Consider the following 112,192-nt stretch of genomic DNA (forward strand, 5'->3'; position numbering starts at 1 on the left):
GGCGGCAGACGGCACACGGCAGTTGGCAGGCGGCAGACGGCTGCCGCGCGGGCGGAAGGCTTCCGCCGACGGTGCGCGGGCGGTGCGCCGGCGGTGGGCGTGAAGGAAAGCTGCGGCGCGGCTTAAGAAAAGATCGATGGACCCGGAGGGCCGCCGTGCGGCAGATTGCGTGGCGATCCCACTCGCCTGCCCGGACGCGGCCGCCTCGGCATGCCCGCGCCCGGCACCTCACCCACAGGAGCCGTAGCGTTGAAGGCGCTGGTCAAGCAGAAGGCGGAGCCCGGCCTGTGGCTCGCGGACGTGCCCGAGCCCGCGGTAGGACCCGGCGACGTACTGATCAAGGTCCTGCGGACCGGCATCTGCGGCACCGACCTGCACATCCGGGCCTGGGACGGCTGGGCGCGGCAGGCGATCCGCACCCCGCTGGTGGTCGGGCACGAGTTCGTCGGCGAGGTCGTCGAGACCGGACGCGACGTCACCGACATCCAGGCCGGCGACCGGGTGAGCGGCGAGGGCCACCTGGTGTGCGGCAAGTGCCGCAACTGCCTGGCCGGGCGCCGTCACCTGTGCCGGGCCACCGTCGGGCTCGGCGTCGGCCGCGACGGCGCCTTCGCCCAGTACGTCGCCCTGCCCGCCACCAACGTCTGGGTGCACCGCGTCCCCGTCGACCTGGACGTCGCCGCGATCTTCGACCCGTTCGGCAACGCCGTGCACACGGCCCTGTCGTTCCCGCTCGTCGGCGAGGACGTCCTGATCACCGGTGCCGGACCGATCGGCCTGATGGCGGCGGCCGTGGCCCGCCACGCGGGCGCCCGCAACGTCGTCATCACCGATGTCAGCGAGGAGCGGCTGGACCTCGCGCGCAAGATCGGCGTGACCCTCGCGCTGAACGTGTCGAAGACGGACATCGCCGACGGGCAGCGCGAACTGGGGCTGCGCGAGGGCTTCGACATCGGCCTGGAGATGTCCGGACGGCCCGAGGCCATGCGGGACATGATCGCCAACATGACGCACGGCGGCCGGATCGCCGTGCTCGGGCTGCCCGCGCAGGAGTTCCCCGTCGACTGGGCCCGGATCGTGACCTCGATGATCACCATCAAGGGCATCTACGGCCGTGAGATGTTCGAGACCTGGTACGCGATGTCGGTGCTGCTCGAAGGCGGCCTCGACCTCGCCCCCGTGATCACCGGCCGCTACGGCTACCGTGACTTCGAGGCGGCCTTCGCCGACGCGGCGAGCGGCACCGGCGGCAAGATCATCCTCGACTGGACCGTCTGATCCCCTTCCTCCGTCGGCACCCTCAGGAGCCCCCTCATGTTCGACTCCGTCCGAGACGACCTGCGCACCACCCTCGACGAGATCCGCACCGCCGGGCTGCACAAGCCCGAGCGGGTGATCGGCACCCCGCAGTCCGCGACCGTGCAGGTCACCGCGGGCGGCCGGCCCGGCGAGGTGCTCAACTTCTGCGCCAACAACTACCTGGGCCTGGCCGACCACCCCGAGGTGATCGCCGCCGCGCACGAGGCGCTGGACCGCTGGGGCTACGGCATGGCGTCCGTGCGCTTCATCTGCGGCACCCAGGAGGTGCACAAGGAGCTGGAGGCACGTCTGTCGGCGTTCCTCGGCCAGGAGGACACGATCCTGTACTCCTCCTGCTTCGACGCCAACGGCGGCGTCTTCGAGACGCTGCTCGGCCCGGAGGACGCGGTCATCTCCGACGCGCTCAACCACGCGTCGATCATCGACGGCATCCGCCTGTCGAAGGCCCGCCGCTTCCGCTACGCCAACCGTGACCTGGCGGACCTGGAGACGCGGCTGAAGGAGGCGTCCGGCGCGCGCCGCCGCCTGGTCGTCACCGACGGCGTCTTCTCCATGGACGGTTACGTCGCCCCGCTGCGCGAGATCTGCGACCTCGCCGACCGCTACGACGCCATGGTCATGGTCGACGACTCGCACGCCGTCGGCTTCGTCGGCCCCGGCGGCCGCGGCACGCCCGAGCTGCACGGCGTCATGGACCGCGTCGACATCGTCACCGGCACCCTGGGCAAGGCGCTCGGCGGTGCCTCCGGCGGCTACGTCGCCGCCCGCGCCGAGATCGTCGCCCTGCTGCGGCAGCGCTCGCGCCCGTACCTGTTCTCCAACACGCTCGCCCCGGTGATCGCCGCGGCCTCCCTGAAGGTGCTCGACCTGCTGGAGTCGGCGGACGACCTGCGGGTGCGGCTGGCGGAGAACACGGCGCTGTTCCGCCGCCGGATGACCGAGGCGGGCTTCGAGATCCTCCCCGGCGACCACCCCATCGCGCCCGTGATGATCGGCGACGCGTCGAAGGCGGCCCGCCTCGCGGAACTCCTCCTGGAACGCGGCGTGTACGTGATCGGCTTCTCCTACCCGGTCGTCCCGCAGGGCCAGGCCCGCATCCGCGTCCAGCTCTCCGCCGCGCACTCCGCCGCCGACGTCGACCGCGCCGTCGACGCGTTCGTCGCGGCGCGGGCGGAACTGGACGGCTGACCGGCCCGACCCCTTGCGATAATCCCATCCATGATCGAGGCACGGCGGCTCCACATCCTCCGTGCGGTGGCCGACCACCGCACGGTCACGGCGGCTGCCGCCGCGCTCTACCTCACCCCCTCCGCGGTCTCCCAGCAGCTCACGGCCCTGGAACAGGAGACGGGCCACCGCCTGGTGGAGCGCGGCGCGAAGGGCGTACGGCTGACCCCGGCCGGCGAGATCCTGCTCAGCCACACCAACGCGGTCCTCGCCCAGCTGGAGCGGGCGGAGGCCGAGCTGGCCGCGTACGGCTCGGGTGCGGCGGGCACGGTCACCGTCGCCGCCTTCGCGACCGGCATCGCCCAGGTCGTCGCGCCCGCCGTGGCCCGGCTCGCCGACTCCGCGCCCGGCATCCGCATCCGCGTGCGGGACGCCGAGGGTGACGCCAGCCTGCCGATGGTGCTCGACCGGCAGGTCGACGTCGCGGTCGCCGTCGAGTACCGCGGGGCGCCGTCGGCGGACGATCCGCGGCTGACCCACGTGCCGCTGTACGCCGAACCCTTCGACGCGGTGGTCCCGGTGAGCCACCGGCTGGCCGACGCTGACGAGATTCCCCTCGCCGACCTGGCCAAGGACCCGTGGATCGGCCCCTACCCGGGCAATCCGTGCCATGACGTGGTGGTCCTGGCCTGCGAGACGGCGGGGTTCCAGCCCCGCCTGGAGCACTCCTCGGACGACTTCCGCGCCGTCGTCGCCCTGGCGTCGGCCGACGCGGGCGTCGCCCTCGTCCCGCGCTCGGCGCTGCGCGGCACCGACCTGGCCGGGGTGGTCGTCCGCCCGGTCGACGGGGTCGCGCCCACCCGCCGGGTCTTCGCGGCCGTCCGTCGCGGGGCGGAGGAGCATCCGCTGATCCGGCCGGTGCTCGAGGCGCTGCGGGCGGCGGCACGGGCGTAGGGCCGGTCGGTCGATTCCCGGGGCCCTCCAGGGTCGCGGGAACCGGCGGCCGGGCGGACACAGTCTCGGACGTCATGCGTGTGACGATGATCCTCCCGGCCCTGACCGAGGCGACCAGCCCGTTGTTCCGGCCTGTCAAGTACTCGCTGTTCCCGCCCCTGGGCCTCGCGACCCTCGCGGGCTACCTCGACCCCGGTGACGAGGTCACGCTCCACGACGAACACGTGGAACGCCTCGACCTCGACGCCCTCGGCACCCCCGACCTGCTGGTGATCCAGCCGTACATCACCTCGGCCCGGCGCAGCTACGAGATAGCCGACCACTTCCGGGCCCGGGGCGTCCACGTCGCGATGGGGGGCCTGCACGTCACCTCGCTCCCCGACGAGGCGGCGGCGCACGCCGACACGATCTTCACCGGCCCCGGCGAGGACACCTGGCCGCTGTTCCTGAAGGACTTCCGCGACGGCGCCCCCGCCCGCCGCTACGACTCCACGCGGCGCACCCTCGCCGGACTGCCACCGGTGCGACGGGACCTGATCAAGCGTCACCTGTATCTGGTCCCCAACTCGATCGTCGTATCGCGCGGTTGTCCGCACCACTGCGACTTCTGCTACAAGGACGCCTTCTTCGAGGGCGGCAAGTCCTTCTACACGCAGGCCGTCGACGACGCCCTCGCCGAGATCGACCGCCTTCCCGGCCGACACCTCTACTTCCTCGACGACCACCTCTTCGGCAACCGCCGTTTCGCCGAGGCCCTGTTCGACGGCATGCGCGGGTCGGGGCGGCTGTGGCAGGCGGCGGCCACGGTCAACACCATCCTCAAGCCCGGGCTGTTGGAGCGGGCCGTGGAGGCGGGGCTGCGCAGCCTGTTCGTCGGCTTCGAGACGGTCAACGACGCCAATCTCGCCGAGCGCCGCAAGGACCAGAACGTCGGCACCGACTACGCGGCGGTGGTACGGCGGCTGCACGACGCCGGGGTCATGGTCAACGCCAGCTTCGTGTTCGGGCTGGACCAGGACGGCCCCGACGTCTTCGACCGCACGGTGGACTGGGCGGTCGCGCAGGGCATCGAGACGGCGACCTTCCACATCATGACGCCGTACCCCTCGACCGGCCTGTGGCGGCAGCTCCACTCCGAGGGGCGCATCCTCCACCGCGACTGGGACCTCTACGACACCCGTCATGTGGTCTACCGGCCGACGGGTATGACGGCGCGTCAGCTGGAGGACGGCTACTGGCGGGCGTACCGCGAGTTCTACCGCTGGTCGAACATCTGGCGCGGGTCGGCCGCCCAGCCCGGCAGGCCCGAGCGGCTGCGGCACCTGGCGTACGCCGGCGGCTGGAAGAAGTTCGAGCCGGCGTGGGACCTGCTGATCCGGTCGAAGCGGGTGGTGCGGGCGCTCCCGGCGCTGGAACGCACGCTCGCGGCGTTCGGCGGACGGGAGTGACGAACCCGCGGACTGGGCGTCTCGAATTCGGGATATCCTCCCGGATATGAAACAGCATGTGCTCCACACGGAGCCCGACCCCGTCGACGCCCGCCTGGGCGCCCGGCTGGCCGAACTGCGGGCCGAGCGGGGCTGGTCGCTCGGTGAGCTGGCCGAGCGCAGCGGAGTCAGCCGGTCGACCCTGTCCCGGGCCGAGCGGGCGGAGATCAGCCCGACCGCCGCCCTCCTCAACCGTCTGTGCAACGTCTACGGGCGGACCATGTCGCAGCTGCTCAGCGAGGTGGAGGCGGAGCACGCGCTGCTGGTGCCCGCCGCCGACCAGCCGGTGTGGCGGGACCGGGAATCCGGCTTCGTACGGCGTTCCGTGTCACCGCCGCACGCCGGGCTGCGCGGCGAACTCGTCGAGGGGCGGCTCGCCGCCGGTGCCGACATCGCCTACGACCGGCCGCCCGTGCCCGGTCTGGAACAGCACATCTGGGTGCTGGAAGGAGCGCTGGAGGTGACGGCGCAGGACGTCGAGCACCGCCTCGGCACTGGTGACTGCCTGCGGCTGCGGGTGTGGGGGCCGACGCGGTTCCGGTGCCCCGGTCCCGAGGACGTGCGGTACGTGCTGGCGGTGGTGGGGCCGTGATCGTGCGACGGCTGGACCGGGCCGCGCTGGCGGCACGCGTCGGGGAACTGGCCGACCTGCTGGTGGACACCGTGCACGGCGGTGCCTCGATCGGCTTCCTCGCGCCGCTCGACCCGGCGGCGGCCCTCGCCTGGTGGACGGAGCGCGCCGCGGAGGCGGCCGGCGGACGGCTGGCGGTGTGGGCGGCGTGCGAGGGGGGCCGGACGCTCGGCACCGTCAGCCTGGCCTTCCCGGACAAGCCCAACAGCCGCCACCGCGCCGAACTGGTCAAGCTGATGGTGCACCGCGACGCCCGCGGCCGGGGCCTCGGGCGCCGGCTGCTGACCACCGCCGAGGATGCGGCCGCCGCCGCGGGCATCACCCTGCTGCACCTGGACACCGAGACCGACAGCCTCGCCGAGCACCTCTACCGCTCGGCCGGCTGGACCCGCGTCGGCGCGATCCCGGACTACGCGGCCGCCCCCGACGGGGCGCTGCGGCCGACCTCGGTCTACTACAAGCGGCTCGGCTCCGGCGGTCCGACCGGGGCACCGCTGTGACCAGGTGACTCGATGTCAGTGCCAGGGGCTACGGTGCGAAGCATGCCGGACGCCGAAGACGTACGCCGTATCGCCCTGTCCCTGCCGGACACGACGGAGAAGACCGCCTGGAACATGCCCACGTTCCGGGTGGCGGGGAAGATGTTCGCCACGCTGCCCGAGGACGAGACCTCCATCGCCGTGCGCTGCCCCAAGGAGGAGCGCGACGAACTGGTCCTGGCCGAGCCGGGGAAGTTCTGGATCGCCGGCCACGAGGCGCAGTTCGCCTGGGTACGGGTGCGCCTGGCCGCGCTGGAGGACGAGGAGGAGCTGCGCGACATCCTGGCCGACTCCTGGCGCCAGGCCGCCCCGCCGCGCCTGCTCGACAGCCACCCCGCACTGGGCCTGCCGGCCCGGGAATGAGACGCGGGGGCGTTGTCAGTGCCGCGTGTCATGATCCGTGGGCGAGTGTGGCAGCCGGTGCGGAGGGGGCTCCGGCTGCCACCCGCGCACGTACCCGAGCCGGTCGCGGAGCCGCCGCCGCGACGCACGCCCGGGGGCGGGAACGCGCGGCGCCGGGGGCGGGAGCGTGCGGCGCCGGGGGCGGGAGCGTGCGGCCTCGGGGGCGCGAACGCCCGGGGCGCGGCATCGGCTCACGCCCCCGCCGTCACCCGCCCGCCGGCGACGAAGCCGGCGATCCGTTCCCGCAGGGATCCCGCGTCCAGGCCGTGGGCGGCGACGTGCTCCTCGAGGCGGCCGTAGCGGCGCAGTTCGCGGCGGCCCACGCCCAGGCCCAGCACCCGGTGCGGCAGATCGGCCAGCGCGTCGTTCGCGACGGCCGTCGACGTACCCGCCAGGTACGGCTCGACCAGGACGACGTCGGTCCCGGCCGCCCCGGTGGCCCGGCGCAGCGCGGCCGAGTCGAAGGGCCGCACGGTCGTCGCGTACAGCACGGTCACGTCCAGCCCCTCCGTGGCCGTGAGCACCTCGTCCAGGACCGGCCCGACGGCGACGACCACACCGCGGCCGCCCTCGCGGACGGTGCGGAAGCGCCGCCCGTCGACCTCGCGCGGCCGGTCGTTCGTCTGGAGGGACAGCCGGACGTACACCTTGTCGTCGCCCGCGGCGACCGCGTGCCGCAGCAGGGTCTCGGCCTCGTCCGGATGCCCCGGCACGTGCACGGTCCAGCCGTCCAGGGTGTCCAGCAGCGCCACGTCGCCCGGCGCCATGTGCGTGTATCCACCGGCCGGCCAGTCGAAGGACGCCGCCGCGCTCACCAGCACCGCGCCCACGCCCTGGTGCCCGAGGTCCAGCTTGACCTGCTCGAAGGGCCGCTCGACGAGGAAGGAGGCGAAGGTGTGCAGCACGGGCCGCAGCCCCGTCAGCGCCAGCCCGGCACCGGCCCCGACCAGCAACTGCTCGCGGATGCCGACGTTGACGAACCGGTCCGGGTGCCGTCGCAGCGCCTCGGCGAAGCCGTCCTTGCCGACCTCGGCGATGACGACCGCGACGCGCGGATCCTCGTCCAGCAGCCTGGTGGCGACGCCGGCGAAACGGTCACGCATGGTGTCCATGAAGATCAGAGCCCTTCTGTCGGTCAGGAGTACTTCGGCTCCACCCGGGCGACCACCACGTGCGGGCGGCCCGGATGCGGGGCGGTGAACGCGTCGTACAGCGCCTGGTGGTCGCGGCCGTCGACGGTGACCGCGGACCAGCCCGCGGCCTCGAAGCGGGCCGCGATGCCGCCCGGCCGGGCGTGGCCGGCGGAGGCGTTGTCGACGACGACCGTGTGCAGCCGCCCGAGACCGGCCGGTCCGGCGAAGGCGATCGCCTCGTGATTGCTGCCCTCGTCCAGCTCGGCGTCCCCGATCAGCACCCAGACGCGCGGCTCGTGCAGGCCCTGCGCGCGCAGCCCCAGCGCCGTGCCGACGGCGATCGGCAGCCCGTGCCCGAGCGACCCGCTGCCGATCTCGGCGCCCGGCACGAGCAGCCGGTCGGGGTGGTGCCCGAGCGGGGAGTCGTAGGAGCCGAAGCCCGGCAGCCACTCCACGGGCACGAAGCCCTTCGCGGCCAGCACCGCGTAGTACGCCATCGGCCCGTGGCCCTTGGACAGCAGGAACCGGTCCCGCTCCGGATCCTCGGCCCGCTCCGGGGTCACCCGCAGCACGCGGTCGTACAGCACCCACAGCGCGTCCAGCGTGGACGTCGCCGCCGGGCCGTGCTTCTCGTCGCCCGTCATCAGCCCCATCAGCCGGGGCAGGTCCCCGTACGTGTACATGTGCCGGTGTGTGTGCGTGATCGTCATGCGATCGATCGTGCAACCTCGACCAAACTTGAGGTCAACTTCGGCAGGTGACGTCGCGGCGACTCCGGGGCGGAAAGCGGTGCGCGATCACCGGGCCGAGTGCGGTATTGTTCTTCTGCGCGCTCGGCCAGGGGAAATCCCAGGTCAGACGGGCACCGGGATGTGGCGCAGCTTGGTAGCGCACTTGACTGGGGGTCAAGGGGTCGCAGGTTCAAATCCTGTCGTCCCGACGGTGCGGAGGGCCTCGCAGGCGAAAGCCTGCGGGGCCCTTTTCGCGTTCTCCGCGCACCGGCTGACCTCGGCGTCGGTCCGTCACGACTGCCCGCACGGCACCGTCCGCTGCGCCTGGGAGCGGCACGGTGACAGCTTCGCGCTGACGGTGGAGGTCCCGCCGGGCACCGAGGACCCGGGTCCGCCTGCCCGGCGGCACACGGGCCGCCGCGGGCCCCGGCGTCCACCGCTTCGACGCCCGCCCGGGAGGGCGCGGTCCGGTCCTAGCTCTGCTGTCCGGGGGCGCCGCCCTTGACGACGGTCGGCCTCGCCCGGCGGATCTGCGGCACCGTGGTGACCATGTGCACGGTGGCCCGGTCGGTCAGGCAGGAGAAGTGGTGCGGCACGTCGCCCGGGAAGCGGGCGAAGTCCCCGGCCGCCAGGTCCACCGGCTCCACGACCGGTCCCGTGCGGACCTTGCCCGTGATCACGTAGACGTGGTGCAGCGTGCCCGGCGAGTGCGGCTCGACGACCGCGGGCTCGCCCGCCGTGCGCTCCATGCGCAGGGACAGCGTGCGGACGTAGCCGGAGCCGTAGGTCTCGTCGAGCAGGCGCTCCGACCAGCCGCGGGCGTCGCTCCACTCGCCCTCGGCGTGCCGCTGGACGTAGACCGGGGTGCCCCACTCGGTGAGCAGGCGCCGGGCGGGCATGTCGAGGGCCGCGCCCAGCAGGGAGAGCGTCTCCACGGTGGGGTTGCCCGAGCCCTGCTCGATCTTCGACAGGGTCTGCTTCGACAGGCCCGAGCGGCGGGCGAGGTCGCCCAGGGACATGGCCCGCTCCAACCGGAAGCGCCGGACGTTGCGGGCCACGAGCTCGTTCTCGCGAGCCAGGGCGTCACTTTTAATGTGCATGTTGTCATTGTTGACGAACCGCCGCCCGGCTCGCATCCTGTGTCACGTAAATGTTTCCACACCGTGTACTCAAATTGACGCGGACCCCTCGAAACTGAGGTGAGCCAACCATGACCTCCCCCGTCGCCAGCACGTCCCGGGACGACCGGGCCGCCGTCGACAAGGCGATCAGTCTTCTCATCGCCTTCGGCGACCGGGCAAGCAGCGGGGTAGGCGTGAGCGAGCTCGCCCGGCGGGCGCAGCTGAGCAAGTCGACCGCGTACCGGGTGCTCGGCATGCTGGAGCGCAACGGGGTCGTGGAGCGGGTCGGCACCGACTACCGGCTCGGCGAACGTCTGCACGACCTGGGGCGCGCGGTCTACGCCCCCGGGTACGAGGGCATCCGCGACGTGCTCCTGCCCTTCCTGACCGACCTGTACGAACTGACCCGGCAGACCGTCCACCTCTCCGTGCTGCACGGCACCGACGTGGTCTACCTGGCCAAGCTCTACGGTCACCGGCCGGCCCCGGTCCCCTCCCGCATCGGCGGCCGGCTGCCCGCGCACGCCACGGCCGTCGGCAAGGTGCTGCTGGCCTACGACTCCCGCGCCGCGGCCCGGGTCACCGCCACGCCGCTGCACCGCTTCACCGAGCACACGATCACCGACGCGGACGTGCTCGCCGCCGAACTGGAGCGGATCCGCCGCACCGGCGTGAGCTACGACGACCAGGAGAGCCAGCCGGGCCTGAACTGCGTGGCCGTGCCCGTCCTGGGGCACGGCGGCCGGGCGGTCGCGGGACTGTCGGTGGCCGGCCGCTGCGGCGAGTTCGACCCCCGCCGTCTGAGCGCCGACATGCGCCGCATCGCCGCGGCGGCCTCCCGCGCCTGGACGGTCCGCGGCTCCCGCCCCCGCGCCGCCCACCAGCCGGCCGACCTGCGCACCGCCGTGCCGACGGGGTGACGCCGCGCGTCGGCAGCCCGAGGGCCGACGTGATCAGGCCGCGCACCGCCGTCGGGGCCAGCCGTGCCCGACGGGGCCGGTGGCGTCCACCGGGCTGCCCTGGCCACCGCTCCGCGCCGGGCGCGACGGCCCCGGCCGTCGACTGACGCGCATGCCCCGGTCGTCGCCCCGGCCGTCGACTGACGTGCATGCTCCGCCCGCCGCCCGGCCGAAGGTCCGCCCCGGCCGGGCGCGGCTTCCGGCGGACATGAGGAGGTCCTGACGCCGGACGGGGCGGTCTCGCGTCGATCCGCCCGGACCGCCCCGACCGCCCCGACAGGCGCTCACGCCCCGGCGCTCTCGCGCCCGCCGCCCGTCGACCGGCCCGTCGACCGGCCCGCTTCGTGCCCGGCGGCCGGACGTCGCGCCGTTCCGCCGGACCGGCACAGCGTCCTCCGCACACCTGCCCTACGGTCCGGACGGCGTGCCGCCCAGCCGGGGTGACGGAATTCCACGCCCGACCGACCCCGGAGCGACCCGGGGCCGACCCCGAAGCGGCCCCGGCCGACCCCAGGACCGACCCCGGACCGGTCTCCCCGGACCCCGCCGATCCGCGCTCCGCGCGCCCGGTGTGACCGGTCTCTCATCCGCCCGACGCCGCCGCGTACCGTTCATCCGACGGAAACCGTCCGGCCAAGTTGACGCGGCGGCGTGGGTCCGGCGGCGTGGGTCCGGTCTCAGCCCACCGGGTCCGGGGCGATGCCGACGTTCATGTCCTGGCCGTCGGCCGAGCCGGGTCCGCGGAGTCCGTGAAGGCCGCGGTCACCGTGCCGAGTCCGGAGATCTCGGCGCGCACGGTGACACCGGGGGCGACGACGGCCATCGGGCCGAGCGCCCCCGACAGCACGACCTGGCCGGCCCGCAGCGGGTCGCCGTACTCGCGTGCCGTGCGGGCCAGCCACGCCAGCGCGTTCAGCGGGTCGCCGAGGCAGGCGGCGCCGTCGCCCTCCGAGACCAGGACGTCGTCCGCGTACATCCGCATCGTCGTCTCGCGGGGTTCGAACGCGCCCAGCGGCAGCCGCTCGGCGCCCAGCACGTACAGGCCGCTGGAGGCGTTGTCGGCGACCGTGTCGGTGATGGCGATGTCCCAGTCCGCGACGCGGCTGTCGACGATCTCCAGCGCGGGCGCCGCGTAGGCGACCGCCGAGCGGACCGCGGCCGCGTCCAGCCCGCCGGCGTCCAGGTCCGCGCCGAGGACGAAGGCGATCTCCGCCTCCACCTTCGGCTGCAGCAGACGCGACACGGGCACCCGCCCGGCGACGCCGGACACGTCCATGTCGGCGAACAGGACGCCGAAGTCCGGCTGGTCCACGCCGAGCTGGCGCTGCACCGCGGGCGAGGTGAGCCCGATCTTGCGGCCCGTCACGACCGCGCCGCAGGCCAGCCGGCGCGCGGTCAGCTCGCGCTGCACCGCGTACGCGGCCGCCACGTCCTCACGCCCGAGGAGGTCGCGCACCGGCGCGCAGGGCCGGCGCTCGGCGGCCGCGCTCTCCAGCCGGCGCACGGCCTCGCCGATCACTCCGGGGTCCGTGCTCACCGGCCCGTTTCCTGCCGCGCCGTCGCCACCGCGAAACCGGCGATCCACTCGGGGACGGGCGTGTAGAAGCGCGAGGTCATCCGGTAGGCGCCGGTGGCCGCGAGGGAGGCGAAGGCGGCGACCCAGGTGCGCACCTCGTGCGCGGAACCGCCGCCCTCGGCCGCCATCCAGTCCACCGTCCAGGAGTCCACCTCCGGCAGCCGCCCGCGGTCGGCCAGCGTGTCCAGGACGAGGTTGTCCCACTCCGGGGAGAGGGGGATCATCCGCGTCGAGCCCGCCGCGTAGTCCCGGCCGGCCTGGATGACGCGCTCCTCGCCGCGCGCCCGCTGCTCCGGCGTCGGCGGGTGCCCCTCGATGAGGGCGTCGGCGACCCGCGGCGGGGCGCCCTCCAGCACCGGGACCGGCGGGTCGTGGGACAGGCCGCCGGAGGCGACGAACAGCACCCGCCGGTCCAGCTCGGCCGCGGCCTCGCCGACGGCCGTGCCCAGGGCGCGGATGCGGCTCACCGGGCCGAGCGGGGTGGCGACGCCGTTGACGAAGACGGGCACGACGGGGACGTTGGCGATGCCGCCGAACAGCACCTCCAGCGGCTGGGTGAAGCCGTGGTCGACCGTCATCCGGGCCGACACGGTCAGGTCGACACCCCGGTCGAGCACTCCGCGCGCCAGGGCCTGCGCGGCCTTGGCGTCCACGGACAGCGGACCCGCGGACGAGCCGAAGTCGCCGACCGCGTGCGCCTCGGTGGCCAGGCAGAAGGGCGGCATCTCCTTGTAGAAGAAGCCGTTGTAGTGGTCGGGCGCGTACAGCACGACCAGCTCCGGGTCGAACGCGCGGACGAAGGCCCGCGCCTCGTCGACGGCGGCGTCCACGGCCGCGACGACGTCGGGGGCCGGGTCGTTCTTGCCGATGAGGGGGGAGTGGGACAGGCCGACAACGGCGGCGGTCATGACGGTGCTCCTCAGGGGGCCGAGGGGGAGGGGTGGACGACGAGTTTTCCGGTGAGCCGGCCGTCGATCATGAGCTGGAAGCCCTTGTGGATCTCGGCCAGCGGCAGCGTGCGGTCGACGACCGGACGGACGCCCGTGGCGTCCATCATCTTCAGCAGGGCCACCAGCTCACTGCGCGTGCAGCCGGTGGAGCCCAGGACGCGCTGCTGGAGGTAGAAGACGCGGCCCAGGTCGGCGGGCGGGTTCATGCCGCTGGTGGCGCCCGCGATCACCACGGTGCCACCGGGGCGCAGGGACTTCAGCGAGTGCGACCAGGTCGCCTCGCCGACGGTCTCGATCACCACGTCCACGCGCTCCGGCAGCCGCTCGCCGGTCGGTACGACGGCCCGCGCGCCCCACGACAGCGCCTCGGCCCGCTTCTCCTCGCTGCGGCTGGTGGCGTGGACGACGGCGCCCGCGGCCACGGCCAGCTTGATGGCGGCCGACGCCACACCGCCGCCCGCGCCCTGCACCAGCACCCGGTCGCCGGCCCGGATCCGCGCCTGGGTGAACAGCATCCGGTAGGCGGTGCCCCAGGCGACGGGCAGGCAGGCGGCCTCGTCGAAGGACAGCCACGACGGCTTGGGGATCAGGTTGCGGGTGGGCACGGACAGGAACTCCGCGAAGGCGCCGTCGTGCTGTTCCGACAGCAGCGCGCGCCCCGGGTCGAGGGTCTCGTCGCCCATCCCGGCGTCCGGGTCGGCGATGACGGGGTAGACGATGACCTCGTTGCCGTCCTCGTCCCAGCCGGCGGCGTCGCAGCCGAGGACGATCGGCAGCCGGTCCGGCGGGTGACCGACGCCGCGCAGCGTCCACAGGTCGTGCATGTTCAGCGAGGAGGCGGCGACCCGGACGACCGACCAGCCGGGCCGGGGCTCGGGCGGGGGAACGTCGCCGAGCACGAGGCCGGCCAGCGGGTCGGTCGCGCTCTGGGATACGGCAGTGGCGGCAAGCATGCGGCCACGCTCTCCCGCGTCACCCACCCCGCGTAAGCGCGTGTGCCGCTGTGCGGAACGACGCGTGGCTCGCCGCCCGGGGACTGCTGTTCCCTTGCGGCCATGACCTCGACGATCGAACCCCGGGGCGCGGCCACCACGGCCCCGAGCGGCGCCCTGCGGCGCCCGGCAGACCTGGCACGGAACATCGACGTCTCCGGCCTCGTCGACAACGAGGGCGGACTGCTGGACCGCGTCGTCTTCACCGACCAGGACCTGTACAAGCAGGAGCTGCGCCGCGTCTTCGCCCCGAGCTGGCTGTTCCTCGCGCACACCGACCAGTTCCACAAGCCCGGCGACTTCTTCACCACGTACATGGGCGAGGACCCGGTCATCGTCACCCTCGACCGCGAGGGCAGGATCCGCGCCTACCTGAACTCCTGCCGCCACCGCGGCGCCCGGGTCTGCCGCGCCGACGCCGGCACCACCCGCAACTTCACCTGCACCTACCACGGCTGGTCCTTCAACCTGGACGGCGCGCTGGTGAGCGTCCCCAACCAGGACGCCTACGGCGAGTCCTTCGAGACCGGCAAGTGGGGCCTGGTCGAGGTGCCGCACGTGGAGACGTACCACGGCCTGATCTTCGGCACCTGGAACCCGGAGCCGGTGCCGCTGCGCGAGTCGCTCGGCGACATGGCCTGGTACATGGACGCCATGCTCGACCACGACGAGCAGGGAACGGTCGTCGTCGGCGGGGTCCACAAGTGGGTCCTGGAGGGCAACTGGAAGCTGGCGGCCGAGCAGTTCGCCACCGACTGGTACCACGTGATCATGAGCCACGCCTCCGCGCTCATGGTCCTCGCGCCCGCCGGCAAGAAGCCCAAGGACGAGGTCGTGCACCGCACCGGCCGCCAGTACTCCGACGCGAACGGCAACGGCGCCGGCTTCCCCGTGCACCCGAAGAACCGTTTCGACGCGCAGACCGTGCACCAGTGGATGGACTACGACGCGCTGCGCGAGCGGCTCGGCGAGGCCCGCGTCGAGGGCCCGCTGACCAACGGCCACGCGACGGTCTTCCCCAACTTCTCCTACCTGCCGGTCAACGGCTCCATCCGGGTCTGGCACCCCAAGGGCCCCGACAAGATGGAGGTCTGGGCCTGGACCATCGTCGACAAGTCGATGCCCGAGGAGGTGCGGGAGGCGCAGCGCCTGTACAACCTGCGCACCTTCGGACCCAGCGGCATCTTCGAGCAGGACGACGGCGAGAACTGGAGCGAGGTCCAGGCGATCTCGCACGGCTTCATCACCAACAACGTGGCCCTCAACTACCAGATGGGGATGGGCACCGAGCGTGAGGACGGCCGTTACCCCGGCACCACCAGCGAGCTGTACAGCGACGCGGCCGGCCGCAACTTCTACGGGCGCTGGCGCGAACTGATGAACACCCCCGCCTGGCACGAGAACCGCGACGAGGAGCAGAAATGAGCGACGGCATCCGCGTCGCGGCCCTGGACGACATCCCCCAGGGCGAAGGCATCGCGATCGATAAGTCCGTGACCGGCACGGCCGACAACATCGCCCTGCTGCGCGACACCGACGACAGCGTGTACGCGCTGGACGACACCTGCACCCACGAGACCGCCTCGCTCGCCGAGGGCTGGGTGGAGGACGGGTACGTCGAGTGCCCGCTGCACTCCAGCAAGTTCTGCCTCAAGAGCGGCGAGGTGCAGGGGCTGCCCGCGACGAGGAACGCCTGCCCGCACCGCGTCGAGGTCCGCGACGGCGAGGTCTGGCTCTTCCCGGGAGAGACCCCGTGACCGAACGCGTGGTGATCGCGGGCGGCGGCATCGCCGGCGTCAGCACGGCCGGCGCGCTGCGCGCCGGCGGCTTCGACGGCGACCTCACCATCGTCGACCCCGGCGAGTTCCCCTACGACCGGCCGCCGCTGTCGAAGGACTTCCTGCTCGGCGTCAAGAACAGCGAGCAGATCGCCCTCCAGCCCCCGCAGTGGTACGACGACCAGCGCGTCCGCCTGGTGAACCGCACCGCCGTCACGGCCCTGCACCCGGCCGAGGGCAAGGTCGAGCTCTCGGACGGCACCGTGCTGCCGGCCGACCGGGTCGTCCTCGCCACCGGCGGCGCCGCCGCCCGCCCGCCCATCCCCGGCATCGGCAGCGAACGCGTCCACGTGCTGCGCACCGCCGAGGACGCCGACCGGCTGCGCCCCGCGCTGGCGCCCGGCGCCGACGTCCTGGTCGTCGGCGCCGGCCTGATCGGCGCCGAGGTAGCCTCCACCGCCGTCCGCCTGGGCTGCCAGGTCACCCTGGTCGACCCGGTGGCCGTCCCGCTCACCGCCGCCCTCGGCCCGGACCTGGCCGCCTGGCTGCACGGCCTGCACGCCCGGCACGGGATCACCGCCGTCCAGGCGGGCGTCGAAGCCTTCGCCGACCGCGGCGAGCGCATCGAGGCCCGGCTGGCGGGCGAGTCCGCGGCACGGTCGTACGACGCCGTCGTCCTCGGCGTCGGCATGGTCCCGCACACGGAACTCGCCGAGCGGGCCGGCCTCGAGGTCGACCGCGGCATCGTGGTCGACGCCGGACAGGTCACCTCCCACCCGCACGTGCTCGCGGTCGGCGACCCCGCCCGCACCCGCCACGACGGCGTCCTGCTGCCCCGCACCGAGCACTGGGAGGCCGCCCGGCACGACGGAGCCCGCGCCGCCGCCACCCTGCTGGGCGCCGAGGCGCCCGCGCCGACGGCCTCCTGGTTCTGGACGGACCGGCACGGCCGCCACGTCGAGGCCGTCGGCCGCATGGACGCGGCCGAGCTGACCGTCGTCCGCGGCGGCTTCGACGACCCGTCCTTCGCCGTCTTCGGCCTGCGCGACGGGTTCGTCGTCGCGGCCGCCGCGGTGGACGACTCCACGGCCGTCCGCGCCGCCCGCCGCATGATCGACCGCCGGGTGCCGGCGGACGCCGGGAAGCTGGCCGACCCCGCCGTGAACCTGCGCGGCCTGATGCGCGGATGACGCGCCGCACCGAGTGGAGAAGGGACCGAACGACACCGTGAGCACCACCACCCCCGAACAGACCCGGTCGCGTGCCGGCAGGCGCGCCGACCGCGACACCCACTTCGAGGTCGAGCAGTTCTACTACGAGGAGGCCGCCCTCCTCGACGACGGCCGCTACGCCGACTGGCTGGGCCTGCTCGCCGACGACCTCGAGTACTGGGCGCCCACCCGCACCAACCGGCTCCGGCGCCAGCAGTCGCTGTCGGTGTCCCCGCGCGGCGGCACGGCCTTCTACGACGAGACCAAGGACAGCCTGGCCTGGCGCATCCGCCGGTTCGACTCGGGCATGGCCTGGTCCGAGGACCCGCCGTCCCGCACCCGCCACCTGGTGACGAACGTGATGGTCCAGCACGTGGACCCGGCGGAGCACCCCCACTTCACCGAGGACGACCTGCAGGTGCGCTCCGCGTTCCTGGTCTACCGCAACCGGCTGGAACGCGAGGAGAACGTCTTCGTCGGCAGCCGCACCGACGTGCTGCGCCGGGTCGGGGACGGCCTGCGGGTGGCGCGCCGGACGATCCTGCTCGACCAGAACATCCTGCAGGCGAAGAACATCTCCACCTTCTTCTGAGCCGCCCCCGTCCCGCTCCCGCCCTCCTCCGAATCCCCTGACTCCTCCGATGGGAAATGTCGTGACCGACCTCGAACTCAAGCACCACCGCGTGGCGACCTCGCTGGGCGAGATCGCCGTGGCCGAGACCGGTGAAGGCCCGGTGCTGGTGATGCTGCACGGCGGCGGACCGGGAGCGTCCGGCGTCAGCAACTACCACCAGAACCTCCCCGAGCTGGCCCGGCACTTCCGCGTCGTCCTGCCCGACCAGCCCGGCTTCGGCGCCAGCTACCGCCCGACCGAGGAGGACCTGGCCGAGCGGTCGATCACGCAGATCACGGTCGACGCCCTGTACCAGGCCCTCGACTCGCTCGGCATCGACACCTTCCACCTGCTCGGCAACAGCCTCGGCGGCGCGGCCGCGATCGCCATGGCGCAGCAGCGCCCGGACCGCGTCACGCGCCTGGTGCTGATGGCCCCCGGCGGCGGCTGGCTGCCCTTCGGGCCCACGCCCACCGAGGGGCAGAAGGAGATGTTCCGCTACTACAACGGCGGCGGGCCCAGCGAGAAGAAGATGGCCGCGTTCATCCGCACCATGGTCTTCGACCACAAGCAGTTCGGCGAGGACGTGGTGCGCGCCCGCTACGAGGCGTCCCTCGACGACAGCCACATCGCCTTCTACCACCTCTACAACGCGGCCTTCGCCAAGCGCGGCGGCATGGACCCGCTCTGGCGCGACCTGCACAAGATCAAGGCGCCGACGCTGCTGCTGTGGGGCCGCGACGACCGCACCATCACCCTCGACGGCGCCCAGCTCATGCTGAAGCAGATCCGCGACGTGCAGCTGCACGTGTTCGGCCGCTGCGGCCACTGGGTGCAGCTGGAGCGGCAGCGCGAGTTCGAGGAGCTGGTCACCGGCTTCCTGGCGGAGCAGCGATGAGCGGCGGCTGGCTGGACGGGTACGCCGTCCTGATCACCGGCGGCGGTTCCGGTATCGGCCGCGCCGTCGCCGAGCGCTTCCTCGCCGAGGGCGCGTCCGTCACGGTCCTCGGCCGGGACGCCGACCAGCTGGACGACGTGGTGCGCGGCGCCGCCGACCCGTCCCGCGTCCACACGGTCACCGCCGACGTGCGCGACTCCGACGCGCTGCACGCGGCCGTGGCCGAGACGGTCGACCGGTTCGGCAAGCTGGACACGCTCGTCGCCAACGCCGGCGTGTGGGACTACCAGCGCCAGCTGACCCGGCTCGGCGCCAAGGAGCTCGACACGGCGTTCGACGAGATCTTCTCCATCAACGTCAAGGGCTACCTGCTGGCCGCCGAGGCGGCCTGGCCGGAGCTGGTCAAGACCCGCGGCAGCATCGTCATGACGCTGTCCAACGCCTCCTTCTACGTCAACGGCGGCGGGCCCCTGTACACCGCCAGCAAGCACGCGTGCCTGGGGCTGATGCGGGAACTCGCCTACGAGCTGGCCCCCAAGGTGCGCGTCAACGGCGTCGCCTGCGGGGGCATGAACACCGACCTGCGCGGCCCGGAGTCCTTGTCGCTGGACGGGCGTTCGATCGGCGCGTCCTTCGCCAAGCGCGGCCCCGACACCCCGCCCCCGCCCATTCCGCTGCACGACTCCAGCACGGACCCGCGGGACTTCACCGGCCCGTACGTGCTGCTCGCGGCGCGCGACCAGAGCGGACCCATCACCGGCCACGCGATCTCCGTCGACGGCGGTATCGGCGTCCGCGGATTCGGCAGTGCGGCCGGCGGCGACCACCTGTGACGACCGCAGCCGCGCGGACGAGCGGCTGACGGCCCACCCCGGGGGGACGCGTCCCCGCACGACGCGTCCCGCCGTCGACGCGATCCCCGTCGACACCACTTTCCGACCTCTGACCTCCGACCTGCTTGACCCCTCGATCCCCTGATGACCCGATGCCGTCGAGGCCCCGACGATCCTCCGACTCGACGGTGCTCAACGAGGAGCCGACCGTGACAAGACCCCACCCCCGCAACTCCGGCCTGCGGGTCGACCTCAATCCGGCCGCCGCGGTCGCCCGCAACGCCCGCCACCAGGGCGACAGCGTGGTGGTGCGCTACGCGGGGGGAGACCTCACCTACGCCGAACTCGACGACCGGTCGGCGCGCCTGGCGAGCGTGCTGGCCTCCGGCGGCGTCGGGGAGGGCGACCGCGTCGCCTACCTCGGTCTCAACAGCACGGCGTTCCTCGTCACGATGCTGGCCGTCTTCCGGATCGGCGCCGTGTACGTGCCGGTCAACTTCCGGCTCGCCGAGCCGGAGCTGGAGCGCGTCCTGGCCAAGAGCGGGGCCCGGGTCGTGGTCTGCGAGGAGGGCCACCGGGCCGGCGTCGAAGCCGTGCGCGAGGCGACGGAGCTGACCCGTTTCCTGCTGATCGACGACGACCCCGAGGTCCCGGCCGGCCCGGCGGAGGGCTGGGAGCTGTGGTCCCCGCTGATCGAGGCCGCGCCGCCGAGCCCCGTCCTGGTGCCGAAGGGCGCCGACGACCCGGCGATCCTGATGTTCACCTCCGGCACCACGGGAACCCCCAAGGGCGTCGTCCTCACCCACGGCAACGCCTGGTGGAACTCCGTCAACGTCGAGATGCGGCTGGACACCCGGCGCGGTGACGTCACCTACGCCGCCGCCCCGCTGTTCCACATCGGCGCCCTCAACAGCTTCGTGCTGCGCACCCTGGTGCGCGGCGGCACCGTCGTGGTGCGGCGCGCCTTCGACCCGGAGCAGTGCCTGGACGACCTGGTCACCCACCGCGTCAACTCCATGTTCGGCGTCCCGCAGATGTTCACCGCGCTGGCCCGCGTCCCCGGGGCGTTCGACCGCGACCTCAGCGAGCTGCGGGCGGTGGTCGTCGCGGGCGCGCCGGTTCCCCCCTCGCTGGTCCAGCAGTACGCCGACCACGGCGTCCTGCTGCAGCAGGCCTGGGGCCTGACGGAGACCGCGCCCTTCGCCACCCACCTGCCGGCCGAGCACACCCTGGACAAGCTGGGCTCCGCGGGCATCCCGATGCCCTACACCGAGGTGCGGGTCGTCGACAGCGTCACCAACGAGCCGGTCAAGCCCTTCGAACCCGGCGAGGTCGTGGTCCGCGGTCCCAACGTCACCGCCGGCTACTGGAACGACCCCGAGGCCGTCCGCGCCGCCTTCGACGACGAGGGCTGGTTCCACTCCGGTGACATCGGCTACCTCGACGAGGACGGCTACCTCTTCATCGTCGACCGGCTGAAGGACATGATCATCAGCGGCGGCGAGAACGTCTACCCGGCGGAGGTGGAGCGCGTCGTGTCGTCCATGCCGGGCGTGGTGGACGTCGCCGTGGTCGGCGTCGCCGACGAGCAGTGGGGCGAGGCGGTCGCCGCCGTGATCACCGTCACCGGGGACACCGTGATCACCCTGGAGGACATCCGCGCCTACGCGGGCGACCAGCTGGCCCGCTACAAGCTGCCCAGGCGTCTCAAGCTCGTTCCCGCGGTGCCGAGGAACGCCTCCGGCAAGCTCGACAAGACCGTCATCCGACGTCTGGCGACCGAGGAGAACTGACATGATCACGGTGCCCGCGCTTCCCGCAGGACCGGTGCTCGGGGCGGGCTGGGAGGTGCTGCGGGAGTCCCGCAGACGCCACTCGGCCGACCTCCTGGTGGCCGGCGAGGGTGTGCGCGTCGAGGTACGGCTGGAGCGCTGCGCCGCGGGACGGCTGCGCGACAGCTACCCCGTCGGCGCGCACGACGTGGAGGTGCGGGTCGGCGACGACTGCCCCCGCGCGCTGCTGCCCGGCCTGCTGCGCGTCCTCGCGGACGCGGTGCTGCGCGCGGACCGGGAGTGCCGCCGCGTCGTGCACGCCGTGCCCGCGGGCGACCCGGCCGCACGCTCGGCGGCCGAGGCGGCGGGGTTCCGGTACGCCGTCGACGTCGACCTCGGACGGCAGGAGCTCGGCCTCCTGGTCACCGAGCCGGACTGGGTCACCGGCACGGACATCGACCTGGACCGGGTACCGGGCGCCTGACCGGTGCCGGAGCGGGGAGCCGGCACCGCCTCGCGGGCCGGCTCCTCCGCCGTGGCACGGGGCACCGGCACGCGCACCCGTTCCGCCTGTGGGCCCGAGCGGCCGTCACCGGCGGTTCGCACGTCGGCGCGCCGCGAAAACGGCGCCCGCGCCGATCGCCACGGCTCCCGCGGCCGCACCCGCGAGGGGCAGCGCCGAACCCGAACCGGTGCTCGCCAGACTGCCGTCCGGGGTGGTGGCGGAGCCACCGGACGATCCCGTGGAGCCGGTGGAGCCGGTGGAGCCCGAGGACCCGGTGGAGCCGGTGGACCCCGAGCCGCCGTCGCCGCCGGAGGAGCCGCCGGCCGAGCCGCCCGTGGAGCCGCCGGCCGAGCCGCCGGTACCGCCCGTGGAGCCGCCGGTGACGTCGAGCACGATGCGGGCCGAGTCGTCGGACTTGTCCTCGTCGAACGGCCGGGCCGCGCCGGCGAGCTTCACCGAGCCCTCGGCCCCCGGCACCGCCTTGTCGATCCGCAGCCTGAAGGCGTACGTCTCGCCGCCGCCCTCGTCGACCCAGGACTGGGCGGTGCCGCAGGTGTACGTGCCGGCCCGCACCTTGTCGCAGAAGCCGGGGGTCTTCGTCACCGTCGTGCCGGCGGGCATCGTGACGCGCACCTCGGTCGCGGGCGTGCCCAGGTCCCGCAGCACCCAGCCCGGACCGTCGTTGGTGAACCTCACCTCCAGCCCCACCGTGTCCCCGGCCCGGCCCTTCAGCGCGGCCCCCGTCACCCGGAAGTCGGCCGTGTTCACCGAGGTCACCCGCACCTCGGCCGCGTCCCGGCCGGGGTGCTCCGCGGCGCCGCCCGGGGCGGGCGTGGCGTCCGGCAGCTCGGCCAGCCGCAGCGCCGGGCCGGTCCCGCGCACGGGCGCGGCGGCGCCGTCCCCGGGAGCGGGGTCGTCGACGGCGACGACGACGCGGAGGTCGTCGTACAGCGCGTGGTCGAGCGCCTTCAGGTTCAGCGCTCTCTCGGGCGCGTAGACGGTGCCGGGCTCCACCCGCTGGTCGAACTCGCAGACCGCGACCGACTTGCCCGGCTCCTCGTCGAAGGAGGAGACCTCGTAGCGGAGGCAGTTGGAGGGCAGTTCGGTGTGGCTCAGCCCGCGGGTGACGGAGTACGACAGATAGACCTTGGCGAGCGCCTCGGCGCCCGTGTTCGTGAAACTCGCGGTCACCGGCACGGTGCCGCCCGGCCGGACCCCGTCGATCGGGGCGATCCCGCCGAGCACCAGGCCGGGCGCGGGATCGTCGGCGGCGGCGGGTCCTGCGGTCAGCGCGACGAGGGCGACGGCCCCCATCGCTCCCGTGCACCGGCGGAGCGTGCGGCGGCCCGGGGCGGAACGGAACATGAGGTCCCCTGGTGATGCGTCGGCGGCGGTCGGAGGAACCGCGGGAGAACAACGGTTCCGTCGATGAGACCTCAGTCTGGCCCCAACGGTTGTACTGGGCCTCAGAGTTGGGGCCGTGCGGCGGGCCCCGGCGCGACCGTGACATCGGCCGGGGACAGCGCCGTGCGCTCGTCGGCGCACTCCACCACCACACGCACGGGGGCGCCGCAGCCGTCGTGCCGGATGTCCAGTACCGGCCCCTCCGGGTTCGCCACGTGCGTCTCGCCCCACTGCCGCAGGGCCACCAGGACGGGCCACAGGTCGCGGCCCTTGGCGGTCAGCCGGTACTCGTGCCGGGTCCGGCTGCCCCGCTCCTGGTACGGCGCCGTCCGGAGGATGCCCGCCGCGACCAGCTTGCGCAGCCGGGCGGCGAGGACCGCGTCGGAGAGCCCGACATGGCGCCGGAAGTCGTCGAAGCGGCGGACCCCGTTGAAGGCGTCGCGCAGGAGGAGCAGGGTCCACTTGTCGCCGATCAGGTCGAGCGTGCGCTGAACCGTGCAGTTCTCCGTGCTCATCTCCAGCCACTCCATGGCAGCCATCGTAGGCAGGCGGCCTGGCTTTGTCATTGACAGCCAGCTCGCGCCGAAGCTAGCTTCATCGAACGAAGTCAGGTGAAAGACGGAAGAGAGGGAGCGGAGCCATGGAACGGTCTCGTACGTACGACTGGCAGGACCCGGCGGTCACGGCGGCCGCCGTGGGCCGGGCCTCGGGCCTGGAGTTCCTGCGGGACATCCTCGCCGGGCGGCTGCCCGCGCCGCCGGTCGCCGCCACCCTGGGCATGGACCTGGAGGAGGTCGACCACGGGCACGCGGTGTTCTCCCTGGTTCCGGGCGAGGAGCACTACAACCCCATCGGCAGCGTGCACGGCGGGATGTACGCGACCATGCTCGACTCGGCGGCCGGCTGCGCCGTCCAGTCCACCCTCCCCCCGGGCACCGGCTACACCTCGGTCGACATCGCCGTGAAGTTCCTCCGCCCGGTCACCGTCGACACCGGCAAGATCCGCGCCGTCGGCAGCGTCCTCAGCGGCGGCCGGCGCACGGCGCTCGCCGAGGCGCGCCTGCTCGACGGATCGGACCGTCTGCTCGCGCACGCCACCAGCACCTGCATGATCTTCCCGCTGCCCACGCCCTGACGTCCGACCGGCCCGCCGGGCCGGTCGTGATAGAAGCGGACCATGAGCAACTCCCGCCCCGCATCCCGTGCGACCGGTGTCCGATGACCGCCGGCATCGACACCCCCGACCGCCGCGGCCGCACCGGCCTCGACCGGACCGGCCTCGACCTGACCCGCAACCCGCGCGTGAAGGTGCGGGACGTGAAACTGCTGTCCAGCCACTGGTACGTGGAACGCACCACCACCTTCGACCTCCGGCGCGCCGACGGCACCTGGACCACCCAGGAACGCGAGACCCACGACCGCGGCAACGGCGCCACCATGCTGCTGTACGACGCCGAGCGCGAAACCGTGCTGCTCACCCGGCAGTTCCGGTTCCCGGTGTACGTCAACGGACATCCCGACGGCATGCTGATCGAGACCCCGGGCGGTCTCCTCGACGACGAGGACGAACACCCCGAACTCGCCGTCCGCCGCGAGGTGGTGGAGGAGACCGGGCACACCATCGGCGAGGTCCGGCACGTCTTCGACGTCTACATGAGCCCCGGCTCGGTCACCGAGCGCGTCAGCTTCTACGCCGCCGCCTACGGCCCCGCCACCCGCACCCACGAGGGCGGCGGCCTCGACGAGGAGGGCGAGGACATCGAGATCGTCGAACTGCCCTTCCGCCGGGCCCTGGAGATGATCCGCACCGGCGGGATCAACGACGCCAAGACCATCATGCTGCTCCAGTGGGCCGCACTGGACGGCCCGTTCAGCAGGTAACCGAAACCCGGGACGGCCCGGGGAACCGGGGCGGCCCCCGACCAGGTCGTGCCGGCCCGGCGGCCGGGCGGCGGCCTGCCGGTCGTCCAGCCGGTCGGCGCGTCCCGCGTGGCCCGGATCGAGCGGAGCCCGGCCGCCGTCGACCTGGAACTGACCACGGACCGGCGGGCCGGGCTCGACGCGGCCCGCCGACCGCGCCGACGGGGCGCTGCCACCGGCCGTGCGGGCCGACACCGGACTCCTCGCCCGGCTGCCCGAGACCGAGTCACGGAGGCCGGGTCAGAGCGCGCAGCCCACGTGGGCCAGAGCCTGCTTCAGCAGCATCCCGTGGCCGCCCGGCATCTCGCTCTGCACCGCCGGAGACAGGGCCTCCTGCGGGCTGAACCAGACCAGGTCCAGAGCGTCCTGGCGCGGGCGGCAGTCGCCGGTGACCGGGACGACGTAGGCCAGCGACACCGCGTGCTGGCGCGGGTCGTGGTAAGGCGTGACACCCTGCGTCGGGAAGTACTCCGCGACCGTGAAGGGCTGCAGCGAGGCCGGGACGCGGGGCAGCGCCACCGGACCGAGGTCCTTCTCCAGATGGCGCAGCAGAGCGTCCCGGACGCGTTCGTGGTGCAGTACCCGGCCGGAGACCAGGGTCCGGCTGACCGTGCCGTCCGGTCCGATGCGCAGCAGGAGGCCGACGCTGGTGACTTCGCCGCTGTCGTCGACGCGTACGGGCACGGCCTCGACGTACAGGATCGGCATGCGGGCGCGCGCCATCTCGAGGTCGTCGGAGCTCAGCCAGCCCGGCGTGGTGTCGGTCATATCAGACATTGCTTGATCATACTTTCAGGACGGGTCGGACAGACGGTAGATCCGGCGGGCATTGTCCGCGGCCGCCCACCGGGCGATCCGCAGCGCGTCGGGCAGGCTCAGCTCGTCGGCGTCCACCCGGTCCTGCAGCAGATCCGCGAGCCCCCGGCGGAAGGCCAGCGCGCCCAGCCAGTAGAACTCGGCCAGACCGCAGGCGTCGGAGCTGTACAGCAGCTTGCGGAACGGGGTGATCTCCAGGGCCTCCTCCAGGACCGCCCGGGCCCGGGCGGGGCCGACGTGGTGCAGGGTGAGGCCGACGTCCAGGTACACCTGCTCGAACACCGCCGAGAGGTAGCCGGCCTGGCGCTGGTAGGGCCAGCAGTGCAGCAGCAGCACCGGGACCGTGCCGGCGGTCAGGTGCAGCCAGTCGGTGAGGTGGGTGGGGTCGGCCCGGTGCATGCGGAGGTCGTTGTCGCCGAAGCCGGTGTGCAGTTGCAGGGGCAGTCCGAGGTCGACCGCGGTCCACAGCAGGTGCCGGGTCAGGACGGGATCGGCCAGCCGGCCGCCGCGCGCCAGCCATCGTCCCGCCGCCCGCGCGACCTCCGCGTCCGCCGGGCGGGCCGGGTCCAGGTCGAACCCGGTGCGGTAGGCGGCCACGGATTTCACCGCGACCACGCCCGGCCGCCGCACCGCCTCCCACGCGGCCGCGACGAACGCGGCGCCGTACGCGCCGGCCTCGACACCCCGCGCCGCCACCGCCTCGGCCACGTTCTCCAGCCGCACCACCTCGTACGCCCTCCCGCCGCAGGCCGCCGCGAGCTGCGCGGGCGTGGTCAGGCGGTCCGCGGCGAACCCGGTGTCCACGCAGAACACGTCCGTCCCCGCGGCGGTCAGGAAACGGCGGTCGACCTCGCTCGCGCCCAGTTCGGCGCGCCGGGCCAGGTACGCGTCGGCCGGGGCGTGCGGCGGCAGGTCCAGCAGGGGAGCGCAGTGGCGGCGGACGGCCACCCCCACGGGGCTGTCGAACGGGGAGACGCCGGGCCACGCCCCGCCCTCGGTGAGCAGCGGCTCGAACTCCTCGCGGGGCAGCTCGGCGGCGACCACGCCGTGGCAGTGGTGATCCGTCAACGGCCACCCGTCCAGCGCCTCCCGTACCGCGCCCACGTCAGTACTTCCAGCGGTAGGCCGCCGCCACCCCGTCGTCGTCCAGCCCGTCGGCCGCCGCGATCTCGCCCTCCCGCACGGCGATCACGGCATCGGCCAGGACCGGGCCCAGGGCGGCGCGCACCACCTCGTCCTCGCGGAACTCCGCGACCGACTCGGCGAGCGAGGCGGGCAGTCGGCGCACACCCCGGGCCGCCGCCTCCGCGGCGGCCAGCCGGACCGGATCGCCGGTGACCTCGTCGGGCAGGGCGGCGGACGAGGTCAGGCCGTCCAGGCCGGCCGCGATCACGCAGGCCAGCGCGAGGTAGGGGTTGGCGGCCAGGTCGACCGGCTTCACCTCCAGGTTCGCCGCCCGCTCGCGCTGCCCCGTCGTACCGGTGACGATCCGCACCGCCGCCTCGCGGGTCTCGCGGCCCCAGACGGTGAACACCCCGGCCCACTGCGAGGGCCTGAGCCGCAGATAGCTGGCGGGGCTGGGCGCGGTCACGGCCAGCAGGGCCGGCAGCCGGGCCAGCACCCCGGCCGTGAAGGACTCGGCCTCGGCCGTCATGCCGTAGCGGCGCCCGCCCCCGCTGTGCAGGTTGACGCCGTCGCGCCAGGCGGAGAGGTGGAGGTGGCCGCCGTTGCCGACGCCCTGCCCGAGGACGGCCGGGGAGAAGGAGACGGCGAGACCGTGCCGGATGGCCACCGCCCGGATCGTCTGCCGCACCAGCACGCTGCGGTCGGCCGCCGCGACCGGATCCAGCGCGCCCACCGAGACCTCGAACTGTCCGGGCGCGTACTCGGGGTGCAACTGCTCCACGTCCACGCCCTGCGCCGCGAGCGCCGCCAGCAGGTCGGCCGCGTAGTCGCTCGACTCGACCTGGCGCACGGCGCCGTACGCCGGACCCGTGACCGCCGGCACGAACGCGCCGCCGGGCCGGTCTCCCCGTCCGACCGCCCACTCGATCTCGATCGCGGCCCGGAAGGTGACGCCGTGCCGCTCGGCGGCGTCGGCGACGATCCGGCGCAGCACCGTGCGGCCGCATCCGGGATGCGGCTCGCCCTCCTGGGTGATCCGGTCGACCGGCGCCCACGCCCAGCCGGGCTGCCCCGCCAGGACGGCGAGCCGGTCGAGGTCCGGATACAGCCGCAGATCCCCGTCCGGGGAGCCGAGGACGTCGGTGGTGACGATGGAGTCGTCCGCCAGGAAGGTGTCGAACACCGGGGACATGCCGACGCCCCAGGCCGCGGCGGCGGCCAGCTTCGCCGTGGGGACCGTCTTCACCCGGCCGATCCCGGCGGTGTCGACGTAGGACAGCACCACACCGTGCACTCCCCGGCCGGTCAGCTCGGCGCTCAGGGCGGTGGCCCGCTCGACGTCACCGGGTCGCCCTCCGGGGACGGGATCGGCAAGAGTGGTCAAAAGCGTCCTCCTCGACGGGCTCGGCCGGACCGGCGTCGGGCGTCAGGGTTTCACGGCCACCGCTCCGTACTGCGGTACCACCACGGGAGAGTCGGACTCGGCGCGCCAGCGCGAGCACGACACCAGCCCCGGTTCGAGCAGCCGCAGTCCCTCGAAGAACGCGGCGATGTCCGCGCCGCTGCGGGCGGTGATCGGGGGAGTGGCGTTCTCGTTCCAGAACTTCATGGCCGCGACCTGGCCCTCGCCGCCGACCTCGGGATCGGAGGTGGGGTGGGTGAGGACCAGGAAGCTTCCGGAGGGGACGGCGGCCATGATCCGCCGCACGATGTCCCGCGCCGCGCCGTCGTCGAGCACGAAGTTGAGGATGCCGAGCATCATGACCGCGACGGGACGGGTGAAGTCCAGGGTGGCCGCGGCGTGTTCGAGGATGGCGTCCGGTTCGCGCACGTCGGCGTCGATGTAGTCGGTGCCGCCCTCCCGGCTGCCGGTGAGCAGGGTGCGGGCGTGGGCGAGCACGATGGGGTCGTTGTCGACGTAGACGATCCGTGACTCCGGCGCGATCCGCTGGGCGATCTCGTGGGTGTTGTCGGCCGTCGGCAGCCCGGTGCCGATGTCCAGGAACTGCCGCACCCCGCTCTCCCCGGCGAGGAACCGCACGGCCCGGCCCAGGAACCAGCGGTCCGCGCGGGCGATGTCCCGGATGACCGGGATCATCCCGGCGACCTGCTCGCCGACCTGACGGTCGACCTCGTAGTTGTCCTTGCCGCCGATCCAGTAGTTCCACACCCGCGCGTTGTGCGCGACGCCGGTGTTCAGCCGGGCCGACCTGCCCGACGGGGTGTGGCTGTCCGTCACGTTCTCGCTCCTTCTCGCGCCGCTGTGGCCGTCGGCGTCATTGTGCCGTGGCGATGATCAGCCTGTCCCGGGATTCGCCACGGTCACCCGCCCGCACTCCTTGCTACCGGTGAGTACCCCACGGTCCGGGCCGCCCTGACGCTGGGATAGGGTCCCCCCGATTCGCGGTCGGTGTCGAAGGGGGCGGCGGACGGACATGGACATCCACCTGGTCGAAGACGGGGACGGAGCGACCGCGCGGCCGGACGCCACGCCGTTGGAGGACCTGGCCCCGCAGCCCCTGCTGACCCGGGACTACGAGAGGCGGCCCGACCTCGTCCACGAGCGGCTGCGGCAGCGCCACGGCCCGGTCGCCCCGGTCGACCTGCTGGGCGTGCCCGCCTGGCTCGTGCTGGGCTACCGAGAGTCGCTCCAGGTGCTCCAGGACGACGCCGCCTGGCCCAAGGGCCTGGAGAACTGGCGGGCCCGCACCGAGGGCCGGGTGCCCGCCGACTGGCCGCTCGCCCCCTCCCTGGAGGTCAACCACGTACTGATCCAGGGCGGCAGCGGCCACCGCGCGCTGCGCACCGCCTGGGACGCCGCCCTGCGCCCCTTCCAGGATCCGCGCCGGCCCCAGGCCAAGCGGCTGAAGGCGGCCGTCACCGGCTACGCCGACGAGCTGATCAGCCTGCTCGCGCGGGGCGGCGGCACGGGCATGGCCGACCTGTCCGCCCAGTTCTCGCGCCCGCTGCCGCTGATGGCGGCGAGCCACCTGCTCGGCTTCCCCGGGTCGCAGGGCGACGACGCCCTGATGGACATGTGGCGGGTGCTGGACGCCGGCCCGGACGCCGGACCCGCCCTCGACCGGCTGCTGGTGACGCTCACGGAACTGGCCGCCGCCAAGGCCGCCGAGCCGGGCGACGACTTCCCCTCCCACCTCCTCGCCGCCCACCCGGACCTCACCGTCGAGGAACTGGCCCGCGAGCTGTTCTTGCTGCTCGGCATGACCTCCGACCACGTCGGCATCCTGATCTCCAACACCGTCGTCGAGGTGATCTCCGGCGAGAGCGACGGCGGCGTGCGCTCCACGCTGTCCGTCGGGATGGTGCGGGAGACCATGAACCGCGTGGTCATGCGCAAGCCGCCGCTGGTCAACTTCGTGCCGCGGTTCGCCGCCGAGGACGCCCGGCTCGGCGACTACACCGTCCGCGCGGGCGACCCCGTCTGGGTCTCCGCCGCCGCCGCGCACGCCGACCCCCTCTTCGCCGCGCGGATGACGCCGGGCGCCGGCATCAGCAGCCGGGCCCACCTGTCCTGGGGCGCGGGCCCGCGCCAGTGCCCCGCCCGCGAGCTGGCGTCGGCCATCGCGTCGGTCGGCGTGAGCCGCCTGGCCGAACGGTTCGCGTACCTGAAGCTCGCCCTCCCCGCCGACCAACTGCCCTGGCGCTCCTCGCCGTTCATGCGGGGACTGCGCTCGCTGCCGGTGCGCTACGTCCTCGCCGGGCCGGCCGTCTCCCGTGCGCCGGAGCCCGAGGAGGCCGTACCGGCCGGGACCGGGGGCGTCGGTGTCGTACCGGCCGGGATCGAGGGCGTCGGTGTCGTACCGGCCGGGACCGGGGGCGCCGGTGTCGTACCGGCCGGGATCGAGGGCGCCGGTGTCGTACCGGCCGGGACCGAGGAGACCGGGTCGGGCGTGGCGGAGGAGGCCGCGCCTCACGCGCCTGACGTGTCTGACGCGCCAGCGGAGCCCGCGGCGCCCTCCGGGCCCGCGGCGGGCGGCCCGGCGGCCCGGCGGCGGTCGTCGCTGTGGCGGTACCTGGCCGGACTGATCCGCTCGGGCGGCTGACCTGGGCCCCGGAGCCCTCGCATAGGGTGAGGAGACCGATGCCGTCCCCTACCGGAAGCAGGTCATGTCCTCCGTCCCCGCGCCCCTCCTCGGCACCCCCGGCCCGTGCGTCGGCGCCACCGGCATCCGGCTGATCGTCACCGACATGGACGGCACGCTCCTGGACGACGCCAAGCGGATCCCGCCCGGGCTGTGGGACACCCTGGCCGAACTGCGCCGGCGCGGCGTGCTGTTCAGTCCGGCGAGCGGCCGCCAGTACGCCACCCTGGCGCGGGACTTCGCCGGCGTCGCCGAGGGCATGGTGTTCATCGCGGAGAACGGCGCGCACGTCGTGCGCGACGGCGTGGAACTGAGCTCCGACCCGCTGGAGCCCGGCGTCGCCGCCCGCGTCGTGCACGCCGTACGGCGACTGGCGGCGCGGGGCGTGGACGTGGGCGCCGTCGTCTGCGGGAAGCGGTCCGCCTACGTCGAGCGCGCCGACGAGGCGTTCCTGGCCGAGGTGCGCAAGTACTACGTCGAGCACCGCGTCGTCGAGGACGCCGCACAGGTCGACGACGACGTCGTCAAGGTGGCCCTCTTCGACTTCGGCGCCGCCGCCCGGACCACCGCCCCGGCGCTGGCGGACCTCGCCGCGACCCACCGGGTCGTCGTCTCCGGCGAGCACTGGGTCGACGTGATGAACCGCACCGCCGACAAGGGCGCCGCGGTGCTGCGGCTCCAGCGGGAGCTGGACATCACACCGGCGCAGACCATGGTGTTCGGCGACTACCTCAACGACCTGGGGATGCTGGACGCCGCCGAGTGGTCCTTCGCGGTGGCGGGTGCCCACCCGGACGTCGTCGCCCGGGCCCGCCACCTGGCCCCCTCCAACAACGACAACGGCGTCCTGCGCACCATCTCGCGAGTCCTGGACCTGCCCGTACGACTCTGAGCCCGCGGAGCCCGCGGAGCCCGAGGCGGCACCGGACTCGCCGGCGCCGCCGGCGCCGCGGGCGGTGAGGCCGTCAGGCGGCGAGCGGCGTCTCGGCGTGCCGGGGCGTCTCACGCTGCCTGCCGACGTCTCACACGGCGCGGCGGAGACTGTCCTCGGCCACTTCCTTGTCCCGCGCCGCCCGCACCAGTCCGGCCGCCAGCACGGCCGGCCGGACGTCACCGGCCAGCTCCACCAGCCGGTCGGGGTCGGCCGGCAGCCCGAGCCGCTCTGCCCCGGCCAGCGCCTTGCGGTCCAGGTACGGCGCGGTCTCCGGCCACACGTCCTGCACCTCGCGCAGGAAGATGTCCGCGCCGGTGGGCCCCATGCCGGGGACCTCCTGGAGCAGGCGGCGCAGTCCGGCGGCCTCGCCGTGCGCCTCCGCACGCATCCGGCGCAGATCGCCGCCCCACCGCTCGATCAACAGCTCCGCCCCGTCGCCGAGCTGGGTGGCCGTCCGCTCGTCGTAGCGCCGGTAGCCGCCCCGGCCCAGCGCGTCGACCCGCTCCTGCCAGTCGGCCGCCGCCATCCGGCGCGGATCGCGCAGCCCGGCCCGGTGCAGCTCACGGGCGGTCGCGACGGCGACGGAGGCGCGGATGCGCGCGCTGAGCAGCACCGCGAGGACCAGCAGCCGGTACAGCGGCTGCGGGGTGTCCCGCAGGGTGATGCCCGCCTCCTCGGCGAGCGTCGTCCCGTGGGCGCGGACGAGCTCCCGTACTACGTCCCGCTGCACTACGTCCCGCTGCCTGCTCATGGCGTCAGCGGGTCCTCGGTGAGGCCGGTGCGCCGCTTCCGGTTCCGGTTCGGTGTCCTCCGCGGCATCGCGGGCCGCGGCGCGTCGAGTTCGAGGGTGTAGGTCGGCACGGGCCCCTCCCGTGGGTCGTTCAGTCGCCGCGCGGCACGTTCTCCGCGGCGAACATCCAGCGCTGCTTCTCCAGGTCGGCGGTGACGGTGATCAGCAGGTCCTGGGTGACCAGGTCGGCCTTCTCGGTGGCGTCGATGCGCTCGCGCAGCCGCCCGATCGCGGCCTCCAGCGAGTCCACCATCAGCTGGACGACGTCGGAGTCCCGCAGCCAGCCCCGCGCCGGCACGGGAAGGCCGAAGTCCTTGGCGACGGTCTCCGGCCGGCCGTCCGGCGGATCGCCGAGCGCCGCGGCCCGCTCCGCCACCGTGTCGGCGTGGGTGCGCGCCGTGGCGACGATCTCGTCGAGCTGGAGGTGGATCGAGCGGAACCTCGGTCCCACGATGTTCCAGTGCGCCTGCTTGCCGGTCAGCGACAGCCCGAGCAGGTCCACGAGCGTGTCCTGGAGGGCGGTGCGGACCACCTGCCGGGCCTCTTCGGGCAGTGTGCTCTTCACGACGGTCATAGCGGGGTCCTCCTCCTCGCGTCGTCGGGGGACGTGTGCCCCCCGGAGGCGCGGAGCATCGTCACGCGCTCCTCCTCGCACGTTCCGCCCCACACGCCCGACGCCCGGCCGCCGCCCAGGGCGAAGGCCAGACACTCGGGGACCACCGGGCAGCGGGCGCAGACGCGTTTCGCGGCCGCGGCGTCCGTCCGGGCCGGTCCCGTCGTGCTCACCGGGAAGAACAACTCGGGGTCCTCGCCCACGCAGGCGGCGCTCCGCAACCACTCCATGCGGGCGCGGGTGCCCTGGGCGAAGTGGTGCAAACGCGGGTCCGTGGGCCGCGTGCTGCCCGCCCGCCGCCCGCCTTCAGCCCGCGAGGGCGCCGTCCAGGAACCGGGTGAGTTCCGCGAAGACCTCCGCCCGGTCCGTCTCGTGGAAGACCTCGTGCCGGGCGCCGGGACGGATCCGCTCGGTGAGACGGCCGCCACTGAGCCGCTCGACACCGATCCGGCTGCCGGTGAGCGGGACGAGCCGGTCGTCGTCGCCGTGCAGCCACAGCAGCGGGAGCGGTCCGACGTCGCCGCCCTCGGCCACGGTCCGCAGGGTACGGGCGAACGCCCGCACCGTCGGCCGCTTCATCGGCCCGTGCCAGACCAGCGGGTCCGCCGTGTAGGCCGCGCCCACCCGCGGATCACGGGAGAGCGCGGCGGGGCTGACGGGCGTGTCCGGGATCTCGTCGAGGGCGAGCAGCCGTCCCGGCAGTTCCCACGCGCCGATCACCGGACCGGACAGCACCAGCGCGGCGAGCTCGTCGCCGTACCGCTGGGCGTAACGGGCCGCGATCAGCCCGCCCATGGAATGCCCGAGGAGGACCACCGGCACGTCCGGGCAGTCGGCCCGCGCCAGTTCCGCCACCGTGCGCAGGTCGGCGACCACGTCCTCGAAGTCGTCGATCAGCACGCGCTCGCCCGCCGATCTGCCGTGGCCCATGTGGTCGGGCGCGAACACCGCCGCCCCGTGCCCGGCCAGGACGTCGGCCAGTTCTCCGTACCGGCCGGCGTGTTCCCCGTAGCCGTGCGCCACCAGCGCCACGTACCGGGGCCGTCCGCACGGCCACACGTGTACGGCGAGCGAGCCGCGGCGTCCCGGCAGGACGCGGACGCGGGAGTCGGCCATGTCTCCTCGTCTCCTCAGGCTGTGTCCGCCAGTGCCCTGCCGGGAATCTTCCCAGCGGGCGAGGCGGCGTTCTATAGTCCGAAACTAGCATCGCTAATTAATTGTCGCCGTGTGCCGTCGGTCAGGAGTCCTGTTCGTGCGTCCCGTCCACTTCGCGGCCGCCCGCCGCACCCCCATCGGCAGACTGCGCGGAGCCCTCTCCGGCGTGCGGCCCGACGATCTCGCCGCGGCCGTGATCCGGGGCCTCGTCGCCGACGTGCCCGCCCTCGACCCGGCGCGCGTCGACGACGTCTACTGGGGCGCCGCCAACCAGGCCGGCGAGGACAACCGCAACGTCGCCCGCATGGCCGCCCTCCTCGCGGGCCTGCCCGCGTCCGTCCCCGGCGCCACCGTCAACCGCCTGTGCGCCTCCGGCCTGGAGGCGGTCACCGCCGCCGCCCGCACCATCGCCGCGGGCGAGGCCGACATCGTGCTCGCGGGCGGCTCCGAGTCGATGAGCCGCGCCCCCTTCGTACTGCCCCGCCCGGACGAGGCCCTCCCGCACCGCATGGAGACCGCCGACACCCGCCTCGGCTGGCGTCTGGTCAACCCCGCGATGCGGGAGCTGCACGGTCTGCTGTCGATGGGCGAGACCGCAGAGGAGGTCGCCGAGCGGTACGGCGTGTCCCGCGAGCGGCAGGACGGCTTCGCCCTGCGCAGCCACCGGCTGGCCGCCGCGGCGCGCGCGGACGGCCACTTCGACGACGAGCTGCTGCCGGTGCGGCGCCCGGACGGGGATGTCGTCGACGCGGACGAGTGCATCCGCGAGGACACCTCCCCCGAGAAGCTGGCCCGGCTCAAGCCCGTCTTCCGCCCGGACGGCACGGTCACCGCGGGCAACGCCTCGCCGATGAACGACGGCGCGGCCGGTCTGCTGCTGGTCAGCGAGGAGGCCCTGAACGAGCTGGGCCTGGAGTCGCTGGGCCGGTACGTCGCCGGCGCCTCGGCCGGCGTCCACCCCGACGTGATGGGCATCGGGCCGGTACCCGCCACGCGCCGGGCGCTGGCCCGCGTCGGCTGGGGGATCGGCGACATCCAGGAGGCCGAGTTCAACGAGGCCTTCGCCGCCCAGGCCCTCGCCTGCGTCGACCAGCTCGGCATCGACCCGGACCTCGTCAACCCGAGCGGCGGCGCGATCGCCCTCGGCCACCCGCTCGGCTGCTCCGGCGCCCGCATCCTGACGACCCTGTTGCACCGCATGCGGCGCACGCGGGCGCGGCGCGGGCTGGCGACCATGTGCGTGGGCGTGGGCCAGGGCAGCGCGGTGCTCGTCGAGCGGCACTGAGCGGCAGCGAGCGGCACCGAGCAGCACCGAGAGGCAGCGCGCGGGGCGGCGCGGGGCGGTGCGGGGCGGCACTGAGCGGCACCGAGCGGGGCGGCGCGGGCGGTGCGGGGCGGCTGTGGCGTGGCTTCGGGGCCCGACTGGCGAGACGGTCCTGACCACGTCGGACGCCTGCGCATAGCATCGGTGCCCGCATGGACACGATGACGCTGTGGCACATAACCGGCTGGGGATTCGCCGCCCTCGCCTTCGCGGCCCTCCTGGTCGGCTTCTCGAAGACCGCCGTGAGCGGGGCCAACACCGTGAGTCTCGCCGTCTTCGCGGCGGTGCTCCCGGCCCGCGCCTCCACCGGCGTACTCCTGCCGGTGCTGATCGCCGGGGACGTGCTCGCCGTCCTCACCTACCGGCGGCACGCCCACTGGCCCACGCTGTGGCGGCTGTTCCCGGCCGTCGCCGCGGGCGTGGTCGTCGGCACGCTGTTCCTGGTGTGGGCCGACGACGCCGTCGTGCGGACCTCCATCGGCGCGATCCTGCTGCTGATGGCGGCGGTGACGGTGTGGCGGCGGCGCACCGCCGACGTCGGACGGGTGCCCGGACCGGTCACCGGCCGGGCGGGCCGGGTCAAGGCCCGCGCCTACGGCGTCCTCGGCGGCTTCACCACGATGGTCGCCAACGCGGGCGGCCCGGTGATGTCGCTGTACCTGCTGTCCGCGGGCTTCCGCAAGCTCGGCTTCCTGGGCACGTCGGCCTTCTTCTTCCTCATCGTCAACGTCTCCAAGCTGCCCTTCAGCGCCGGTCTCGGCCTGATCGACGGCCGCTCGCTGCTCCTCGACGCCGCGCTGGCGGTGTTCGTGGTACCCGGCGCGCTGCTCGGCAAATGGGCCGTGACGCGGATCAACCAGCGGCTGTTCGAACAGCTCGTCATCGCGGCGACCGTGGTCGGCGGTGTGCAGCTACTGCTGCACTGACCCCCGCAGCAGCGCGGGCAGCTGCGCGAAGGAGTCGATCACGTGGTCGGGAGTGCCGCCGGCCGCCCGGAGCGTGTCCGGCCGGTACTTGCCGGTCCGCACCAGCACCCCGGTGATCCCGGCCGCCTGTGCCGCCAGCACGTCCGACTCGACGTCGTCCCCGATCATCACCGCCTCGTCGGCGCGGGCCCCCAGCCGGGCCAGCGCCGCCTCGAAGAACGCGCGGGACGGCTTGCCGACGACCTCGGCCTCGACGCCGGCCGCCTTCTCCAGCCCCAGCAGGAAGGCGCCGGAGTCGAGCTGCAGCCCCTCGTCGGTGCGCCAGTACAGGTTGCGGTGCACGGCCACCAGCCGCGCCCCGCGCCGGACGTGCCGGAACGCCCGGTTGAGCGCCGCGTAGCCGAACTCGGGACCGGCACCCCCGACGATGACGACGTCCGGTCCGCCGGACGCGCCCTCCGGGTTCTCCGGATCTTCGACGGCCTCCGGGTCTTCGACGGCCTCCTGGTCGAGGAGGATCACGTCCCCGAGGTCCTCCGCGATGTCCCCGCTGTTCAGCAGCAGGCAGCGGGCCCCGGGAGCGTGCTCGGCGAGATGGGCGGCGGTGACCACCGGAGCCGTCAGGATGTCCTGCGCGTCCACCGGGAATCCCGCCTCGCGCAGCGTCCCGGCGATCACGGCCCGCGTCCGGGAGGTCGTGTTCGTGACCAGCGCGACGCCGAAGCCGGCCGCGCGGATCTCCCGCAGCGCCTCCACCGCACCCGGCAGCGGCCGCCAGGAGACGGTGAGGACCCCGTCGATGTCGATCAGGACGGCACGTACTGACTCCATGCCCGGACCATAACCGCGAAGAGCCGCCCGGGGCGGGAATGCGACGGCGGGGGCGTTGTTGGACCGGCTGTGAGTGACATGCCCGGATCAAAAAGATGGATCCCGATCCGCGGCGTGGGTGAAAGGAGATGACCCGCATGGCACGCAGCAAGGCGCGCCCCGTCGTCACGCTGAGGTCGACGGCCGGAACCGGCGTCACCTACGTGACCCGCAAGAACCGGCAGAACCACCCCGACCGGCTGGTCCTGCGCAAGTACGACCCGGTGGCCGCGGCGCACGTCCCGTTCCGGGAGACGCGCTGACGAACCTCCGCCATCCGGCGGACGGCCACGAGGAAGGAAACACCATGAAGCCCCGCATCCATCCCGTCACCCGTCCGGTGGTCTTCCGAGACCGCGCCGCGGACGTGGCCTTCCTGACCCGCTCCACCGCCGACTCGCCCCGGACGATCGAGTGGGAGGACGGCAACACCTACCCGCTCATCGACGTCGAGATCTCGTCGGCGAGCCACCCCTTCTGCACCGGGAAGCAGCGGGTCCTGGACACCGCCGGCCGTGTGGAGCGCTTCGAACGCCGCTACGGCCGCCGCACGGGCGCGGCCACGGCCCGGCACTGACGCCGCCCGGCGCCCGGGAGAGCAGAAGGGAATCCCGGCGAACCGCCAGGAACCCTGGGGAACCTCGGCAGACCTCCGGTGAGCCCCGGAGAACGAGGAGAGAGTCCACCCATGAAGGTGCGCAAGTCCGTGCGCGCGCTGAAGTCCCGCCCCGGCGCCCGGGTGGTCCGCCGGCGGGGCGTCACCTACGTGCTCGACAAGAAGGACCCGCGCTTCAAGGCCCGTCAGGGCTGACGACAGCGCGATCGCGGGCGTCCGTCCGTTCCGGGCGGCCGCCCGCCCGTGTCCGCGGCAGCCTCGGGGCGGTGGCCCTCGCCCCTGTCCGCCCGCGGACCTCGTACGCTCCTGGCATGTCCCCGCACGTCCTGATCCTCGGCGGCACCGCCGAGGCCCGCGAACTGGCCGCCGTCCTCACCGCACGCCCCGGCACGCGCGTCACCACATCCCTCGCCGGGCGCGTGAAACGGCCGGGCACGCTGGCGGGAGAGGTGCGCGTCGGCGGATTCGGCGGCGTGCCGGGCCTGGTCGGCTGGCTGCGCGAAGAGCGCGTGGACGCCCTCGTCGACGCCACCCACCCGTTCGCCGAGTCGATCACCGCGAACGCGGCACGGGCCGCGGCGGAGACCGGCGTGCCGGCCGTGGTGCTGCGCCGCCCCGGCTGGCAGCCCGGCCCCGGCGACCGCTGGTACCCGGTTCCGTCGCTCACCGCGGCGGCCGGCCTGCTGCCCTCGCTCGGCCGCCGGGTGTTCCTCACCACGGGGCGCCTGGGCCTCGCCGCCTTCGCCCACCTGGCGGAACTCCAATTCGTCGTACGCTCGGTGGAACCGCCCGAGCCGCCCGTGCCGCCGCACACCGAGGTGCTGCTCGCCCGCGGGCCGTTCACGGTGGCCGACGAGACCGCGCTGCTGCGGGAGTTCCTGGTCGACGTGGTGGTGACCAAGGACAGCGGGGGAGAGGCGACGGCCGCCAAACTGACGGCCGCGCGCCGACTCGCCCTGCCCGTCGTGGTCGTACAGCGGCCACCGCTGCCGCACGGCGTGACCGCGGTCCCCGACGTGGCCGGGGTGCTCGCCCGCCTCGGCCTCACCGCGCCGTGACCGGCGCCCGCCCGCTGCGCACTACTGACCGCGGTGCCGCCGCAGCAGATACGTGTCCATGATCCAGCCCTTGCGCTCGCGGGCCTCGGCCCGCAGCCGCTCGATCCGGCCGGCGGCCTCCGCGATCGGGCCGGAGACCAGGATCTCGTCCGGCGTGCCTATGTACGCCCCCCAGTAGATGTCGATGTCCTGGTCGGCGTACTGCCGGAACGTCTGGTGGGCGTCCAGCATCACGACCACGTCGTCCACGTCCTCCGGGAACCCCTCCGCGAGCCGCCGGCCGGTGGTGATCTGGACCGGACGGGCGACCCGGTTCAGGCCGACGCGGTGCCGGGCGACGAGCGCCGAGACGCTGCTGATGCCCGGCACGACGTCGTACTCGAAGGCGACCACGCCCCGCGCCAGCACCTCCTCCAGGATCCCGAGCGTGCTGTCGTACAGCGCGGGGTCCCCCCACACCAGGAACGCCCCGCTCTGGTCCTCGCCCAGCTCCTCGGCGATCAGCCGCTCGTAGATGCCGGCGCGGGCGCTGCGCCAGTCCCCGACGGCGGGGGAGTAGGCGGCCCCGCCCGCGCTGCGGTCCCGCTCCGGGTCCCGCGCCTCGACCACCCGGTACGACCCCTGCGGCAGGTGCGCGTCCAGCATGTCCCGGCGCAGCCGGGTGAGGTCGTTCTTCACCTCGCCCTTGTCCAGGACGAAGAAGACGTCCGTGCCGCGCAGCACCTTGACCGCCTGCAGGGTCAGCTGGTCGGGGTCGCCCGCGCCGATACCGATGACATGAATCTTTCGCACGCCCCGAGTCTGCCGCACGCCACCGACAACGCCCGCACCGCGTCCACCCCGGCAGGCATTCGCACCGCGTCCGCCCCGCCCGGCCGCCTCACCGCAGCCTGGGCGCCCGCGCCGCCGGATCCACGACCCCGCCGTCCCGCTCCACGGCGTCGGCCAGCTCCCGCGCCCAGACGTCCACCCCCGCGAGATCCATCCCGTACGGCCGCCGCACCCCCGAGCGCGCCGCCCACTCCGCGAGGTTCCCGGCGCCCCGCCGCAGCAGCCGGGCGCCGCCCGTGACGTTCCCCCGGGCGGCGTGCGTGAGCCCCACGGCGAGCTGGGCCAGGCCGCGCCACAACCCCCGCTCCTGTTCGGGCCCCGACTTCCAGGCGTCCTCGAACACCTCGTGCGCGTGGAAGGGCCGGCCCGCGTCCAGCAGCTCCTGGGCGTCGGCCACCGTCCGTTCCGGCGTGCGCACGACCCCCTCGGGCTGCCGGGCCACGCCCTGGGCCCCGTACGGCAGGGGCCGCCCGAGCCCGTCCCGGGGGCGCGCGCTGCGCGCCCGCCCCGCACCGTCCCGGTCCCGCACGCCCGCCTGCCGCCTGGAGCCCGTGTCATCCATGAGCCGATTGTCCCGCGCCCCCGCGCCCCCGCGCCCCCGCGCCCGCACGCCCCCGCGCCCCCGCGCCCGCTTCGGCCCGGGCCCGCGCGTGGGGTAAAGTAGGGCCCGCGCGATCACACGGCCGACCGTGTGCGACGCACCGGGACGTGGCGCAGCTTGGTAGCGCACTTGACTGGGGGTCAAGGGGTCGCAGGTTCAAATCCTGTCGTCCCGACAGGAGCTCCGCTCCGTAGTCGCAGATCGAAGGGCCCCACCCCGCACAGCGGGGTGGGGCCCTTCGACCATCTTCCGCCCGGACCGGTCGCCCCATGCGGCACATGCTCGGCACACGCGGCGGCCGACGCCGACAAACCCCCGACGATCACGAGAACCCAGCAGTCGTCCAGGCGGTGCGAGACGAGTCGGCGGGCGAGGCGCGCACCGCGTGGGGTCGAGGTGAAGCGCATGGTGAACTCGCGTTCGGGCGCGAGACGCTGTGGCACATGCTCGTTCGGGGGAGTCGCTGACTTCACGCAGTCAACGGTCGCGGACTCTGCGTAGCGTTGAACAGCGGCGACGTGCTGACCGGTGCGGGCTGTACACGCGACCGGCGCGCTTGTACGTGGTCTCGGGCGTGACCGGTTTTCGGGCTGTGCGTTCGCCCGGTGGAGTCTGGTGACGGGGATGGTCGTCCGGGAGGAGCTGCGGCGTGGACGAGCGCCGACGGCTCACCTCCGGCGGCGTCTTCGTCTTCTCCCAGCCGTCGGCCGTTCCTGGCGCGTACGGGCCGCAGGGCATGTACAAGGGAGGCTTCGCCGGCAAGGCGATGTTCACCTACCGCTACAGCTACCGACCGGCCGTCTGGGAGCGCCTGCTCACCCGGGCCGGGTTCGCCACGGCCGACGCGCGTGTCCTCGATGCTCCTGAGCCTGGGCACATCGGGACGTTCCTCGTGTGCGCGGTCGCTCCGTGAACGGCGACGCCGGTCATCAACATTCGTGCGGCGGTCCACGACGGCTGATGCGGCGCCACGTGGCAAGAAGAGGGCTCGGCTCTCAACGAGTTCCCGCAGCCCGGCCCTTGGAGTGCGAAGCCACTGTAGATTTCCGCCATGAAGCAGGGTAAAGAGGTCGAGAACCCCGAGTCGCGTTTCTCCGCGGTGCTGCTGGCGGCAGCGAAGCTTCCGGGTGTGCGTATCCACCGGGAGGCGTACCTCCGAAGTGCGCTGGCTCGCCACTGTTCCGAGGACGACATCCGACGAGCGATAGAAGAGACCCCCGCTGCGGCGGGCATCGCTCCCGAGGTGCTCGACAAGGTGGCCAACGATTCAATTCGCTACGAAACCGCCAAGGTGAGCGCTCTCTCAGCCGCTGCCGGCATACCCGGCATCCTCGCCCTTCCCGCCACTGTGCCCGCCGACGTGGCCCAATACTTCGGCCACATGGTGCGTATCGCACAGAAACTCGCATACCTTTACAGCTGGCCCGATCTGTTCTCCGACGAGGGCGATGACGTCGATGACGCGACCATGGGGGTGCTCACGCTGTTCTTCGGCGTGATGTTCGGCACCCAGTCGGCGAACGCCGCTGTCGGCAAGGTTGCCGGGATGATGTCGAAGCAGGTCGCCAAGAAGCTGCCCCAGAAGGCACTCACTCAGGGTGTCATCTACCCGATAGTCAAAAAGGTTGCGGCATACCTCGGCGTCCAGATGACAAAGCAGTCCTTTGCGACGGGGGTCTCGAAGGCCATCCCTCTCATCGGGGCCGTTGTCGCCGGCGGGCTCACCTTTGCGACCTACCTTCCGATGGTCCGGAGGCTCAAGAAGCACCTCGCCAGCCTGCCACTGGCGGAACCGTCGTACCGAGTGATGGATGGGGAAGTCGTGGACGGCGAAGTCGTGGAAGACAACGAGCCTTTCGTCACAGCACACGCTGAGCAGCACGGCGCGGACACCACTGTCGTCAGACTGGAGGAATCCCAGTCTTGACGCCGTGAGTGCCCTCCTGCACCAAGGGGGACGGGGCGGTCGCTGGTCAACCAGCGTTCGTTCGAGGGCGATCTGGGCGATCTCCAGCCAGATCTGGTTCTGCGAGCTGTCGTGGAGGGGAAGACTGCGCAGTCCGGTGGCGCGGGCTGCGCCGATGCGGTGTGGTCGGTGGCGGTGTCGCTGCCGGCCCTGCCCGGCCGCAGCAACCACCACATCTGACGCTTGCCCGGTCGGCGAGAGGGGAGGAGGGCGGCCTCGGTCCGGCGTCTGTCACCGCCGCGAAGTCGGTGCGGAAGTCCGCGTCCAGGGCGGCCTGTACCGCGAGTGCCGTGCGCGCTCGGCACCGCCCGTCCGAAGGGTGGGGTGACGGTGGGTGCTGTCACCCCGGTGCGTGGCGCAGCCCTTTCACTGATCCCGCATCATGATGCATCCGTCCTTGTCGGAGACCGGCTCCGCTGCCGTAGCGCTCGCCGCGCCGAGAACGGCGAAGGCGACGACCAAGCCGGCGATGACGGTGCAGATGCGCATCATCCTCACGTGAACAGCACTCTCCCTTGATCCATTATCAGGCCAGGGAGATTATCTGATGATCAGCTTCCTGTGAAATCGAAGCAAGTTCACTGTCTTTGCCGGTAGTTGCCGCTCAGGGCGCGTGTCAGAACGCTCTCCGCCCGCGCCTTCTCGTCGAGGTCGTGGGTGCGCTCGGCCATGGCGATCGCGGCCTTGAGGTGCTCCCTCGCCGGGCCGGGCCGGCCCGCGTCGAGATGGGCTTGCCCGATACCCCGCAGCGCCCGTATCTCCTGGTGCGCGGCGCCGATCAGGCGGGCGACGTCCAGGGCCTCCGCCAGATGCCGCACCGCCTCCTCCGCGTCGCCCGCTCTGCGGTGCGCCTCGCCCAGGCCGATCAAGGCGTCGGCCTGGCTCTTGCGGTCATCGAGTGCGCCGAATTCCGCGAGGGTCTCCCGGTAGAGCCGGAGTGCCGCGGAGATGTCGCCCATTTCCGTCAGCGCGTCGGCCAGGCTGCTGCGAACCGTGGCGCGGTCGTAGCGGTTTCCGCCGTGTTCGAGAATCGCGAGTGCCTCCTCCAGCGAGCGGCGGGCGGACCGCGGGTCTCCGCGGCGCATGTGCAGGTCGCCCATGTTGTTGAGCGTCTTGCCCACGGCCGCGTGATCGCCGGCCTCGGTGAATCCGTGCAGGGCCTTGTCGAAATGTTCCAGCGCGCGATCGTGGTCCCCGAGGAACAGCAGGGTGACCGCCATGTTGTTGTGCAGGCGCGCGCGGGCCTGGGAATCCCCGGACACCGCGACGATGGCGTACGACTTCTGGAAGAGGGCGAGTGCCGCCCGGTGGTCGCCCAGGTGCCAGTGCAGGGTGCCGAGCGTACGCAGCACCTCGGCCTCCGCCTCCGCGTCCCCCGTCGCGCGCGCGATGCGCAGGGCCCGGTCGCCGCTGTCGGCGGCCTCCTGGTAGCGGGCGGTATGCGCGTGGACCGCGCTGAGCTGGAGCAGGGCGCGGCACAGCGCGGCCTGCTCGCCGGTCCGGGACCAGTGGTCGACGGCGTTCTCCAGCACGATCCGGGCGTCGTGCCAGTGGCACTCCTCGTTGAGGTGGCCGGCCATGGCATAGGCGAGCCGGGCGGCGGGGCCGGGGTGGCCCTGGCTGCGCGCGTGCCCCTCCATGGCCAGCAGGTTCGCCCGCTCGGCGGTCAGCCAGGACCGCGCCGCGTCGGCGCCCGGCCAGTGCGGCGGCCGGTCGTGGCCGCGGTCTCGCGGCGGGGCGGTCCTGGTACGGCGGGGGTAGGCGACGCGGTCGGCACGGTCGGCGGCGTCGACGTAGAAGTCCAGCAGGCGCCGCAGCACGTCGGCGCGCTCCCGGTCGGTGTCGTCGGCACGGGACCTGGAGTGGCCGTACTCCCGCAGCAGGTCGTGGAACTGGTACCGGTCCGGGACCGGTTCGCGCAGCAGATGGCAGGCCAGCAGCGACTCCAGCATCCGTTCCGCGGCGGTGGGGCCGAGGCCCAGTGCGGCGGCCGCCGACTCCGTCGTGAGGTCCGGGCCGGGGTGCAGGCTGAGCCGGCGGAACGCGGCGCGCTGCTCCTCCGTGAGGGTCTGGTACGTCAGGTCGAAGGCGCGGACCATCTCCTTCTCCGTGTCCCGGATCTCGCCCAGCCTGCCCTCGGCGCGGGTCAGGCGGTCGGCGAGGGTGGTGAGCGTCCAGGCCGGATGGGCGCGGAAACGGCCCGCCACCAGCTCGATGGCGAGCGGAAGAAAGCCGCATAATCGCGCGATCAGGGCGGTCTGCTCGGCGTCCTGGGTCCGCTCCCGGCCGGCGAACGCGCGGAACAGGGCGATGGCGTCGTCCGTCGGCAGCACGTCCAGCGGGATGTGCCGGGCGTGCGGCAGACCGGGCAGGTGGCGTCGGCTGGTGATGATCGTCAACGAGGGCGAGCCGCCCGGCAGCAGCGGCCGGATCTGCGCGGCGCTCACCGCGTCGTCGAGGACGATCACCGCCCGGCGCCCGGCCAGCATGGTCCGCCACAGCGCGGTACGACCCTCCAGCTCGACGGGGATGGAATCCGCCGGGGCGCCCAGCAGTCTGAGCAGCGTGGCCAGGGCGGCCCCGGGCCCCAGCGGATCGCCGGCCGGGGAGTGGCCGCGCAGGTCCAGGTACAGCTGGGCGTCGGGGAACCGTTCCGCCAGCCGGTGCGCGCCGTGCACGGCCACGGCGGTCTTGCCGATCCCGGCCATGCCGCTGATGGTGCTGACGCACTCCAGGCTGATCACCGAGCCGTCCTCGGCCGCCGCCTCGACCGCCGCGCTCAGCGCCCGCAGTTCCGTGTGACGGCCGACCAGCGGCGGCTGGTGCGGCAGGTTCCTCGGAGCGGACGGAGGCGTAGGCGCGGACGGAGACAAAAGGACAGGCGCAGGACCAGGAACAGGAGCAGGAGCAGGAGCAGGCGGGGTCGGGGGCGCGGTCTGCCGGGGCGAGGGTGGTTGCCTGCCCCGGACCAGGTCGGCGACCGGGGCGCGGTCGAGAATGCCGCGGTGGATGCGGTTCAGCTCGGCACCGGGACGCGAGCCGTACTGCGTCATCAGCAGCCGGCGGATCTCCTGGTGCACCCGCAGCGCGTCGGTGTAGCGGTTGCCGCCGTAGTACGCCAGCATCAGCTGACCCGCCAGGGTCTCGTCACCCGGATGCCGGTCGACGAGCGCGCGCAGCTCCGCGCTCACCTCCGCGAACCGGCCCAGCCGCAGGGCGGCGGCGATCCGGGAGACGGTGGCGGCCAGCCGCCGTTCCGCCAGCGTCCGGCGCACGGTCCCGGGCCACTGGCCGGGCAGCCCGGCCAGGGCCTCGCCCCGCCACAGGCGTTCGGCGCGCTCCAGCACGGCGGTCGTCCGTTCGTCGTCACCGCTCGCGGCGAGGACGCCGGCCCGGGTCACGAGATGCAGGAACCGGTGCCAGTCCACGTGTTCGCGGCCGGCCTCCAGCGTGTAGGTGTGGGCCCGGCTGACGATGCGGGGCGCGGGCCCCGGCGACGGGTCGGCCGGCCGCAGCCGCCTGCGCAGCCGCGAGACATAGCTGTGCACGCTCTCGCGGGCGCGCGCCGGAGGTTCACCGTCCCAGAGCCGGTCCACGAGCACGTCCAGCGCCACGGGCCGGCCCACGTCCAGCGCCAGCAGGGCCAACAGGGCGCGCTCCTTGTCCGAGCCGAGTTCCACCCGCCGACCGTCCACCCGGAGCCCCACCGGGCCGAGTAGCTGGAAATCCATCAGTGCCTCCTGCTGGTCCGACCACGTCGACGAACTGTGCAGAGGGAATCGGGCATGTCATGGAGCGACGAGCATGACAGGCGGCGGAGGGTGTTTCCAGGTACGGCCGCGTGCTGGCCGAAAGGTGGCTCCGCGGCGCGGCCGGCCCGCGCGGTCCGCATCGTCCGGGGTGCGGCGGGGGTAGGACCGACTGGACCGAGGGAACGGGCGACCGGCCGGGGGGCGGACACCATGAGCGCGGCGGGGCAGGACGGCCGAGGGAGCCGGAGCCGTAATTCCATCAGTGGATCGGCCCAGCTCAACGGCCCCACCGTCCAGGCCCGCGACATCCACGGCGGCGTCCGGATCGAGAGCGCCCCGCCTCCGCCTCCGCCGACGCCGCGCCAACTGCTGCCCGTCCCGGCGCACTTCACCGACCGCCAGGACGAACTGGCCGCCCTGGACCGGCTCCTCGCACGGCACACGGACGCCGGCTCCACCCAGCCGCTGATCGTGGTCAACGGCCCGGCCGGCATCGGCAAGACCACCCTGGTCTCGCGATGGCTGCATCGGCACCGGTCCGACCTCCCCGACGGGCAGTTGTACGCCGACCTGCGCGGACACGTGGCGGACGGACCGGCCGACGGACGGGCGGACGGACGGGCGGACGGGCCGGCGGACCCCGGGGACGTGCTCGGGCGGTTCCTGCGGTCGCTCGGCGGCTGGGCGGTGCCCATGGAACTGGCGGAAAGGGCGTCCCTGTGGCGGACCGTCACCGCGGACCTGCGGTTGGCGGTCATGCTGGACAACGCCTTCTCCGCGGCGCAGATCCGGCCGTTGTTGCCCGGCGGGCCCGGTGGCCTCGTCGTGGTGACCAGTCGGCACCGGCTGACCGGACTGCGGCTGGACGGGGCCGAGTTCCACCGGTTGCGGGCGCTCGGACCCGACGCGGGCATGGAGTTGTTCGTTCGAGGTGCGGGAGAGGACCGCGTATCGGGTCAACTGCCCGCCGTCCGGCAGATCGTCGACCTCTGCGCGGGCCTGCCCCTCGCCGTGTGCCTCGCCTCCGCCCGGCTCGCCGCCCGCCCGAGACAGCCGGTCGCCGCACTCGCGGACGCGCTCACGCCCGACACCGGCCGCCTGGCCGCACTGGAAGTCGAAGGGGAGGCCACCGTGCGCAAGGCCCTGGACGCGTCGTACGCCGTGCTGGGCCCGGAGGCGGCCCGGACGTACCGGGCGCTCGGCCTGCTGCCCCTGCCCGACTTCGACGTCCGGACGGTCGCCGCGGCCTGCGCGGAGTCGTTGGAGTGGGCGGAACACCGGCTGGACGAACTCGTCGAGGCCAATGTGATCGAGGAGATCGGCCCGGACACGGTGCGCTTCCACGACCTGGTCCGCGTCCACGCCCACGACCGGGCAACGGCGACCGACACCGACGCCGACCGTGACCGCGTGCTCCGGCGGGTCGCCGACTGGTACCTCCGGGCCGCCACCGAGGCGCAACGCCGCATCACACCGGCCCAGTCGACCCTCCCCCGGGACTACGCCCACCCGTCCCGGCTGCCCGTCCCCTTCACGGACGAGGCCGGGGCGCTGCGCTGGCTGAACGACCGGCGTACCCACCTCATGGCGGTCCTGCGGCTGGCCGGCGAGCGTGACTGGCACTCCACGGCCTGGCAACTCGTCGACGCCATGTGGCCGTTGTTCCTCCGGCTGCGCCACTACGACCTGTGGATCGAGGCCCACCGCATCGGCCTGGAAGCCGCCCGCAGGGACGGACACCGGGAGGCCGAACGGCAGATGCTCAACTCCGGGGCCATCGGTCTGAGCGCCGCCCGCCGGCTCGACGACGCCGCCGAGTGGTACACGGCGTCCCTGCGGGCGGCCCGGGAGGCCGGTGACGCGCGGGACGAGGGGCAGGCGCTGCTCGGCCTCGGCGGCTGCCACTACGAGGCGGGACGCTTCGCGGAGGCCGTGCCGTACCTGAACCGCGCGGTGGCGACCTGGGAGAAGTGCGGCTACCGGCGCGGAGTCGCCCTGGCCCGAGTCCTGCTGGGCGAGGTCGCCCTCGCCCGGCAGGACGCCGAGCGGGCCGTCGCCTGCTTCACCCGGGCTCGGACCGAACTCCTCGCCGTGTCCGACCCGCACGACGCGGCCCGCGCCCTCGCCTTCCTCGGCCGGGCCCGCGCCCGGACCGGCGACCACGAGACGGGCACCGCGCAACTGGAGGAGGCGCTGGCGGTGTTCACCGCCTCCGGAGCCGTCCACTGGCAGGCCCGCACGCTGGAGATGCTCGGCGACACCGCGCGTGAACGGGGCGAGGACACGGCCGCCGAGGACTTCCACGGCCGGGCCCTCGCCCTGTACGAAACCACGAGCCCGGCGGACGCCCGCCGGATGCGGGGCTCGTAGGAGCCGCCTCCTCACGTGCCGTGCAGCACCCGGATGTCCTGGATCTCCTCCAGCGTGTGTCCCGCCGCCAGCCAGGCGTGCAGGCAGGACGCGAGCAGCGGCTCGTCCGGCCGGACCCGGTGGGCCAGCGGCACCACCGTCCGGCTCCTTCCCCCGGCGACCGCCCAGCCGCCCGCCGCCAGCGGCGCCGCCACCAGCCGGCAACCCGGATGAGCGGCCGCGATGTCGTCCAGCCGGCGCGCCGCGTCGGCGAACGCGCGCGGATGCCGATCGTGCAGCACGTCGGCGCAGACGGCGGGCCACCGGCTCCCGGGAGCGACCTCAGCGGCGACGTGCTCGTCCGTGTCGTCGGTGCCATCCGCGTCGTCGGTGTCGTACGGCGGGCCGTCGGCGGCGGGCGTCGGGCGGCCGACGTGGGCCAGCAGGTGGTAGTGCCTCCCGGCCGACCGCACCCGGAGCCACAGGTCCGGCACGGCGTCGTGCCGGAAGATCCCGGCGTGCGGCGGCGGTGTCCCCGGACGGGCCGAGCTGTGCGGCCGCGGCGCCTGCAGACAGGCCGAGCCGTGCGGCGGCGGCGTCCCCGGACGGACCCGGATGCGCGGCCGCGGCGCCTGCAGACAGGCCGAGCCGTGCGGCGGCGTCCCCGGACGGGCCGAGCCGTGCGGCCGCGGTGTCGCCAGACGGACCGAGACGATACGCATCACGCCGGCACCTCCCGGTGTCCGCGCGCCCACGCCGTCAGCGACGGCGGCTCCGGCAGGGCGGCCGTCTCCGGTTCGTGAGCGGGCCGGCCCAGTCCCAGCAGGCGGTACATGAGCCGCCGCATGTTGCGGTTGAAGCGGCCGGGCTCCGAGGTGATGCGCGCCGCGATCGCCGCGTACTCCTCCCGGTGGTATTCGTCAGCCGCGTAGTGCAGCTGGCCGAGGAGCGGATGGGCGGGGGACAGGAACGGCGCGGTCACGGCGAGCGCGGCGGCGGGCGAGGCGGGGTTGATCTCCCGCTCCGGCGCACTGGCCAGCAGGATGGGCGCGCCGGTGAGCGTGCCGTACAGCGTCACGGAACCGTGGTCGCCGATGATCCAGTCCGCCGCGATCAGGACACTGCGCCAGTCCGCCTCCGGGGGCACGAGCGTGACGCCCCGCCCGGCGCACCGCGCCAGCCACGCCCTGACCTGCCAGGCGCCGTGCCCTGACCACACGTTGGGATGAACCAGGACGACGCACCGGAACCGGCCGGGGGGCAGCTCCGCCACGAGCCGGGGCAGCAGGGCGTCGAGCCGGCCGAAGGACGAGCGAGTGCCCCACGTCGAGACCACGACCACCAGTCTCTCGTCGTCCGCGAGGCCCAGCGCCCGGCGGTAGTCCGCCCGCAGCGGCAGGCTCGCCGCGATCCGGTCGTGCACCGGGTCCCCGACGACGTGGGCGAGCGGGAGCGCCTCCGGGCAGTGCCGTGCCAGGACGGCCAGTTCGGCGTGGTGGGGCACCACGACGGCGGCGGGCAGCCGGCCCCCGGGGGCGAGGTCCTGCCGGCGCAGCCCGGCCACCCCGGTGTGCGGCCCCGAGTCCAGACGCTTGAGGTAACCGGCCCCGTGCGGCAGCGTGATCAGCGGGGCGGAGATCCTTTCGACACCCCGCGGCCCGGCCGCCAGGGCCAGGTCGAACGTCATCCGCACGGCCTCGTCCCAGGGCAGCACCGCGCCGCCCAGCAGTTGCAGGAAGCGCGGCACCTCGTCCCCGAAAACGTGCGGCGGGGCGGTGAACACCACCTGCACCCGGAAGTCGGCCTCCAGCAGCGACAGGACGTCGACCAGCCGCTTTCCGTAGGTGAGGGTGTGCACGACGACCAGTACCGTCTTGCGCTCGACGAGCGTCAGCCACTCCCGGCCCTCGGCCGACGCTTCCGTGCCTTTCCGCAATGCCGACATGATGTCCCCCGTTGTCCGTGCGGGCCCGGCTCGGCCCGTTCGGCGAGCCTCTGCCCCCGCCGGTGGACGGAAGACCTGCCGGGGCCTTGCGGAAACCTTGCAGCGGGCCGTCCGGCGTGCCGACCGCGGATCCCACCGCCGCGGCAGCCCTCGTCAGGCGGCGCTCGCCGGTGCGGCCGTGGTGCCGCGGACCTCCAGCGCCGGTGTGGCGAGGTCGACCCGTGCGGGGCGGTCCGGCGCGTCGATGCGCTCCAGGAGGCGCCGGGCGGCCCGCCGGCCCACCTCGTGACCGGCGTTGTCGACGCTGGTCAGCCACAGGTGCCGCAGGCGGGAGAGGTAGGTGTTGTCGTACCCGACCAGGGAGAGGTCGCGGGGGACCCGCAGGCCGCTCTCCTCGGCGGCGGACAGGGCGCCGACGCAGGTCATGTCGTTCACCGCGAAGACGGCGGTGGGCCGCCGCGGGCGGCTCAGCAGCCGGACGGCGGCCCGGTAGCCGCCCTCCTCGGTGAGGTCGCCCTGCTCCACGACCGCCGTGCCGGCCAGCCCGTGCTCGCGCATGGTGGCCTCGAAGCTGCGGCGGCGCAGGTCGCCGACCGCGCCCCGGCCGGCGATGTGGGCGATGTGCCGGTGGCCGAGGGTGATCAGGTGCTCGGTGGCCAGCCGGGCGCCGAGTTCGTCGTCGCCCGCGACCAGGTCCACGCCGGGCAGCACCGGTTCGCGGGTGCCGGCCACGACGGTGGGGACCCGCCCGGCGGCGGCGCGCAGCGCCCCCGGGTCGTGCAGGGTGCCGACCGCGACCAGGCCGTCGACGCGCAGTTCGGCGAAGGTGCGGGTGAGGTCCTCGCCGAGGCGCCGGTTGAGGTTGCCGTCGGCCAGCAGCGTGTGCAGACCGCTGTCGTACAGGCGGGAGTTCAGGCCGTCGAGCAGTTCCACGAACCAGGGGTTGCGCAGGTCGTTCAGCAGCACGCCGACGGTGCGGGTGCGCCGCTCGCTGAGGCTGCGCGCGGCCGCGTTGGGCCGGTAGCCGAGCTCCTCGACCGCGGCGAGCACCGCCGCCCGCTTCTCCGGCCGCACGCCCTCGGCGCCGCGCAGCACCAGCGAGACCAGGGACTTGGAGACGCCGGCCCGCGCGGCGACGTCACGGATGGTCGGAGCGGTCATGATGTGCACCTCATGGTGTGGACCGTTCCATAGACAGTGCTGTGCTGTAAAGCCCCTGGTGCAGGCCCTTGACATCCCACGGAAGCGCCGATCATGGTGAGCCCAGGCTTTTGGATCGGTCCAAAGAAGGGCTGTCATGGTGAATACGCTCGGCGTCGCCGTCGTGGGGTTCGGCTGGATGGGGCGCGTCCACACCCAGGCGTACAGCCGCCTGCCGCACCACTTCCCCGAGCTGGGGCTGCGGCCGGAACTGATCGCCGTCGCCGACGAGGTGCCCGGCCGCGCCGAGGAGGCCGCCCGGCGCTACGGCTTCGCCTCCGCGCTCCGCGACTGGCGCGAGATCGCCGCCGACCCGCGGGTGGACGCGGTGAGCATCACCGCCCCCAACTTCCTGCACCGCGAGATCGGCGTGGCGATGGCCGAGGCGGGCAAGCACATCTGGATCGAGAAACCGGTGGGGCTGACCGCCGAGGACGCCCGCGCCGTCGCCGGTGCCGCCGCCGCGGCCGGCGTGCACGGCACGGTCGGCTTCAACTACCGCAACGCGCCCGCCGTCGAGGCGGCCCGCGAGATGATCGCCGCCGGCGCGATCGGCGCCGTCACCCATGTCCGCATCCGGCTGTTCAGCGACTACGCCGCCCACCCCGAAGGTGCCCTGACCTGGCGCTACGAGCGCCGGCGCGGCGGCAGCGGAGTGCTGGGCGACCTCGCCTCGCACGGCGTGGACCTGGCCCGCCGCCTGCTCGGCGACATCGCCTCCCTGACCGCGGACACGGCCGTCTTCGTCCCCGAGCGGGCCCGGCCGGCCGGCGCCACCGCCGGGCACACCCGCGCGGCCGGCGGCGAACTCGGACCGGTGGAGAACGACGACTACGTCAGCTGCCTGCTGCGCTTCGCCTCCGGCGCCCGCGGCGTCCTGGAGGCCTGCCGGGTCTCGGTCGGCGAGCAGAACAACTACGGCTTCGAGATCCACGGCACGAGCGGAGCCCTCTTCTGGGACTTCCGCCGCATGGGCGAACTCGGCGTCAGCCGCGGCACCGACTACCAGGACCAGCCCGTCACCACCCGCTACGTCGGCCCGGGCGACGGCGAGTACGCCGCGTTCCAGCCCGGTTCGGCCAACGCCATGGGCTACGACGACCTGAAGGTCGTGGAGGCCCGCCACTTCCTGCGCTCCATCGCCGAGGGCGGCGCACACGGGGCGACACTGGACGACGCGGTCGCGAGCGCGGTGGCACTCGACGCCATGACGCGCTCCGCCGAACGGGGGACCTGGGTCACCCTGGACTGAGCCCGCAAAACCCCCGAAATCCCAGGTCGAGCGCGTACGGGCGGGTGCGGGACAGGCCACGTCGGCCGAGAAAAACGCATGGACCGCTTCAGCGGCGTCGCGGGACACTTCGAGGCCTTGCGGCGGCACGTGGCGGGCTGCCGTTACGACGTCTCGGGGTGGTCATGGGATCGGCTGAATCACGCGCGCCGGGCAAGGGCTCGGTGCTGCTCGCACTGCGGTACTACGGATGGGAGCTGACCCGGCTGAGGTGGCTCACGCTGCCGGCGCTGCTGTTACCCGCGCTCGGCAACATCGGCATCAACTACCTCGCGCCGCTGGCCGTCGCGAAGCTCGCCGGACGCATCGCCGACGGCGCGAGGCTCACCCTCCACGCGGCGCTGCCCTACGTCCTCGCCTTCGCCGGCGTGCTGCTGCTCGCGGAGGCGCTGTGGCGCGTCGGCCTGCACTGCCTCAACCGCCTCGACGCCCTCGGCATCGAGCACCTGTACGTGATCGGCATGGACGAGCTGTTCGCGAAGGACGCCGCGTTCTTCCACGACAACTTCGCCGGGTCGCTGACCAAGCGGGTGCTGAGCTTCGCCTCCCGCTTCGAGGTGTTCGTCGACACCGTCGCGTTCCAGATCGTGGGCAGCCTGGTGCCGCTGGTGTTCGGGTCGGTGGTGCTGTGGCGCTACGAGCCGTGGCTCGTCGTCGGGCTGCTGGTGATGATCACCGTCACGGCGCTGTGCGTGGCGCCCCTCATCCGGCGCCGTCAGACGCTGGTGCGCGGGCGCGAGGAGGCGATCGCGCGGGTGTCAGGCCATGTCGCCGACAGCCTGATGAACATGGACACCGTCCGGGCGTTCGCCGCCGAGGAACGCGAGGCGGCCGAGCACCGCTCCCGCGTGGCGCAATCCCGGCGCCTGACGCTGAAGTCGTGGGACTACGGCAACCTGCGCATCGACACGCTGGTAGCGCCGCTGTCCGTGCTGACCAACGCGCTGGGCCTGCTGCTCGCGATCGCGCTCGGCGGGGGCGGCCACAGCGTGGAGGCGGTCGTGGTCGCCTTCACCTACTACACCAACGCGACGCGGATCATGTTCGAGTTCAACCAGATCTACCGGCGCCTGGAGAGCGCCATGACGGAGGCCGCGCAGTTCACCGAGCTGCTGCACACCCCGCCGACCGTGCTCGACCCGCCGTCGCCGCAGCCCCCGCCCACCCGCGCCGCCGACATCCGCTTCGAGCGCGTCACCTTCGCCCACGCGGGCGCCGAACCGCTCTTCGAGGGCCTGGACCTGGACGTGCCCGGCGGGGCACGGATCGGCCTGGTCGGCAGGTCCGGCGGCGGCAAGTCCACCCTCACCCGGCTGCTGCTGCGGATGACCGACATCGACGCCGGCCGGATCCTGATCGGGGGCCGGGACATCAGCCGGCTCCGTCAGGCCGACCTGCGCGGCCTGATCGCCTACGTGCCCCAGGAGCCGGCCATGTTCCACCGCACGCTGCGGGAGAACATCGCCTTCGCCCGCCCGGACGCCACCGACGCCGAGATCCGCGCCGCGGCCGAGGCGGCGCACGTCACGGAGTTCGCCGACGCGCTGCCGGAGGGCCTGGAGACCATGGTCGGCGAACGCGGCGTCAAGCTCTCCGGCGGACAGCGCCAGCGCGTCGCGCTCGCCAGGGCGATCCTGCGCGACGCGCCGATCCTGCTGCTGGACGAGGCGACCAGCGCCCTGGACTCGGAGAGCGAGGTCCTGGTCCAGGAGGCGCTGTGGCGGCTGATGGAGGGGCGGACGGCGCTCGTGGTGGCGCACCGGCTCAGCACGGTCGCCGCCATGGACCGGCTCGTCGTCCTGGACCGCGGCCGGATCGTGGAGCAGGGCACCCACCAGGAACTGCTCGCGCGGGACGGCGCCTACGCGAGACTGTGGCAGCACCAGTCGGGCGGCTTCCTCGACGACAGCCCCGGCGCCTCCGTCACGGTCTGACCAGCAGCTGGAAGTCGAACGAGTACCGGGAGGCGCGGTAGACGTGCGTCCCGTACTCGACCGGCCGGCCGGTGTCGTCGTACGCGGTGCGCTGCATGGTCAGCAGCGCGGCGCCCTCCTTCTCGGCGAGACGGGCGGCCTCCTCCGCGGTGGCGCAACGGGCGCCGACGGTCTGCCGGGCGCTGTGCAGGGTGATGCCGGCGGCGCGCATCAGCCGGTACAGGCCCGTCGACTCCAGCCGGGCGGTGTCGAGTTCGAGCAGGGAGGCGGGCAGGTAGTTGCACAGGAACGCCACCGGATGGCCGTGCGTGCTGCGCAGCCGCTCCAGCACGACCACCTCTTCACCCTCCGCGACCCCGAGCGCGGCCGCCACCTCGGCGGACGCCGGCCGGTGCTCGTGGCGCAGCACCTCGGTGGTCGGCCCCTGCCCGGCCGCCTCCAGGTCGTCGTAGAGGCTGCTGAGTTCCAGCGGGCGCTTGACCTGGCTGTGCACCACCTGGGTGCCGACGCCGCGGCGGCGCACCAGAAGGCCCTTGTCGACCAGGGACTGGATGGCCTGGCGGACGGTGGGCCGGGACAGGCCCAGGCGGCCGGACAGGTCGACCTCGTTGCCCAGCAGATCGCCCGGGGCGAGGACCCCGTGCTCGATCGCCGCCTCCAGCTGCTGCGCGAGCTGGTAGTACAGCGGCACCGGACTGCCCCGGTCCAGGGCGAAGTCCAGCGAGCCGAGCGCGGCGGCGTTCTTGGCACGTGCGGAGCCACTGGTCCTCGCCATGGCCGTACCTCCCTGTGAGGGTGTGTCAGGAGTGGCTGGGGAAACCGAAGGGCCTCCTTTGGACGGGGAGTTCAGAGGTGGCGGCGGTCGGCGACCTGGCGGTCGTACGCCTCGCGGGCCCGCACCGCGGCCTCGCGGGAGGCGGTCTCGGCGACCGGCACGTCCCACCAGGCCTCGGCCGGGGGAGCGGCCGGGCCGGCGGTGCCGGTCTCCACGTACACGCACGTCGGCCGGTCGGAGGCGCGGGCCGCGGCGAGTGCCGCGCGCAGCTCGCCGACCGTCCCGGCGCGCAGCACGTCCATGCCGAGGCTGCCCGCGTTGGCGGCCAGGTCGACCGGGAGCGGGTCGCCGGTGAAGGTGCCGTCGGCGGCGCGGTAGCGGTAGGCGGTGCCGAACCGCTCGCCGCCGACGCTCTCCGACAGACCGCCGATGGAGGCGTAGCCGTGGTTCTGCACGAGCAGCAGGTTGACCGGCAGGCCCTCCTGCACGGCCGTGACGATCTCGGTCGGCATCATCAGGTAGGTGCCGTCGCCGACCAGCGCCCACACCGGGGTGCCGGGCGCGGCCTGCTGGACGCCGATCGCGGCCGGGATCTCGTAGCCCATGCACGAGTAGCCGTACTCCAGGTGGTACTGGCGCGGACCGCGCGCCCGCCACAGCTTGTGCAGGTCGCCGGGGAGCGAACCGGCCGCGTTGATCACCACGTCGTCGTCGCCGACGACCGCGTCCAGCGCGCCGAGCACCTGCGTCTGGGTGGGCACGGCGCTGTCGTCGTCCGAGCGGTAGGCGGCCTCCACCACCCGCTCCCAGCGCTCCTTGCCGGCCCGGTACCCGGCCTCGTGGCCGGCGTCGACGCGGTGCCCGGCGAGCGCCTCGGTCAGCCGCTCCAGACCGGCCCGCGCGTCGCACACCACGGTCCGCGCGGCCAGCTTGTGGGCGTCGAACGCGGCGATGTTGAGGTTGACGAACCGCACGTCCGGGTTCTGGAAGAGGGTGCCGGAGGCGGTGGTGAAGTCCGTGTACCGGGTGCCGACGCCGATCACCAGGTCGGCGGTGCGGGCGACGTCGTCGCAGACGGCCGTGCCGGTGTGGCCGATGCCGCCGAGGTCGGCGGGGTGGTCGTGGCGCAGCGAGCCCTTGCCCGCCTGGGTGGAGGCGACGGGGATGCCGGTGGCGTCCACGAGCGCCTTCAGCGCCTCCTCGGCCTCGCTGTGGTGGACGCCGCCGCCCGCGATGATCAGCGGGCGGCGCGCCGCGCGGATCGCGTCGACGGCCGCGGCCAGCTCGGCCGGGTCCGGCGCGGGCCGCCGCACGTGCCACACGCGCTCGGCGAAGAACTCCTCCGGCCAGTCGTACGCCTCGGCCTGCACGTCCTGGGGCAGGGCCAGCGTCACCGCGCCGGTCTCGGCCGGGTCGGCGAGGACGCGCACCGCGTTCAGCGCCGAGGGGATCAGCGCCTCGGGGCGGGTGACGCGGTCGAAGTACCGGGAGACCGGGCGCAGGGTGTCGTTGACCGAGACGTCGGCCTCGGTGGGGTGCTCCAGCTGCTGCAGGAGCGGGTCGGCGGCGCGGGTGGCGAAGTAGTCGCCGGGCAGCAGCAGGACCGGCAGCCGGTTGACGGTGGCCAGCGCGGCCCCGGTGACCAGGTTGGTGGCGCCGGGGCCGATGGAGGTGGTGACGGCCTGCGCGGACAGGCGGTTGAGCTGCCGGGCGTGACCGACGGCCGCGTGCACCATGGCCTGCTCGTTGCGGCCCTGGTGGTACGGCATCGCCGCGTCCGGCCCGATGCCCGCCTCCACCAGGGCCTGGCCGATGCCCGCCACGTTGCCGTGCCCGAAGATGCCCCAGGTGCCGGCGATCAGCCGGCGCCGTACGCCGTCGCGCTCGGTGTACTGGACGGACAGGAAGCGCACCAGGGCCTGCGCGACGGTCAGGCGGCGGGTGGGGGTGCTCATCAGGACTTCTCCGGTGCCGTGTAGAGGGGGAGACGGGGGTCGACGGGCTGTTCGGGCCAGGTGTCGCGGATCCAGGCGTGATCGGGGTGGTCGCAGATCAGCCAGGCGCGCTCGGCCTCGGGCCCCGCCATGACGTTGAGGTAGTACATGTGGTGGCCGGGCACCGCCATCGACGGCCCGTGCCAGCCGTCCGGGACGAGGACGACGTCGCCGTCGCGCACCTCGGCCAGGACGTCGGTGCCCCGGCCGTGGCCGGAGGGCGAGACGCGCTGGTAGCCGAGGCCGGGGACGGCGTCGTGGGCGGCGAACTCGAAGTAGTAGATCTCCTCGAGCACCGACTCCTCGCCGGGGCGGTGCTCGTCGTGCTTGTGCGGCGGGAACGACGACCAGTTGCCGCCCGGGGTGATCACCTCGACCGCGATGAGCTTGTCGCACTCGAAGGCGCCTGCCGCGCCGAAGTTGTTGACCTGGCGGCTGCTGTTGCCGGTGCCGCGCAGTTCGACCGGCACCGACGAGGCGGGCCCGTAGCGGGCGGGCAGCCGGCGGGTGCAGCGCGCCCCGGTGAGCGCGAACCGCCCGCCGCCGGGGGACGAGACGGTCACCCGGGCGTCCCGCGGCACGTAGGCGAAGTCGCTGACGGCCGTGAACACGCTGTCGCGGCCGGTGAGTTCGAAGGTGTCGTGGCCGAAGTCGTCGTCGGCGGCTACGGTGCAGCCGCCGGACAGCGGCAGCACGATCCACTCGCTGTCGCCCGTGTCGAAGGTGTGCGTGCCGCCCGGCGGCAGCCGGAGCACGCGCAGGCTGGAGTAGCCCCAGCCGGCCTTCTCGGGGCTGACGTCCACGGCGTACGGGCCGCTGCCGGCCTCTCCGGCGGGAAGGTGATACGTCATCGGTTCCTCCGGGTCACGACGGGCGGTCGGCGGTCGGCGGTCGGTCGGCGGGCGGATCTGCGGGTGGGCCGGCGGGTGGGCCGGCGGGCGGGACCGTGGGGCGCGGCACGGGGCGCGGCACGGCGGCGCCTCACAGCAGCCCCACGGCCGTGTCGACCGCGCTCTCCACACTGCCCTCGGCCGGGTACAGCAGCGAACGGCCGACGACCATGCCCATGACGGTGGGCAGCCGCAGGGCCTTGCGCCAGCGCTCGTAGGCGCCTTCCTGGTCGTCGCCCACCTCGCCGCCGAGCAGGACGGCCGGCAGGGTGGACGTCTCCAGCACCTCGCCCATGTCGTCGGGGTCCTCGGTGACGGGCAGTTTCAGCCAGGTGTAGGCGGAGGTGCCGCCCAGTCCCGAGGCGATGGCGATGGACCGGGTGACGGCCTCGGCGGACAGGTCGTTGCGCACCCGGCCCTCGACACGGCGGGAGACGAACGGCTCCACGAACAGCGGGAGCCGGTGCGCGGCCATCGCGTCGACGGCGCGGGCGGCCGACTCCAGGGTGGTCAGCGACCCCGGGTCGTCGTAATCGACGCGCAGCAGCAGCTTGCCGGCGTCGAAGCGGAGCCGGGCGATGTCCTCGGCGCGGTGGCCGGTGAAGCGGTCGTCCATCTCGAAGACCGCGCCCGCGAGGCCGCCGCGGTTCATGGAGCCCATGACGACCTTGTCCTCCAGCACGCCGAGCAGCAGGAGGTCCTCCAGGATGTCGGCGGTGGCCAGCACCCCGTCGACGCCGGGCCGGGACAGCGCCGTGCAGAGACGTTCCAGCAGATCCGCCCGGTTGGCCATGGCCAGGCGCCGGCCGCCCACGCCGAGGGCGCCGCGCGCCGGGTGGTCGGCAGCCACGATCATGAGGCGGCCGCTGTCGCCGAGCAGGGGCCGGCGCACCCGGCGGGCGGCGGCCTCGGCGACGGCCTCGGGGTGCCGGGCCCTGACCGAGACGAGGTCGGGGATGCTGATGGTCAAGACGGAAGCTCCGTTCGGGGAGGTCAGGCGGCGGCGCGGGCCGGCAGGTCGCCGACCTCCGCCGCGGTCGGCAGCCCGGTGCCGGTGATCCGCAGGATGCGGGCCGCGCGGATGACGGACAGGTCCAGTTCGTCGGCGTGTATCTCCAGGTCGGGCACGTTGGGCTGCCGGTAGAAGGACAGCGGGAAGTCGTCCGGCGGGAAGATCTCGCAGAACGTCACCGGTGTCGGGTAGGCGTCCACCGGCGTCACCCAGCGGTCGTCGACGCCGGGATCCCGCAGCGCCCGGTGCCGACAGGCGCCGAAGGGGTCGTTCCCGGTGCGGCTGATCAGCGCGGTGCGCCGGCCGAGCCGGGCGGCGGCGACCGCCGCGTTCGCGGCCGAGCCGCCGAGGAACCTGCCGAAGGTCTCCACATGCGTGAGGGGCACGCCCGGCTGCATAGGATGGAGATCGACTCCGAGACGGCCCATAGTGATCAAGTCGAAGGACTGGACGACGGACTCCAACGGCTCAGCCATGCGCGACGCTCCTCGAGCTGTCCTGGGGACGCGGGGGCCCGTGGGCCTCCCGCCTCCCAGGTGTAGGCCGCCGTGGCCGACGCTGTCAATAGTTTGTACGGACATTCGGACCTGTAAGTGAAATGATGTCTTAACAAAGTATTGACAGTGAGCGCGTCAAGGGATTGGATCCCGTCCCAGCACGACAGCCGCTTCCGCGGCTCACGACCCGGAGCTGCACCGCAGGTCCGGGCCCCGGATCCCGACGATCCGCCGGCATCCCCGTCTCCCCCCGTCGCACAGTGAGGTGCAGGACAGATGGAACGCTCTTCTCTCTCCCGCAGACTGGCCCCCGCGGTGGCCCTGGCAGCTGCGGCGGCACTGACCGTCGCGGGCTGCTCCAGCAGCTCCGGCGGCAAGAAGGCCGAGGAGAGCGCGGGCGGCGCCTCCGCGGGCAAGGCCACCACGCCCCGTATGACGGTCGCCCTGGTCACCCACCAGTCGCCCGGTGACACGTTCTGGGACATCGTCCGCAAGGGCGCCGAGGCCGCCGCCGCCAAGGACAACATCAAGCTCGTCTACTCCGCGGACCCCAGCGCCGGTGCCCAGGCCACCCTGGTCCAGAACGCCATCGACCAGAAGGTCGACGGCATCGCCATCACCCTCGCCAAGCCCGACGCCATGAAGGACGTCGTGTCCAAGGCGACCCAGGCGAACATACCCGTCGTCGGCCTGAACTCCGGGGTCAGCGACTGGAGGAAGCTCGGCCTGATGGAGTTCTTCGGCCAGGACGAGACCGTGGCCGGCGAGGCGTTCGGCAAGAAGCTCGACGAACTCAAGGCCAAGCACGCCGTCTGCGTCGTCCAGGAGCAGGGCAACGTCGGCCTGACCCAGCGCTGCGACGGACTGAAGAAGACCTTCTCCGGCAAGACCGACGTGCTGTACGTCAACGGCACCGACATGCCGTCCGTGAAGTCGACCATCACCGCCAAGCTCAAGCAGGACAAGTCCATCGACTACGTGGCCACCCTCGGCGCCCCGTTCGCGCTGACCGCGGTGCAGTCGGTGTCCGACGCCGGCAGCAAGGCCAAGATCGCGACCTTCGACCTGAACAAGGACCTGACCGGCGCCATCAGCAAGGGCACCATCGAGTTCGCCGTGGACCAGCAGCCCTGGCTCCAGGGCTACCTGGCGATCGACTCGCTGTGGCTGTACAAGAACAACGGCAACTACATGGGCGGCGGCGAGCAGCCCGTGCTGACCGGTCCCGCCTTCGTGGACAAGTCCAACGTCGACGCGGTCGCCAAGTACGCCGCGAAGGGCACTCGGTGATGAGTACGACCCAGGATGCCGAGCCGGCGGTGACCACACCGCCGGCCTCCGGCCCCGGCAAGGAAACCGACGGGCGCACCGCCCGTCGCCCCCTGGCGCTCAGGCTGCTGGCCCGCCCCGAGGTGGGCGTCCTCCTCGGCGCCGTCGCGGTGTACGTCTTCTTCCTCGTCACCGCCCCGCCGGTGCGCGACGGATCCTCCATGGCGAACGTGCTCTACCAGTCGTCGACCATCGGCATCATGGCGCTTCCGGTGGCGCTGCTGATGATCGGCGGGGAGTTCGACCTGTCGTCCGGTGTCGCCGTGATCACCTCGGCGCTGACCGCGAGCATGCTGAGCTACCAGCTGACCGTGAACGTCTGGGTCGGCGTCGTCCTCGCGCTCGCCGTGTCCCTCGCGGTCGGCTTCTTCAACGGCTGGATGGTCGTCAGGACCGGCCTGCCCAGCTTCCTGATCACCCTGGGCAGCTTCCTGATCCTGCAGGGCGTCAACCTCGCGGTGACCAAGCTGGTCACCGGCAACGTGGCCACCGACGACATCAGCGACATGGACGGCTTCGACCAGGCGAAGAAGATCTTCGCGTCGACCTTCGACGTCGGCGGCGTCCAGGTCAAGATCACCGTGGTCTACTGGCTGGTCTTCGCCGCCCTGGCCACCTGGGTGCTGCTGCGCACCAGGTACGGCAACTGGATCTTCGCCGTCGGCGGCAACAAGGAGTCCGCGCGGGCCGTCGGCGTACCCGTGAACTTCACCAAGATCTCGCTGTTCATGCTGGTCGGTTTCGGCGCCTGGTTCGTCGGCATGCACCAGCTCTTCACCTTCAACACCGTGCAGTCCGGCGAGGGTGTGGGCCAGGAGCTGATCTACATCTCCGCGGCCGTGATCGGCGGCTGCCTGCTGACCGGCGGCGCCGGCTCGGCGATCGGCCCGGTCTTCGGCGCCTTCATGTTCGGCATGGTGCAGCAGGGCATCGTCTACGCCGGCTGGAACCCCGACTGGTTCAAGGCGTTCCTCGGCGCGATGCTGCTCGGCGCGGTGCTGATCAACCTGTACATCCAGCGCACGGCGACCCGGAGGTGACCGACATGACGACAGCCGACGAAGCCGGCACCCACGGCGCCATCACCGCCGACACCGCCGCCGACGACGGGGACGGGGCGATCGTCGAACTGCGCCGCGCGGGCAAGTCCTACGTCAACATCCGCGCCCTGCACGGCGTCGACCTGAAGGTGTACCCCAGCCAGGTCACCTGCGTGCTCGGCGACAACGGCGCCGGCAAGTCCACCCTCATCAAGATCATCTCGGGTCTGCACCAGCACACCGAGGGCGAGTTCCTCGTCGACGGCGCCCCGGTGCGCTTCTCCACCCCGCGCGAGGCGCTCGACAAGGGCATCGCCACCGTCTACCAGGACCTCGCGGTCGTCCCGCTGATGCCGGTGTGGCGCAACTTCTTCCTCGGCTCGGAGATGACCAAGGGCCGCTGGCCGCTGCGCCGCCTCGACATCGAGAAGATGAAGCAGACGGCCGACCACGAGCTGCGCGAGATGGGCATCGTCCTGGACGACCTGGAGCAGCCCATCGGCACCCTCTCCGGCGGCCAGCGCCAGTGCGTGGCCATCGCCCGCGCCGTCTACTTCGGCGCCCGCGTGCTGATCCTGGACGAGCCGACCGCCGCCCTGGGCGTCAAGCAGTCCGGTGTGGTGCTGAAGTACATCGCCGCCGCCCGCGACCGCGGCCTCGGCGTCATCTTCATCACCCACAACCCGCACCACGCCTACATGGTCGGCGACCACTTCAGCGTGCTGCGCCTGGGCACCCTGGAGATGTCCGCGTCCCGCGACCAGGTCAGCCTCGAGGAACTCACCAACCACATGGCCGGCGGCGCCGAACTCGCCGCGCTCAAGCACGAGCTCGCACAGGTCCGCGGAGTCGACGTCGAGGAACTCCCCGAGAAGGACGCCCTCACCGCACCCGGCGCGGCCGCACCCGAAGGGAAGTCCTGACATGCCCGCAGCGCTGGACCGCATCCGGGTGGGCTCCGCCCCCGACTCCTGGGGCGTCTGGTTCGCCGACGACCCCCTGCAGGTGCCCTGGGAACGCTTCCTGGACGAGGTCGCCGAGGCCGGTTACTCCTGGATCGAGCTCGGCCCCTACGGCTACCTGCCGACCGACCCGGCCCGGCTCACCGACGAGGTGAACAAGCGGAACCTGAAGGTCTCCGCCGGCACCATCTTCTGCGGACTGCACCGCGGCCCGGCCGAATGGGACGGCACCTGGGAGCAGGTCAGCCGGGTCGCGGCGCTCACCCGGGCCATGGGCGCCGAGCACCTGGTCGTCATCCCGTCCTTCTGGCGTGACGACAGGACCGCCGAGATCCTGGAGCCCCCGGAGCTGACCGGCGAGCAGTGGGGCCACCTCACCAAGGGCATGGAACGGCTCGGCCACGAGGTGAAGGAGACCTACGGCCTCGACATCGTCGTCCACCCGCACGCCGACACCCACATCGACACCGAGGCGCACGTCGAGCGCTTCCTCGACTCGACCGACTCCGACCTGGTCAACCTCTGCCTCGACACCGGGCACTACGCCTACTGCGGCGGCGACAGCGTCAAGCTGATCGAGACCTACGGCGAACGCATCGGCTACCTGCACCTCAAGCAGGTCGACCCGGAGATCCTCGCCGACGTGCGGGCGAACGAGGTGCCGTTCGGCCCGGCCGTGCAGCGCGGCGTGATGTGCGAACCGCCCTCCGGCGTACCGGAGCTGGGTCCGGTGCTGGAGGCGGCGCAGCGGCTCGGCGTGGACCTCTTCGCGATCGTCGAGCAGGACATGTACCCCTGCGAGCCGGACAGGCCGCTGCCCATCGCGGTACGCACCCGCAAGTTCCTGAGGTCCTGCGGCGCCTGACCGCCCGACCGCCCGACCGTCCGAAGGGGGACGACCATGGCTCAGCCCGGCACACTGCGCGTCGCCGTCGTCGGCACCGGCAGGATGGGCGCCGACCACGTCCGCCGGATCCAGCAGGTCACCAGTGGAGCCCGGGTGACCGCCGTCGTCGACGTCGACGCGGAACGCGCCGAGGCCGTCGCGGCCGGCGTCGACGGCTGCACCCCGTACACCGATCCGGCCGCCGCGATGGCGGCGGACGACGTCGACGCCGTGCTGATCGCCTCCCCGGGGCCCGCTCACGAGGCGGCGCTGCTGACGGCGTTCGCGCACGACCTGCCCGTGCTGTGCGAGAAGCCGCTCACCCCGGACGCCGCCTCCGCCCTGCGCGTGCTCGAAGCCGAGCAGTCCCTGGGCCGGCGCCGGGTCCAGGTCGGCTTCATGCGGCGCTACGACGCCGAGTACCTGAAACTCAAAGCCCTCCTGGACAGCGGCCAGTTGGGCCGGCCACTGCTGCTGCACCACCGGCACCGCAACGTCGCCTCCCCGCCCGGCTGGCGCAGCGAGATGCTCGTCAACGATTCGGTCGTGCACGAGATGGACGTCACGCGCTGGCTGCTCGGCCACGAGATCACGGCCGTGACGGTGCTGCGCCCGACGCCGTCCGCGAACGCCCCGGACGGGATGCAGGACCCGCAGTTCGTGGTGTTCGAGACCGACGGCGGCGCGGTCGTCGACGTGGAGATCTTCGTCAACTGCGGCTTCGGCTACCAGGTCCAGGCCGAGGCGGTCTGCGAACGCGGCACCGCCCGGATCGGCGACGGCCACGCCATGGTCACCAACATGGCGGGCCGCTGGGGCGGCACCATCGCCCAGGACTACCTCGACCGCTTCGCCGACGCCTACGACCGCGAGGTCCAGGCCTGGGTGGACGCCACCCGCCGCGGCGAGGTCACCGGCCCCGGCGCGTGGGACGGCTACGCCGCGGCGGCGGTCAGCGAGGCCGGCGTGCGCGCCCTGGACCAGGGCGGCCGGGCCGAGGTGGAACTCGTGGAGCGGCCGCCGCTGTACCGGTGACGCGCCGGCCGCCCCGGCGCGTCACCGGCCGGCGGTGAGGCCCGCGAGGGGGCGGGTGAAGACGACCCGTGGCCGGCCGGGACCGTTGTAGTCCTCCACGACCCGGACGTCGAAGCCCAGGCCGCGGTGGAAGGCGAGGGAGCCCTCGTTGCCCACCGTGGTGATCGCCTTCAGGCGGACGGCGCCCTGCTCACCCGCGGCCTCGGCGAAGGCCGCGTACAGGGCGCGGCCCAGCCCGGCGCCGCGGGCGTCGTCGCGGGTCGCGACCAGGTGCACGTACCCGGTGCCGTCCGGGGTGACGAAGCCGATCAGGTAGCCGAGGACGCCGTCGTCCGACCGGGCGACCAGACAGGTCCGCCCGAACTCGTGCACCAGCGGCAGCAGATGCAGCGCCCGCAGATCCCGTGCGCCCCAGTAGCGGGCGTGCTCGTCGAGGGCCTGCTGGATGTCGGTGACCTGCGCGGGAACGATCCGGGCGGCAGCCGCGCCGTCGGCCACGCGGTCGCCGGTCAAGCGGCTGCTGGTCACCTGGCCGTCGGACATGCGGCCATCGGTCACGCGGCCGTCGGGCATGCGGCCGTCGGTCGTGCGGCTGTCCGTCCGGTGTCCGTGCGCGGCCGGGGTGCGAAGCCCGCTGCCCGGTAGCAGTCGTCGATCAGCGTCATCGTCACCACCGCGTCGTCCGCGTCCAGCGGCAGCGGCACCCCGTCGCGTACCCGGGCGGCGAAGGCGTCCAGTTGGTAGGCGTACGACGACCGGGTGCCGAGCCGTTCCGTCCGCTCGCCGTCCGCGGTGCGTACCACGACCCGGTCGTCCCGGTGCGGCAGCACGAAGTTCGGGGCTGCCGCCTCACCGCGGCTGCCGACGATCCGGCAGCTCATCTCCAGCTCCCCGTAAGCCATGTGGCAGCGCGCGGAGGCGGTGGCCCCGCCGGGGAAGGCCAGTTCGGCGTCCAGCCACTCGTCGCCGCCGGGCGCGCCCCCGCGCTCGCCGCCGCGCGCGGAGACGAGCCGCGGCGCGCCGCCCGCCAGGGGCGCGAGCATCCGCGCGGCGTGCAGGGCGTAGCAGCCAAGGTCCATCAGGGCGCCACCGGCCAGCGGCAGCGACCAGCGCGGGTCGCCGTCCGGCGGGGCGGGCGTCGCGACCAGGGCCTCGAACCGCCGCAGCTCGCCCAGTTCGCCGCTCGCCAGGATCTCGTGCAGGCGGCGGGTGACCGGGTGGAAGAGGTAGTGGAAGCCCTCCAGGAACACCGTGCCGGCCTTCGCGGCGGCCCGCCGCACCTCGGCGGCCTCCTCGGCGTCGCTCGCCGACGGCTTCTCGGTCAGGACGTGCTTTCCGGCCGCGAGGGCGGCGAGGTTCCACGGCCCGTGCAGGCCGTTGGAAGGGGGTTGTGGACCACCTCGACCTCGGGGTCGGCGAGCAGGCCGGCGTACGAGCCGAGCACCCGCTCCACGCCGTGCTCCGCGGCGAAGGACGCGGCCCGGGCGCGGTCCCGGGCCGCCACCGCGACGAGGCGGTGGCCGCCGGCCCGGGCCGGACCGGCGAGCGCGCGCCCGGTGATCCGCGCGGCTCCCAGGATTCCGATGCGCAGGGGCTCCCGGTCCGGTCCGCTCATGCGGTGCGTTCCTCCTCGGTCGTGGCGGGAGTGTCCTCCCGCCGGGTCGGTGTGCCGTCCGCCGCCGGGAAACGGCGGCGGACGAGGTCCTGGGCGTGCGCGACGACGCACTCGACCAGCTCGAACGCGGGCAGGCCGCCGACATGGTACGTGCGCGTCCGGCCCTGCAGCGCCGCGAGCCGGTCCAGGGCGCCGGCCGCCAGGTCGTCGCCGCCGAAGTGCGGCATGAACGCCCACCGGCGCCGCAGGTGCACCCGCTCCAGCCGGCCGCCCAGCTCGGCGACGTCGTCCGGCAGCAGCGCGGCGACGTCCTCGGGACGGCCGTAGGAGTAGAAGGTCCGCACGTCGCTGCCGGGGTAGCGGTGGTGGTACGCCACGCAGTGGCCGGCCGTCTCGCGGGTCGCCGTGTGGCGGTCGAGGAAGTAGAAGGCGTCCTCCGGCAGGCCGGGGGCGGTGGCGAGGGTGGTGTGGTAGGCGTTGCTGCGTATCCGCGCGGCGAGGTCGCGTTCCTCGTCGGTGGCGTCCAGGACCGGCAGGATCCGGTCCAGGGGGACGGCGAGCACCAGGTCGTCGGCGTCCACCGGGGCCCCGTCGGTGTGCACCCGCACCCCGTCCGCGTGCCGCTCGACCGACCCGACCCGCACCCCGCAGCGCACGTCTTCCAGCCCCTCGGCGACGCGGGTCCACAGGGTGGCGAACCCGCCGACGACCGTGAACGTGCCCGGGTGGCCCAGCAGTTCCGGCCCCTCGGACAACAGCCCCGTCATCTCGGCGTACTTGACGAAATACAGCGCGGGCACGTCGTCGTCGAGGTGGCCGTAGCCGGCCGCCGTGTACCCGGTGCCGAACGATTCGGCCATGGACCGCAGGCGGTGCTCGTCGAGCCACCGTCCCACCGGAGCGGCGAGCGCCTTCGCGGAGTGGGCGAGCCCGGGTTCGGCGACGCGCGGGAACTCGCGCTCGCGCAGCGCCCGGTAGCGGGCGAACGCCTCGTCGCGCAGGAACGGCATCGTCTGCCGGCTCGCGGTGCGCTCCGCGACGTTCAGCACGCGGTAGCGGGTGGTGCGCTCCGTCTTGACGCCCAGCTCGGTCACCAACTCCGCCAACCGCTCGTACCGGTTGGTGCAGATGTGGCCGCCCAGGTCGTACGCCAGGCCGTCGACGTGCACGCTCCGGCACTTGCCGGCCACCTCGTCCCCCTCCTCCAGCACGGTCACCCGGTGTCCGGCGCGCTCCAGTTCCCGGGCGGCGGTCAGGCCTCCGGGACCCGCGCCGATCACGACCACACGGCGCCGGCCGGGGCCGGGTGACCCGTCGGGTAACAGGGCAGGTCGGTGGACGGCGTGGCCGCTGGTCATGGTCGTCGCTCCTCGGTCGGTGGTGCGCGGACGGTCTCGTGGCCGCCGTGCGGGCGGACCACAAGACCGTAGACGCACTCCGGGAGGGCGGCCACGCCGCCCGGCCTCAGCCGGCGCGAACCTCGGCGATCGTCACCGGCCGGTGCGCGTGCAGCGACAGGGTGCACGCCTCCGCGATCCAGCCGGCCTCCAGCGCGTCCGCGACGGTGCAGGGGGAGGTCCGGGTGCCGGCCACGACCTCGGTGAACGCGGTGAGTTCGGCGCGGTAGGCCTCGGTGAAGCGGTCCATGAAGAAGTCGTGCGGGGTGCCCGCGGGGAAGGCCGCGCCGGGCTCGACGGAACGCAGCGGCAGCTTGTCCTCCAGGCCGACGGCGATGGAGTCCGCGAAACCGTGGATCTCCATCCGGACGTCGTAACCCCGCCCGTTGTGGCGGGAGTTGGAGACCACGGCGATGGTTCCGTCGTCGAGGGTGAGGATCGCGCCGGTGGTGTCGGCGTCGCCCGCCTGCTTGATGTAGTCGGCGCCCCGGTTGCCGCCGACGGCGTACACCTCGGTCACCTCGCGGCCGGTCACCCAGCGGATGATGTCGAAGTCGTGCACCGAGCAGTCGCGGAAGATGCCGCCGGAGGCGGCGACGTACGCGGCCGGCGGCGGCGCCGGGTCCAGGGTGGTCGACCGCACGGTGTGCAGCGTGCCCAGCTCGCCGCTGTGCACGGCGGCCCGCGCCGCGACGAAACCGGCGTCGAAGCGGCGGTTGTAGCCGATCTGGATCGGCACGTCGGCGTCCTCGACGGCCTTGAGGACCTCCACGCCCTCGGCCATGGTCTTCGCGACGGGCTTCTCGCAGAAGACGGGCACACCGGCCTGGACGGCGGCCAGGATCAGGCCCGGGTGGGCGTCGGTCGCGGCGGCGATCACCACGCCGTCCACCCCGGCGGCCAGCACGGCCTCGGGGGAGTCCGCGACCTCGGCGCCGAACCGCTCGGCGGCGGACTTGGCGGCCTGGGTGAACGGGTCGGAGACGACGAGGGAGTCCACCGCGTCGAGTCCGGAGAGGGTCTCGGCGTGGAAGGCGCCGATGCGGCCGAGGCCGAGGATTCCGATGCGCATGGGGGTGTTGCTCCTTGGGTGCGGGTCGTTGCGGGGGGAGTCGGGCGGGGGAGGTCAGTCGAGACCGCCGAGCACGTTCTGGTCCCAGTCGATCACCGATCCGGTGACCACGCCCGACCGGTCCGACAGCAGGAGGACCACGAAGTCGGCGATCTCGTCCGGCTGGCCGAGCTTGCCCATCGGCAGCTTGGCGGCGGCCTCCTCGCGCCAGTCGTCCCCGGCGCCGTGGAACCTCTTCTGCGTCGCGTCCTCGCCCTCGGTCGCCGTCCAGCCGATGTTCAGGCCGTTGACGCGGATCCGGTCCCAGCGGTGGGCGTGCGCCGCGTTGCGGGTCAGGCCGATGAGACCGGCCTTGGCGGCGACGTACGGCGCGAGGAAGGGCTGCCCGCCGTGCGCCGAGGACGTGATGATGTTGACGATCGTGCCCGGCGCCCCGCGGCTCAGCATGTCCGCCACCGCCGCCTGCATCGCGAAGAACGGCGCCCTGAGATTGATCGCGATGTGCTGGTCGAACAGGGCGGGCGTGGTGTCCAGGAGCGTGCCCCGGGAGGTCAGGCCGGCGGAGTTGACCAGGCAGTCGACCCGGCCGTACACCGCCACCACGTCGCCGACGGCGGACCGCGCCTGCTCGGCGTCGGACAGGTCGGCCCGTACGAAGGTGGCCTTGCCGCCGGCGGTGGTCAGCTCGGTCACCAGTGCCTCGCCCGGTGCCGTGCGCCGCCCGGTCACGGCCACGACCGCGCCCTCGCGGACCGCGGCCCGCGCGACGGCGGCGCCGACGCCCTGACTGCCGCCGTTGACGAGGACGACCTTGTCGTCGAGAAGTCCCATGAGGGGCAGTTCCTTTCAGAGTTCCCGCGGTCGGCTTTCGCGCCGCTCGGCGCCGGCCCGCAGCGCGTCGCGCAGGGCCTGCGGGGTCCATGTCTCGCGCAGGGCGCGCCGTACGACGTCCGCCTGCGCGGGCGGGGCGAGGCCGTCGACGGGCGGATCGCTGTCGAGGTCGGTGGGGAAGGGGTAGCCCTCGGCGCTCGCCGCGATCACGTTCTCCAGCCACTCCTCCCCGGCGCCCTCCGCCCGGCGCCTGAGCAGCACCGGGAAGACGGCGTCGACGACGGCCTCGCGGTCGACGGTCTCCATCGCCCGGCCGAACGCGGAGGACACCTGCAGCAGGTTGGCGGTGCGCCGGACGTCCGCGGAGCGGTTGGCGCCGGCCGCGTGGAACAGCGCCGGGTTGAAGAAGACCGCGTCGCCCTTGGCGAGCGGGAGCTGGACGTGGTGGGCCTCGAAGTACTCCCGGAAGGCCGGCAGCCGCCAGGCCAGGTAGCCGGGCTCGTACTTCTGCGAGTGCGGCAGGTACATCGTCGGCCCGGACTCGACGGGCATGTCGCAGTGCGCGACCGCGCCCTGGAGGGTGAGGACGGGGGAGAGGGCGTGCACGTGCGCCGGGTAGCCGGCCGCCACCTCGCCGGAGAGGAAGCCCAGGTGGTAGTCGCGGTGCACGGTCTGCGCCGCGCCGCCCGGGTTGACCACGTTGACCTGCGAGGTGACCTGGTAGGCGGGGCCGAGCCAGGCGGTGGCGGCCAGCGCCAGCATGTCGTTGGCGTAGTAGTCGGCGAACGCCTCCGGGTCGTGGAGGGCCGCCTTCTCCAGCGCGTTCCACACCCGGTCGTTGGCGCCGGGGGCGGCGAAGTGGTCACCGGCCCGCGCGCCCGAGGCCCGCTGCTCGGCGACGAGGGCGTCGAAGACGGTGCTCAGCCGGTCGACGACGGCCGGGTCGGGGAAGGCGCCCTTGAGGACCACGATGCCGGGCCCGTCGGCGAGCGCGCGGACCAGCTCGGCCCGCACGCCGTCGAGGTCGGCGGCCCCGCGCAGCCGGTCGCTGTCGTAGACCAGGACGCCGCGCTGCACGGCGGAGGCGTACGGGTAGTCGGCCCGGTCGGTGGAGGTCTCGACGAGCGCGCGGAAGGCGTCGAGGTCGCAGTCCCGCTCGGACAGCCACACCCGGCGTCGCGCGGAGCGGGAGGACGTCGAGGACGCCAAGGACGTCGAGGACGCCAAGGACGCCAAGGACGCCTTGGATGTCGAGGACATCGGGAACATCGCGGACATCGTCGTCCCTTCAGGGGCGCGGAGCGACACGGCTCTGCCATTCTTGTCAGTACAAACCCCTCGAACAACCAGCAGGAAGCCATCAAAAACCCCTCAAGGAGCCGTCCGTGGGCCACCCCTTCCCCATCCGGGAGATCGCACGTCAGGCGGGCCTGAGCGAGGCCACGGTCGACCGGGTGCTCAACGGGCGCGGCGGCGTGCGGGAGAGCACCGCCCGCGAGGTCCGGCAGGCCATCGCCGACCTGGACCGGCAGCGCACCCAGGTCCGGCTGGTCGGCCGCACCTTCATGATCGACATAGTGATGCAGGCGCCGGAGCGGTTCTCCACCGCCGTGCGCGCCGCCCTGGAGACGGAACTGCCCTCCCTGCACCCGGCGGTCGTCCGCTCGCGCTTCCACTTCCGGGAGACCGGCCCGGCCGCGGAACTGACCCGCACGCTGGACCGCATCGCCCGGCGCGGCTCGCAGGGCGTGATCCTCAAGGCGCCGGACGTCCCGGAGGTCGCGGCCGCCGTCGGCCGGCTCGCCGACGCGGGCATCCCCGTGGTGACCCTGGTGACCGACCTGCCGGCGACCCCGCGGCTGGCCTACGTCGGCATCGACAACCGGGCGGCCGGCGCGACGGCGGCGTACCTCATGGGTCAGTGGCTGGGCGACCGCCCCGGCAACGTGCTCACCAGCCTCAGCAGTGGCTTCTTCCGCAACGAGGAGGAGCGCGAGATGGGCTTCCGCAGCGTGATGCGCACCCACCATCCCGACCGCGCGCTGGTGGAGATCGCCGAGGGGCAGGGCCTGGACACCACCCAGTACGACCTGGTGCGCGCCGCGCTGGAACGGGATCCGGGCATCCGCGGCGTCTACTCGATCGGCGGCGGCAACATCGCCACCCTGCGCGCCTTCGCGGACCTGGGCCGCGAGTGCGCGGTGTTCGTCGCGCACGACCTCGACCACGACAACACGCGCCTGCTGCGTGAGCACCGACTGTCCGCCGTCCTCCACCACGACCTGCGCCAGGACATGCGCGAGGCCTGCCACCTCGTGATGCGCTTCCACGGCGCGCTGCCGCCCGCGGGACCCACGCTGCCGTCCGCCACGCAGGTGGTGACGCCGTACAACATGCCCGCGCCGACGACGAGCTGAGGAGCCGTGATGACACAGCTGACCGGGGGTGGACAGACCGGGGGTGGACAGACCGGGGGTGGACGGGCAGGGGGTGGACAGACCGGGCGAGTCCGGACCGAGCGCGTCGAGATCGAGGGCGTCGCGTTCCTCGTCACGCTGACGCCGGGCAGCCGCGTCGGGCTGCTGGCGCTGCACGCCGCCAACGAAGGGGGTACGGCCGAACTCGCCGAGTCGCTGGCCGCGCGCTGCGGCGCCACCAGCCTCGTCTTCGGCCAGCCGGGGGCGCGGCGGCCGGTGCACATCCCGTCGCCGCGCATGGCCGTGGACCACTGCGCGCTGCTGCGGGACTTCCTCCGCCACGTCTCGGTGACGGTCTCGCTGCACGGCCACCTGCGCGCCGCGGCGCCGCGCACCGTCTTCCTCGGCGGCGGCAACCGGTCGGCGGCCCGGCTGCTCGCCTTCGCACTGCGCGCGCTGCGGCCGGAGTTCGAGACGGTCACCGATCTCGCGGAGATTCCGCGCGGGCTGCGCGGGCTGCACGCGCGGAACCCGGTGAACCTGACCCGCGGGGGCGGCGTCCAGGTGGAGCTGCCGCTGCTCGCCCGCACCCGGCGGCCGGATCGGCGGGCGGGAGCGCCGGACACCCCGCCGGAGGCGGTCGCCGACGCCCTTGCCGAGGGCGTGCGCCTGCTGTCCCGCAGAGTCTGACGCGTTTCCCGGAACCGACGTGGTCCTCAGAGGTTGATGGCGTACGCCTTGCGCAGCGTCTCGTGGACCGTCCAGGTCGTGCGGTCGCCCGCGCGCAGCACGGCCATGTCGCCGGGCCCGACCTCCAGCGTCGGGCCGCCCTCCACCTCCACGGTCGCCGACCCGCTGATCACGACGAACAGTTCGTCGGCCTCCGTGTCGGTGACGACCCCGGGGGTGATCTGCCAGATCCCGCGGATCTGCCGGCCGTCCTGCGACTCCCAGACGACCTTTCCGGTCACCTCCGGAGTCCCGGACACGATAGTTGCGGGGTCGAGGGGCTCGGGCTCGAGCTCGGCGTCGGGGATGTGGAGAGCGAAGCTGTGGGTCATGGGGCGACCCTAGCCACCGCCCCCGCCCGGCCGGTGCCGACAGAGTGTGGGGTCTCGGCCCCGCCCGCAGGACACTTCGTCACGACGGACGGGCACGCGAGCACGGGACCGGGCGTGTCGAGCGGATCCGCAACCGCGGCTCGTCGGGCTGCCCGCCACGGCCGAGAGGAAGACGGCCGCCGACCGCTTCGACGCCCTGGTGGGCCTGTTCCGCGGCGGCGAGTGGGTTCAGACTCTGCTGTACTGGTCGGCCTCCTTCGGCGGGCTGCTGCTCGTCCACGGCGTCGCCACCTGGCTGCCCACCCTGATGCGCGGCGAGGGCTACCGGCTCGGCTCGGCCCTGACCTTCGCGGTCGTCTTCAACCTCGGCGGCATCGTGGGCATGCTCATGGGCCGCTTGACGGTCTTCATCGGGCTGGCGGCGCTGCGCGGCTCCGCGAGCGGCGCGAAGGACGGCGCCGGCCAGGAACTGGCCGCCGCCCACTGAGCGCGCCTCCGGCCGGGGCCCGGCGTCACGGTGTGCGCCACGCGGACGGGCGGACCCGGGCCTCCGGCGGCCGCGGGCGTCGCCCGGGGACGGCTCGGTACGACCGCCCGTATGCGGTAGGGTTGACCTGCACGATCACGCGGCTTCGGCCGGGTGACGCGCGCCGGGACGTGGCGCAGCTTGGTAGCGCACTTGACTGGGGGTCAAGGGGTCGCAGGTTCAAATCCTGTCGTCCCGACGGCGCGAAGGGGCCTTCGCGAGCGGAAGCTCGCGGGGGCCCCTTTTCCGTCACCCCCGGCCTCACGCGACCCCGCACCCGCAATCAAGGAATGTTGCGACAAGCGTGTGACATGGTCAGTGACGGAAGTGGTTCCTCGGGCTCGAAGCGGTAGGCAAGTGCGTCCGGCGCCCAGCTCATGAGTTCGTCATAAAGCGCGCCGGCAATGGGGCCGTTGGTGGCTCGGCGTCATCGGCGTCACCCGCTTGCCCACGGCGCCCCGCGAAGGAGAGCGCGATGCCGGTCAGTAGCGCCGGGCCATTCGCGGTGGTCGCGCTGGATCGCGGCGTACAACTCGACCTTCGACATCTGCGGCACGACCAGGGCATGCCGTGAGCAACTGACTTCACGAACCCGTGAACAGAGCCACGGTGTCACAGCCGCGTGAAACAGTCAGGCCCCTGACCACAGCGGTCGAGCGAAGGAGGAAGGTACACGTGTTGCCGGAGATCGTCGGACGCGATGAATTCGCTGCTCTGATCATCAGAACCGACTACGACGACGAGGCGGCATGGCGGGCGGTGGTGGCCGAGGTCTCTCGGCCGTGGGGATCCGACGGCGACTATGAGGCCGATGTTCACCTGGTCGACGACCCGGCGTGGGCCGGGGCTACGCCTGAAGCGGTCCTCATCGCGTTGAGGCCGGACGACGAACTCGTCGTGGTCTTCGTCGCCGACAGCGCCACGATGCAGTCCGCCCACCACGCCCTTCTCGCCCTCGACCTTGCCCACGAGGACGAGGATCTCGATCCGATGTACTACCAGGAACTCATCGACTCTCCGCCGGTCCGTGAGTTTCGGACGACTCCGGCCGCTGTGCATGACGTGCACGGGAATCTCTCGATCGGGAACATGGACTTCGAGGAGTTCGCCCAGGAGGCGTTCACCGATCCCGAAGGTGTCCTTCGCCCCATATGAGATGAAGCCGCCAGCGGCTGACCGAGGGCATATGCTGCCGGGCTTCTCCTCTGCGTCGGTCAACTTCTCCATGCTTGTGGACCTCCTGCCCGGCTTCCGCGGCCTGTTGCCGGGCCTGCTGCAGGCGCTCCCGCGGGTGAGCCTGCCGCAGCGCCTCACCCGTCCGGGCCGAGGCACGCAACCAGCGCCTCGGCCTGGTCAGCCGTCACCGAGCCGGAGCGCATGATCATCATTGACACCGGCCTCGGCAGGGCACGTCGGCAGGTCACGCCGCTGCCGCGTCTTCCAGCGGGGCCGGTGCGGCGGTGAGAGCGACCGGTGGGGACTGATCCGCTGCCGCGCCCTGCTAGTGGCCGGCCGCGCGGGCCTCCTCGACGGCTGTCAGGAGCGGGATGACGATCTTCCGTAGGGTGCCCGGCTCCCGGTCCCGGGCCAGCAGCCGCAGTCTGAACTCCGGTGCCGCGACCCGCAGGAAGTCGAGGGGCGTGTTGGAGCGCAGGACCGGAACACGGTTGTAGGGGCTGGGTTGGTCCGCTCCGCGATCCTGGTAACCCCAGCGTGACGGTACGCAGCGGCGTGCCACCTCTCCGATGTAGCGCACCGCGCCGGTGGTGAAGCCGGCGTTGTGCCCGGCGGTGACGGCCGCCTCGTCCCGGAGTCGTCCGAGGGCGACCGGTTCCAGGGCGTCCAGGGAGTCGAGCGTGAAGTCGTAGGGGAATCCGGTGGGCAGGAAGTCCGTTCTCCAGCGGTCGAGTTCGGTGTCCATCGAGGACAGCCACGTGTCGAGGAACGCACGCGCGGGCTCGGTCATGTGCACGCGGTCCTCGGCCATCTGCGCCTCGGTGCGGTCGTCGTCCTCGCTCGTGCCTGTCACCCGATGACCCCTGTTCTTCCTCCTGGACCACGTGCTGGAGCACGCGGCCGTGCCGGTCACTGTCATGGTCACGGACGGGGCCCGTTTCGCGGTCAGGGCACCGCGGTACCCACCGCCTTCCAGACCTTCCAGGGGATGTCTGCCTCGTCCAGCATCAGGCGCGTGGCGCGGGACGGCCGCTTGGAGAAGATGTAGACGACGCGCCAGCCCTGGCCGATGAGTTGCTTGTCCTTGGCCACCTGGTCCGCCTTGACCTTCGACGAACCGTACTTCATCTCGTACATGACCTTCTTGTCGAAGTTCACGATGTCGGGCATCCGGTCCACGCCGGTGATCTTGTTCATCATCTCCCGGGACGTGAGCTGCTGTGCGGAGTCCCCGTAGCGCCAGCCGTCGCCCGCCTCGAGCGCGTTCACCTGAGCGAACTCGCCTTCGAACGCCTCGCCCTTGTAGGGGTTGCCCTGGTTCTGCACGTAGTTGTTGCGCCATGTGGGCCAGGGCTGCACTGGCTTGTCCGCGGCGTCCTGCTTCGCCACGTACTTGCTCCACCTCTGGTACATGTGCTCGCGCGTACCGGAATCCGGATTCCTCACCTCCTGCGCGGCCTCGAGGTCGGCAGCGGACGGTTCGGGTTCATCGACTCGGGCGAGGGCGGGGTTGCGGTAGGCGAACTTGTTCGGCTGGTCGGTGCTGCCTTTGAAGGGTGACGACAGGCCGGGCACGCCGTAGTCGGGGCTGTGGCGTTTCCAGTCCTGGGTGACCTTCTTCAGGACGCGTTCGACTTCCTTCTGCACCATCGCGCGCGCCACGGCCTGTGCCTCCGCGCGCACGAGGTGCGTCCTCGGATTGCGGGACGGCGGGATGTAGAAGTTGCCGGGGCAACTCACGCTCGCGCTGCCGTTGGGCGGCATGGACACCGACCGGGAGCACTGGCCCACCGGCCGCCCGTCGAGCGTGACGCTGATGGTGACCTGAGCGGAGACCGGCCCGGCCGGCCGTGTGTCGTCCCCGGCGATGACCGAGTTGGTGATCGTCGCGTTGGCCACGCAACCGCTGGTGCCGCACGGGCTGAGCGTGACGTTGCCGGAGACGGAGAAGCTGACGCCGAGGTCGACGGACTTCTCCAGCTCCTTCACGGCCTTCTCGACCTCACCCTGGAGGCTCCTGCGCTGGGTGTCGTCGAGCGGTGGCAGGTCGAGGGCGTAGGAGGCGCCGGCGTCGCCGGTTGCGCTTCCGGCTCTTGCCGCGGCTCCGGGACGGTAGCCGGCCGGTGAGACCGGGGCCACCGACGGAAGATCGCTGAAAAGCGAGGACAAGTCACTCGGTGGCGAGGGCATTTCGCTGGGCGGCGACGGATACCCGGTGGGAAGTGAGGGCACACCGGTCGGCAGCGACGGCACCCCGGACGACGGCCGTGACACCTGCGCCGGAGCCATCCGTACGATCCGCAGCGGGGGCTGCGCCGTGATGTACAGGGTCCGCGTGGGTGTCGCGTATCTGCGGACCTTGACACCGCCGACGGTCGAGAGCCCACCACGGCTCACCAGCCGCTTGCCGGCTTCCCGCTGGAGCTCACCGGCGACGGTGCCGGGCGTGAGCGACCGCAGGGAGGCGCTGGTGTCGTATCCGCCCAGGGCCGGTGACTTGACCCACCTGTTCCTGTACCTCGACGTGTACTTGTCGGAGGAGCGGCCGTAGCCCTGCCAGAAGGAGGAGTCCGCCTTGACGAAGGTCTTGCCGTCGACGGCCAGCGTCCTGACCGTCATTCCGCCGAGGGTCGTCTCGGAGAGCACGGTGCCGCCGGACGTCACCTGCATCCGCGTGTGCGAACCGCCGAGGGAGCCCGGGTAACTCCCCTCGTAGACGACGGCACCGCTCGCGGCGAGGTTGACGGAGGCGGCGGTGACGTCCTCGGCCGCCTCGGCGGCGGCCCGCGCGGCAGCGTCCCTCCGCGCCCGGTCGTCGGACTGCGCGCCGCCGGGCCACAGGACGGCGAGCAGAGTGGCCAGCAGGGCAACGACGGCTCCGGCGGCGACGCCGGCCAGGACTCGGCGCCGGGTGCCGCCGAGAGCCCCGGAGCCGGGCGGCGTTGGCGGTATGGGCGGCATGGGGGGCGGGGGAGGCGGCGGCATGGCCGGTGGCGTGGATGGAGCGGGCGGCACGGGCGGAAGCGCCGGCTGCCTGCCTCCTGAGCCCCCCGTACTCCCTGCCCCCGGTTCCCCCGGCGGCCCTTGACCGGCCGATTCCGATCCGGATCCCGATGCTGACGCTGACACGCGGCCCCCTCCGAAGTGCCCGGTGCCCAGCCGCCCTTGGGATGGGCGGGGGCCCGTCAGCTCAGAGTGTCCGCCGGCCGGGGAGCCCCTGGAACGCTCTCCCGAAAAGCTTCACCGCATCAGTACCGCGATGCGGTGCTGCCACGGAACACGATGACCGGTCCGGCATCACTCAGGTGTTCTCGTCTCCGCAGGCACCCCTTGGACCACACCACCAGGAGGAACCGGTGTCGGGGCAGCAGCGGGGATCGAGCCCCGCGTGCGCGAGGATCCCCTCGTCGTACGACTCCGTCCCAGAAGCTACGCCCGGTCGCTGGGCGAGCCCGTGCGGTTCACGCACCCCGAAGTCGACCCGGACGCCCGACCGCCCGCTGCCACCTCCACAGCCAGGACCGGCAGCCCGCCGCCTGACCGTCCCGCACCCGCATCCCGCACCCGCATCCCGCACCCCGCGCCCGCACTCCCCGTGCCGCCCGGCCCGTCGCGCGGGGGCCGTACCCCTGCGAAGCCCTGCCGTGCCGCCGTGGTCCACCGGCGACGGCCACCGACGACGTGGCGTGGCCCCGGACGTCACCCTCCCCCGAAGGTGGCGTCCGGGGCCCCTCCCCCGGCGCCGGACAGTGGTCCGGCCGCCCGCGTGCCGCGGATCAGTGCTGTCACCAGCACATGACCGCTGTCTGTCCCGGTCCCCAGGCGGAGTACAGACGCACGCGGACGAAGTAGCGGCGGCCCTTGACGAACCGGGCCCTGATGGTGGCGTTGTGCGGGGTCCCCCCGTCGTCGTGGCCGGCCAGGTAGCGGGGTTCCCCGTCCCGCTCCTCGAAGACCACGACGACCGTGTCGCTGTCCCCGAACGTCCCCACGGTGTAGTCGCGGGTCTCCGGCGGCTCGACGACGAAGTCGGCCTGCTCACCCGGCTGGAGGCCGAGCGGCACGGACCGGAAGGGCACCAGCGCCGGCGGCGGGACGGAGGCCGGGCCGGCCGGCGGGTACCAGCGCAGCACGAACTCCTTGTCGGCCGGCGAGAGCGTACCCGGCGGGTGCAGGCCGCCGCGGAACTGCTCGGGCTCCAGGATCAGCCCCGGCGGGAAGGCGAACTCCATCACCGACTGCGGGTCCCAGACAACGGCGTTCGCCTCGTCCCGGTCCAGCTTGCGCAGGACGTTGAAGAACGTGGTGTCCCGGCTCCAGTGGTTCGGCGGACCCGCCAGGTCGGCGTAGACCGCCTCGTCGTCCCACAACAGACCCGCGTACGGGCTCTGGTGCTCGTGCAGCATCCCGAGCGCGTGCCCGATCTCGTGCAGGGCCGTCCCGCGCTCCCCGGGCGCGGTCAGGTCCCAGCCGAAGTTCATCGTGCGGTCGTTCACGCCGGCCAGCAGCGCGTCCCTGCCCACGGCGGACCAGGAGCCGTCGCCGGACTGGAACCCGATGCGCAACTCCGCCTCCGAACGGTCGCCGACCTCGACGAACCGCACCCCGATCCCCAGGCCCTGCCACTCCCCGAAGCACTCGCGCACCACGTCCCGCTGCTCCTCGGAGCCGACCCACGACACCCGCCGCGACTGCCCGGTCCCCGGTACCGGGATGACGGAGACGTCGGTGTCACGGTCGAGGAAGCAGTAGTGCAGAACCGTGCCGTTGACCCACATCCGGCTGCCGCCGACGAGCGCACCACGCCGCTCGGCGGTCAGCCCCGGCGCGAATGCGGGGGCCGACTGCTGCGTGAGGGAGCAGTAGCGTCCGGCCATGCGCACAGCCTGCCGTGGCCGGGCCCACGGGCACCTGAGTCGGGGGCTACTCAAGTCACCCTGTATCAGGCATGAGTAAGGATGCTCATACTTCCGTGACGACTTTCGAACGCGACGCGAAGACCCTCGCACTGCCCTGGCCGTTCACCGGACGTGAGGACGAACTCGAACTGATCCGCCGGTCCCTGTCCGGCGGCCGGCCGGGCATCGTGGTGACCGGCCCGACGGGCTGTGGCAGGACCCGCCTGATCACCGAGGCCGTACGGGGCGGCGACCGGGCCCGCGCGGCCGGCACGCCCGGGACCCGGCACATCCCCTTCGCCGCGTTCACCCACCTGCTGCCCGAGCAGGTCTCCCTGCACCGCGCCGTCCAACTGCTGTCCGGGACCCGGCTGCTGCTGGTCGACGACGCCCATCTGCTCGACGATTCCTCGGCCGCCCTCGTGCACCAGCTCGCCGTGCACGGCCGCACCCGTCTGGTCGTCGCCGCGGCCGACGACGCCCCGGTGCCCGGCGCCGTCGCCCGGCTGTGGACCGACGAGCTGCTGCCCCGCCTCGCCCTCGAACCGCTGCCCCGCCAGGACACCGAACAGCTCCTCGCCTCGGCCGTCGACGGGGGACTGGAACCGCTCACCCTGAACCGGCTGCACCGCCTGTGCCGGGGCGACCTGCGGCTGCTGCGCGACCTGGTCGACGCCGCGCGCGAACGCGGACTGCTGCGCCGGCTGCCGTCCGCCGGCGCCGACGCCGGGGCCTGGGCGATGCGGGGCCCGCTGCCGCTGACGGCGACCGTCCGCGCCCGCGCCGCGCGGGTCCTGGAGCGTCCCGGCCCGCAGGAGCGCGAGACCCTCGAACGCCTCGCCTTCGACGAGCCGCTCGCCCCGCACATCGACGACCTCGACCCGCGGGTCCTCGAACCGCTCGAGAGCGACGGCCTGATCCACGTCGACGACCGGGGCGCCGTCCGCCTCGCCCACCCCCTGCACGGCCCGGTGCTGCGGGCCGCGGCCGGCAGGCTGCGGGCGAGGCGGCTGGCCCGCACCCCGGACGACTGCGGCACGGCCCTCAAGACCGAGGAGACCGCGCTGGTCCGGCGGATCGAGCGGGCCGACGTGCGGGGCACGCCGACGCCCGTGGGGGAGTGGCTGGCGCAGGAGGGCGCCCCGGTGCCGGCCGGGTACGCGGCCGTACGCGCGCGGTACGCGCGGCTGCGCGGGGAACTGCGGGAGGCGGCGGCCTGGGCGCGGGAGGGGCTGCGCACCGCCCCGGACGACGCGGAGTGCCGCGCCGAACTCGCCCTGGCCGCCGCGCAGACCGGGGACACGGCCACCGCCCAGGAGGCCGTGGACGGGCGGCCGGACCTCGCCGCCGCGGCGGCATGGCTGGCCGCGGCCCGCGGTGACGTCGACGGGGCGCTGACGACGCTGGCCGACCTCGCCCACGCAGCCGACGCCGCCGACCTCACCGCCCACGCCGCCGACCTCGCTCATGCCGCCGACGCCGACGCCGACGCCGCCGACGCCGCCGACCTCGCTCATGCCGCCGATGCCGGGGAACGCGGGTACGGCGCCGGTCCGGCGGGCGGGGCACGCGCACGCCATGACGCCGTCCGTCATGACGCCGTCCGCTACGACGCCGTCCGCCTCGGCGCGCCGGAGAAGGGCGGCGGCCGGCTTCCGGCGGACAGCGTGTTCGCGCGGCACGCCGACGCCCTCGCACGCGGCGACGGGCCCGGCCTGGACCGGGCCGCCGAGGAACTGGAGGCGGCAGGTTTCCTGCTGTTCGCCGCCGAGGCGCGCGCCCAGGCCGTGGCGGCACACCGCGACCCGAGGGCCGCCCGCACCTCGCGCACCCGCGCCGTCGCCCTGGCCCACCGCTGCCAGGGCGCCCGCACCCCCGCCCTGTCCGGCCTCGTCCTGGGCGAACTGACCGCCCGCCAGCGGCAGATCGTCGCCCTCGCCGCCGCGGGCCTGAGCAACCGCCAGATCGCGGAACGGCTGACGCTGTCGGTCCGCACCGTCGGCAACCACCTCTACAGCGCCTACGCCCGGCTCGGCGCCAGCGACCGCGGAGCGCTGCCGTGGCTGGTGGACCTGCCGGACGCGCGGTCCGCCTGAACCGCCCCCGAGCCGGCGGTCTGACCCCCGTGATCGGGGGAGGGGTCAGGCCGCCACCCGCGTCGGCGCGGGTGGCGGAGACGGGCCGCTCAGGCCGCTCCGAACGCGGTGAACGCCCACCCCGTCGCCTGGTGCAGCGCGTCCCCCGGCAGCGCGGCCCGCGCGTCGCGCAGCGCCTCCGCCAGGGACAGGCCGCCGCTCAGGCCCTTGTGCAGGGCGAGCATCAACGACACCACCGCCTCGTCGTTGACGGGCGCGCTGCTCGCCACCACGCCCGCCGTGCCCAGCGGCAGCAGCGCGGTGACCAGGCCGAGCAGCTCGTCCGCCCCCACCGAGGCGAACCGGGCGGTGTCGCAGCAGGACAGGATGATCCGGTACGGGCTGCGGTCCAGGCGTTCGAAGTCGTGCACGACGATGGGCCCGTCGGCCATCCGCAGCGACGAGAACAGCGGGCTGTCGGCGCGGAAGGTGCCGTGCGCCGCGATGTGGGCCAGCGCGGCGCCGTCGAGCTCCTCCAGCACCCGCGGCACGCGCGCGTCGTCGTGCTCCAGCAGCGTCGCCCCGCCGTACCGGTCGGCCAGCTCCGGCACCTCCGCCCCGCCGCTGGCCAGGCCCGGCCCGCGCACCAGCACGTGCCGGCCGCCCGGCGGCGGCTCGGTCTCCCGGGCGCGCAGCCAGCTGCTCGCCGACGGCGACACGCTGAGCACCCGGTCCCGCAGCGACGGCAGCAGCGCCCACGGCACCCGGTGCAGCCGGCCCGGCGGCACCACCACGACCGGCCCGGACCCCAGCCGCGCGGCGGCCGGCCCCAGCAGCAGCTCCTCCAGGCGGCGGCCCGCGGCCTCCACCACCGGAAGCCGGGCGTCCGCACCCGGGTGGGCGAGCCGCCGCAGCCCGGCCTGTACGTGCTCGGCCTCCACCTCCGCCTCGGCGATCAGCCCCGCCTCGAACCGGCGGACCCGCCCGTCCCCGCACAACAGCACCTGCACCCGCCCGTCCAGCACGGCGAGCTCCACCAGCCGCGTCCCGCCCAGCCGCCCGAGCAGCCGGCCGACGTCGAAGCGTTCCTCGGCGCCCGGCGCGTCCCCGCGCATGTGCAGCGTCCGGGACCGGATCTCCCGCTCCAGACGGCGCTGTTCCCGCTCCAGGACCGGCACCGGCCGCCCCTCCGTGCGGGCCGCCTCGGCGCGGGCGGCGATCTCCCGGAACGCGGTCAGCCTGCTCTGCAGCACCGGGTCGGCCGGCGGACGGGTGGGCGGCGCCGACAGCACGGTGGCCCGCCAGCGCTCACTCCACGTCAGCAGCCGCCGCGGCCCGCCGGACTCCAGGCTGACCTGCTGGGCCAGCGCGGCCAGCTCGGCGCCCTGCGCGGTGGCACGCGCCCGCAGCTCCGAGGCGCCCAGCGTCATCCGGTGGTCGTCGAGCACGTCCAGACCACGCCTGCACGCCTCCAGCACGCCCCGGCCCGACCCCGCGGCCCGGGCGCGCAGCGCCTGCGCGGCCCAGCCGGTGATCCGGGCGAGCGGCGGCCCGCTGTGCCGGCTGCGGGCGGCGACCGCCAGATGCCGCTCGGCGTCCGCGGTCCAGCCCAGGGCGAGCGCGATCCGCCCGGCCAGCAGCGACGCCGCCGACGCGGCCGGCGCGCCGAGGGCGGCGAGCCGCTCGGCCACCGCGGCGGCGTCCCCGACCAGCCGTCCCGACCGGCGCCCGGCCGCCACCCGCGCCTCCAGCATCACCAGCCGGGCATGCGTCTCCCACCAGGTGCGCCGCTGGCCGGCGAACAGCCGCACGGCCAGCGCCGCGCGCGCTATCGCGGTGTGCGGATCGCCCGCTACGCGCGCCGCGTGCGCCGCGACCAGCAGCAGCTCCGCCTTGCGCGTCGACTGCCCGCCGATGCCGTCGAGCGTCCCGATGGCCGCGTCCGCCTCGGCCAGCGCCTCCGAGGCGAGCCCGGCGGCCATCAGCACCTCGCAGCGCCGGATGTAGAGCATGAAACTGGGCGTGCCGAGCTTGTCGTAGCGTTCCGCGGCCTCGTCGAACAGCCGCAGCGCGGCCGGCACGTCGCCGGCCCGGAACGCGGCCAGCCCCCGGCTCTCCACCACGTCGGCCTTGTCGTGCTCCTGGCCGGTGGTGTCCCACAGCGCCTCCGCGGCGGTGAAGTCGGCGTCCGCCCGGTCCACCGCGCCGACCGCGAGGTGCACGGTGGCGCGCAGGGTCAGCGCCCGCGCCGTCCAGATGACGTCGTCGGCCTGCCGCAGCACCGGGATCGACCGGCGCACGTCCTCCAGCGCCTCCCGATGGCGCCCCAGCACCCACGCCGCGTAGGCCCGCCGGAACAGCACGCGGGCGCGTGTGTGCCCGCTGCTGACCGCGACGCCCCGCTCCAGCGCCTCCAGGCCCTGCCGGGTGCGGCCGGCGTGCACCAGCGCGACGCCCAGCGCGGCCAGCACGTCCGCCTCCCGGTCGGCCGACCCCGAGCGCGCCGCGAGATCGCGGCCGCGGCGCAGATGGTGCAGGGCGAGCCTGAGATCGCCCCAGTCCCGCTGCCAGATGCCGATCACCTGGTGGGCGACCGAGGCGGACCAGGGTGAGGGACCGGAGTCCAGCACGTCCTGCGCCCGTGCCAGAGCCTCGTTGGGGGCCGCGAACACCATCGGCAATAGTTCGAGAACCGACTCGCTTCCCGCTGTCACCCCACGGATGGTAGTGGCTTGTTGCCGTTTACACAGGTTCGGTGCTGTATCAATCACCGACTCCGCCGCTCTGACTGACGAACGCCGCCTCAACCGGAGGACACGCACATGGCCCCTCAGCGATTCCACGAGCAGTTCCACCAGATCCAGCGCTCCATGCCGGACGTCCCGCTGGCGATGGGACCTGACGACTCCGCCGAGTTCCTCTACGAGAAGGGCGTCGTCCTCGCCCGCGACGGCGAGGAGGCACGGGTCGTCGAGGACGCCGTGCGCAGCCACTTCACCGCGGCGCCGGAGCTGACCGCCGACCATGTGCGAAGAGCGGGTCCGGAGACCAACCGCTCCGGCATCACCCGCATCCAGGTCGGCGACCCCGGCCAGGGCGACCGGCGGGCCGACCGGGCCGTGGCGCACGCCCTGCGCGCCCTGCGCGAGCACGAGGGCCGCGCCGGACGCCGGCTGGTCAGCCGCAACCACGTGGTGTCGATCGCGGTGAACTCCTGCCCCGGCGACGAGCCCGTGCCCGTGCCGCTCACCGAGGGCCCCAACCCGGCCCCCGCGCAGGGCGTCCACGACCCGGCCACCGCCGTCCGCGTCCTCGTCGTCGACAACGGCCTCACGCACGACTACGCGTCCCTCCCGTTGCTCGCCCGCGTCCAGGGCGACCTGCACGGCACCGAGACCGACGGCGACGGCAACCTCCTGCAGTACGTCGGCCACGGCACGTTCATCGCCGGCCTGGTCGCGGCCGTCGCGCCCAACACCGACGTCACCGTGCGCAACACCCTCAACGACGCCGGCGCCGTGCTGGAGTCCGAGTTCGGCGAGCGCCTCTTCGACGCCGTCGACCGCGGCGGCTGGCCGGACGTGCTGAGCCTGTCCGCCGGCACCTCCAACGGCCGCACCGACGGCCTGCTCGGCGTGGAGAGCTTCATGCAGGAACTGCGCACCCAGCGCACCCTGCTGGTCGCGGCCGCCGGCAACAACTCCAGCGCCTCCCCCTTCTGGCCCGCCGCCTACGCGTCCCTGCCCGACTACCAGGACGTCGTCCTGTCCGTGGGAGCGCTGCGCGCCGACGGCGAGTACGGCGCCTGCTTCACCAACTACGGCCCCTGGGTCAACGTCTACGCCCCCGGCGAGCGGCTCACCAGCGCGCTGACCGGCTTCGACGCGCCCGTGCCGTACGTGTACCAGCACACCACCTACGACGCCTGCCGCTACGGCTTCACGTACGCCTGCACCTGCCAGTACCCGCCCCACACCGGAGTGCTCAGCGAGAGCGGCGACCCCGCCTCCGGCAAGGCGGACCAGGTGGTCTTCGAGGGCCTCGCCAACTGGAGCGGCACCTCCTTCGCCACCCCGGTGGCGGCAGGTCTGGTCGCCGCCTGCATGACGGCCGGCGGGCAGACCGACGCGCGGGCGGCCCGCAAGCAACTCCTCGCCGTGAACGACGCGTACGCGGAGGTGCGCGGCGCGCACGTGCCCGCGCTGCTCCCCGCCACCTGGCGCCCGACCGCGCTCACGCAGCAGGCCGGTGGGGCATGAGGTCCGGAACCGCCCCCTCCACGGCGTACGATGTCTTGCCGTACACGAGGGGTGGGGCCGTGGACCGTGCAGATGTCGGCGCGCTCGTCCGGTCAGCCGTCGACGGTGACGCGGCGGCCTGGAAAGCGTTGGTGGAAGGGCTGAGCCCGCTGGTGTGGTCCGTCGTGCGCGCGCACCGGCTCTCCGACGCCGACGCCCACGAGGTGTACCAGACCGTGTGGTTCCGCTTCGCCCAGCACCTGGGACGCATCCGCGAACCCGACAAGGCGGGGTCGTGGCTGGCGAGCACCGCCCGCCACGAGAGCCTGAAGGTGCTCAAGAGCCTCAAGCGGCTGACCGTGACGGACGACCCCCAGCTGCTCGACCGGGTCAGCGAGGACCGTACGCCCGAACAGTCGCTGCTGGACTCGGAGGACGCGGCCGCCGAGACCGAGCGCATCCGGCACCTGTGGCAGGAGTTCGAGGAACTCGGCGAGCGGTGCCGGCAGTTGCTGCGCCTGCTGATGGCCTCGCCGCCGCCCAGCTACCAGGAGGTGTCCGCCGCCCTGGGCATCGCCGTGGGCAGCATCGGACCGCTGCGCCAGCGCTGTCTGCGGCGCCTGCGGGCACGACTCGAGGCACGGGGTGCGGTATGAGCGACAAGAACGGCACGAACGGCGACGGCCTCTTCGACGGCGGTTTCTTCGACGACAGCGGTCTCGACGACAGCGGTCTCGACGGCGGCCCGGACGGTGACGAGTTCGCCGACGACCTGCTGGAGGAGGAGCTCCGCCAGGCCGCGGCCGTCCTGGACCCGGTCCCGGCCCAGCTGCGGCAGCTCGCCGTGGAGGCCTTCGCGCTGCACGACCTGGAGGCCCGCGTCGCCGAGCTGACCTTCGACTCGGTGGTCCACGCGCTCCCCGTCAGAGGAGCCACGGACACACCTCGGATGCTGACCTTCGAGGCGGGCGGCGTCACCGTCGACGTCGAACTGACCGGACACGGGCTGATGGGACAGGTGCTGCCGCCGCAGTCGGCCCGCATCGAGGTCCTCGGCGGACCGCACGGGGGCGCGCCGCTGACGGCGGACGCCATGGGCCGCTTCACGTCCCAGGAGGCGCCGGCCGGCCCGTTCGCGCTGAAGCTGCGCACCGGCGAGGGCGTGATCGTCACCGACTGGCTGACGGCCTGACGCACGTCACCCGGCGACTCGCCGACCCCGCCGGTGAGCGGCGGGGTCCGCGGTCCCTCGCCGCCCGCGGCGGGCCCGTGCCCGGCCGGGCTCAGGCGGTCACCGCGTCCACCAGCGCGGCCAGCGCCGACGCCAGCCGGCTGAGCCCGTGCCCGGCCGGGCCGCCCGGCTCGCTCATGTACGTGTCCCGGCGGATCTCCACCATCAGCGCCCCGACCCGGGGCTCCTTCGCGTAGAACTCCAGCGGCACGTACGCGCCGCTGAACGGACTGTCCAGCCCCGTCTCCCCGCACCCGGCGAACGCCTCGCGCGCCGCGGCGAGCAGTCCCGGCGGGGTGTGGAAGGGGTCGGTGCCGAGGCACACCGGCGGCCGGGGTCCCGTACCGTGCAGCTCGTAGGGGAGCGGCGCGCCGGGGTAGGAGTGCACGTCGATGATCAGTGCCCGGCCGGTGACGGCCAGCCGGTCCGCCACCGCGTCCGTCATCGCCTGTGCGTACGGCCGGAAGTACCGCTCGATCAGCGGCTCCGGGTCGGTGTCCGCGGACCGCAGCGGCGCCCGGTGCGTGGTCCGGGTGTACACCGCCCCCATCCCGACCGACAGCATCTCCTCCCGTTCGTCCGGGAACCGCTCCGGGTCGACGACCAGCCGGGACAGCCGGTTGACGAACCGCCAGGGAGTCACCCCGGCCAGTTCGGCCGCCGCGCCGGCCAGCTCCGCGGTGTGCGCGTCCGTGATGTGGTCGAGCTCCCGCTCCAGCGCCGCGTCGTCCAGCACGATGCCGGCGCGCGCGTCGGCCGGTATCGCCCGCGCCGAGTGCGGCACGTGCAGGATCACGGGGGAGCCGTCCGCGCCGGGCAGAAGCTCGAAGGACGGGGCGGCGGGGTGCGGCATGGGCTGCTCCGGGGCGTTGTCAGTGGCGTGGTGCATGATCAAGGTGCCACACGGGACCGACAAGCGGTCCGACGAGCCGAGCACGGGGGGGAACCGCATGCCCATCGACAACCAGCAGGTGACCGCGCACCCGTTCCTGGCGGCGCTGTACCGGGACGACTACTTCCCCGACCACGTGGTGGACCGCGGCAGAGCGGTGCTGCTGGCCCTGTGCGAACGCATCGAGGCCGAGCGGCCGGCCGGCCTCGCCGCGCTGTACGCCCTGACCCACGCGGCCACCGAGGAGTTCAACACCCTGCAGGCCGACTTCGAGGCGGCCGGCAGCGAGATCGAGACCGTGGCCCGGGAGGAGACAGCCCGCGATTTCCGCTTCGTCGCCCACGCCTACGGTTTCACCGGCGCCGACGTGGAGGAGCTGATCGCCACCCGAGACTGGTGACCGCGCGACCGCTCAGCCCTCCTCCGTCAACTCCCGCACCAGCGCGGCGACCTGATCCGTCTCGATCAGGAACCCGTCGTGCCCGTACGGCGACTCGATCACCCTCAGCCGGTCCGCGGACGGGATGTGGGCCGCCAACTCGGCCTGCTGGGTGAGCGGGTAGAGCCGGTCGGAGTCGACGCCCGCCACCAGCGTGCGGGCGGTGACCCGGCGCAGCGCGGCCCGCACGCCGCCGCGGCCGCGCCCGACGTCGTGCGCGTTCATGGCCTGCGTCAGCACCACGTAGCTGCCCGCGTCGAACCGCCGTACCAGCTTGGCGGCATGGTGGTCGAGGTACGACTCGACCTGGTACCGGCCGCCGCCGAACGGGTCCTCGGCGCCCTGCGGCGTACGGCCGAAGCGGAGCTGGAGCTCGGGCTCGCTGCGGTAGGTGACGTGGGCGAGGCGACGCGCGAGGCCGAGCCCGGCGTGCGGGCCGCGCCCGGTGTCGTGGTAGTCGCCGCCCTGCCAGTGCGGGTCGGCCCGGACGGCGTGCAGCTGGACTCCGGCCCAGGCGATCTGCTCCGCGCTCGCCGCCGCCGCCGTGGCGAGCAGCAGCAGCGCGCCGGTGCGCTCCGGGTGCGTGACCGCCCACTCCACGGCCCGCATCCCGCCCATCGAGCCGCCGACGACCAGCGCCCACCGCTCGACGCCGAGCGCGTCGGCCAGCGCGGCCTCGGCGGCGACCTGGTCGCGCTGGGTCAGGAACGGGAAGGCCCCGCCCCAGCTGCGCCGCCCGTCGGGACGCGGCGAGGCCGGTCCGGTACTGCCCTGGCAGCCGCCCAGCACGTTCGGGGCGACGACGAAGAACCGGTCGGTGTCGAGCGGCAGGCCCGGCCCGACCAGCCCCTCCCACCAGCCCGGGGTCGGATGGCCGGGGCCGGCCGGACCGGCGACGTGACTGTCGCCGGTGAGCGCGTGCAGCACCAGCACGGCGTTCGAGCGGTCCGGGGCCGGCCGCCCCCACGTCTCGAACGCGAGCCGTGCGCCCGGCAGTTCACCGCCGGCCTCCAGCGGCAGCGGCCCGTCCAGGACGTGCCACCGGCGCCGCCCCGGCGGGTCCCCCGCCCGCCAGGCCCCGGTGGCCGGCGGGAGAGGGACCGTGGGACGCGGGCCCGCGGGGACGGCGTTCAGGACGCGCCCTTGGCCGCGCGGAAACCGGCATCCAGGTCGGCCTTGAGGTCCTCGAGGTTCTCGATGCCGACCGACAGGCGCACCAGGCCAGGTGCGGCCCCGGTGGCCGCGAGCTGCTCCTCGTCGAGCTGGCTGTGCGTCGTGGACGCCGGGTGGATGATCAGGCTGCGCACGTCGCCGATGTTGGCGAGGTGGCTGAACAGCCGCACCGCGTCCACGAACCGCTTGCCCGCCTCCACGCCGTCCCGCAGCTCGAAGGAGACCACCGCGCCCGCACCGCGCGGCAGGTAGGTCCGTGCCGCCTCGTGCCAGCGGCTGGACGCCAGGCCCGGATAGTGGACGGCGGCGACCTCGTCGCGCTGCTCCAGCCATTCGGCGAGCGCCAGGGCGTTCGCGGAGTGCCGTTCGATGCGCAGGCTCAGCGTCTCCACGCCCTGCAACAGCAGGAAGGCGGAGTGCGGCGACAGGGCCGGACCCAGATCGCGCAGCAGCTGCACCCGCAGCTTGACCGCGAACGCGCCCGGGCCGAGCGCCGGCCAGTACCGCAGCCCGTGGTAGCTGGGGTCGGGCTCGGAGAAGTCGGGGAACCGCTCGGGGTGCGCCCCGAAGTCGAAGGTGCCGCCGTCCACGACCACGCCCGCGATGGTGGTGCCGTGCCCGCCGAGGAACTTGGTCGCCGAGTGCACCACGACGTCCGCGCCGTGCTCGATCGGCCGCAGCAGGTACGGCGTCGGCACCGTGTTGTCCACGATCAGCGGCACGCCCGCCGCGTGGGCGACGTCCGCGACCGCCCGTACGTCGAGCACGTTGCCGCGCGGATTGCCGAGCGTCTCCGCGAACAGCGCCTTGGTGTCCGGCCGGATCGCCGCCCGCCAGGCCTCGACGTCGTCCGGGTCCTCGACGAAGGACACCTCGATGCCGAACCTGGGCAGCGTGTGCCGCAGGAGGTTGTAGGTCCCGCCGTACAGCGAGGCGCTGGAGACGATGTGGTCGCCGGCGCCGGCCACGGTGAGGATCGCCAGGGTCTCCGCGGCCTGCCCCGACGCCAGCGCCACCGCGGCGACACCGCCCTCCAGGGCGGCGATCCGCTGCTCGAAGACGTCCTGGGTGGGGTTGTGGATGCGGGTGTAGATGTTGCCGGGCTCGGCGAGCGAGAACAGATCGGCGGCGTGCCCGGTGTCCCGGAAGACGAACGAGGACGTCTGGTAGATCGGCGTGGCCCGGGCGCCGGTCGCCGGGTCCGGCACGGCCCCGGCGTGGATCTGCTTGGTCTCGAACGACCAGGCCGGGGCTCCGGACTCGGTGGAGGGCTGGCTCATGATGGATGACTCCTGGTGCTGGGTGCTGGGTGCTGGGTGCTGGGTGCTGGGTGCTGGGTGCCGGCGGGACGCGGACCGGGATCCGCGCCCTGACGGGTACGGGGGCGGCCGGACACGGCTGCGGCCGGGCACGGGTACGGGGCAGGGCACGCCGGAGGGCGGGACGAGCGGGGGAGATGTACGGGCCGGGGCGGAGCGTCAGCTCACGGCGCGACAGCCCGTGGTCGTCACGCGCCCGTGGTCGACGTGGCGGCGGCTCACGAGCACGGTCATGCGACGAGGGAAACACACGCGCCCACCGCGGACCAGCCCGGAGCCGCCGCTGACATGTGAATTTCATGAACGGCACACGCCCGTCACGCCGGGCGGCGGAAGACCGCGGTCGGAACCGGTGCCCGGCCTCGTGCCACGACTGTCGTCGTGGGACCCGGGGGAGCTGACCCCGGCGCTGGAGAAGCGGGAGCCGCTGGAGCCGATGATGCGGCGCGGGGAGGTCGCCGTCGCGGGCCGCGCCGGCCGCACCGGCTGTGGGACCGGTGACGGCTCTGCCCGGTGACGGCTCCGCCCCGGCAGGCGGTGGTGGGCCGGCCGGGGCGGAGGTGGGGCGGGGACCCTGGAGGTCAGGGTCCGTCGGGCGTCAGCTCAGGGTCGCCAGCGCCTCGTTCCAGGTGGCGGACGGGCGCATGACCGCGGAGGCCTTGGCCGGGTCCGGCTGGTAGTAGCCGCCGATGTCGGCCGGCTCGCCCTGGACGGCGATCAGCTCGTCGACGATGCGCTGCTCGTTCGCGGCGAGCGTCTCGGCCAGCGGCGCGAAGGCCTTGGCCAGGTCGGCGTCCTCGGTCTGCCCGGCCAGCTCCTGCGCCCAGTACAGGGACAGGTAGAAGTGGCTGCCGCGGTTGTCGATGCCGCCGACGCGACGGGTCGGGGACTTGTCCTCGTCGAGGAAGGTCGCCGTGGCCCGGTCGAGGGTGTCGGCGAGTACCTTCGCGCGGGCGTTGCCGGTGAAGTCGGCGTACTGCTCGAGGGACGGCACCAGGGCGAAGAACTCGCCGAGGGAGTCCCAGCGCAGGTAGTTCTCCTTGACCAGCTGCTGGACGTGCTTGGGCGCGGAACCGCCGGCGCCCGTCTCGAACAGGCCGCCGCCCGCCATCAGCGGGACGACCGACAGCATCTTGGCGCTGGTGCCCAGCTCCAGGATCGGGAACAGGTCGGTCAGGTAGTCGCGCAGCACGTTGCCGGTCACGGAGATGGTGTTCTCGCCGCGGCGGATGCGCTGCACCGACAGCTTGGTCGCCTCGACCGGGTTCAGGACGCGGATGTCCAGGCCCTCGGTGTCGTGCTCCGGGAGGTACTGGTTGACCTTGGCGATCAGGTTGGCGTCGTGGGCGCGGTTCTCGTCCAGCCAGAACACCGCCGGGTCGCCGGTGGCGCGGGCGCGGGTGACGGCCAGCTTGACCCAGTCCCGGATCGGGGCGTCCTTGGTCTGGCAGGCGCGGAAGATGTCGCCGGCGGAGACGGTCTGCTCCAGGACGACGTCGCCGTTGCCGTCGACCAGGCGGACCGTGCCCGTGGTGGGGATCTCGAAGGTCTTGTCGTGGGAGCCGTACTCCTCGGCCTTCTGCGCCATCAGGCCGACGTTGGGCACCGAGCCCATGGTCGACGGGTCGTAGGCGCCGTGGGCGCGGCAGTCGTCGATCACGGCCTGGTAGACGCCGGAGTAGGAGGAGTCCGGCAGGACCGCGAGGGTGTCGTGCTCCTGGCCGTCCGGGCCCCACATGTGGCCGGAGGTGCGGATCATGGCCGGCATGGAGGCGTCCACGATCACGTCGGACGGCACGTGCAGGTTGGTGATGCCCTTGTCGGAGTCGACCATCGCGAGTTCCGGGCCCTCGGCGATCTCGGCGTCGAAGGAGGCCTTGATCTCGGCGCCCTCGGGCAGGGCCTGAAGGCCCTTGAGGATGCCGCCCAGGCCGTCGTTCGGGGTCAGGCCGGCCGCGGCGAGCGTCTCGCCGTACTTCGCGAACGTCTTCGGGAAGAAGGCCCGCACCACGTGACCGAAGATGATCGGGTCGGAGACCTTCATCATCGTCGCCTTCAGGTGCACCGAGAACAGGACGCCCTCCTGCTTGGCGCGGGCGACCTGCGCGGTGAGGAACTCGCGCAGCGCGGCGACGCGCATCACGGAGGCGTCGACGACCTCGCCTTCGAGCACGGGTACGGACTCGCGCAGCACGGTGGTCGTGCCGTCGTCGCCGACCAGCTCGATGCGCAGCGAACCGGCCTCGGAGATCACCGCGGACTTCTCGGTGGAGCAGAAGTCGTTCTCACCCATGGTGGCGACGTTCGTCCTGGACTCCGCCGACCAGGCGCCCATGCGGTGCGGGTGGGTCTTGGCGTAGTTCTTGACCGAGGCGGGAGCGCGGCGGTCGGAGTTGCCCTCACGCAGGACCGGGTTGACGGCGGAGCCCTTGATCTTGTCGTAGCGGGCCTGGATCTCCCGCTCCTCGTCGGTCTTCGGGTCGTCCGGGTAGTCCGGCAGCGCGTAGCCCTTGCCCTGCAGCTCCGCGATCGCGGCCCGCAGCTGCGGGATCGACGCCGAGACGTTCGGCAGCTTGACGATGTTGGCCTCGGGCTTCTTGGCCAGCTCGCCCAGCTCGTGCAGGGCGTCCGGGATGCGCTGGTCCTCGGTCAGGTACTCCGGGAACACGGCGATGATGCGTCCGGCCAGCGAGATGTCGCGGGTCTCCACGGCGACACCCGCCTGCGAGGCGTAGGCCTGGACCACCGGCAGGAAGGAATACGTCGCCAGGGCCGGGGCCTCGTCAGTGTGCGTATAGATGATGGTCGAGTCAGTCACCGGGTGCTCCGCTCCACGTCTGCAACATTGCTCGACATCAAGATATCTCGTGAGGGGGGCCTCCTCGACAGCGGCCCTCGGTCACTTTTCACGCCACCCGGCCGACGTTCGGGCCACGCGCCCGCAGACGTCCGCCCGGGCGCAACCGAGAGGCCGCTCGCGGGGTCCTGGAAAGAGATCGTGCATCTGATCGTCGACGCGGCCGGAACCGACCACCCGGCCGCCCGAACGAAAGCCGACCATGAGATATCGCACCAGAGTGACGGGCCCGGCCGCCCTGCTCGGCACCGCCACGGCACTGACCGTCGGCGCGTCGGCGCAGGCGGCGGAGGCCGCCACCCCGGCCCCCGGAACCCTCGACGACACCGCGACCCCGGGCCCCGGAACCCTCGACGACACCGTCTTCCCCGCCCTCGGCAACGACGGCCACCGCGTCTCCCACTACCGCCTCGACCTCGCCTACGACGCCACGACCAGGCTCGTCGAGGCCACCGCGACCTTACGCGTCCGCACCACCCGGGCCCTGACCCGGCTCTCCCTGGACGCCCTCGGCCTGGACATACACGCCGTCCGCGTCGACGGCGACGCCGCCGCCTTCGAGCAGGCGGGCGAGAAGCTGCGCGTCACGCCCGCCGCCCCGCTGCCCGCGCGGGCAGCGGGGCGGCGGTCCGCGTCGACTACACGGCCGACCCCGGCCGCACCCTGTCGCACACGGCCTGGGTCGGCACCCCCGACGGCTTCGCCGTCTGCCCGCAGCCGGACTCGGCGCACACCGTCTTCCCGTGCAACGACCACCCCTCGGACAAGGCCCGCTTCACCGTCCGCATCACGGTCCCGGACGGCCTGCGCGGCGTGGCGAACGGCCTGCTCACCGGCGTGGAGACGCTCTCCGGCGGCCGGACGGCGTACACGTACCGCTCCCGCGGGCCGATGGCCACCGAACTGGTGCAGATCACGGTCGGCGACTACCTCGTCAAGGACCGCCGGGGCCCGCACGGGCTGCCGCTGCGCGACGTCGTGCCGGCCGCCCGCGCCGCCGCCCTGGAACCGGCGCTGGCGCTGACCCCGGACCTGGTGGGCTGGCTGGAGGCGCGGCTGGGCGCCTACCCGTTCGAGACGTACGGTCTGCTGCCCGCGAACACCGACGCCCCGAACGCCTTCGGCTTCACCGGCCTGGAGACCCAGACCCTCACCCTGTACAAGCCGAACTTCCTGCTCCAGGAGGAGAGGAAGATCGGCTCGCACATGATGCACGAGCTGGTCCACTCCTACTTCGGCAACAGCGTCTCGCCCGCCACCTGGGCCGACCTGTGGCTGAACGAGGGCCACGCCGACTTCTACGGGCTGCTGTATCGCTACGAGCGCGGCTGGGCCGACTCCCTCGGGCTGACCAGCCTCGAGGCCCGCATGAAGGACACCTACGCCCGCGGCGACCAGTGGCGCGCCGACTCCGGCCCGGTGGCCGCGCCGAACGCGGTCAACCTGTTCGACAGCCAGCGCTACCTGGGCGGCGTCCTGGTCCTGTACGCCCTGCGCCGACTGGTCGGCGAGGACGCCTTCGACGCCCTGGAACGCGCCTTCCTCGACCGCCACCGCAACTCCGCGGCGACGACGGAGGACTACATCGCCGTCGCCTCGGAGGTGTCGGGCCAGGACGTGTCCGGCTTCCTGCGGGAGTGGCTGTACGGCACGAAGACGCCGCGGATGCACGGCCACCCGGACTGGACGGTCAACCCGGTGGGCTCGTCCCTCGTCGCCCCGCACAGCCGCAGGGGCGGGCACCGCCACGAGAACTCGGCGACCCTGTGAGCCGCCGGAGCCGCTGACCCGGCCGGCCTACTCGAGGCGGGCGGCGTTCACGTCGCCCGCCTCCGTGTGGACGCGCTGCTGCGGGATCGCCACCGAGCCATGCTGCAACGCCACCGTGCGCGCCGGCGCCGGGATGCTGATGCCCTCGGCCCGGTAGCGCCGGTGCAGCCGCTTGATGAACTCGTGCTTGATCCGGTACTGGTCGCTGAACTCGCCCACGCCCAGGATGACCGTGAAGCCGATCCGGGAGTCGCCGAAGGTGTGGAACCGGATCGTCGGCTCGTGCTCGGGGACGGCGCCGGCGATCTCGGTCATCACCTCGGCGATGACCTCGTTGGTCACCCGCTCGACGTGGTCGAGGTCGCTGTCGTAGGCGACGCCCACCTGCACCAGGATCGTCAACTGCTGCTCGGGGCGGGTGAAGTTGGTCATGTTCGTCTTCGCCAGCTGGCCGTTGGGGATGACCACCAGGTTGTTGGAGAGCTGACGGACGGTCGTCTGACGCCAGTTGATGTCGACGACGTACCCCTCCTCGCCGCTGCTGAGCCGGATGTAGTCGCCGGGCTGCACGGTCTTGGAGGCGAGGATGTGGATGCCCGCGAAGAGGTTGGCGAGGGTGTCCTGCAGCGCCAGCGCGACCGCCAGACCGCCCACGCCCAGTGCGGTGAGCATCGGCGCTATGGAGATGCCCAGCGTCTGCAGCACCACCAGGAAGCCGATCGCCAGCACCAGCACCCGGGTGATGTTGACGAAGATCGTCGCGGATCCGGCGACGCCGGAGCGGGACTGGGTGACCGTCCGCACCAGACCGGCGATGACCCGGGCCGCCGTCAGCGTCACGACGAAGATGAGGATCACGGTCAGGACCTGGTTGAGGTGGTGCTGGACCGCCTTCGTCAGCGGCAGCACCCCGCCCGCGGCGGCCGCCCCGCCGACGATCGCCGACCACGGCACCACCGTGCGCAGCGCGTCCACGATGACGTCGTCGCCGCTCCAGCGGGTCCGGTCGGCGTGCTTGCCCAGCCAGCGCATCAGCATGCGCAGCAGGAAGGCCGCCAACAGGCCTGCGGCCAGCGCGATTCCGGCGAGGACCAGGTCGTCGACGGTGAGCGTCCGGGTCAGCACGGTGAGCGTTCGGGTCACCGGTCACCTCCGGGGAGCGGTTCTGCGGCGGGCGCCGCCGCGGAAGGCCGGATGTGAAGTGTCGTCACGTTGTTGCCACCTGCTCGGTCTCGGGATGTGCGACCCCTCATCCTGCCGTATCCGGCAGGGCGGTTCGCCTAGGCCCGAGACCGCGCGGTGGTGTGCGGGGACGTCAGATGACCTTCATGCGCACCAGCGCGCCCAACGTCAGCGCCCCGGGCAGCAGCGGCAGCCAGACGGTGATGACGCGGTAGGCGACGACGACCGCCGTGGCCACGGCGGCCGGGCCGCCCGCCGCGACCAGCGCCAGCACCAGCGCGGCCTCCACCGAGCCCACCCCGCCCGGCGTCGGCACCAGGGCCACCGCGACGGTCGCCGCGAGGTACGCCACCGCCGTGTGCACGGCGGGCACCGGCAGTTCCAGCGCGCGGCCGACCAGGGCCAGCCCGGCCGCCTGCAGCGCGGGGAAGGCGAGCGCGCCGCCCCACAGGGCGAGGGCGCGGGACGGGCGGGCGTGCACCGAGCGCAGTTCGCCCAGCGCGGTGCGCAGGAAGGACGCCACGGCCGTCCGCAGCCGCCGTACCCCCGCCAGGACCGCCGCGGCCGCGGTCACCACCGCGCCGGCCGCGTACAGCAGGGGGCCCATCGCGTCGTGCGGGAGCAGGGGGCCGAGGCGCAGCGCGCCCGGGAAGGCGAGCAGCAGGCCGGCCAGCAGGGCGAGCCGGGTGACCGACTCCGCCAGCAGGTACAGCGCGAGCGCGGCGGAGGAGCGGGCGAGCGGGATCCCGCAGACGGTCATGAAGCGCAGGTTGACCGCGCTCGCGCCGAGGCCGGTGGGCAGCAGGTGGTTGGCCGCGCCCGCGGCGAACTGGGCGGCGAGCAGCCGCCGTCGGGGCAGCCGCTCCACGACCGCGCCCTGCCGGGTGAAGGCGGCCGCCACCCAGGTCAGACAGGTCGCGCCGCTCGCGGCCAGCAGCCACGGCCACTCCGCCGCGCGCAGCCGGGAGAAGCCGTCGGCCAGGACCCCGTGGTGCCGTACGGCGACGACGGTGACCAGCAGCAACGGCACCAGGCACAGGATCCGGCGGACCGGGACCCGCCGGGGGAGACGTCCTCGGGAGGGCCGTCCTTGGGGGAGACGGTCTTGGGGGAGGCGTCCCTGGTCGAGCGGTGCTTCGGGGAGGTGTACCGCGGTCACATCGGACGAGGGTGCCCGCTCACCGCCAACCGCGGGTTGCGGGATCGCGGACGGCTGCTTACGGACGGGCAGCGGGTGGGGAGACGGAGCCATGGGGTCCTTCGGCGAGGGGACGGTGCGAGGGGGCGGAGCGGGGGACGAAGCGGGGGGAGTGTTGACCTCGACAACGATCGAGGTTCTACCTTCTCTCCCATGAGCATGGAGACCACGGCGTGGACACAGCTGCACAGTGTCATGAACGCCCAGCAGGAGCGTCGGCCCCTCGCGCGTGCCACGCTGCGCCGTATCGGCGCGTTCGCCCGCCCGCACCGCGCCCGCATCGCGCTGTTCGTACTGCTCGGAGTCGTGACGGCGCTGCTCGCCGTCGCCACCCCCGTGCTGGCCGGGCGCGTGGTGAACGCGATCGTGTCGGGCGGCGACGAGGGCACGGTCGTACGCCTGGCCCTGCTCATCGCGCTCATCGCGCTCGCCGAGGCGGCGCTCGGCGTCCTCGGCCGCCGGCTGTCGTCGACGCTCGGGGAGGGCCTGATCCTCGATCTGCGGACGGCCGTGTTCGATCACGTGCAGCGGATGCCGGTCGCGTTCTTCACCCGTACCCGTACGGGCGCGCTGGTCTCCCGGCTCAACAACGACGTGATCGGCGCGCAGCGGGCGTTCAGCAACACGCTGTCGGGCGTGGTGAGCAACGTGGTCACGCTGGTGCTCACGCTCGCCGTGATGCTCACCCTCTCCTGGCAGATCACGCTGCTCGCGCTGGTGCTGCTGCCGGTGTTCGTCGTCCCGGCCCGGCGGATGGGCAGCCGGATGGCCCGCATGCAGCGCGAGGCGGCGACGCTGAACGCGGCGATGGGCACCCGTATGACCGAGCGCTTCTCGGCGCCCGGCGCCACGCTGGTCAAACTGTTCGGGCGCCCGGACGAGGAGTCGCGGGAGTTCGCCGAGCGGGCCCGCCGGGTCGCGGACATCGGCGTGCGCACCGCCACGGCCCAGTCGGTCTTCATGACGGCGCTGACCCTCGTCTCCTCCCTGGCCCTCGCCCTCGTGTACGGCCTCGGCGGCTGGTTCGCCCTGCGCGGCAGCCTGGAGCCGGGCGCCGTGGTGTCGCTGGCGCTGCTGCTGACCCGCATGTACGCGCCGCTGACCGCGCTGGCCGGCGCCCGGGTGGAGGTGATGAGCGCCCTCGTCAGCTTCGAGCGCGTCTTCGAGGTGCTGGACCTGAAGCCGCTCATCGAGGAGCGGCCCGACGCGCGCGCCGTCCCCGAGGGCCCGGTCGCCGTCGAGTTCGACGACGTCCGCTTCGCCTACCCGTCGGCCGACAAGGTCTCCCTGGCCTCCCTGGAGGAGGTGGCGTCCCTGGACACCCGGGGCGGCGCCGAGGTCCTGCACGGCGTCTCCTTCCGCGCCGAGCCCGGACAGACCGTCGCGCTCGTCGGCTCCTCCGGGGCGGGCAAGTCCACCATCGCCGCCCTGCTGCCGCGCCTGTACGACGTCGACGAGGGCGCCGTGCGCATCGGCGGCGTCGACGTCCGCGAGCTGAGCGCCGCCTCCCTGCGGGCCACCCTCGGCATGGTCACCCAGGACGGCCACCTCTTCCACGACACCGTCCGCGCCAACCTGCTGCTGGCCCGCCCCGGGGCGGCCGAGCCCGAACTGTGGGACGCGCTGCGCCGCGCCCGCCTCGACGACCTCGTACGGTCCCTGCCCGACGGCCTCGACACCGTCGTCGGCGAACGCGGCTACCGGCTCTCCGGCGGCGAGCGCCAGCGCATGACCATCGCCCGGCTGCTGCTGGCCCGTCAGCGCGTCGTGGTCCTGGACGAGGCCACCGCGCACCTGGACAACACCTCGGAGGCCGCCGTCCAGGAGGCGCTCACCGAGGCGCTGGAGGGCAGGACGGCGGTGGTCATCGCCCACCGGCTGTCCACCGTCCGGTCGGCGGACCTCATCCTGGTCGTCGAGGACGGCCGCGTCGTGGAACGCGGCACCCACGAGGAACTGCTGGCGGCGGGCGGGCGGTACGCGGAGCTGTACCGGACGCAGTTCGAGCGGGTGGACGGGCAGGCGGAGGTGGCGGCGGGGGACGCCGTGGTGTGAGGGGCGTGGCGGGCCCCGTGGCCCGCCACCGCCCAGGACCGACGCTTCGTCGAACCTGCTGCGCCGCAGCGGCGTGAGACCGCTGTGAGGGTGGGCTGTGCCGAACCATTGCCGACGGCAACGCGCCTCGCTATGTTAATCAGAAATCACATCAGTGAGGCGACGTTCGTCATGCACCAGTCGCGCAATTCGCCAGTCAGCGGCGGCACTTGAAATCCTCTGGCCCATCAGGGAAGCAGGTAAGTCAATGGAGAACCTCAGTAGGCGAAGGCTTCTGTCGCTCGGTGCCGCACTCGGCCTGGTGGGCGTGGCGAGCTCCGCCCCGGCGTGGGCGTCGGCAGGCTCGGCGACGGCGGACGCCGCTGCCGGAACCGGTCCGCAGTGGATCTGGGACGACCTGGCGGACCCGCTGATGGCGTCGATGCTCGACAACGGACACGTTCCGGCGATCAACACCGCCTGGGCGTCGTGGGTGAACAACAACGACCCGCTGCCCGGCGGCCTGCCCGCCGAGTTCGCCGCATACCTCGGTCAGGTCGACAAGCTGCCCTCCTGGGCCGACCGGGCCAAGCTGACCCGTGCCGCCGACTTCAACCGGCGCCGGGACACGTACCTCTTCATGCTGTACGGCCTCGGCAGCGGGATCATGAGCACCGTGATCCCGCGCGAGGCCAGGAGCGTCTACTGGTCCGCGGGCGGCGCCGACATGCAGGACCGCGCGGCCAAGACGTTCACCTTCGGATACGACCTGTCCCAGCTGGGAGCCTTCGAGCCGACCGGACAGTTCGTCGTCACCGCCAACAAGACGCGCGTGGTGCACGCCGCGGTGCGGCACCTGCTGCCGCAGTCGCCGCACTGGCGGGCGGTCGCCGACCAGTCCGTCCCGATCAGCGCCGCCGACATCCTGGTCACCTTCCACAGCCTGGGCACCTACGTGCACCGGAAGCTGCTCGAGTGGAAGGTCCCGTTCCCGGCCGCGGACCAGGAGGCGTTCCTGCACTCCTGGCAGGTCGCCATCCACCTGCTCGGCGTGCCGGACGAGTACATCCCGCAGACGTGGGCGGAGGCCGACAAGCAGTCGGCGCAGGTGCTCACCCCGATCCTCACCCCGACGACCGAGGGCATCGAACTGGCCGAGGACCTGCTCGGCCTGACCGCACAGATCGACCTCGGCGTCACGCGCGGCTTCCTGAACGAGTTCGTGCGCTACGTCCTCAGCGACGAGGTCGGGGACTGGCTGGGACTGAAGCGCGACTACGCGGCGGCGGCCCTGGTCCGCACCGCGTGGCCGGCGTACATCCTGTTCCGTGAGGGGCTGTCGCCGGTCGTGCCCGCCACCTTCTACATGGTCGACCAGTTCGTGCGCGCCCTGGCCATGCTGTTCCTCAACAGGGGCAGCTCCGGGACCAGCACCCCGATCACGATCCCCACCGGGAACCGGCCGGACTGAGCCGCCGGTCCGACACCGCCGCTGCCCGCCCCACGGCAGCCGGGCCGGGGGCGGGCGCCGTTCACAGCCCCAGGGCGCCCACGACCAGCGCGGTCACGGCCGCACGATGGTCAGCGCTGTCCCGCCACCGCAGTCTGCGTCCCGCCTCGACCACCACGCCGAACCCCGCGTGCACCAGCACCCGGGCCCGGCTCGGGTCCAGCTCGGGACGGGCCAGCCGCAACTGCTGCTCCCACACGGCGATGTGTTCGCGCTGCGCGAGGACCAGCGGCCGCCGCAGGTCGTCCGGCAGGCCGGCGACCTCGGCCTCGGCGACGCTGTTCAGCTCGGTGTACTCGAAGCTGTAGGCCACGTACGTCGCCGCCAGCGCGACGACGGCGTCGTGCGGGTCGGTCACCTCGCGCAGACTCCGCTCCACCCCCTGGGCCAGCAGTCCCGCCGCCTGGAGGCATGCCGCCGCCAGGATGTCGATCTTGCCCGGGTAGTGGCGGTAGAGCGCGGACGGGGTCAGCCCCACCGCCTCCGCGATCTGTCCGTTCGTGACGTTGGCGAATCCGTCCCGGGCGAACAGCGGGATGGCCGCCGCGAGTATCTCCGAACGCCGGGTGCGCGGCACGGGCCGGGCGGGCAGCTCGACGGGGTGCGCGCCCGGCCGGCCCGCCGACGGATCGGTCGCGGCCACCCGCAGCGCGGATGCCAGCAGCAGGTCCTCGGCCCGGCGCTGGGCGATGGAGGTGTGGTGCATCGTGATGGACCCGATCGCGCCGAGGGCCGCCATGGCCCGCAGGCGCTCGTCGGGCAGTGGGTACTCGCGCTGCACCGCCTCGTCGACCCGCTCGACGAGGCGGCCGAACGTCACCCCGAGGCGTCGGCGGTCCTCGCGGTTGAGGTAGCGGGCCTCCCACCGGTACACGCCGCCCGACGCGCGCTGGGCGATGGTGACCCGGGCCACGGCGGTGAGCACGTCCGGCAGGGCCGCCCCGGGCGGCACCTCGTCGAGCGCGGCGACCAGCCTGTCCGCCATGACGTGGGCGCACTCGGCGAACAGCGCGTACTTGTTCGGGAAATGCCGGTACAGAGCGGCCGCGGTGATACCCACACCGGACGCGACCTCCTCCATGGACGCCTTGTGGTAGCCGCGCTCGCTGAAGACCCGCCCGGCCGCGTCGACGATGAGCTGCTTGCGGTTGCGGGGCCGAGTGGCGGTGACCGGATCGGCGGCCGCGGCCGATCGGGCGGATGGGGAGGCGGGAGCCATGCGGATCAGTCAATCACACGCCGCCGGAGGGGCCGGCTCCCTCGGGGCGCGGACCGTACGGCGGGGAGCGCGGGGAGCGCGGAGACCTCTGGGAGCCGGAGGCAGCGGCGCGGAACGCGGCGCGGGGGACACCTGAGGCGGTCCGCACCGGCCGGAACCGTACCGGTGCGGGCCGCCTCTCAGCCCTGGCGTTCAGCCGTGGCGCTTCACTTCTCCAGGTCGGCGCGCATCGCGACGATCAGCTTCTCGGCCTCGGGAACGGTGCTGTTGGGGAAGTGGACCACGCCGGCGGTCGTGTCGTCGGCCCAGCCGCAGACGACGTCGCCGTCCTCGACGAAGGAGGCCAGCATGCACTCCACCGAGCCGCCGAGCGGGTCGGTGGTGCTGATCGGCTGGGCCTGCGGCGGGGTGCCCTCCCACTTGAGGTAGTCCAGCATGCCCCGGAACAGGTACTCCCGGCGCTTGCTGGTGTCCTCCGGGACGTTGTCCACGGCGACGACGAGCACGTTCGCCTGCCGGCCCTGCGAGTCCTTGCGCAGGTACTTCTGCTCCACCATGTTCATGTTGTCGCGCACGTCACCGGGATCGACGGGGACATCCGTGAGCTGCGCCTTGCCGGTCGCCTTGGGCAGACCGCCCGCCCGCGGCGCGTCGACGACGCGCCGTGCCGAGGAGGGAGAGCCGTCCTGGGACGGGGGCGCGTCGGGCGCGGGCGACCGGTCGTCCGACGGCTTGGACGCGGCCGGCGAAGCACCCGCGGTGAGGCTGGGGTCGGCCTCGACGTCGTTGGGCTGGCAGCCGGTGAGCAGGGCCGCGCCGATGGCGGCCACAGCGATGACGGGAACGCGTCGGACGCGCATGGATGACTCCCCCGTGAGGACCGAAGTCCTCGTCGTTCGAATGGATTTCATGGACTTTCCGTAGATCGTCCGGACTCGGTTGACTGGACGACCCGGTGGGCATGGATGGTTCCGGGACATGTGATGTCGCTGCTGTTCCGCGACGCGCCCATGATCCGCAAGCCGGCTTGGAATCCGCTGGAAACCGTCGGCCGGAGCGTCAAGGGCTCCTCGCGTGGCGTGGGGGTGGCGCGGTGCTCAGTCGGTGACGAGGACGTAGTCGTGGCTCTTCTCCACGGAGACCAGCTTCAGGTGGACGCGGCCCTGGTCGTCGGTGGTGCGCTGCCATCCCCAGCGCTGCGGGGAGTGGTCCTGCTCCGCGTCCATGTCCGAGTCGCTGTTGCAGCCGCCCTGGTACGCCTGGCGGTTGATCTCCGGCTCCAGGATGATCGTCTGTCCGTCCTGGGTTGCCTTGCCGCGCTGGTAGGTGAGCGCCCGGCTGTGGCAGGCGCTGCCGCTGATGTTGGTCGCGGTGTAGCCGGACCAGACGTAGTGGCCGTCGGCGGTGATACGGATGCCGCTGCCGGCCCGGACGGCGTCCGGATCGGACGGCCAGCCCGACTGCGGGTCGTAGATGTCCAGGTTGCGCTTGCCGAGCGTCAGGTAGTCGGACGGCTCCTGCCATTCGCCGACCAGTTGGGCGGAGACCTTGCCCGCGGGTTTGCCGGCCGCGGTGGTGGAGGCCGCGGCAGCGGGGGTCTTGGCGCCCGGTGTCGCGGCGCCCGATCCGGCGATGCCGTCCACGTCCCCGGTCGGGCCGCAGCCCACCAGGAGCGCGGCGAGCGAAAGACCCAGGGCGGCGGCGACGCGGCGGGGACCTCGACGGGACGGGGCGGTGGGGACGGTGCGCATGGGTCTCTCCCTGGAGACGGAACGAACGGATCAAGTGGCAGGCCGGGCGCCGGCCTTCGAGGCGTGGCCCGGGTCCCGACGAGTGTCCGGCCACCTGCTGCAAGGCGGCTGCAGAGGACGGCCGTCCGCTGCCGCGCGGCTTGCAGCCGGCTTCAAGGCCCCAGGGCCGACGGCCCTCCGCCGCGAACGCCCGGGTCGCGGCATCGGCTCACGCCCCCGCCGCGGTCGCGGTGACGGGGACTCAGCCGCTGTCGCTGAGGAAGCCCCAGTCGTTGTCGGTCAGATCGATGCCGTCGCCGCGGCCACCGGAACCGGCGGCCTGGAGCAGTTCCCTGGTGGCGTCCGCGATCGGCAACTCGAAGGCGAGGTCCATCAACGGATCGACCAGGCCCCGGTCCCGGAACGGCGCGGGCAGCCGTTCCACGAACGCGCTCGCCCCGATCAGGGCGGCGAGATGGAGGTCGCGGGCGTCGGACGGCCCGGCCGCCGGTCCCCCCTTCCCGGACCGGACGGCGACCCCGGCCCGGGAGGCCAGCCGCGCGGGCCAGCCCGGGTCCGCCCGCAATCGGTCGCCGCCGACGTCCAGGACGCCCAGCAGGCGCCGGGGCCGTCGGGCCGCGAGGCCGCGGGCGGTCAGCAGCTTGAGCCAGTCGGCGTCGGGGCTGGGCGAGGCCGCCTCGCGCACCCAGCGCTCCAGGCTCGCCGAGCGGGATCCGCCACCGGCGTCCCGCAGCCGCCGCAGCAGGTCCGCCGACAGCGGGTCGCCGGACAGCGGGTCGCCGGACAGCGGGTCGCCGGACAGCGGGTCGGCCGCCGCGGCCTGCCGTTCCAGCGTGACCCGGGAGTCCCGCACGGTGATCGCCCCGCGGAGCAGCAGCTCGGTGAGCATGGCTCCGGCCAGGAGCAGACCGGTGTGACGCGGTGGCTTCAGGGCTCCGGTCCTGGGATGCGTGTGGAGCAGCAGCAGGTCCTCGGGAAGGGTGGTGGACGGCGCGGCGGGCATGTCGGAGCGGCTTGGCTCCCTCATCGGGACTCCATTCGGGGCGGGCGCGGTCAGGCGGCGTACGCGGCGACCGCCGGCGCGAGGCCGGCCGGACGCGTCCGCCCGGTCGTGACGAGCGGCCCCCCGTGCGATTCCACGGGACCCTGCCCCGTCCGCCGGACCGTCACCGGCAGTACCGGGGCCTCGGCCCACCGCACGGTGCCGACGGCGTCCCGCGCGCACACGGCGCCCACCACGGCCCCGGGACGGTGCCGGACGGGCGGGCGGCGGCCGGCGGTGTCCGCGCCGGGTCCGGGGCCGCCCGGGACGAGGACGGGACCCGCCGCGCCGGAGCGCGGCGCGGCCAGGCCGTCGAGGGACGGCACGCGGGTGTTCGGCACGGCGATTCCTTCCTCCGTCGGGCGGCAGGTCCGGCGTTCGGACCGTGCGACGCCCGGGGCGGGTCGGACACCCGCGCCGTCCGGGCGGCCGTAGCGGAGCATGGAGATCCACTCTGCAAGGCCACTGGAACCGGCCCACGGCCCGCCGGTCCCGGCTTCCCAGCGAACTCCAAGCCGATGGAGCCAGCATCGTGTCCGGGAAAAGGGATGCGTGACGGTGGCTGGGTACGGGGGTGCCTCACCGCCGGGCGCACCACCACCGGGAACGGGCGCACAGACGCCCGGATCCACGGGGACGCATGACGGTGGTGGGGTACGGGGGTGCCTCACCACCGTCGGCCGCGTCGCAGCCGGGGACGGGCGCCCCGGCGGCCGGACCGGTGCCGGTCACGGACGAGGGCGCACGTCGGCTTCCGCTCCCGCTTCCCGGTCCGCGCCCGCCCCGAGAGAGGTGACGGAGCGATACATGTACTCGTTCATGTCCGCGGGCGACATCTTCCGGCCCGCCTCGTGGCAGCGGACGAAGTCCTCCGTGGACAGCGCGTCCCGGACGAGCCGGGCGTGCCCCGGCCCGTCGACGGGGTCCATGAGGACCGGCGAGTACCCGATGCGGGAACCCTGTTCCTCGACGACGCCCAGGAGCATGGCACCGGCCTCCCGGTGCCCGGTCAGCGTCAGCGCGGCGGCGGTGGCGTGGGCGATCGCCAGCCAGCCGGTGACGTCGCCCTCCTCCTCGATCACCCGCAGGGCGGTCACGCCCGCGGCGAGCGCCTCGGCCGGGCGGCCCTCGTCGATGTCGCTCTTCATCAGCAGCCACGCGGACGACGCCTGGACGAACCGGTGACCGCAGGCCCTGGCCAGTTCCCTGGACCGGGTCAGGATCTCCCGTGCGCGGTCGCTCGGTCCCGTCATGCGCAGCAGCATCCCGAGGACCATGAGCGTCTCGGACTCCAGCCAGGGTTCCTGCGACGCGCGGGCCAGTACGACCGCGCCCTCGGCGATCTTCTCGCTGCCCGGCTTGCCCAGCAGCCCCTCGAACAGCGCACGGTAGGCGAGCGCCCCGGCCTCGGACCTGAGGTCGTCGGCCTCCCGGGCGTGCCGGGCCGCTTCCGCCGACGCCTGGGCCGCCGTCGCGAAGTCGCCCAGCAGGTAGGACAGCGCCCCCATCCCCATCAGCGCGCGTGCCCGCGGACCCGGCGCGCCCTCGGGGCAGATGTCCAGGGCCGCCTTCAGCCAGCCCAGGCCCTCGGCGATGTGACCCCACCGGTACCAGTACCGGTGCAGGGCGCCGGCCAGGCGGAGCGCGTACTCGGAGTCCCTGGCGAGCAGCGCGGAGGTGAACGCCGCCCTGATCTCGGGCAGGTCCCGGGTCGTCTGTTCCATGCCCGCCCGCGCGTGCTTGCCGTACAGCAGCTGCTCGGCCGCCTCGGCCCGGCCCAGCACCCACGACCGGTGCGACGCCTGGGCGGCGGTCAGCACCGCCGGATCGGCCTTGCGGCGGGCGAAGTCCTTGAGGGTCTGGAGCATGCGGTAGCGCCGGGGCCGGCTGCCGGCCACCGTGGCGAGCAGGGACTTGCGGACGAGCGCGGTCAGGTCGGAGAGCACCGGCCTGCCGCCGACCGCGGTCGCGGCGTCCAGGTCGAAGCCGCCCGCGAACACGCTGAGCCGGTAGAACAGCTCACGCTCGGGCTGGTTCAGCAGCCGGTGGCTCCACTCCACGGTGGTCTGCAGCGCCCGGTGCCGGGCGGGGCCGGTCTCCGGTCCGCCGACGAGCACCGCGAAGGGATCGTCGAGGGCCTGCGCGATCTGGTCCACCGCCAGCATGCGGCACTGGGCGGCGGCCAGTTCGATGGCCAGCGGCAGCCCGTCGAGTTCCTGGCAGATCGCCTCGCCGGTCGCGATCTCGTGGGTGTCCGGGACCCAGCCGGGAACGGCGGCGGCCGCCCGGGCGAAGAACAGCTCCCGGGCCGCCCCGGGCGGCAGCGGCCCGACCTCGTACACCACCTCGCCCGCCACGCTCAGCGGCTCGCGGCTGGTGGCGAGGATCCGCAGGCCGGGGCAGTGCGACAGCAGGTGGGCGACGGTGCTCGCGGCGGCGCTCAGCACGTGCTCGCAGTTGTCCAGGAGCAGCAGTGTGCTGCGCGCGCCGAGCACCTGCGCCAGGCGCTCCGCCGTCGTGGCGTCGCGGAAGCCGAGCACGTCGGCGATGTCGGCGACCAGCAGCTCGGGATCGGGGGTCTCCAGGTCGGCGAGCTCCACCAGCCACGGCCCGTCCTCGTCGTCGCGCGCGTGGGCCACCTCGAGGGCGAGCCGGGTCTTCCCGATGCCGCCGGCGCCGGTGAGCGTGACCAGGCGGTTCTCCCGGAGCAGGGCGCCGATGCGGGCCCGCTCCTCGTCCCGTCCGACGAGTCCGGTCAGCGCCAGGGGCAGCCGGCGACCGCGCCGTGCCGGGGACGCGGGCTCGAGGTCCACCGGCTGCACCGGGCCGGTGACCGGCGGCGCGGCGGAGGAGTCCTGCTCCAGCAGCGCCACCTCCAGGCGGCGCAGCGACGGTCCCGGGTCGACGCCCAGTTCCTCCGCGAGCACCCGGCGGGCCGTGCGCAGCGCCGACAGCGCGTCGCCCTGCCGCCCCGACCGGTACAGGGCCAGCGCGAGCAGTTCCCAGCCCCGTTCGCTGAGCGGCTGCTCGGCCGTGTGCTTCTCCAGGTCGCCGATCACCGCGGTGTGCCGCCCCCGGGCCAGTTCGGCGGTGAACAGGTCCTCCTGGGCGGACAGCCGAAGACCGTGCAGCCGGGCGGCCTCGGGCACGGCGAAGGCGTACTCGGCGAACTCGTGGTACGCGGGTCCCCGCCACAGCCCGAGGGCCTCACCGAGCACGGCGGCGGCCGCCTCGGGGTCCCCCGAGCGCACGAGACGCTCGCCCTGTGCGGCGAGTTCCGTGAACCGCTCCGCGTCCACCTGATCCGGCTTCAGGCGCAGGGCGTACCCGAGGCCCTCCCGGACCAGCACCCGCGCCGAGCCCCCGGTCGCGCGTCCCGGCTCCAGTACCTTGCGCAGGCCCGCTATGTACGAGTGCAGGGTGGCCGTGGTGGGGTCGCTCTGGCCGTCCCACGCATCGTTGATCAACACGTCCTGCGGCACCAGCCTGCCGCGGGCGGCCACCAGCACCGCGAGCACGGCACGCTGCCGTATCCCTCCCAACGCGACCGGCCGGCCGTCCACGCTGGCCGAAACAGGCCCCAGTACACCGATGCGGACCTCGTGCATTCTTCGCCCCGTCCCTCAATTGGACCAAGAGAATGCCAGAAAAGGTCGCCAAAGCAGAACGGCTGCCGCCCATCCGGACATATCCGTGACATTACTGTCCGGCCGACTGCGCGGTGGCGGGCCGGCGCGAGGCCGTGCCACGGCCGCACCCCGGCCCGCTTCCCGGGTCTCCACCGGCCGTCACCTCGGCGTTCGCCGGGACCGGACCGTCGCCTCGGAGCCCACCGCGACCGGGCCGTCGCTTGACGGCCGCTGGAGTCCGGCCGACGCCTTGAAGGTCGCTGGAAACCCGTCGCCGCCCTCTGGAACACCGTTCCAGCTGCCTTGCAGAACCGGCCCGCAGGATCGGTTCCGGCCACCCGGTCAGGCGCTCCACGAGGAGACCTGCCGACGGGCCGGCCGAACGGTTCGAAGCCCTTCTCAGGACTGGAGACATACCGATGCCCACGCCAGTGACCCCCCACCGCTCCCTCACCGAAGACGACGTACGGCTGCTGCGCTCCGGGGTCTCGGGCCAGGTGTACCTGCAGGGCGACCCCGGACTGGCCGAGGAGGCCGCCGGCTTCAACCTGGCCGTCGTGCACCACCCGGTCGCCGTGGTGGCGGCCGGCCACGCGCAGGACGTCGTGGCCGCGGTGCGCTGGGCCGCCGAGCGGGGCGTCCCGGTCGCCGTCCAGGCCACCGGGCACGGGAGCGCGCCGTGCGACGGCGGGCTGCTCATCAGCACCCGCGGCATGCGCGGAGTCGTCGTCGACCCCGAGCGGTCCGTGGCGCGCATCGAGGCGGGGACCCGCTGGCGCGAGGTCGTCGACGCCGCCGCCGGGCACGGCCTCGCCCCGCTGTGCGGCTCGTCCTCCGGTGTGGGAGCGGTCGGCTACACCCTCGGCGGCGGCATCGGTCTGCTGAGCCGGGAGTACGGTTTCGCCGCCGACCACGTGGTCGCGCTCGACCTGGTGACGGCCGACGGCCGCCTGCGGCACGTGACGGCCGACGCCGAGCCGGACCTGTTCTGGGCCGTCCGCGGCGGACGGGGCCAGTTCGGCATCGTCACCGCCATCGAGGTCCGTCTCTTCCCGGTGACCACCCTGTACGCCGGAGGCATCTTCTTCGACGCCTCCTCGACGGCCTCGGTGCTGCACGCCTACCGCGCCTGGGCGCCGACGCTTCCCGAGACGGCGCACAGCTCCGTCGCCCTGCTGCGTCTGCCGCCGCTGGAGGAGATCCCGGAGCCGCTGCGCGGCAAGTTCGTCGTCCACCTGCGGTACTCGTTCAACGGCCCGGCCGAGGAGGGCGAGGCGCTGCTCGCGCCCATGCGCCGGAGCGGCCAGGCGGTGCTGGACCACATCGGGCAGCTGCCGTTCACGGAGACGGACTCGGTGTGCCAGGACCCCACGCACCCCATGCCCGGCTGGCACCAGGGCAGCCTGCTCCGCACGCTCGACGAGGACACCGTCGACGCCCTGATCGCGGCGGCGGGCCCGCAGGCCGACGTGCCTCCGCTCGTCGTGGAGATCCGGCAGCTCGGCGGTGCCCTGTCCCGTCCCGCGACCCCGCCGAACGCGGTCGCCGGCCGTGACGGCGCCTACTGCGTGCACGTGGTCGGCCCGCTGCTGCCCGGCCTGGAGGAGGCGGTCCCCGCGGCCGGGAACGGCGTCGTCGACGCGCTGAAGCCCTGGTCGACCGGTGGCGCGCTGCTCAACTTCGCCGCGGTCTCCACTCCGGAGGACGTGGCCGCGGTGTGGGGCGCGGAGGACCACGCCCGGCTCGTCGCCGTCAAGCGCGCCGAGGACCCGGCCAACCTCTTCCGCTTCGGGCCGGCCCTCTCGGACGACTGACCGGCCCCGCCCCACCGCCTCCGCACGGGCACCCGCCCCCGCACCCCGGGGTGCCCCGTGCCCGGCCGCCGCGATCCGCCCGCCCTGGACACCGGTCTCAGGTGTCCAGGGGGCGCGCTCCGGTACGGGTGGGCAGTCCGGCGGCCTCCGCGCCACGGCGCAGGACGTCGCGGAGCATGGCGGGTGTGAGGGTGCGGGTGGACATGTTGCGCCGGCTGGGGTGGTAACCGCCGATCAGCCACACCTCCCGCTCGCCCGCCGGATCGACGACCGGCGCTTCGGCGCCGTGCCCGAAGACCGGGCGCGGTCTC

General features: G+C 73.5%; 99 protein-coding genes, 3 tRNA genes and 6 pseudogenes (1 of these 108 running past the window's edge). 54 read left to right on the top strand and 54 right to left on the bottom strand.

Annotated elements, in window-relative coordinates; translation table 11 throughout:
• The first annotated feature begins 249 nt into the window (after positions 1-249).
• The 7 genes from tdh (at position 250) to VKA29_RS13830 (ending at position 6,461) form a co-directional block, all read left to right on the top strand.
• Complete coding sequence (tdh, locus tag VKA29_RS13800; RefSeq protein WP_324785789.1) at positions 250-1,278, top strand: L-threonine 3-dehydrogenase; 1,029 nt, start codon at positions 250-252, stop codon at positions 1,276-1,278.
• A 36-nt stretch (positions 1,279-1,314) separates the two neighbouring features.
• On the top strand, positions 1,315-2,508 hold the full coding sequence (locus VKA29_RS13805) for a glycine C-acetyltransferase (protein ID WP_324785790.1): 1,194 nt from the start codon (positions 1,315-1,317) through the stop codon (positions 2,506-2,508).
• Between the two features lie 30 nt (positions 2,509-2,538).
• Positions 2,539-3,441: a LysR family transcriptional regulator gene (locus tag VKA29_RS13810; RefSeq protein WP_324785791.1), complete on the top strand. Its 903-nt coding sequence runs from the start codon at positions 2,539-2,541 to the stop codon at positions 3,439-3,441.
• A gap of 74 nt (positions 3,442-3,515) precedes the next feature.
• A complete protein-coding gene (locus tag VKA29_RS13815) occupies positions 3,516-4,889 on the top strand; it encodes a radical SAM protein (protein ID WP_324785792.1) in 1,374 nt (457 codons plus the stop codon).
• 46 nt (positions 4,890-4,935) lie between these two features.
• Positions 4,936-5,520, top strand: a complete 585-nt coding sequence (locus VKA29_RS13820; protein ID WP_324785793.1) for an XRE family transcriptional regulator — start codon at positions 4,936-4,938, stop codon at positions 5,518-5,520.
• Entirely contained in the window at positions 5,517-6,059 is a 543-nt protein-coding gene (locus VKA29_RS13825; RefSeq protein ID WP_324785795.1) for a GNAT family N-acetyltransferase, read from the top strand. Before VKA29_RS13820 ends, VKA29_RS13825 begins: the two co-directional genes overlap by 4 nt.
• Before the next feature lie 42 nt (positions 6,060-6,101).
• Entirely contained in the window at positions 6,102-6,461 is a 360-nt protein-coding gene (locus tag VKA29_RS13830) for an MmcQ/YjbR family DNA-binding protein (protein WP_324785797.1), read from the top strand.
• A 230-nt stretch (positions 6,462-6,691) separates the two neighbouring features.
• Here VKA29_RS13830 and VKA29_RS13835 read toward each other — a convergent pair whose 3' ends face one another.
• Both VKA29_RS13835 and VKA29_RS13840 read right to left on the bottom strand, forming a co-directional pair.
• Positions 6,692-7,612: a transketolase gene (locus VKA29_RS13835; protein ID WP_324785798.1), complete on the bottom strand. Its 921-nt coding sequence runs from the start codon at positions 7,610-7,612 to the stop codon at positions 6,692-6,694.
• A 23-nt stretch (positions 7,613-7,635) separates the two neighbouring features.
• Positions 7,636-8,343, bottom strand: coding sequence for a transketolase (locus tag VKA29_RS13840; protein WP_324785800.1), 708 nt, complete (start codon positions 8,341-8,343; stop codon positions 7,636-7,638).
• A gap of 156 nt (positions 8,344-8,499) precedes the next feature.
• On the opposite strand from VKA29_RS13840, the gene VKA29_RS13845 reads away from it, so the two are divergent.
• Together VKA29_RS13845 and VKA29_RS36960 are read left to right on the top strand one after the other, a co-directional pair.
• Positions 8,500-8,573, top strand: a tRNA-Pro gene (locus VKA29_RS13845).
• Between the two features lie 2 nt (positions 8,574-8,575).
• Positions 8,576-8,869 carry an alpha-L-rhamnosidase C-terminal domain-containing protein gene (locus tag VKA29_RS36960; protein ID WP_420718487.1) on the top strand — a complete coding sequence of 98 codons (294 nt, stop codon included), beginning with the start codon at positions 8,576-8,578 and terminating at the stop codon, positions 8,867-8,869.
• Here VKA29_RS36960 and VKA29_RS13850 read toward each other — a convergent pair.
• Positions 8,838-9,464, bottom strand: coding sequence for an XRE family transcriptional regulator (locus tag VKA29_RS13850; protein WP_324785801.1), 627 nt, complete (start codon positions 9,462-9,464; stop codon positions 8,838-8,840). The genes VKA29_RS36960 and VKA29_RS13850 overlap by 32 nt on opposite strands.
• A gap of 110 nt (positions 9,465-9,574) precedes the next feature.
• Between VKA29_RS13850 and VKA29_RS13855 the strand changes: the two genes are divergently transcribed.
• Complete coding sequence (locus VKA29_RS13855) at positions 9,575-10,405, top strand: IclR family transcriptional regulator (RefSeq protein WP_324785802.1); 831 nt, start codon at positions 9,575-9,577, stop codon at positions 10,403-10,405.
• A gap of 748 nt (positions 10,406-11,153) precedes the next feature.
• On the opposite strand, the gene VKA29_RS13860 is transcribed toward VKA29_RS13855, so the two are convergent.
• The 3 genes from VKA29_RS13860 to VKA29_RS13870 are packed head-to-tail and all read right to left on the bottom strand — an operon-like array spanning position 11,154 to position 13,923.
• A complete protein-coding gene (locus VKA29_RS13860) occupies positions 11,154-11,981 on the bottom strand; it encodes a 2-keto-4-pentenoate hydratase (protein ID WP_420718488.1) in 828 nt (275 codons plus the stop codon).
• Complete coding sequence (locus VKA29_RS13865; RefSeq protein WP_324785803.1) at positions 11,978-12,928, bottom strand: 3-carboxyethylcatechol 2,3-dioxygenase; 951 nt, start codon at positions 12,926-12,928, stop codon at positions 11,978-11,980. The genes VKA29_RS13860 and VKA29_RS13865 overlap by 4 nt, the downstream gene beginning before the upstream one ends.
• Positions 12,929-12,939: 11 nt before the next feature.
• Positions 12,940-13,923 (bottom strand): zinc-binding dehydrogenase, encoded by a 984-nt coding sequence (locus VKA29_RS13870; protein WP_324785804.1) that lies wholly within the window; start codon positions 13,921-13,923, stop codon positions 12,940-12,942.
• Positions 13,924-14,025: 102 nt separating this feature from the next.
• On the opposite strand from VKA29_RS13870, the gene VKA29_RS13875 reads away from it, so the two are divergent.
• The 8 genes from VKA29_RS13875 (at position 14,026) to VKA29_RS13910 (ending at position 21,551) form a co-directional block, all read left to right on the top strand.
• Positions 14,026-15,387: an SRPBCC family protein gene (locus VKA29_RS13875; protein WP_324785805.1), complete on the top strand. Its 1,362-nt coding sequence runs from the start codon at positions 14,026-14,028 to the stop codon at positions 15,385-15,387.
• The gene (locus VKA29_RS13880) at positions 15,384-15,719 is read left to right on the top strand and encodes a non-heme iron oxygenase ferredoxin subunit (protein WP_324785806.1); all 336 of its coding nucleotides are present in this window, start codon (positions 15,384-15,386) and stop codon (positions 15,717-15,719) included. The genes VKA29_RS13875 and VKA29_RS13880 overlap by 4 nt, the downstream gene beginning before the upstream one ends.
• On the top strand, positions 15,716-16,930 hold the full coding sequence (locus tag VKA29_RS13885) for an NAD(P)/FAD-dependent oxidoreductase (protein WP_324785807.1): 1,215 nt from the start codon (positions 15,716-15,718) through the stop codon (positions 16,928-16,930). Before VKA29_RS13880 ends, VKA29_RS13885 begins: the two co-directional genes overlap by 4 nt.
• Positions 16,931-16,967: 37 nt before the next feature.
• The gene (locus tag VKA29_RS13890; RefSeq protein WP_324785808.1) at positions 16,968-17,543 is read left to right on the top strand and encodes a 3-phenylpropionate/cinnamic acid dioxygenase subunit beta; all 576 of its coding nucleotides are present in this window, start codon (positions 16,968-16,970) and stop codon (positions 17,541-17,543) included.
• A 49-nt stretch (positions 17,544-17,592) separates the two neighbouring features.
• Positions 17,593-18,462, top strand: a complete 870-nt coding sequence (locus VKA29_RS13895; protein ID WP_324785809.1) for an alpha/beta fold hydrolase — start codon at positions 17,593-17,595, stop codon at positions 18,460-18,462.
• Positions 18,459-19,295, top strand: a complete 837-nt coding sequence (gene hcaB, locus VKA29_RS13900; protein ID WP_324785811.1) for a 3-(cis-5,6-dihydroxycyclohexa-1,3-dien-1-yl)propanoate dehydrogenase — start codon at positions 18,459-18,461, stop codon at positions 19,293-19,295. The genes VKA29_RS13895 and hcaB overlap by 4 nt, the downstream gene beginning before the upstream one ends.
• Positions 19,296-19,504: 209 nt before the next feature.
• Positions 19,505-21,088 (top strand): long-chain fatty acid--CoA ligase, encoded by a 1,584-nt coding sequence (locus tag VKA29_RS13905; RefSeq protein ID WP_324785813.1) that lies wholly within the window; start codon positions 19,505-19,507, stop codon positions 21,086-21,088.
• Between the two features lies 1 nt (position 21,089).
• A complete protein-coding gene (locus tag VKA29_RS13910) occupies positions 21,090-21,551 on the top strand; it encodes a hypothetical protein (protein ID WP_324785814.1) in 462 nt (153 codons plus the stop codon).
• Positions 21,552-21,656: 105 nt separating this feature from the next.
• Here the strand turns inward: VKA29_RS13910 and VKA29_RS13915 are convergent, their stop codons facing one another.
• Positions 21,657-22,886: a hypothetical protein gene (locus VKA29_RS13915; protein ID WP_324785815.1), complete on the bottom strand. Its 1,230-nt coding sequence runs from the start codon at positions 22,884-22,886 to the stop codon at positions 21,657-21,659.
• Between the two features lie 152 nt (positions 22,887-23,038).
• Positions 23,039-23,506 carry a helix-turn-helix domain-containing protein gene (locus VKA29_RS13920; RefSeq protein WP_324785816.1) on the bottom strand — a complete coding sequence of 156 codons (468 nt, stop codon included), beginning with the start codon at positions 23,504-23,506 and terminating at the stop codon, positions 23,039-23,041.
• A gap of 110 nt (positions 23,507-23,616) precedes the next feature.
• On the opposite strand from VKA29_RS13920, the gene VKA29_RS13925 reads away from it, so the two are divergent.
• Positions 23,617-24,111, top strand: a complete 495-nt coding sequence (locus VKA29_RS13925; protein WP_324785817.1) for a PaaI family thioesterase — start codon at positions 23,617-23,619, stop codon at positions 24,109-24,111.
• 83 nt (positions 24,112-24,194) lie between these two features.
• Positions 24,195-24,857, top strand: a complete 663-nt coding sequence (locus VKA29_RS13930; protein ID WP_324785818.1) for an NUDIX domain-containing protein — start codon at positions 24,195-24,197, stop codon at positions 24,855-24,857.
• A 279-nt stretch (positions 24,858-25,136) separates the two neighbouring features.
• Here the strand turns inward: VKA29_RS13930 and VKA29_RS13935 are convergent, their stop codons facing one another.
• The 4 genes from VKA29_RS13935 to VKA29_RS13950 are packed head-to-tail and all read right to left on the bottom strand — an operon-like array spanning position 25,137 to position 29,076.
• Positions 25,137-25,664: an NUDIX hydrolase family protein gene (locus VKA29_RS13935; RefSeq protein ID WP_324786075.1), complete on the bottom strand. Its 528-nt coding sequence runs from the start codon at positions 25,662-25,664 to the stop codon at positions 25,137-25,139.
• A gap of 24 nt (positions 25,665-25,688) precedes the next feature.
• Entirely contained in the window at positions 25,689-26,816 is a 1,128-nt protein-coding gene (locus tag VKA29_RS13940) for an amidohydrolase family protein (protein WP_324785820.1), read from the bottom strand.
• A 1-nt stretch (position 26,817) separates the two neighbouring features.
• Positions 26,818-28,221 (bottom strand): glutamine synthetase family protein, encoded by a 1,404-nt coding sequence (locus VKA29_RS13945; protein WP_324785821.1) that lies wholly within the window; start codon positions 28,219-28,221, stop codon positions 26,818-26,820.
• Between the two features lie 42 nt (positions 28,222-28,263).
• On the bottom strand, positions 28,264-29,076 hold the full coding sequence (locus VKA29_RS13950; RefSeq protein ID WP_324785822.1) for an SAM-dependent methyltransferase: 813 nt from the start codon (positions 29,074-29,076) through the stop codon (positions 28,264-28,266).
• Between the two features lie 196 nt (positions 29,077-29,272).
• Here VKA29_RS13950 and VKA29_RS13955 point away from each other — a divergent pair, with 196 nt between their 5' ends.
• On the top strand, positions 29,273-30,901 hold the full coding sequence (locus VKA29_RS13955; RefSeq protein ID WP_324785823.1) for a cytochrome P450: 1,629 nt from the start codon (positions 29,273-29,275) through the stop codon (positions 30,899-30,901).
• A gap of 64 nt (positions 30,902-30,965) precedes the next feature.
• A complete protein-coding gene (locus VKA29_RS13960; protein WP_324785824.1) occupies positions 30,966-31,832 on the top strand; it encodes a Cof-type HAD-IIB family hydrolase in 867 nt (288 codons plus the stop codon).
• A gap of 130 nt (positions 31,833-31,962) precedes the next feature.
• On the opposite strand, the gene VKA29_RS13965 is transcribed toward VKA29_RS13960, so the two are convergent.
• From VKA29_RS13965 to VKA29_RS13980, 4 genes are all read right to left on the bottom strand, one after another.
• Complete coding sequence (locus tag VKA29_RS13965; protein WP_324785825.1) at positions 31,963-32,625, bottom strand: endonuclease; 663 nt, start codon at positions 32,623-32,625, stop codon at positions 31,963-31,965.
• A gap of 130 nt (positions 32,626-32,755) precedes the next feature.
• Positions 32,756-33,238, bottom strand: coding sequence for a DNA starvation/stationary phase protection protein (locus VKA29_RS13970; protein WP_324785826.1), 483 nt, complete (start codon positions 33,236-33,238; stop codon positions 32,756-32,758).
• Complete coding sequence (locus VKA29_RS13975) at positions 33,235-33,507, bottom strand: WhiB family transcriptional regulator (protein WP_324786076.1); 273 nt, start codon at positions 33,505-33,507, stop codon at positions 33,235-33,237. Before VKA29_RS13975 ends, VKA29_RS13970 begins: the two co-directional genes overlap by 4 nt.
• 76 nt (positions 33,508-33,583) lie before the next feature.
• Positions 33,584-34,393 carry a lysophospholipase gene (locus tag VKA29_RS13980; protein WP_324785827.1) on the bottom strand — a complete coding sequence of 270 codons (810 nt, stop codon included), beginning with the start codon at positions 34,391-34,393 and terminating at the stop codon, positions 33,584-33,586.
• Positions 34,394-34,529: 136 nt separating this feature from the next.
• On the opposite strand from VKA29_RS13980, the gene VKA29_RS13985 reads away from it, so the two are divergent.
• Together VKA29_RS13985 and VKA29_RS13990 are read left to right on the top strand one after the other, a co-directional pair.
• Positions 34,530-35,717 carry a thiolase family protein gene (locus tag VKA29_RS13985; RefSeq protein WP_324785829.1) on the top strand — a complete coding sequence of 396 codons (1,188 nt, stop codon included), beginning with the start codon at positions 34,530-34,532 and terminating at the stop codon, positions 35,715-35,717.
• Positions 35,718-35,908: 191 nt separating this feature from the next.
• Complete coding sequence (locus VKA29_RS13990) at positions 35,909-36,682, top strand: sulfite exporter TauE/SafE family protein (protein ID WP_324785830.1); 774 nt, start codon at positions 35,909-35,911, stop codon at positions 36,680-36,682.
• Here the strand turns inward: VKA29_RS13990 and VKA29_RS13995 are convergent.
• Positions 36,668-37,513, bottom strand: coding sequence for an HAD-IIA family hydrolase (locus VKA29_RS13995; protein ID WP_324785831.1), 846 nt, complete (start codon positions 37,511-37,513; stop codon positions 36,668-36,670). The genes VKA29_RS13990 and VKA29_RS13995 overlap by 15 nt on opposite strands.
• A 137-nt stretch (positions 37,514-37,650) precedes the next feature.
• On the opposite strand from VKA29_RS13995, the gene rpmG reads away from it, so the two are divergent.
• The 4 genes from rpmG to VKA29_RS14015 all read left to right on the top strand — a co-directional run bounded on the left by rpmG (position 37,651) and on the right by VKA29_RS14015 (position 39,226).
• Positions 37,651-37,815 carry a 50S ribosomal protein L33 gene (gene rpmG / locus VKA29_RS14000; protein WP_324785832.1) on the top strand — a complete coding sequence of 55 codons (165 nt, stop codon included), beginning with the start codon at positions 37,651-37,653 and terminating at the stop codon, positions 37,813-37,815.
• A gap of 44 nt (positions 37,816-37,859) precedes the next feature.
• Positions 37,860-38,129 carry a type B 50S ribosomal protein L31 gene (locus VKA29_RS14005; protein ID WP_324785835.1) on the top strand — a complete coding sequence of 90 codons (270 nt, stop codon included), beginning with the start codon at positions 37,860-37,862 and terminating at the stop codon, positions 38,127-38,129.
• A gap of 111 nt (positions 38,130-38,240) precedes the next feature.
• Entirely contained in the window at positions 38,241-38,363 is a 123-nt protein-coding gene (locus VKA29_RS14010; RefSeq protein WP_324785836.1) for a ribosomal protein bL36, read from the top strand.
• A gap of 116 nt (positions 38,364-38,479) precedes the next feature.
• Positions 38,480-39,226, top strand: a complete 747-nt coding sequence (locus VKA29_RS14015) for a cobalt-precorrin-6A reductase (protein WP_324785837.1) — start codon at positions 38,480-38,482, stop codon at positions 39,224-39,226.
• Between the two features lie 21 nt (positions 39,227-39,247).
• Here the strand turns inward: VKA29_RS14015 and cobF are convergent, their stop codons facing one another.
• A complete protein-coding gene (gene cobF, locus VKA29_RS14020; RefSeq protein WP_324785838.1) occupies positions 39,248-40,018 on the bottom strand; it encodes a precorrin-6A synthase (deacetylating) in 771 nt (256 codons plus the stop codon).
• A gap of 88 nt (positions 40,019-40,106) precedes the next feature.
• A complete protein-coding gene (locus VKA29_RS14025) occupies positions 40,107-40,619 on the bottom strand; it encodes a DUF309 domain-containing protein (protein ID WP_324785839.1) in 513 nt (170 codons plus the stop codon).
• A gap of 140 nt (positions 40,620-40,759) precedes the next feature.
• Between VKA29_RS14025 and VKA29_RS14030 the strand changes: the two genes are divergently transcribed.
• Positions 40,760-40,833 (top strand) — tRNA-Pro (locus VKA29_RS14030).
• A 163-nt stretch (positions 40,834-40,996) separates the two neighbouring features.
• On the opposite strand, the pseudogene VKA29_RS36965 reads toward VKA29_RS14030, so the two are convergent.
• Positions 40,997-41,065: pseudogene (locus VKA29_RS36965) on the bottom strand (ATP-binding protein); the annotation flags it as partial.
• Positions 41,066-41,316: 251 nt separating this feature from the next.
• Here VKA29_RS36965 and VKA29_RS14040 point away from each other — a divergent pair.
• Both VKA29_RS14040 and VKA29_RS14045 read left to right on the top strand, forming a co-directional pair.
• Positions 41,317-41,571 (top strand): annotated as a pseudogene (locus VKA29_RS14040) (SAM-dependent methyltransferase); the annotation flags it as partial.
• Between the two features lie 138 nt (positions 41,572-41,709).
• On the top strand, positions 41,710-42,585 hold the full coding sequence (locus VKA29_RS14045) for a hypothetical protein (protein ID WP_324785840.1): 876 nt from the start codon (positions 41,710-41,712) through the stop codon (positions 42,583-42,585).
• A 405-nt stretch (positions 42,586-42,990) separates the two neighbouring features.
• Here VKA29_RS14045 and VKA29_RS14050 read toward each other — a convergent pair whose 3' ends face one another.
• Both VKA29_RS14050 and VKA29_RS14055 read right to left on the bottom strand, forming a co-directional pair.
• Complete coding sequence (locus VKA29_RS14050) at positions 42,991-43,122, bottom strand: hypothetical protein (protein ID WP_324785841.1); 132 nt, start codon at positions 43,120-43,122, stop codon at positions 42,991-42,993.
• Positions 43,123-43,202: 80 nt separating this feature from the next.
• Complete coding sequence (locus VKA29_RS14055; RefSeq protein ID WP_324785843.1) at positions 43,203-46,355, bottom strand: AfsR/SARP family transcriptional regulator; 3,153 nt, start codon at positions 46,353-46,355, stop codon at positions 43,203-43,205.
• Positions 46,356-46,586: 231 nt separating this feature from the next.
• On the opposite strand from VKA29_RS14055, the gene VKA29_RS14060 reads away from it, so the two are divergent.
• Positions 46,587-48,746 (top strand): tetratricopeptide repeat protein, encoded by a 2,160-nt coding sequence (locus VKA29_RS14060; RefSeq protein WP_324785844.1) that lies wholly within the window; start codon positions 46,587-46,589, stop codon positions 48,744-48,746.
• 11 nt (positions 48,747-48,757) lie between these two features.
• Here the strand turns inward: VKA29_RS14060 and VKA29_RS14065 are convergent, their stop codons facing one another.
• The 3 genes from VKA29_RS14065 to VKA29_RS14075 form a co-directional block, all read right to left on the bottom strand.
• A complete protein-coding gene (locus tag VKA29_RS14065) occupies positions 48,758-49,447 on the bottom strand; it encodes a hypothetical protein (RefSeq protein WP_324785846.1) in 690 nt (229 codons plus the stop codon).
• Positions 49,447-50,670 carry a hypothetical protein gene (locus VKA29_RS14070; protein WP_324785847.1) on the bottom strand — a complete coding sequence of 408 codons (1,224 nt, stop codon included), beginning with the start codon at positions 50,668-50,670 and terminating at the stop codon, positions 49,447-49,449. Before VKA29_RS14070 ends, VKA29_RS14065 begins: the two co-directional genes overlap by 1 nt.
• Before the next feature lie 153 nt (positions 50,671-50,823).
• Positions 50,824-51,831 (bottom strand): LacI family DNA-binding transcriptional regulator, encoded by a 1,008-nt coding sequence (locus VKA29_RS14075; protein WP_324785848.1) that lies wholly within the window; start codon positions 51,829-51,831, stop codon positions 50,824-50,826.
• Positions 51,832-51,967: 136 nt separating this feature from the next.
• Between VKA29_RS14075 and VKA29_RS14080 the strand changes: the two genes are divergently transcribed.
• Together VKA29_RS14080 and VKA29_RS14085 are read left to right on the top strand one after the other, a co-directional pair.
• Entirely contained in the window at positions 51,968-53,122 is a 1,155-nt protein-coding gene (locus tag VKA29_RS14080; RefSeq protein WP_324785849.1) for a Gfo/Idh/MocA family oxidoreductase, read from the top strand.
• A 164-nt stretch (positions 53,123-53,286) separates the two neighbouring features.
• Complete coding sequence (locus tag VKA29_RS14085) at positions 53,287-55,095, top strand: ABC transporter ATP-binding protein (RefSeq protein ID WP_324785850.1); 1,809 nt, start codon at positions 53,287-53,289, stop codon at positions 55,093-55,095.
• Here the strand turns inward: VKA29_RS14085 and VKA29_RS14090 are convergent.
• From VKA29_RS14090 to VKA29_RS14110, 5 genes and pseudogenes are all read right to left on the bottom strand, one after another.
• The gene (locus VKA29_RS14090) at positions 55,085-55,870 is read right to left on the bottom strand and encodes a GntR family transcriptional regulator (protein ID WP_324785851.1); all 786 of its coding nucleotides are present in this window, start codon (positions 55,868-55,870) and stop codon (positions 55,085-55,087) included. The genes VKA29_RS14085 and VKA29_RS14090 overlap by 11 nt on opposite strands.
• Positions 55,871-55,941: 71 nt before the next feature.
• Positions 55,942-57,825: a 3D-(3,5/4)-trihydroxycyclohexane-1,2-dione acylhydrolase (decyclizing) gene (gene iolD / locus VKA29_RS14095; RefSeq protein WP_324785852.1), complete on the bottom strand. Its 1,884-nt coding sequence runs from the start codon at positions 57,823-57,825 to the stop codon at positions 55,942-55,944.
• A complete protein-coding gene (gene iolB, locus VKA29_RS14100) occupies positions 57,825-58,715 on the bottom strand; it encodes a 5-deoxy-glucuronate isomerase (RefSeq protein ID WP_324785853.1) in 891 nt (296 codons plus the stop codon). Before iolB ends, iolD begins: the two co-directional genes overlap by 1 nt.
• Before the next feature lie 130 nt (positions 58,716-58,845).
• Positions 58,846-59,724, bottom strand: coding sequence for a Cgl0159 family (beta/alpha)8-fold protein (locus tag VKA29_RS14105; protein ID WP_324785855.1), 879 nt, complete (start codon positions 59,722-59,724; stop codon positions 58,846-58,848).
• Between the two features lie 26 nt (positions 59,725-59,750).
• Positions 59,751-60,242, bottom strand: a pseudogene (locus VKA29_RS14110) (PfkB family carbohydrate kinase); the annotation flags it as partial.
• Between the two features lie 297 nt (positions 60,243-60,539).
• Between VKA29_RS14110 and VKA29_RS14115 the strand changes: the two are divergent.
• The 5 genes from VKA29_RS14115 to VKA29_RS14135 are packed head-to-tail and all read left to right on the top strand — an operon-like array spanning position 60,540 to position 65,515.
• Complete coding sequence (locus VKA29_RS14115) at positions 60,540-61,553, top strand: sugar ABC transporter substrate-binding protein (protein WP_324785856.1); 1,014 nt, start codon at positions 60,540-60,542, stop codon at positions 61,551-61,553.
• Positions 61,553-62,632 carry an ABC transporter permease gene (locus VKA29_RS14120; protein ID WP_324785857.1) on the top strand — a complete coding sequence of 360 codons (1,080 nt, stop codon included), beginning with the start codon at positions 61,553-61,555 and terminating at the stop codon, positions 62,630-62,632. Before VKA29_RS14115 ends, VKA29_RS14120 begins: the two co-directional genes overlap by 1 nt.
• Entirely contained in the window at positions 62,629-63,555 is a 927-nt protein-coding gene (locus tag VKA29_RS14125; RefSeq protein WP_324785858.1) for an ATP-binding cassette domain-containing protein, read from the top strand. The genes VKA29_RS14120 and VKA29_RS14125 overlap by 4 nt, the downstream gene beginning before the upstream one ends.
• Position 63,556: 1 nt before the next feature.
• Positions 63,557-64,459 carry a sugar phosphate isomerase/epimerase gene (locus tag VKA29_RS14130; protein ID WP_324785859.1) on the top strand — a complete coding sequence of 301 codons (903 nt, stop codon included), beginning with the start codon at positions 63,557-63,559 and terminating at the stop codon, positions 64,457-64,459.
• Positions 64,460-64,495: 36 nt separating this feature from the next.
• Positions 64,496-65,515 carry a Gfo/Idh/MocA family oxidoreductase gene (locus tag VKA29_RS14135; protein ID WP_324785860.1) on the top strand — a complete coding sequence of 340 codons (1,020 nt, stop codon included), beginning with the start codon at positions 64,496-64,498 and terminating at the stop codon, positions 65,513-65,515.
• A 21-nt stretch (positions 65,516-65,536) separates the two neighbouring features.
• Here VKA29_RS14135 and VKA29_RS14140 read toward each other — a convergent pair whose 3' ends face one another.
• From VKA29_RS14140 to VKA29_RS14165, 6 genes and pseudogenes are all read right to left on the bottom strand, one after another.
• Positions 65,537-66,058, bottom strand: a complete 522-nt coding sequence (locus tag VKA29_RS14140) for a GNAT family N-acetyltransferase (protein ID WP_324785861.1) — start codon at positions 66,056-66,058, stop codon at positions 65,537-65,539.
• An 11-nt stretch (positions 66,059-66,069) separates the two neighbouring features.
• Positions 66,070-67,130: pseudogene (locus tag VKA29_RS14145) on the bottom strand (Gfo/Idh/MocA family protein).
• A complete protein-coding gene (locus VKA29_RS14150; protein WP_324785862.1) occupies positions 67,127-68,488 on the bottom strand; it encodes a protoporphyrinogen/coproporphyrinogen oxidase in 1,362 nt (453 codons plus the stop codon). Before VKA29_RS14150 ends, VKA29_RS14145 begins: the two are co-directional and overlap by 4 nt.
• 106 nt (positions 68,489-68,594) lie before the next feature.
• Positions 68,595-69,599: a Gfo/Idh/MocA family oxidoreductase gene (locus tag VKA29_RS14155; RefSeq protein WP_324785863.1), complete on the bottom strand. Its 1,005-nt coding sequence runs from the start codon at positions 69,597-69,599 to the stop codon at positions 68,595-68,597.
• A gap of 54 nt (positions 69,600-69,653) precedes the next feature.
• A complete protein-coding gene (locus VKA29_RS14160; protein WP_324785864.1) occupies positions 69,654-70,430 on the bottom strand; it encodes an SDR family oxidoreductase in 777 nt (258 codons plus the stop codon).
• Positions 70,431-70,445: 15 nt separating this feature from the next.
• A complete protein-coding gene (locus VKA29_RS14165; RefSeq protein WP_420718491.1) occupies positions 70,446-71,690 on the bottom strand; it encodes a phytanoyl-CoA dioxygenase family protein in 1,245 nt (414 codons plus the stop codon).
• 125 nt (positions 71,691-71,815) lie between these two features.
• Here VKA29_RS14165 and VKA29_RS14170 point away from each other — a divergent pair, with 125 nt between their 5' ends.
• Both VKA29_RS14170 and VKA29_RS14175 read left to right on the top strand, forming a co-directional pair.
• Positions 71,816-72,847, top strand: a complete 1,032-nt coding sequence (locus VKA29_RS14170; protein ID WP_324785865.1) for a LacI family DNA-binding transcriptional regulator — start codon at positions 71,816-71,818, stop codon at positions 72,845-72,847.
• Positions 72,848-72,856: 9 nt separating this feature from the next.
• The gene (locus VKA29_RS14175) at positions 72,857-73,537 is read left to right on the top strand and encodes a poly-gamma-glutamate hydrolase family protein (protein WP_324785866.1); all 681 of its coding nucleotides are present in this window, start codon (positions 72,857-72,859) and stop codon (positions 73,535-73,537) included.
• A gap of 26 nt (positions 73,538-73,563) precedes the next feature.
• Here VKA29_RS14175 and VKA29_RS14180 read toward each other — a convergent pair whose 3' ends face one another.
• Positions 73,564-73,908, bottom strand: coding sequence for a cupin domain-containing protein (locus VKA29_RS14180; protein ID WP_324785867.1), 345 nt, complete (start codon positions 73,906-73,908; stop codon positions 73,564-73,566).
• 142 nt (positions 73,909-74,050) lie between these two features.
• Here VKA29_RS14180 and VKA29_RS14185 point away from each other — a divergent pair.
• The 3 genes and pseudogenes from VKA29_RS14185 to VKA29_RS14195 all read left to right on the top strand — a co-directional run.
• Positions 74,051-74,299 (top strand): annotated as a pseudogene (locus VKA29_RS14185) (MFS transporter); the annotation flags it as partial.
• A gap of 260 nt (positions 74,300-74,559) precedes the next feature.
• Positions 74,560-74,633: transfer RNA gene (locus VKA29_RS14190), tRNA-Pro, on the top strand.
• A gap of 476 nt (positions 74,634-75,109) precedes the next feature.
• Complete coding sequence (locus VKA29_RS14195) at positions 75,110-75,589, top strand: DUF6924 domain-containing protein (RefSeq protein ID WP_324785868.1); 480 nt, start codon at positions 75,110-75,112, stop codon at positions 75,587-75,589.
• 346 nt (positions 75,590-75,935) lie between these two features.
• On the opposite strand, the gene VKA29_RS14200 is transcribed toward VKA29_RS14195, so the two are convergent.
• The 3 genes from VKA29_RS14200 to VKA29_RS14210 form a co-directional block, all read right to left on the bottom strand.
• Entirely contained in the window at positions 75,936-76,463 is a 528-nt protein-coding gene (locus VKA29_RS14200; protein ID WP_324785869.1) for a hypothetical protein, read from the bottom strand.
• Positions 76,464-76,555: 92 nt separating this feature from the next.
• Positions 76,556-78,571, bottom strand: coding sequence for a hypothetical protein (locus VKA29_RS14205; protein WP_324785870.1), 2,016 nt, complete (start codon positions 78,569-78,571; stop codon positions 76,556-76,558).
• An 824-nt stretch (positions 78,572-79,395) separates the two neighbouring features.
• A complete protein-coding gene (locus VKA29_RS14210) occupies positions 79,396-80,487 on the bottom strand; it encodes a M12 family metallopeptidase (protein ID WP_324785871.1) in 1,092 nt (363 codons plus the stop codon).
• A 71-nt stretch (positions 80,488-80,558) separates the two neighbouring features.
• On the opposite strand from VKA29_RS14210, the gene VKA29_RS14215 reads away from it, so the two are divergent.
• Positions 80,559-82,604, top strand: a complete 2,046-nt coding sequence (locus VKA29_RS14215; protein ID WP_324785872.1) for a LuxR C-terminal-related transcriptional regulator — start codon at positions 80,559-80,561, stop codon at positions 82,602-82,604.
• Positions 82,605-82,693: 89 nt separating this feature from the next.
• On the opposite strand, the gene VKA29_RS14220 is transcribed toward VKA29_RS14215, so the two are convergent.
• Entirely contained in the window at positions 82,694-85,258 is a 2,565-nt protein-coding gene (locus VKA29_RS14220; RefSeq protein WP_324786078.1) for a CHAT domain-containing protein, read from the bottom strand.
• Positions 85,259-85,405: 147 nt separating this feature from the next.
• Between VKA29_RS14220 and VKA29_RS14225 the strand changes: the two genes are divergently transcribed.
• The 3 genes from VKA29_RS14225 to VKA29_RS14235 are packed head-to-tail and all read left to right on the top strand — an operon-like array spanning position 85,406 to position 88,013.
• Positions 85,406-86,842 (top strand): S8/S53 family peptidase, encoded by a 1,437-nt coding sequence (locus VKA29_RS14225; protein WP_324785873.1) that lies wholly within the window; start codon positions 85,406-85,408, stop codon positions 86,840-86,842.
• A gap of 59 nt (positions 86,843-86,901) precedes the next feature.
• Positions 86,902-87,477 carry a sigma-70 family RNA polymerase sigma factor gene (locus VKA29_RS14230; RefSeq protein WP_324785876.1) on the top strand — a complete coding sequence of 192 codons (576 nt, stop codon included), beginning with the start codon at positions 86,902-86,904 and terminating at the stop codon, positions 87,475-87,477.
• Positions 87,474-88,013, top strand: a complete 540-nt coding sequence (locus tag VKA29_RS14235) for a hypothetical protein (protein WP_324785878.1) — start codon at positions 87,474-87,476, stop codon at positions 88,011-88,013. The genes VKA29_RS14230 and VKA29_RS14235 overlap by 4 nt, the downstream gene beginning before the upstream one ends.
• A 91-nt stretch (positions 88,014-88,104) precedes the next feature.
• On the opposite strand, the gene VKA29_RS14240 is transcribed toward VKA29_RS14235, so the two are convergent.
• A complete protein-coding gene (locus VKA29_RS14240) occupies positions 88,105-88,941 on the bottom strand; it encodes an N-formylglutamate amidohydrolase (RefSeq protein WP_324785879.1) in 837 nt (278 codons plus the stop codon).
• Positions 88,942-89,002: 61 nt separating this feature from the next.
• Between VKA29_RS14240 and VKA29_RS14245 the strand changes: the two genes are divergently transcribed.
• Complete coding sequence (locus VKA29_RS14245) at positions 89,003-89,344, top strand: DUF5713 family protein (RefSeq protein ID WP_324785881.1); 342 nt, start codon at positions 89,003-89,005, stop codon at positions 89,342-89,344.
• Positions 89,345-89,356: 12 nt separating this feature from the next.
• Here the strand turns inward: VKA29_RS14245 and metX are convergent, their stop codons facing one another.
• Positions 89,357-90,517, bottom strand: a complete 1,161-nt coding sequence (gene metX / locus VKA29_RS14250; RefSeq protein WP_324786079.1) for a homoserine O-acetyltransferase MetX — start codon at positions 90,515-90,517, stop codon at positions 89,357-89,359.
• The gene (locus tag VKA29_RS14255) at positions 90,514-91,836 is read right to left on the bottom strand and encodes a bifunctional o-acetylhomoserine/o-acetylserine sulfhydrylase (RefSeq protein ID WP_324785883.1); all 1,323 of its coding nucleotides are present in this window, start codon (positions 91,834-91,836) and stop codon (positions 90,514-90,516) included. The genes metX and VKA29_RS14255 overlap by 4 nt, the downstream gene beginning before the upstream one ends.
• Positions 91,837-92,239: 403 nt before the next feature.
• Between VKA29_RS14255 and VKA29_RS14260 the strand changes: the two genes are divergently transcribed.
• A complete protein-coding gene (locus VKA29_RS14260) occupies positions 92,240-92,392 on the top strand; it encodes a hypothetical protein (protein WP_324785885.1) in 153 nt (50 codons plus the stop codon).
• Between the two features lie 81 nt (positions 92,393-92,473).
• On the opposite strand, the gene VKA29_RS14265 is transcribed toward VKA29_RS14260, so the two are convergent.
• The gene (locus tag VKA29_RS14265; protein ID WP_324785887.1) at positions 92,474-94,693 is read right to left on the bottom strand and encodes an NADP-dependent isocitrate dehydrogenase; all 2,220 of its coding nucleotides are present in this window, start codon (positions 94,691-94,693) and stop codon (positions 92,474-92,476) included.
• A gap of 241 nt (positions 94,694-94,934) precedes the next feature.
• On the opposite strand from VKA29_RS14265, the pseudogene VKA29_RS14270 reads away from it, so the two are divergent.
• Positions 94,935-96,502, top strand: a pseudogene (locus VKA29_RS14270) (M1 family metallopeptidase).
• A 27-nt stretch (positions 96,503-96,529) separates the two neighbouring features.
• On the opposite strand, the gene VKA29_RS14275 reads toward VKA29_RS14270, so the two are convergent.
• Positions 96,530-97,624 carry a mechanosensitive ion channel family protein gene (locus VKA29_RS14275; RefSeq protein ID WP_324786080.1) on the bottom strand — a complete coding sequence of 365 codons (1,095 nt, stop codon included), beginning with the start codon at positions 97,622-97,624 and terminating at the stop codon, positions 96,530-96,532.
• Between the two features lie 193 nt (positions 97,625-97,817).
• Positions 97,818-98,717: a lysylphosphatidylglycerol synthase domain-containing protein gene (locus VKA29_RS14280; RefSeq protein ID WP_324786081.1), complete on the bottom strand. Its 900-nt coding sequence runs from the start codon at positions 98,715-98,717 to the stop codon at positions 97,818-97,820.
• 324 nt (positions 98,718-99,041) lie between these two features.
• Between VKA29_RS14280 and VKA29_RS14285 the strand changes: the two genes are divergently transcribed.
• Both VKA29_RS14285 and VKA29_RS14290 read left to right on the top strand, forming a co-directional pair.
• The gene (locus tag VKA29_RS14285) at positions 99,042-100,937 is read left to right on the top strand and encodes an ABC transporter ATP-binding protein (RefSeq protein ID WP_324786083.1); all 1,896 of its coding nucleotides are present in this window, start codon (positions 99,042-99,044) and stop codon (positions 100,935-100,937) included.
• Between the two features lie 247 nt (positions 100,938-101,184).
• Positions 101,185-102,387 (top strand): oxygenase MpaB family protein, encoded by a 1,203-nt coding sequence (locus tag VKA29_RS14290; protein ID WP_324785888.1) that lies wholly within the window; start codon positions 101,185-101,187, stop codon positions 102,385-102,387.
• A gap of 61 nt (positions 102,388-102,448) precedes the next feature.
• Here VKA29_RS14290 and VKA29_RS14295 read toward each other — a convergent pair whose 3' ends face one another.
• The 6 genes from VKA29_RS14295 to VKA29_RS14320 form a co-directional block, all read right to left on the bottom strand.
• Complete coding sequence (locus tag VKA29_RS14295) at positions 102,449-103,645, bottom strand: TetR/AcrR family transcriptional regulator (protein WP_324785889.1); 1,197 nt, start codon at positions 103,643-103,645, stop codon at positions 102,449-102,451.
• 206 nt (positions 103,646-103,851) lie between these two features.
• A complete protein-coding gene (locus VKA29_RS14300; RefSeq protein WP_324785890.1) occupies positions 103,852-104,505 on the bottom strand; it encodes a hypothetical protein in 654 nt (217 codons plus the stop codon).
• A 237-nt stretch (positions 104,506-104,742) separates the two neighbouring features.
• Positions 104,743-105,396 (bottom strand): hypothetical protein, encoded by a 654-nt coding sequence (locus VKA29_RS14305; protein WP_324785892.1) that lies wholly within the window; start codon positions 105,394-105,396, stop codon positions 104,743-104,745.
• Positions 105,397-105,637: 241 nt separating this feature from the next.
• Complete coding sequence (locus VKA29_RS14310) at positions 105,638-106,423, bottom strand: GPP34 family phosphoprotein (protein WP_324785893.1); 786 nt, start codon at positions 106,421-106,423, stop codon at positions 105,638-105,640.
• Positions 106,424-106,449: 26 nt separating this feature from the next.
• Positions 106,450-106,779 (bottom strand): hypothetical protein, encoded by a 330-nt coding sequence (locus VKA29_RS14315; protein WP_324785894.1) that lies wholly within the window; start codon positions 106,777-106,779, stop codon positions 106,450-106,452.
• A 387-nt stretch (positions 106,780-107,166) separates the two neighbouring features.
• Positions 107,167-110,046, bottom strand: a complete 2,880-nt coding sequence (locus tag VKA29_RS14320) for a BTAD domain-containing putative transcriptional regulator (protein ID WP_324785895.1) — start codon at positions 110,044-110,046, stop codon at positions 107,167-107,169.
• Positions 110,047-110,486: 440 nt separating this feature from the next.
• Between VKA29_RS14320 and VKA29_RS14325 the strand changes: the two genes are divergently transcribed.
• Positions 110,487-111,881, top strand: coding sequence for an FAD-binding oxidoreductase (locus tag VKA29_RS14325; RefSeq protein ID WP_324785896.1), 1,395 nt, complete (start codon positions 110,487-110,489; stop codon positions 111,879-111,881).
• A gap of 97 nt (positions 111,882-111,978) precedes the next feature.
• Here the strand turns inward: VKA29_RS14325 and VKA29_RS14330 are convergent, their stop codons facing one another.
• A protein-coding gene (locus VKA29_RS14330; RefSeq protein ID WP_324785897.1) for a uracil-DNA glycosylase crosses the window boundary here: on the bottom strand, positions 111,979-112,192 show its final stretch. It continues 581 nt past the right edge of the window; the window shows 214 of its 795 coding nt (coding positions 582-795); the start codon falls outside the window, past its right edge; it ends in the stop codon at positions 111,979-111,981.

This window comes from Streptomyces sp. H51 (assembly GCF_035656535.1).
In the GTDB taxonomy this organism is placed as follows: Bacteria; Actinomycetota; Actinomycetes; order Streptomycetales; family Streptomycetaceae; genus Streptomyces.

Coding starts and splice junctions, on each gene's coding strand:
- VKA29_RS13805 (WP_324785790.1), top strand. CDS start 1,315: ATGTTCGACTCCGTCCGAGACGACCTGCGCACCACCCTCGACGAGATC.
- VKA29_RS13810 (WP_324785791.1), top strand. CDS start 2,539: ATGATCGAGGCACGGCGGCTCCACATCCTCCGTGCGGTGGCCGACCAC.
- VKA29_RS13815 (WP_324785792.1), top strand. CDS start 3,516: ATGCGTGTGACGATGATCCTCCCGGCCCTGACCGAGGCGACCAGCCCG.
- VKA29_RS13820 (WP_324785793.1), top strand. CDS start 4,936: ATGAAACAGCATGTGCTCCACACGGAGCCCGACCCCGTCGACGCCCGC.
- VKA29_RS13830 (WP_324785797.1), top strand. CDS start 6,102: ATGCCGGACGCCGAAGACGTACGCCGTATCGCCCTGTCCCTGCCGGAC.
- VKA29_RS13835 (WP_324785798.1), bottom strand. CDS start 7,612: ATGGACACCATGCGTGACCGTTTCGCCGGCGTCGCCACCAGGCTGCTG.
- VKA29_RS13840 (WP_324785800.1), bottom strand. CDS start 8,343: ATGACGATCACGCACACACACCGGCACATGTACACGTACGGGGACCTG.
- VKA29_RS13850 (WP_324785801.1), bottom strand. CDS start 9,464: ATGCACATTAAAAGTGACGCCCTGGCTCGCGAGAACGAGCTCGTGGCC.
- VKA29_RS13855 (WP_324785802.1), top strand. CDS start 9,575: ATGACCTCCCCCGTCGCCAGCACGTCCCGGGACGACCGGGCCGCCGTC.
- VKA29_RS13865 (WP_324785803.1), bottom strand. CDS start 12,928: ATGACCGCCGCCGTTGTCGGCCTGTCCCACTCCCCCCTCATCGGCAAG.
- VKA29_RS13870 (WP_324785804.1), bottom strand. CDS start 13,923: ATGCTTGCCGCCACTGCCGTATCCCAGAGCGCGACCGACCCGCTGGCC.
- VKA29_RS13875 (WP_324785805.1), top strand. CDS start 14,026: ATGACCTCGACGATCGAACCCCGGGGCGCGGCCACCACGGCCCCGAGC.
- VKA29_RS13880 (WP_324785806.1), top strand. CDS start 15,384: ATGAGCGACGGCATCCGCGTCGCGGCCCTGGACGACATCCCCCAGGGC.
- VKA29_RS13895 (WP_324785809.1), top strand. CDS start 17,593: ATGGGAAATGTCGTGACCGACCTCGAACTCAAGCACCACCGCGTGGCG.
- hcaB (WP_324785811.1), top strand. CDS start 18,459: ATGAGCGGCGGCTGGCTGGACGGGTACGCCGTCCTGATCACCGGCGGC.
- VKA29_RS13910 (WP_324785814.1), top strand. CDS start 21,090: ATGATCACGGTGCCCGCGCTTCCCGCAGGACCGGTGCTCGGGGCGGGC.
- VKA29_RS13915 (WP_324785815.1), bottom strand. CDS start 22,886: ATGGGGGCCGTCGCCCTCGTCGCGCTGACCGCAGGACCCGCCGCCGCC.
- VKA29_RS13920 (WP_324785816.1), bottom strand. CDS start 23,506: ATGGAGTGGCTGGAGATGAGCACGGAGAACTGCACGGTTCAGCGCACG.
- VKA29_RS13925 (WP_324785817.1), top strand. CDS start 23,617: ATGGAACGGTCTCGTACGTACGACTGGCAGGACCCGGCGGTCACGGCG.
- VKA29_RS13930 (WP_324785818.1), top strand. CDS start 24,195: ATGACCGCCGGCATCGACACCCCCGACCGCCGCGGCCGCACCGGCCTC.
- VKA29_RS13935 (WP_324786075.1), bottom strand. CDS start 25,664: ATGACCGACACCACGCCGGGCTGGCTGAGCTCCGACGACCTCGAGATG.
- VKA29_RS13955 (WP_324785823.1), top strand. CDS start 29,273: ATGGACATCCACCTGGTCGAAGACGGGGACGGAGCGACCGCGCGGCCG.
- VKA29_RS13960 (WP_324785824.1), top strand. CDS start 30,966: ATGTCCTCCGTCCCCGCGCCCCTCCTCGGCACCCCCGGCCCGTGCGTC.
- VKA29_RS13965 (WP_324785825.1), bottom strand. CDS start 32,625: ATGAGCAGGCAGCGGGACGTAGTGCAGCGGGACGTAGTACGGGAGCTC.
- VKA29_RS13970 (WP_324785826.1), bottom strand. CDS start 33,238: ATGACCGTCGTGAAGAGCACACTGCCCGAAGAGGCCCGGCAGGTGGTC.
- VKA29_RS13975 (WP_324786076.1), bottom strand. CDS start 33,507: ATGGAGTGGTTGCGGAGCGCCGCCTGCGTGGGCGAGGACCCCGAGTTG.
- VKA29_RS13980 (WP_324785827.1), bottom strand. CDS start 34,393: ATGGCCGACTCCCGCGTCCGCGTCCTGCCGGGACGCCGCGGCTCGCTC.
- VKA29_RS13990 (WP_324785830.1), top strand. CDS start 35,909: ATGGACACGATGACGCTGTGGCACATAACCGGCTGGGGATTCGCCGCC.
- VKA29_RS13995 (WP_324785831.1), bottom strand. CDS start 37,513: ATGGAGTCAGTACGTGCCGTCCTGATCGACATCGACGGGGTCCTCACC.
- rpmG (WP_324785832.1), top strand. CDS start 37,651: ATGGCACGCAGCAAGGCGCGCCCCGTCGTCACGCTGAGGTCGACGGCC.
- VKA29_RS14005 (WP_324785835.1), top strand. CDS start 37,860: ATGAAGCCCCGCATCCATCCCGTCACCCGTCCGGTGGTCTTCCGAGAC.
- VKA29_RS14010 (WP_324785836.1), top strand. CDS start 38,241: ATGAAGGTGCGCAAGTCCGTGCGCGCGCTGAAGTCCCGCCCCGGCGCC.
- VKA29_RS14015 (WP_324785837.1), top strand. CDS start 38,480: ATGTCCCCGCACGTCCTGATCCTCGGCGGCACCGCCGAGGCCCGCGAA.
- VKA29_RS14025 (WP_324785839.1), bottom strand. CDS start 40,619: ATGGATGACACGGGCTCCAGGCGGCAGGCGGGCGTGCGGGACCGGGAC.
- VKA29_RS14045 (WP_324785840.1), top strand. CDS start 41,710: ATGAAGCAGGGTAAAGAGGTCGAGAACCCCGAGTCGCGTTTCTCCGCG.
- VKA29_RS14055 (WP_324785843.1), bottom strand. CDS start 46,355: ATGGATTTCCAGCTACTCGGCCCGGTGGGGCTCCGGGTGGACGGTCGG.
- VKA29_RS14060 (WP_324785844.1), top strand. CDS start 46,587: ATGAGCGCGGCGGGGCAGGACGGCCGAGGGAGCCGGAGCCGTAATTCC.
- VKA29_RS14065 (WP_324785846.1), bottom strand. CDS start 49,447: ATGCGTATCGTCTCGGTCCGTCTGGCGACACCGCGGCCGCACGGCTCG.
- VKA29_RS14070 (WP_324785847.1), bottom strand. CDS start 50,670: ATGTCGGCATTGCGGAAAGGCACGGAAGCGTCGGCCGAGGGCCGGGAG.
- VKA29_RS14075 (WP_324785848.1), bottom strand. CDS start 51,831: ATGACCGCTCCGACCATCCGTGACGTCGCCGCGCGGGCCGGCGTCTCC.
- VKA29_RS14080 (WP_324785849.1), top strand. CDS start 51,968: ATGGTGAATACGCTCGGCGTCGCCGTCGTGGGGTTCGGCTGGATGGGG.
- VKA29_RS14085 (WP_324785850.1), top strand. CDS start 53,287: ATGGGATCGGCTGAATCACGCGCGCCGGGCAAGGGCTCGGTGCTGCTC.
- VKA29_RS14090 (WP_324785851.1), bottom strand. CDS start 55,870: ATGGCGAGGACCAGTGGCTCCGCACGTGCCAAGAACGCCGCCGCGCTC.
- iolD (WP_324785852.1), bottom strand. CDS start 57,825: ATGAGCACCCCCACCCGCCGCCTGACCGTCGCGCAGGCCCTGGTGCGC.
- iolB (WP_324785853.1), bottom strand. CDS start 58,715: ATGACGTATCACCTTCCCGCCGGAGAGGCCGGCAGCGGCCCGTACGCC.
- VKA29_RS14115 (WP_324785856.1), top strand. CDS start 60,540: ATGGAACGCTCTTCTCTCTCCCGCAGACTGGCCCCCGCGGTGGCCCTG.
- VKA29_RS14120 (WP_324785857.1), top strand. CDS start 61,553: ATGAGTACGACCCAGGATGCCGAGCCGGCGGTGACCACACCGCCGGCC.
- VKA29_RS14130 (WP_324785859.1), top strand. CDS start 63,557: ATGCCCGCAGCGCTGGACCGCATCCGGGTGGGCTCCGCCCCCGACTCC.
- VKA29_RS14135 (WP_324785860.1), top strand. CDS start 64,496: ATGGCTCAGCCCGGCACACTGCGCGTCGCCGTCGTCGGCACCGGCAGG.
- VKA29_RS14140 (WP_324785861.1), bottom strand. CDS start 66,058: ATGTCCGACGGCCAGGTGACCAGCAGCCGCTTGACCGGCGACCGCGTG.
- VKA29_RS14150 (WP_324785862.1), bottom strand. CDS start 68,488: ATGACCAGCGGCCACGCCGTCCACCGACCTGCCCTGTTACCCGACGGG.
- VKA29_RS14155 (WP_324785863.1), bottom strand. CDS start 69,599: ATGCGCATCGGAATCCTCGGCCTCGGCCGCATCGGCGCCTTCCACGCC.
- VKA29_RS14160 (WP_324785864.1), bottom strand. CDS start 70,430: ATGGGACTTCTCGACGACAAGGTCGTCCTCGTCAACGGCGGCAGTCAG.
- VKA29_RS14165 (WP_420718491.1), bottom strand. CDS start 71,690: ATGTCCTCGACATCCAAGGCGTCCTTGGCGTCCTTGGCGTCCTCGACG.
- VKA29_RS14175 (WP_324785866.1), top strand. CDS start 72,857: ATGACACAGCTGACCGGGGGTGGACAGACCGGGGGTGGACAGACCGGG.
- VKA29_RS14180 (WP_324785867.1), bottom strand. CDS start 73,908: ATGACCCACAGCTTCGCTCTCCACATCCCCGACGCCGAGCTCGAGCCC.
- VKA29_RS14205 (WP_324785870.1), bottom strand. CDS start 78,571: ATGCCGCCCATACCGCCAACGCCGCCCGGCTCCGGGGCTCTCGGCGGC.
- VKA29_RS14210 (WP_324785871.1), bottom strand. CDS start 80,487: ATGGCCGGACGCTACTGCTCCCTCACGCAGCAGTCGGCCCCCGCATTC.
- VKA29_RS14215 (WP_324785872.1), top strand. CDS start 80,559: ATGAGTAAGGATGCTCATACTTCCGTGACGACTTTCGAACGCGACGCG.
- VKA29_RS14220 (WP_324786078.1), bottom strand. CDS start 85,258: ATGGTGTTCGCGGCCCCCAACGAGGCTCTGGCACGGGCGCAGGACGTG.
- VKA29_RS14225 (WP_324785873.1), top strand. CDS start 85,406: ATGGCCCCTCAGCGATTCCACGAGCAGTTCCACCAGATCCAGCGCTCC.
- VKA29_RS14235 (WP_324785878.1), top strand. CDS start 87,474: ATGAGCGACAAGAACGGCACGAACGGCGACGGCCTCTTCGACGGCGGT.
- VKA29_RS14240 (WP_324785879.1), bottom strand. CDS start 88,941: ATGCACCACGCCACTGACAACGCCCCGGAGCAGCCCATGCCGCACCCC.
- VKA29_RS14245 (WP_324785881.1), top strand. CDS start 89,003: ATGCCCATCGACAACCAGCAGGTGACCGCGCACCCGTTCCTGGCGGCG.
- VKA29_RS14255 (WP_324785883.1), bottom strand. CDS start 91,836: ATGAGCCAGCCCTCCACCGAGTCCGGAGCCCCGGCCTGGTCGTTCGAG.
- VKA29_RS14285 (WP_324786083.1), top strand. CDS start 99,042: ATGGAGACCACGGCGTGGACACAGCTGCACAGTGTCATGAACGCCCAG.
- VKA29_RS14290 (WP_324785888.1), top strand. CDS start 101,185: ATGGAGAACCTCAGTAGGCGAAGGCTTCTGTCGCTCGGTGCCGCACTC.
- VKA29_RS14295 (WP_324785889.1), bottom strand. CDS start 103,645: ATGGCTCCCGCCTCCCCATCCGCCCGATCGGCCGCGGCCGCCGATCCG.
- VKA29_RS14300 (WP_324785890.1), bottom strand. CDS start 104,505: ATGCGCGTCCGACGCGTTCCCGTCATCGCTGTGGCCGCCATCGGCGCG.
- VKA29_RS14305 (WP_324785892.1), bottom strand. CDS start 105,396: ATGCGCACCGTCCCCACCGCCCCGTCCCGTCGAGGTCCCCGCCGCGTC.
- VKA29_RS14310 (WP_324785893.1), bottom strand. CDS start 106,423: ATGAGGGAGCCAAGCCGCTCCGACATGCCCGCCGCGCCGTCCACCACC.
- VKA29_RS14320 (WP_324785895.1), bottom strand. CDS start 110,046: ATGCACGAGGTCCGCATCGGTGTACTGGGGCCTGTTTCGGCCAGCGTG.
- VKA29_RS14325 (WP_324785896.1), top strand. CDS start 110,487: ATGCCCACGCCAGTGACCCCCCACCGCTCCCTCACCGAAGACGACGTA.